The organism is Aeromicrobium sp. (genome assembly GCF_023146395.1).
GTDB lineage: Bacteria > Actinomycetota > Actinomycetes > Propionibacteriales > Nocardioidaceae > Aeromicrobium.
Genome location: NZ_JAGLCD010000008.1, coordinates 1 through 113,194 on the forward strand (window position 1 = coordinate 1; position 113,194 = coordinate 113,194).

113 protein-coding genes, 5 tRNA genes and 1 pseudogene (1 of these 119 cut by a window edge) are annotated in these 113,194 nt (G+C 71.1%); 34 read left to right on the forward strand and 85 right to left on the reverse strand.

Annotated elements, in window-relative coordinates:
- From KAG51_RS06615 to KAG51_RS06715, 21 genes and pseudogenes are all read right to left on the reverse strand, one after another.
- Nucleotides 1-1,045: pseudogene (locus KAG51_RS06615) on the reverse strand (DNA-directed RNA polymerase subunit beta'); the annotation flags it as partial.
- An 86-nt stretch (nt 1,046-1,131) separates the two neighbouring features.
- The gene (gene rpoB, locus KAG51_RS06620; protein ID WP_290581909.1) at nt 1,132-4,617 is read right to left on the reverse strand and encodes a DNA-directed RNA polymerase subunit beta; all 3,486 of its coding nucleotides are present in this window, start codon (nt 4,615-4,617) and stop codon (nt 1,132-1,134) included.
- Nucleotides 4,618-4,892: 275 nt separating this feature from the next.
- Nucleotides 4,893-5,765 carry a hypothetical protein gene (locus tag KAG51_RS06625; protein ID WP_290581911.1) on the reverse strand — a complete coding sequence of 291 codons (873 nt, stop codon included), beginning with the start codon at nt 5,763-5,765 and terminating at the stop codon, nt 4,893-4,895.
- A complete protein-coding gene (locus tag KAG51_RS06630) occupies nt 5,762-6,292 on the reverse strand; it encodes a hypothetical protein (RefSeq protein ID WP_290581913.1) in 531 nt (176 codons plus the stop codon). Before KAG51_RS06630 ends, KAG51_RS06625 begins: the two co-directional genes overlap by 4 nt.
- Nucleotides 6,293-6,330: 38 nt before the next feature.
- Nucleotides 6,331-7,542, reverse strand: a complete 1,212-nt coding sequence (locus KAG51_RS06635; protein WP_290581915.1) for an MlaD family protein — start codon at nt 7,540-7,542, stop codon at nt 6,331-6,333.
- Nucleotides 7,539-8,906: an MCE family protein gene (locus tag KAG51_RS06640; protein WP_290581917.1), complete on the reverse strand. Its 1,368-nt coding sequence runs from the start codon at nt 8,904-8,906 to the stop codon at nt 7,539-7,541. The genes KAG51_RS06635 and KAG51_RS06640 overlap by 4 nt, the downstream gene beginning before the upstream one ends.
- Entirely contained in the window at nt 8,903-10,138 is a 1,236-nt protein-coding gene (locus KAG51_RS06645) for an MCE family protein (protein ID WP_290581919.1), read from the reverse strand. Before KAG51_RS06645 ends, KAG51_RS06640 begins: the two co-directional genes overlap by 4 nt.
- Nucleotides 10,135-11,112, reverse strand: a complete 978-nt coding sequence (locus KAG51_RS06650) for an MCE family protein (protein ID WP_290581920.1) — start codon at nt 11,110-11,112, stop codon at nt 10,135-10,137. Before KAG51_RS06650 ends, KAG51_RS06645 begins: the two co-directional genes overlap by 4 nt.
- 2 nt (nt 11,113-11,114) lie before the next feature.
- Nucleotides 11,115-12,179, reverse strand: coding sequence for an MlaD family protein (locus KAG51_RS06655; RefSeq protein WP_290581922.1), 1,065 nt, complete (start codon nt 12,177-12,179; stop codon nt 11,115-11,117).
- A complete protein-coding gene (locus tag KAG51_RS06660) occupies nt 12,176-13,558 on the reverse strand; it encodes an MCE family protein (protein WP_290581924.1) in 1,383 nt (460 codons plus the stop codon). Before KAG51_RS06660 ends, KAG51_RS06655 begins: the two co-directional genes overlap by 4 nt.
- A 6-nt stretch (nt 13,559-13,564) precedes the next feature.
- Nucleotides 13,565-14,410, reverse strand: a complete 846-nt coding sequence (locus KAG51_RS06665; RefSeq protein WP_290581926.1) for an ABC transporter permease — start codon at nt 14,408-14,410, stop codon at nt 13,565-13,567.
- Complete coding sequence (locus tag KAG51_RS06670; protein ID WP_290582488.1) at nt 14,410-15,129, reverse strand: ABC transporter permease; 720 nt, start codon at nt 15,127-15,129, stop codon at nt 14,410-14,412. The genes KAG51_RS06665 and KAG51_RS06670 overlap by 1 nt, the downstream gene beginning before the upstream one ends.
- Before the next feature lie 53 nt (nt 15,130-15,182).
- Nucleotides 15,183-16,142, reverse strand: a complete 960-nt coding sequence (locus KAG51_RS06675) for an ABC transporter ATP-binding protein (RefSeq protein WP_290581927.1) — start codon at nt 16,140-16,142, stop codon at nt 15,183-15,185.
- Nucleotides 16,143-16,449: 307 nt separating this feature from the next.
- Nucleotides 16,450-16,845, reverse strand: coding sequence for a 50S ribosomal protein L7/L12 (rplL, locus tag KAG51_RS06680; RefSeq protein WP_290581928.1), 396 nt, complete (start codon nt 16,843-16,845; stop codon nt 16,450-16,452).
- 64 nt (nt 16,846-16,909) lie between these two features.
- Nucleotides 16,910-17,533, reverse strand: coding sequence for a 50S ribosomal protein L10 (gene rplJ / locus KAG51_RS06685; RefSeq protein ID WP_290581930.1), 624 nt, complete (start codon nt 17,531-17,533; stop codon nt 16,910-16,912).
- Between the two features lie 516 nt (nt 17,534-18,049).
- The gene (gene rplA / locus KAG51_RS06690) at nt 18,050-18,766 is read right to left on the reverse strand and encodes a 50S ribosomal protein L1 (RefSeq protein WP_290581932.1); all 717 of its coding nucleotides are present in this window, start codon (nt 18,764-18,766) and stop codon (nt 18,050-18,052) included.
- A 115-nt stretch (nt 18,767-18,881) separates the two neighbouring features.
- Nucleotides 18,882-19,313, reverse strand: coding sequence for a 50S ribosomal protein L11 (rplK, locus tag KAG51_RS06695; protein WP_290581934.1), 432 nt, complete (start codon nt 19,311-19,313; stop codon nt 18,882-18,884).
- A 125-nt stretch (nt 19,314-19,438) separates the two neighbouring features.
- The gene (nusG, locus tag KAG51_RS06700; protein WP_300234071.1) at nt 19,439-20,230 is read right to left on the reverse strand and encodes a transcription termination/antitermination protein NusG; all 792 of its coding nucleotides are present in this window, start codon (nt 20,228-20,230) and stop codon (nt 19,439-19,441) included.
- A 13-nt stretch (nt 20,231-20,243) separates the two neighbouring features.
- On the reverse strand, nt 20,244-20,471 hold the full coding sequence (gene secE / locus KAG51_RS06705; RefSeq protein ID WP_290581936.1) for a preprotein translocase subunit SecE: 228 nt from the start codon (nt 20,469-20,471) through the stop codon (nt 20,244-20,246).
- A 140-nt stretch (nt 20,472-20,611) separates the two neighbouring features.
- Nucleotides 20,612-20,684 (reverse strand) — tRNA-Trp (locus KAG51_RS06710).
- A gap of 165 nt (nt 20,685-20,849) precedes the next feature.
- Nucleotides 20,850-21,347 (reverse strand): NINE protein, encoded by a 498-nt coding sequence (locus KAG51_RS06715; protein ID WP_290581937.1) that lies wholly within the window; start codon nt 21,345-21,347, stop codon nt 20,850-20,852.
- A 172-nt stretch (nt 21,348-21,519) separates the two neighbouring features.
- On the opposite strand from KAG51_RS06715, the gene KAG51_RS06720 reads away from it, so the two are divergent.
- Genes KAG51_RS06720 through KAG51_RS06735 form a run of 4 tightly spaced genes read left to right on the forward strand, consistent with a single transcriptional unit; the run spans nt 21,520 to nt 23,983 of the window.
- On the forward strand, nt 21,520-22,011 hold the full coding sequence (locus tag KAG51_RS06720; protein WP_290581938.1) for a hypothetical protein: 492 nt from the start codon (nt 21,520-21,522) through the stop codon (nt 22,009-22,011).
- Nucleotides 22,008-23,057: an adenosine deaminase gene (locus tag KAG51_RS06725; protein WP_290581940.1), complete on the forward strand. Its 1,050-nt coding sequence runs from the start codon at nt 22,008-22,010 to the stop codon at nt 23,055-23,057. The genes KAG51_RS06720 and KAG51_RS06725 overlap by 4 nt, the downstream gene beginning before the upstream one ends.
- A complete protein-coding gene (locus KAG51_RS06730) occupies nt 23,054-23,422 on the forward strand; it encodes a hypothetical protein (RefSeq protein WP_290581942.1) in 369 nt (122 codons plus the stop codon). The genes KAG51_RS06725 and KAG51_RS06730 overlap by 4 nt, the downstream gene beginning before the upstream one ends.
- A 54-nt stretch (nt 23,423-23,476) precedes the next feature.
- A complete protein-coding gene (locus KAG51_RS06735) occupies nt 23,477-23,983 on the forward strand; it encodes a DUF4190 domain-containing protein (RefSeq protein ID WP_290581944.1) in 507 nt (168 codons plus the stop codon).
- 10 nt (nt 23,984-23,993) lie between these two features.
- Here the strand turns inward: KAG51_RS06735 and KAG51_RS06740 are convergent, their stop codons facing one another.
- The 6 genes from KAG51_RS06740 to KAG51_RS06765 form a co-directional block, all read right to left on the reverse strand.
- Nucleotides 23,994-25,013 (reverse strand): UDP-N-acetylmuramate dehydrogenase, encoded by a 1,020-nt coding sequence (locus KAG51_RS06740; RefSeq protein WP_290581946.1) that lies wholly within the window; start codon nt 25,011-25,013, stop codon nt 23,994-23,996.
- Between the two features lie 173 nt (nt 25,014-25,186).
- The gene (gene rpmG, locus KAG51_RS06745) at nt 25,187-25,357 is read right to left on the reverse strand and encodes a 50S ribosomal protein L33 (protein ID WP_007078674.1); all 171 of its coding nucleotides are present in this window, start codon (nt 25,355-25,357) and stop codon (nt 25,187-25,189) included.
- Between the two features lie 49 nt (nt 25,358-25,406).
- Nucleotides 25,407-25,480: transfer RNA gene (locus KAG51_RS06750), tRNA-Met, on the reverse strand.
- 50 nt (nt 25,481-25,530) lie between these two features.
- Nucleotides 25,531-25,603, reverse strand: a tRNA-Thr gene (locus KAG51_RS06755).
- A gap of 54 nt (nt 25,604-25,657) precedes the next feature.
- On the reverse strand, nt 25,658-26,695 hold the full coding sequence (locus KAG51_RS06760) for a quinone-dependent dihydroorotate dehydrogenase (protein ID WP_290581951.1): 1,038 nt from the start codon (nt 26,693-26,695) through the stop codon (nt 25,658-25,660).
- Between the two features lie 10 nt (nt 26,696-26,705).
- Nucleotides 26,706-27,749, reverse strand: a complete 1,044-nt coding sequence (locus KAG51_RS06765; protein WP_290581953.1) for a hypothetical protein — start codon at nt 27,747-27,749, stop codon at nt 26,706-26,708.
- 127 nt (nt 27,750-27,876) lie between these two features.
- Here KAG51_RS06765 and KAG51_RS06770 point away from each other — a divergent pair, with 127 nt between their 5' ends.
- Nucleotides 27,877-28,569 carry an NADPH-dependent F420 reductase gene (locus tag KAG51_RS06770; RefSeq protein WP_290581955.1) on the forward strand — a complete coding sequence of 231 codons (693 nt, stop codon included), beginning with the start codon at nt 27,877-27,879 and terminating at the stop codon, nt 28,567-28,569.
- 86 nt (nt 28,570-28,655) lie between these two features.
- Here KAG51_RS06770 and KAG51_RS06775 read toward each other — a convergent pair.
- Nucleotides 28,656-28,737 (reverse strand) — tRNA-Tyr (locus KAG51_RS06775).
- 97 nt (nt 28,738-28,834) lie between these two features.
- Here KAG51_RS06775 and KAG51_RS06780 point away from each other — a divergent pair.
- Nucleotides 28,835-29,326 (forward strand): YajQ family cyclic di-GMP-binding protein, encoded by a 492-nt coding sequence (locus KAG51_RS06780; protein ID WP_290581957.1) that lies wholly within the window; start codon nt 28,835-28,837, stop codon nt 29,324-29,326.
- A 7-nt stretch (nt 29,327-29,333) separates the two neighbouring features.
- The gene (hrpB, locus tag KAG51_RS06785) at nt 29,334-31,844 is read left to right on the forward strand and encodes an ATP-dependent helicase HrpB (RefSeq protein ID WP_290581959.1); all 2,511 of its coding nucleotides are present in this window, start codon (nt 29,334-29,336) and stop codon (nt 31,842-31,844) included.
- 55 nt (nt 31,845-31,899) lie between these two features.
- Here hrpB and KAG51_RS06790 read toward each other — a convergent pair whose 3' ends face one another.
- Nucleotides 31,900-33,483 carry a DHA2 family efflux MFS transporter permease subunit gene (locus tag KAG51_RS06790; protein ID WP_290581961.1) on the reverse strand — a complete coding sequence of 528 codons (1,584 nt, stop codon included), beginning with the start codon at nt 33,481-33,483 and terminating at the stop codon, nt 31,900-31,902.
- 4 nt (nt 33,484-33,487) lie between these two features.
- Complete coding sequence (locus KAG51_RS06795; RefSeq protein ID WP_290581963.1) at nt 33,488-33,949, reverse strand: MarR family transcriptional regulator; 462 nt, start codon at nt 33,947-33,949, stop codon at nt 33,488-33,490.
- A 184-nt stretch (nt 33,950-34,133) separates the two neighbouring features.
- On the opposite strand from KAG51_RS06795, the gene typA reads away from it, so the two are divergent.
- Nucleotides 34,134-36,011 carry a translational GTPase TypA gene (gene typA, locus KAG51_RS06800; RefSeq protein ID WP_290581964.1) on the forward strand — a complete coding sequence of 626 codons (1,878 nt, stop codon included), beginning with the start codon at nt 34,134-34,136 and terminating at the stop codon, nt 36,009-36,011.
- A gap of 68 nt (nt 36,012-36,079) precedes the next feature.
- Here the strand turns inward: typA and KAG51_RS06805 are convergent, their stop codons facing one another.
- From KAG51_RS06805 to KAG51_RS06820, 4 genes are all read right to left on the reverse strand, one after another.
- Nucleotides 36,080-37,027, reverse strand: coding sequence for a hypothetical protein (locus KAG51_RS06805; protein ID WP_290581965.1), 948 nt, complete (start codon nt 37,025-37,027; stop codon nt 36,080-36,082).
- A 183-nt stretch (nt 37,028-37,210) separates the two neighbouring features.
- Nucleotides 37,211-37,858, reverse strand: a complete 648-nt coding sequence (locus KAG51_RS06810) for a response regulator transcription factor (protein WP_290582492.1) — start codon at nt 37,856-37,858, stop codon at nt 37,211-37,213.
- Between the two features lie 40 nt (nt 37,859-37,898).
- On the reverse strand, nt 37,899-39,203 hold the full coding sequence (locus tag KAG51_RS06815) for a sensor histidine kinase (protein ID WP_290581966.1): 1,305 nt from the start codon (nt 39,201-39,203) through the stop codon (nt 37,899-37,901).
- Nucleotides 39,204-39,353: 150 nt separating this feature from the next.
- Nucleotides 39,354-39,989, reverse strand: a complete 636-nt coding sequence (locus KAG51_RS06820) for an alpha-ketoglutarate-dependent dioxygenase AlkB (RefSeq protein WP_290581967.1) — start codon at nt 39,987-39,989, stop codon at nt 39,354-39,356.
- A 68-nt stretch (nt 39,990-40,057) separates the two neighbouring features.
- Between KAG51_RS06820 and KAG51_RS06825 the strand changes: the two genes are divergently transcribed.
- Entirely contained in the window at nt 40,058-40,345 is a 288-nt protein-coding gene (locus KAG51_RS06825) for a hypothetical protein (protein ID WP_290581969.1), read from the forward strand.
- Between the two features lie 27 nt (nt 40,346-40,372).
- Here the strand turns inward: KAG51_RS06825 and KAG51_RS06830 are convergent, their stop codons facing one another.
- The 4 genes from KAG51_RS06830 to KAG51_RS06845 form a co-directional block, all read right to left on the reverse strand.
- The gene (locus KAG51_RS06830) at nt 40,373-40,654 is read right to left on the reverse strand and encodes a DUF2516 family protein (protein WP_290581971.1); all 282 of its coding nucleotides are present in this window, start codon (nt 40,652-40,654) and stop codon (nt 40,373-40,375) included.
- 79 nt (nt 40,655-40,733) lie between these two features.
- Nucleotides 40,734-41,279 (reverse strand): hypothetical protein, encoded by a 546-nt coding sequence (locus tag KAG51_RS06835; RefSeq protein ID WP_290581973.1) that lies wholly within the window; start codon nt 41,277-41,279, stop codon nt 40,734-40,736.
- Entirely contained in the window at nt 41,276-41,740 is a 465-nt protein-coding gene (locus tag KAG51_RS06840) for a helix-turn-helix domain-containing protein (protein ID WP_290581975.1), read from the reverse strand. The genes KAG51_RS06835 and KAG51_RS06840 overlap by 4 nt, the downstream gene beginning before the upstream one ends.
- 95 nt (nt 41,741-41,835) lie before the next feature.
- Nucleotides 41,836-42,762 carry an asparaginase gene (locus tag KAG51_RS06845; RefSeq protein ID WP_290581977.1) on the reverse strand — a complete coding sequence of 309 codons (927 nt, stop codon included), beginning with the start codon at nt 42,760-42,762 and terminating at the stop codon, nt 41,836-41,838.
- Nucleotides 42,763-42,847: 85 nt separating this feature from the next.
- On the opposite strand from KAG51_RS06845, the gene KAG51_RS06850 reads away from it, so the two are divergent.
- Nucleotides 42,848-43,927, forward strand: a complete 1,080-nt coding sequence (locus KAG51_RS06850; RefSeq protein ID WP_290581979.1) for a mannose-1-phosphate guanylyltransferase — start codon at nt 42,848-42,850, stop codon at nt 43,925-43,927.
- Nucleotides 43,928-43,939: 12 nt separating this feature from the next.
- On the opposite strand, the gene manA is transcribed toward KAG51_RS06850, so the two are convergent.
- Both manA and KAG51_RS06860 read right to left on the reverse strand, forming a co-directional pair.
- Nucleotides 43,940-45,118, reverse strand: a complete 1,179-nt coding sequence (manA, locus tag KAG51_RS06855; RefSeq protein WP_290581980.1) for a mannose-6-phosphate isomerase, class I — start codon at nt 45,116-45,118, stop codon at nt 43,940-43,942.
- Between the two features lie 49 nt (nt 45,119-45,167).
- Nucleotides 45,168-46,949, reverse strand: coding sequence for a DEAD/DEAH box helicase (locus tag KAG51_RS06860; protein ID WP_290581982.1), 1,782 nt, complete (start codon nt 46,947-46,949; stop codon nt 45,168-45,170).
- 126 nt (nt 46,950-47,075) lie between these two features.
- Here KAG51_RS06860 and KAG51_RS06865 point away from each other — a divergent pair, with 126 nt between their 5' ends.
- Nucleotides 47,076-48,410: a polysaccharide biosynthesis tyrosine autokinase gene (locus tag KAG51_RS06865; protein WP_290581984.1), complete on the forward strand. Its 1,335-nt coding sequence runs from the start codon at nt 47,076-47,078 to the stop codon at nt 48,408-48,410.
- 16 nt (nt 48,411-48,426) lie between these two features.
- Here the strand turns inward: KAG51_RS06865 and KAG51_RS06870 are convergent, their stop codons facing one another.
- From KAG51_RS06870 to KAG51_RS06880, 3 genes are read right to left on the reverse strand one after another with little or no spacing between them, the layout of a single operon-like run.
- Nucleotides 48,427-48,975, reverse strand: coding sequence for a hypothetical protein (locus KAG51_RS06870; protein ID WP_290581986.1), 549 nt, complete (start codon nt 48,973-48,975; stop codon nt 48,427-48,429).
- A 1-nt stretch (nt 48,976) separates the two neighbouring features.
- On the reverse strand, nt 48,977-49,930 hold the full coding sequence (locus KAG51_RS06875) for a folate-binding protein (RefSeq protein WP_290581988.1): 954 nt from the start codon (nt 49,928-49,930) through the stop codon (nt 48,977-48,979).
- Nucleotides 49,917-50,408: an FABP family protein gene (locus tag KAG51_RS06880; RefSeq protein WP_290581990.1), complete on the reverse strand. Its 492-nt coding sequence runs from the start codon at nt 50,406-50,408 to the stop codon at nt 49,917-49,919. Before KAG51_RS06880 ends, KAG51_RS06875 begins: the two co-directional genes overlap by 14 nt.
- Nucleotides 50,409-50,463: 55 nt before the next feature.
- Between KAG51_RS06880 and dtd the strand changes: the two genes are divergently transcribed.
- The gene (gene dtd / locus KAG51_RS06885; RefSeq protein WP_290581992.1) at nt 50,464-50,886 is read left to right on the forward strand and encodes a D-aminoacyl-tRNA deacylase; all 423 of its coding nucleotides are present in this window, start codon (nt 50,464-50,466) and stop codon (nt 50,884-50,886) included.
- Between the two features lie 103 nt (nt 50,887-50,989).
- On the forward strand, nt 50,990-52,102 hold the full coding sequence (locus KAG51_RS06890; RefSeq protein WP_290581994.1) for an LCP family protein: 1,113 nt from the start codon (nt 50,990-50,992) through the stop codon (nt 52,100-52,102).
- A gap of 18 nt (nt 52,103-52,120) precedes the next feature.
- On the opposite strand, the gene KAG51_RS06895 is transcribed toward KAG51_RS06890, so the two are convergent.
- The 8 genes from KAG51_RS06895 to KAG51_RS06930 form a co-directional block, all read right to left on the reverse strand.
- The gene (locus KAG51_RS06895) at nt 52,121-53,884 is read right to left on the reverse strand and encodes a DUF4012 domain-containing protein (protein WP_290581996.1); all 1,764 of its coding nucleotides are present in this window, start codon (nt 53,882-53,884) and stop codon (nt 52,121-52,123) included.
- 82 nt (nt 53,885-53,966) lie between these two features.
- Nucleotides 53,967-54,587 (reverse strand): LPXTG cell wall anchor domain-containing protein, encoded by a 621-nt coding sequence (locus KAG51_RS06900; RefSeq protein WP_290581998.1) that lies wholly within the window; start codon nt 54,585-54,587, stop codon nt 53,967-53,969.
- Nucleotides 54,588-54,739: 152 nt separating this feature from the next.
- Nucleotides 54,740-55,057, reverse strand: coding sequence for an LPXTG cell wall anchor domain-containing protein (locus tag KAG51_RS06905; RefSeq protein WP_290582000.1), 318 nt, complete (start codon nt 55,055-55,057; stop codon nt 54,740-54,742).
- A gap of 247 nt (nt 55,058-55,304) precedes the next feature.
- Nucleotides 55,305-55,601: a DUF1416 domain-containing protein gene (locus KAG51_RS06910; RefSeq protein WP_290582002.1), complete on the reverse strand. Its 297-nt coding sequence runs from the start codon at nt 55,599-55,601 to the stop codon at nt 55,305-55,307.
- Nucleotide 55,602: 1 nt separating this feature from the next.
- Nucleotides 55,603-56,451, reverse strand: a complete 849-nt coding sequence (locus KAG51_RS06915; RefSeq protein WP_290582004.1) for a sulfurtransferase — start codon at nt 56,449-56,451, stop codon at nt 55,603-55,605.
- A gap of 48 nt (nt 56,452-56,499) precedes the next feature.
- Complete coding sequence (locus tag KAG51_RS06920) at nt 56,500-56,985, reverse strand: DUF4395 domain-containing protein (protein ID WP_290582006.1); 486 nt, start codon at nt 56,983-56,985, stop codon at nt 56,500-56,502.
- Between the two features lie 258 nt (nt 56,986-57,243).
- Entirely contained in the window at nt 57,244-57,693 is a 450-nt protein-coding gene (locus KAG51_RS06925) for a thioredoxin family protein (RefSeq protein ID WP_290582008.1), read from the reverse strand.
- 48 nt (nt 57,694-57,741) lie between these two features.
- Nucleotides 57,742-58,593 carry a hypothetical protein gene (locus tag KAG51_RS06930; RefSeq protein WP_290582010.1) on the reverse strand — a complete coding sequence of 284 codons (852 nt, stop codon included), beginning with the start codon at nt 58,591-58,593 and terminating at the stop codon, nt 57,742-57,744.
- 242 nt (nt 58,594-58,835) lie between these two features.
- On the opposite strand from KAG51_RS06930, the gene KAG51_RS06935 reads away from it, so the two are divergent.
- The 3 genes from KAG51_RS06935 to mshD all read left to right on the forward strand — a co-directional run bounded on the left by KAG51_RS06935 (nt 58,836) and on the right by mshD (nt 61,829).
- Nucleotides 58,836-59,546, forward strand: a complete 711-nt coding sequence (locus KAG51_RS06935; RefSeq protein WP_290582012.1) for a response regulator transcription factor — start codon at nt 58,836-58,838, stop codon at nt 59,544-59,546.
- Nucleotides 59,547-59,607: 61 nt separating this feature from the next.
- Nucleotides 59,608-61,032: a carboxyl transferase domain-containing protein gene (locus KAG51_RS06940; RefSeq protein WP_290582014.1), complete on the forward strand. Its 1,425-nt coding sequence runs from the start codon at nt 59,608-59,610 to the stop codon at nt 61,030-61,032.
- Nucleotides 61,029-61,829, forward strand: a complete 801-nt coding sequence (gene mshD, locus KAG51_RS06945; protein WP_290582016.1) for a mycothiol synthase — start codon at nt 61,029-61,031, stop codon at nt 61,827-61,829. Before KAG51_RS06940 ends, mshD begins: the two co-directional genes overlap by 4 nt.
- Nucleotides 61,830-61,859: 30 nt before the next feature.
- On the opposite strand, the gene KAG51_RS06950 is transcribed toward mshD, so the two are convergent.
- Entirely contained in the window at nt 61,860-62,936 is a 1,077-nt protein-coding gene (locus KAG51_RS06950) for an alpha/beta hydrolase (RefSeq protein ID WP_290582018.1), read from the reverse strand.
- Nucleotides 62,937-63,001: 65 nt separating this feature from the next.
- On the opposite strand from KAG51_RS06950, the gene KAG51_RS06955 reads away from it, so the two are divergent.
- On the forward strand, nt 63,002-65,137 hold the full coding sequence (locus KAG51_RS06955; RefSeq protein ID WP_290582020.1) for an RNA degradosome polyphosphate kinase: 2,136 nt from the start codon (nt 63,002-63,004) through the stop codon (nt 65,135-65,137).
- 47 nt (nt 65,138-65,184) lie between these two features.
- On the opposite strand, the gene KAG51_RS06960 is transcribed toward KAG51_RS06955, so the two are convergent.
- Nucleotides 65,185-66,243, reverse strand: a complete 1,059-nt coding sequence (locus KAG51_RS06960) for a hypothetical protein (RefSeq protein ID WP_290582022.1) — start codon at nt 66,241-66,243, stop codon at nt 65,185-65,187.
- A gap of 65 nt (nt 66,244-66,308) precedes the next feature.
- Here KAG51_RS06960 and KAG51_RS06965 point away from each other — a divergent pair, with 65 nt between their 5' ends.
- From KAG51_RS06965 to pstB, 5 genes are all read left to right on the forward strand, one after another.
- Nucleotides 66,309-67,187 (forward strand): NUDIX hydrolase, encoded by an 879-nt coding sequence (locus KAG51_RS06965; RefSeq protein WP_290582024.1) that lies wholly within the window; start codon nt 66,309-66,311, stop codon nt 67,185-67,187.
- Nucleotides 67,188-67,375: 188 nt separating this feature from the next.
- Nucleotides 67,376-68,470, forward strand: a complete 1,095-nt coding sequence (gene pstS, locus KAG51_RS06970) for a phosphate ABC transporter substrate-binding protein PstS (RefSeq protein WP_290582026.1) — start codon at nt 67,376-67,378, stop codon at nt 68,468-68,470.
- A 107-nt stretch (nt 68,471-68,577) separates the two neighbouring features.
- Nucleotides 68,578-69,540, forward strand: a complete 963-nt coding sequence (gene pstC, locus KAG51_RS06975; RefSeq protein WP_290582028.1) for a phosphate ABC transporter permease subunit PstC — start codon at nt 68,578-68,580, stop codon at nt 69,538-69,540.
- Nucleotides 69,540-70,610, forward strand: coding sequence for a phosphate ABC transporter permease PstA (pstA, locus tag KAG51_RS06980; protein WP_290582030.1), 1,071 nt, complete (start codon nt 69,540-69,542; stop codon nt 70,608-70,610). Before pstC ends, pstA begins: the two co-directional genes overlap by 1 nt.
- Before the next feature lie 79 nt (nt 70,611-70,689).
- Nucleotides 70,690-71,469, forward strand: coding sequence for a phosphate ABC transporter ATP-binding protein PstB (gene pstB / locus KAG51_RS06985; protein ID WP_290582032.1), 780 nt, complete (start codon nt 70,690-70,692; stop codon nt 71,467-71,469).
- A 561-nt stretch (nt 71,470-72,030) separates the two neighbouring features.
- Here the strand turns inward: pstB and KAG51_RS06990 are convergent.
- The 3 genes from KAG51_RS06990 to KAG51_RS07000 form a co-directional block, all read right to left on the reverse strand.
- Nucleotides 72,031-73,047 (reverse strand): inorganic phosphate transporter, encoded by a 1,017-nt coding sequence (locus KAG51_RS06990; protein ID WP_290582494.1) that lies wholly within the window; start codon nt 73,045-73,047, stop codon nt 72,031-72,033.
- A gap of 9 nt (nt 73,048-73,056) precedes the next feature.
- Entirely contained in the window at nt 73,057-73,674 is a 618-nt protein-coding gene (locus KAG51_RS06995; RefSeq protein ID WP_290582034.1) for a DUF47 family protein, read from the reverse strand.
- A gap of 85 nt (nt 73,675-73,759) precedes the next feature.
- Nucleotides 73,760-73,909, reverse strand: coding sequence for a hypothetical protein (locus tag KAG51_RS07000; RefSeq protein WP_290582036.1), 150 nt, complete (start codon nt 73,907-73,909; stop codon nt 73,760-73,762).
- Nucleotides 73,910-74,053: 144 nt separating this feature from the next.
- Here KAG51_RS07000 and KAG51_RS07005 point away from each other — a divergent pair.
- The 3 genes from KAG51_RS07005 (at nt 74,054) to KAG51_RS07015 (ending at nt 75,883) form a co-directional block, all read left to right on the forward strand.
- Nucleotides 74,054-74,126 (forward strand) — tRNA-Lys (locus KAG51_RS07005).
- 72 nt (nt 74,127-74,198) lie between these two features.
- Entirely contained in the window at nt 74,199-75,251 is a 1,053-nt protein-coding gene (locus tag KAG51_RS07010; RefSeq protein WP_290582038.1) for an LLM class flavin-dependent oxidoreductase, read from the forward strand.
- Nucleotides 75,248-75,883, forward strand: coding sequence for an NAD(P)-binding domain-containing protein (locus KAG51_RS07015; protein ID WP_290582040.1), 636 nt, complete (start codon nt 75,248-75,250; stop codon nt 75,881-75,883). Before KAG51_RS07010 ends, KAG51_RS07015 begins: the two co-directional genes overlap by 4 nt.
- Here KAG51_RS07015 and KAG51_RS07020 read toward each other — a convergent pair.
- A complete protein-coding gene (locus KAG51_RS07020; protein WP_290582042.1) occupies nt 75,880-76,722 on the reverse strand; it encodes an alpha/beta hydrolase in 843 nt (280 codons plus the stop codon). The two genes, KAG51_RS07015 and KAG51_RS07020, sit on opposite strands and share 4 nt — an antisense overlap.
- Nucleotides 76,723-76,790: 68 nt before the next feature.
- On the opposite strand from KAG51_RS07020, the gene cofD reads away from it, so the two are divergent.
- A complete protein-coding gene (gene cofD, locus KAG51_RS07025) occupies nt 76,791-77,780 on the forward strand; it encodes a 2-phospho-L-lactate transferase (RefSeq protein ID WP_290582044.1) in 990 nt (329 codons plus the stop codon).
- Nucleotides 77,773-78,723 carry a coenzyme F420-0:L-glutamate ligase gene (gene cofE / locus KAG51_RS07030; RefSeq protein WP_290582046.1) on the forward strand — a complete coding sequence of 317 codons (951 nt, stop codon included), beginning with the start codon at nt 77,773-77,775 and terminating at the stop codon, nt 78,721-78,723. The genes cofD and cofE overlap by 8 nt, the downstream gene beginning before the upstream one ends.
- 149 nt (nt 78,724-78,872) lie before the next feature.
- Here cofE and cofC read toward each other — a convergent pair whose 3' ends face one another.
- From cofC to KAG51_RS07055, 5 genes are read right to left on the reverse strand one after another with little or no spacing between them, the layout of a single operon-like run.
- Entirely contained in the window at nt 78,873-79,511 is a 639-nt protein-coding gene (gene cofC, locus KAG51_RS07035) for a 2-phospho-L-lactate guanylyltransferase (RefSeq protein ID WP_290582048.1), read from the reverse strand.
- Entirely contained in the window at nt 79,508-82,087 is a 2,580-nt protein-coding gene (locus tag KAG51_RS07040) for a bifunctional FO biosynthesis protein CofGH (protein WP_290582050.1), read from the reverse strand. Before KAG51_RS07040 ends, cofC begins: the two co-directional genes overlap by 4 nt.
- A 4-nt stretch (nt 82,088-82,091) precedes the next feature.
- Nucleotides 82,092-82,790, reverse strand: coding sequence for an NADPH-dependent F420 reductase (gene npdG, locus KAG51_RS07045; protein WP_290582052.1), 699 nt, complete (start codon nt 82,788-82,790; stop codon nt 82,092-82,094).
- A 1-nt stretch (nt 82,791) separates the two neighbouring features.
- Nucleotides 82,792-83,628 (reverse strand): alpha/beta hydrolase, encoded by an 837-nt coding sequence (locus tag KAG51_RS07050; RefSeq protein WP_290582054.1) that lies wholly within the window; start codon nt 83,626-83,628, stop codon nt 82,792-82,794.
- Complete coding sequence (locus tag KAG51_RS07055) at nt 83,625-84,404, reverse strand: thioesterase family protein (RefSeq protein WP_290582056.1); 780 nt, start codon at nt 84,402-84,404, stop codon at nt 83,625-83,627. Before KAG51_RS07055 ends, KAG51_RS07050 begins: the two co-directional genes overlap by 4 nt.
- Before the next feature lie 133 nt (nt 84,405-84,537).
- Between KAG51_RS07055 and KAG51_RS07060 the strand changes: the two genes are divergently transcribed.
- Entirely contained in the window at nt 84,538-85,143 is a 606-nt protein-coding gene (locus tag KAG51_RS07060; protein WP_290582057.1) for an isochorismatase family cysteine hydrolase, read from the forward strand.
- Between the two features lie 10 nt (nt 85,144-85,153).
- On the opposite strand, the gene KAG51_RS07065 is transcribed toward KAG51_RS07060, so the two are convergent.
- The 23 genes from KAG51_RS07065 to KAG51_RS07175 all read right to left on the reverse strand — a co-directional run bounded on the left by KAG51_RS07065 (nt 85,154) and on the right by KAG51_RS07175 (nt 106,631).
- Nucleotides 85,154-85,741 (reverse strand): hypothetical protein, encoded by a 588-nt coding sequence (locus KAG51_RS07065; protein WP_290582059.1) that lies wholly within the window; start codon nt 85,739-85,741, stop codon nt 85,154-85,156.
- Nucleotides 85,741-86,607 (reverse strand): CoA ester lyase, encoded by an 867-nt coding sequence (locus KAG51_RS07070; RefSeq protein WP_290582061.1) that lies wholly within the window; start codon nt 86,605-86,607, stop codon nt 85,741-85,743. The genes KAG51_RS07065 and KAG51_RS07070 overlap by 1 nt, the downstream gene beginning before the upstream one ends.
- Nucleotides 86,604-87,764: an acyl-CoA dehydrogenase family protein gene (locus KAG51_RS07075; RefSeq protein ID WP_290582064.1), complete on the reverse strand. Its 1,161-nt coding sequence runs from the start codon at nt 87,762-87,764 to the stop codon at nt 86,604-86,606. Before KAG51_RS07075 ends, KAG51_RS07070 begins: the two co-directional genes overlap by 4 nt.
- A gap of 14 nt (nt 87,765-87,778) precedes the next feature.
- A complete protein-coding gene (locus tag KAG51_RS07080; RefSeq protein ID WP_290582066.1) occupies nt 87,779-88,207 on the reverse strand; it encodes an OB-fold domain-containing protein in 429 nt (142 codons plus the stop codon).
- Nucleotides 88,204-89,370, reverse strand: a complete 1,167-nt coding sequence (locus KAG51_RS07085; protein WP_290582068.1) for an acetyl-CoA acetyltransferase — start codon at nt 89,368-89,370, stop codon at nt 88,204-88,206. Before KAG51_RS07085 ends, KAG51_RS07080 begins: the two co-directional genes overlap by 4 nt.
- Nucleotides 89,367-89,801 (reverse strand): MaoC/PaaZ C-terminal domain-containing protein, encoded by a 435-nt coding sequence (locus KAG51_RS07090; protein WP_290582070.1) that lies wholly within the window; start codon nt 89,799-89,801, stop codon nt 89,367-89,369. Before KAG51_RS07090 ends, KAG51_RS07085 begins: the two co-directional genes overlap by 4 nt.
- A gap of 77 nt (nt 89,802-89,878) precedes the next feature.
- Nucleotides 89,879-90,379, reverse strand: a complete 501-nt coding sequence (locus KAG51_RS07095) for a MaoC family dehydratase N-terminal domain-containing protein (protein ID WP_290582072.1) — start codon at nt 90,377-90,379, stop codon at nt 89,879-89,881.
- A complete protein-coding gene (locus tag KAG51_RS07100) occupies nt 90,376-91,638 on the reverse strand; it encodes a Rid family hydrolase (protein WP_290582074.1) in 1,263 nt (420 codons plus the stop codon). The genes KAG51_RS07095 and KAG51_RS07100 overlap by 4 nt, the downstream gene beginning before the upstream one ends.
- Nucleotides 91,635-93,017: an MmgE/PrpD family protein gene (locus KAG51_RS07105; protein ID WP_290582076.1), complete on the reverse strand. Its 1,383-nt coding sequence runs from the start codon at nt 93,015-93,017 to the stop codon at nt 91,635-91,637. Before KAG51_RS07105 ends, KAG51_RS07100 begins: the two co-directional genes overlap by 4 nt.
- A complete protein-coding gene (locus tag KAG51_RS07110) occupies nt 93,014-94,261 on the reverse strand; it encodes a CoA transferase (protein WP_290582078.1) in 1,248 nt (415 codons plus the stop codon). Before KAG51_RS07110 ends, KAG51_RS07105 begins: the two co-directional genes overlap by 4 nt.
- Nucleotides 94,258-95,298, reverse strand: a complete 1,041-nt coding sequence (locus KAG51_RS07115) for an LLM class flavin-dependent oxidoreductase (RefSeq protein WP_290582080.1) — start codon at nt 95,296-95,298, stop codon at nt 94,258-94,260. The genes KAG51_RS07110 and KAG51_RS07115 overlap by 4 nt, the downstream gene beginning before the upstream one ends.
- A complete protein-coding gene (locus KAG51_RS07120; protein ID WP_290582082.1) occupies nt 95,295-95,840 on the reverse strand; it encodes a MaoC family dehydratase in 546 nt (181 codons plus the stop codon). Before KAG51_RS07120 ends, KAG51_RS07115 begins: the two co-directional genes overlap by 4 nt.
- A gap of 138 nt (nt 95,841-95,978) precedes the next feature.
- Nucleotides 95,979-96,770: a FadR/GntR family transcriptional regulator gene (locus KAG51_RS07125; RefSeq protein WP_290582084.1), complete on the reverse strand. Its 792-nt coding sequence runs from the start codon at nt 96,768-96,770 to the stop codon at nt 95,979-95,981.
- A gap of 19 nt (nt 96,771-96,789) precedes the next feature.
- On the reverse strand, nt 96,790-98,328 hold the full coding sequence (locus KAG51_RS07130; protein ID WP_290582086.1) for an AMP-binding protein: 1,539 nt from the start codon (nt 98,326-98,328) through the stop codon (nt 96,790-96,792).
- Nucleotides 98,325-98,720 (reverse strand): hypothetical protein, encoded by a 396-nt coding sequence (locus KAG51_RS07135; RefSeq protein ID WP_290582088.1) that lies wholly within the window; start codon nt 98,718-98,720, stop codon nt 98,325-98,327. Before KAG51_RS07135 ends, KAG51_RS07130 begins: the two co-directional genes overlap by 4 nt.
- A 4-nt stretch (nt 98,721-98,724) precedes the next feature.
- On the reverse strand, nt 98,725-99,531 hold the full coding sequence (locus KAG51_RS07140; protein WP_290582090.1) for an enoyl-CoA hydratase-related protein: 807 nt from the start codon (nt 99,529-99,531) through the stop codon (nt 98,725-98,727).
- Nucleotides 99,528-100,358 (reverse strand): alpha/beta hydrolase, encoded by an 831-nt coding sequence (locus KAG51_RS07145; RefSeq protein ID WP_290582092.1) that lies wholly within the window; start codon nt 100,356-100,358, stop codon nt 99,528-99,530. The genes KAG51_RS07140 and KAG51_RS07145 overlap by 4 nt, the downstream gene beginning before the upstream one ends.
- Entirely contained in the window at nt 100,355-101,209 is an 855-nt protein-coding gene (locus KAG51_RS07150; protein WP_290582094.1) for an ABC transporter ATP-binding protein, read from the reverse strand. The genes KAG51_RS07145 and KAG51_RS07150 overlap by 4 nt, the downstream gene beginning before the upstream one ends.
- Nucleotides 101,196-102,014, reverse strand: a complete 819-nt coding sequence (locus KAG51_RS07155) for an ABC transporter ATP-binding protein (protein ID WP_290582096.1) — start codon at nt 102,012-102,014, stop codon at nt 101,196-101,198. The genes KAG51_RS07150 and KAG51_RS07155 overlap by 14 nt, the downstream gene beginning before the upstream one ends.
- Before the next feature lie 10 nt (nt 102,015-102,024).
- Nucleotides 102,025-102,903 carry an ABC transporter permease gene (locus tag KAG51_RS07160; protein WP_290582098.1) on the reverse strand — a complete coding sequence of 293 codons (879 nt, stop codon included), beginning with the start codon at nt 102,901-102,903 and terminating at the stop codon, nt 102,025-102,027.
- Nucleotides 102,896-103,960 carry an ABC transporter permease gene (locus tag KAG51_RS07165; protein WP_290582100.1) on the reverse strand — a complete coding sequence of 355 codons (1,065 nt, stop codon included), beginning with the start codon at nt 103,958-103,960 and terminating at the stop codon, nt 102,896-102,898. The genes KAG51_RS07160 and KAG51_RS07165 overlap by 8 nt, the downstream gene beginning before the upstream one ends.
- Before the next feature lie 4 nt (nt 103,961-103,964).
- The gene (locus tag KAG51_RS07170) at nt 103,965-105,557 is read right to left on the reverse strand and encodes an ABC transporter substrate-binding protein (RefSeq protein WP_290582102.1); all 1,593 of its coding nucleotides are present in this window, start codon (nt 105,555-105,557) and stop codon (nt 103,965-103,967) included.
- A 249-nt stretch (nt 105,558-105,806) separates the two neighbouring features.
- The gene (locus KAG51_RS07175; RefSeq protein ID WP_290582104.1) at nt 105,807-106,631 is read right to left on the reverse strand and encodes an aspartate/glutamate racemase family protein; all 825 of its coding nucleotides are present in this window, start codon (nt 106,629-106,631) and stop codon (nt 105,807-105,809) included.
- 231 nt (nt 106,632-106,862) lie between these two features.
- On the opposite strand from KAG51_RS07175, the gene KAG51_RS07180 reads away from it, so the two are divergent.
- The 6 genes from KAG51_RS07180 to KAG51_RS07205 all read left to right on the forward strand — a co-directional run.
- A complete protein-coding gene (locus KAG51_RS07180; RefSeq protein WP_290582106.1) occupies nt 106,863-108,026 on the forward strand; it encodes an acyl-CoA dehydrogenase family protein in 1,164 nt (387 codons plus the stop codon).
- Nucleotides 108,027-108,944 carry a VOC family protein gene (locus KAG51_RS07185; RefSeq protein WP_290582108.1) on the forward strand — a complete coding sequence of 306 codons (918 nt, stop codon included), beginning with the start codon at nt 108,027-108,029 and terminating at the stop codon, nt 108,942-108,944. It begins immediately after the preceding gene.
- A complete protein-coding gene (locus tag KAG51_RS07190; RefSeq protein ID WP_290582110.1) occupies nt 108,941-110,101 on the forward strand; it encodes an MFS transporter in 1,161 nt (386 codons plus the stop codon). The genes KAG51_RS07185 and KAG51_RS07190 overlap by 4 nt, the downstream gene beginning before the upstream one ends.
- A 157-nt stretch (nt 110,102-110,258) precedes the next feature.
- Nucleotides 110,259-111,113 carry a hypothetical protein gene (locus KAG51_RS07195; protein ID WP_290582112.1) on the forward strand — a complete coding sequence of 285 codons (855 nt, stop codon included), beginning with the start codon at nt 110,259-110,261 and terminating at the stop codon, nt 111,111-111,113.
- A complete protein-coding gene (locus KAG51_RS07200) occupies nt 111,110-112,027 on the forward strand; it encodes a 2-dehydropantoate 2-reductase (protein ID WP_290582114.1) in 918 nt (305 codons plus the stop codon). The genes KAG51_RS07195 and KAG51_RS07200 overlap by 4 nt, the downstream gene beginning before the upstream one ends.
- Nucleotides 112,028-112,051: 24 nt before the next feature.
- Nucleotides 112,052-113,194: the 5' portion of a thiamine pyrophosphate-binding protein gene (locus tag KAG51_RS07205; RefSeq protein ID WP_290582116.1), read on the forward strand. 465 nt of this gene lie beyond the right edge of the window; 1,143 of the gene's 1,608 nt are visible here — the first part of the coding sequence; its start codon is at nt 112,052-112,054; its stop codon lies beyond the right edge, outside the window.

Here is a 113,194-nt window from a genome sequence, read left to right on the forward strand (position 1 = left end):
TGATGACGCGGCGGTACAGGTCGTTGAGGTCCGACGTCGCGAACCGGCCACCGTCGAGCTGGACCATGGGACGCAGCTCCGGCGGGATCACCGGGACGGCGTCCAGGACCATGCCGGACGGGTGGTTGCCGGAGGCGCGGAACGCCTCGACGACCTTGAGGCGCTTCAGGGCGCGCGTCTTGCGCTGGCCCTTGCCCGTGGCGATGATCTCCTTCAGCACCTCGGCCTCGGCATCGAGGTCGAAGTCCTGCAGGCGACGCTGGATCGCGGCGGCACCCATGTACCCCTCGAAGTACGCGCCGAAGCGGTACGTCATGTCGCGGTACAGCATCTCGTCGCCCTCGAGGTCCTGGACCTTGAGCTTGGTGAAGCGGTCCCAGACCTCGTTCAGGCGGTCGAGCTCGCGGTCGAAGCGCGTGCGGATCGCCTTCTCCTCGCGCTCCGCGGCGTCCTTGACCTTGCGCTTGGCATCGGCCTTGGCGCCCTCGTCCTCGAGGGCCTTCAGGTCCTCCTCGGCCTTGCGGCCACGATCGGCCAGCGCCGTGTCACGACGGTTCTCGATCTGCTCACGCTCGAGCCCGATCTTGGCCTCGAGCGACGACAGGTCACGGTGGCGCGCCTCCTCGTCGACCCGGGTGATCATGTAGGCCGCGAAGTAGATGACCTTCTCGAGGTCCTTCGGCGCGAGGTCGAGCAGGTAGCCCAGGCGGCTCGGGACGCCCTTGAAGTACCAGATGTGCGTGACGGGCGCGGCGAGCTCGATGTGGCCCATGCGCTCGCGACGGACGTTGGAGCGCGTGACCTCGACGCCACAGCGCTCGCACACGATGCCCTTGAAGCGGACGCGCTTGTACTTGCCGCAGTAGCACTCCCAGTCCCGGGTGGGACCGAAGATCTTCTCGCAGAACAGGCCGTCGCGCTCGGGCTTGAGCGTGCGGTAGTTGATGGTCTCCGGCTTCTTGACCTCGCCGTGGGACCAGTGACGAATGTCGTCAGCCGTCGCGAGCCCGATCTTGAGCCGGTCGAAGTTGTTGACGTCGAGCACGTTGTCTTCTCTCCGTGGAGTCTGAAAATTCACAAGTTGATCAGCGGGGGGTGCGGGGACCGGCCCGGAGGCCGGTCCCCCACTCCTCAGAGGTCGTCGACCGAGGACGGCTCACGACGCGAGAGGTCGATGCCGAGCTCGTCCGCAGCGCGGAACAGCTCGTCCTCGGCGTCACGCATGTCGACCTGCTGGCCGTCGGCCGAGAGCACCTCGACGTTGAGGCACAGCGACTGCATCTCCTTCACGAGCACCTTGAAGGACTCGGGGATGCCGGGCTCGGGCACGTTCTCGCCCTTGACGATCGCCTCGTAGACCTTGACGCGGCCAGCGATGTCATCGGACTTGATCGTCAGGAGCTCCTGCAGCGCGTACGCGGCGCCGTAGGCCTCCAACGCCCAGACCTCCATCTCACCGAAGCGCTGGCCACCGAACTGGGCCTTACCGCCGAGCGGCTGCTGGGTGATCATCGAGTACGGGCCGGTCGAGCGCGCGTGGATCTTGTCGTCGACCAGGTGGTGCAGCTTCAGCATGTACATGTAGCCCACGCTGATCGGGTCCGGGAAGGGCTCGCCGCTGCGACCGTCGAAGAGCTGGGCCTTGCCGTGGCCGTTGACCAGGCGCACCCCGTCACGCGTGGGCGTGGTGGACTGCAGCAGCCCGGAGACCTCGTCCTCGCTCGCACCGTCGAACACCGGAGTGGCGACGTGGCTGTTCGGCGGGGCCTCGGACAGACCGATCTTCGCCAGGCTCTTGGCCCACTCGGCGGTCTTCTCGTCGACCTTCCAGCCGGTCTTGGCGATCCAGCCCAGGTGCATCTCGAGCACCTGGCCCACGTTCATGCGGCCGGGGACACCGAGCGGGTTGAGCACGATGTCGACGGGCGTGCCGTCCTCGAGGAACGGCATGTCCTCGACCGGGAGGATCTTGGAGATGACGCCCTTGTTGCCGTGCCGGCCGGCCAGCTTGTCGCCGTCGCTGATCTTGCGCTTCTGCGCGACGTAGACGCGGACGAGCTGGTTGACGCCGGGGCTGAGCTCGTCACCCTCGGACGCGTCGAAGACGCGCACGCCGATGACGGTTCCGGACTCACCGTGCGGCACCTTGAGCGAGGTGTCGCGCACCTCGCGCGCCTTCTCGCCGAAGATCGCGCGCAGCAGGCGCTCCTCGGGGGTCAGCTCGGTCTCGCCCTTGGGCGTGACCTTGCCGACGAGGATATCGCCGTTGCCGACCTCGGCGCCGATGCGGATGATGCCGCGCTCGTCGAGATCGCTGAGCATCTCCTCGGAGACGTTCGGGATGTCCCGGGTGATCTCCTCCGGCCCCAGCTTGGTGTCGCGCGCGTCGACCTCGTGCTCCTCGATGTGGATCGAGGTCAGGAGGTCGTCCTGCACGACGCGCTGGGAGAGGATGATCGCGTCCTCGTAGTTGTGGCCCTGCCACGGCATGAACGCCACGAGCAGGTTGGTGCCGAGCGCCATCTCACCCTCGTCGGTGCACGGCCCGTCGGCCAGCGGCGTGCCGACCTCGACCCGCTGCCCCGCGGCGACCAGCGGACGCTGGTTGGTGCAGGTGCCCTGGTTGGAGCGACGGAACTTGGCCAGGCGGTACGTCGTGTACGTGCCCTCGTCCTCGGCGACCTCGACCAGGTCGGCCGAGACCTCCTTGACGACACCGGCCTTCTTGGCCACCGTGACGTCGCCGGCGTCGACGGCGGCACGGAACTCCATGCCGGTGCCGACGAGCGGGGCGTGGCTGCGGATCAGCGGGACGGCCTGACGCTGCATGTTCGAGCCCATCAGGGCGCGGTTGGCGTCGTCGTGCTCGAGGAAGGGGATCAGCGCGGTCGCGACCGAGACCATCTGGCGCGGCGAGACGTCCATGTAGTCGACCTCGGCGGCCGGCCGCAGCTCGGCCTCACCGCCGCGCTGGCGGACCAGCACGGCCGCGTCGACGAAGGAGCCGTCGTCGGCCAGCGGCGAGTTCGCCTGGGCGATGATGAAGCGGTCCTCCTCGGTCGCCGTCAGGTAGTCGACGGTCGTGCTGACCTTGCCGTCGATGACCTTGCGGTACGGGGTCTCGACGAAGCCGAACGGGTTGATGCGTCCGTACGAGGCGAGCGAGCCGATCAGGCCGATGTTCGGGCCCTCGGGGGTCTCGATCGGGCACATGCGGCCGTAGTGCGACGGGTGGACGTCGCGGACCTCGTAGCCGGCGCGCTCGCGCGACAGACCGCCCGGGCCGAGGGCCGACAGACGCCGCTTGTGCGTCAGCCCCGCAAGCGGGTTGTTCTGGTCCATGAACTGCGACAGCTGGCTCGTGCCGAAGAACTCCTTCAACGCCGCCACGACCGGGCGGATGTTGATGAGCGTCTGCGGCGTGATGGCCTCGACGTCCTGCGTGGTCATGCGCTCACGCACGACCCGCTCCATGCGCGCCAGGCCGGTGCGGAGCTGGTTCTGGATCAGCTCGCCGACCGTGCGCATGCGGCGGTTGCCGAAGTGGTCGATGTCGTCCTTCTCGACCAGGGTCGGTCCGGCCGGCATCTCGATCTCGGTCTCGCCGGCGTGCAGCGCGACGACGTACTTGATCGTGGCGACGATGTCGTCGACCGTCAGCGTCTGCTGGTCGAAGGCCTCGGCCGTGCCGAGCTTCTTGTTGATCTTGTAGCGACCGACCTTGGCCGTGTCGTACCGCTTCGGGTTGAAGTAGTAGTTCTCGATCAGGGTCTGCGCGGCCTCGCGGCTCGGCGGCTCGCCGGGACGCAGCTTGCGGTAGAGGTCCAGGAGCGCCTCGTCCTGGGTGTGCGCGTTGTCCTTCTCGAGCGTCGCGCGGATGGAGTCGTACTGGCCGAACTCCTCCAGGATCTGCGCCTCGGACCAGCCGAGGGCCTTGAGCAGGATCGTGACGCTCTGCTTGCGCTTGCGGTCCAGGCGGACGCCGACCAGGTCGCGCTTGTCGATCTCGAACTCCAGCCACGCACCGCGCGACGGGATGACGCGCGCCGTGTAGATGTCCTTGTCGGACGTCTTGTCGGCGGTGCGCTCGAAGTACACGCCCGGGGACCGGACGAGCTGGCTGACCACGACACGCTCGGTGCCGTTGATGATGAAGGTGCCCTTGTCGGTCATGAGCGGGAACTCGCCCATGAAGACCGTCTGGCTCTTGATCTCGCCGGTCTCGTTGTTCATGAACTCGGCCGTGACGAACAGCGGCGCGGCGTACGTGACGTCGCGGTCCTTGCAGTCCTCGACGGAGTACTTGGGCGGCTCGAAGCGGTGGTCCCGGAACGACAGGCTCATCGTCTCGGAGAAGTCCTCGATCGGACTGATCTCCTCGAAGATCTCCTCCAGGCCGCTCTTGCCGGAGACATCGGTGCGACCCGCGGCCAGGTCGGCTTCGACCCGAGCCTTCCAGGTGTCGTCACCGATGAGCCAGGCGAAGCTCTCGGTCTGAAGGGCCAGGAGCTCGGGAACCTCGAGAGGCTCCGAGATCTTGGCAAAGGAAAGTCGACGCGAGGTCGAGGTGACAGACTGGGCTGACGTCTTCTGGGCGACAGTGCGCGAGGCGGCCAAGAGAAGTCCTTCCGAAGGCTCGCAGGCGGATGGCTCTGAGTAGTGCTCTGGGCGCACGCCAAACCGACCCCGTCAAGGGTCTGCCACCCGGAAGTGGGCATGGCAAGGCGAGCGCGAAGATTCAGTGTAACTCGCCGTGGCCCACCGACGCAAGCCCGGTGCTTGACATCTCAGGTTTCATACAGCATTCTGTGCGCCGCACATCACGATCACGGCCGATACAGGCCGATATTCCGGTCCATTCGACGGTCTGGGCGTGTCCTGCCTTCGGCGCGTCAGGAGCCGATGTAGGCGATCGAGCCGACGAGCCAGCGACCGTCCTGCTCGACCATGTCGACGCGGAGGCGCTGCGGGGTGACGGTGGGCTCCTGCAGGTTCGCGGTGAGCGTGACCTTGTCGATCACGACCAGGACCGACGCCTCACCGGCCGGGCACTCCCCCTGGCAGGTCTCGGTGGCGGCGGCCTGCACCGTGGTCTGCACCTGGACCTGCGCGGTGGGCGCCTGCTCGCGCAGCGCCGCGATGCTCGGCTCCAGCTCGTCGGTGACGTAGGTGTCGGTCAGGAGTCCGTCGACCCCCGCCTCGTAGGCGTCGAGGTCGCGGTAGTCGAAGCTCAGGACCTTCTCGACCGCCGTCGCCGCGGCGTCGGCGGCCTCCTGCGCCTGGCTCTGGCTGAGCGGCGCCTCGCGCTGCATCTGCCAGTAACCGACACCTGCAGCGGCGACACCGAGCAGCAGCACGAGCACCGGCAGCGCGGCCCGGAGGTTGGGTCGACGGCGTCCCTCGGAGGCGGAGTCCTCCTGTGACGCCGCGTCATCGCGGGCGTCGACCGCCGGATCGGGCGTGGAGACCGCGGGACGTGCGGGACGGGCGGGGCGTCGCACCGCCGGGGTGGCCGGGGCGACGTCGGTCTGGCGGCCGACGACCTTCGTGTCGTCACGATCACGCTTCTTGTCCTCGCGATCGCGCTTCTTGTCCTCGCGATCGCGCTTCTTGTCCTCGCGATCGCGGCGTGGCGCAGCGGGCTTGGGGGTGGGCACGACGGGCCGGGCCGGGACCGCCTTGCGTGCCTGCGGCTTCGCGGGCGTGGCGCCGGGCTTGTTCTCCCCCGCGATCCTGCGCCGACGCGGCGGCTGCTGCCCGCTCACGGGGTGACCTCGGGGCTCGGCGTGGCGCCGCTGCCGTCGGTCGGTGCACCGACCGAGGCCTCGACCTGCGGGATCTCGGCAAGATCGCTGGCGACCCACGATGACCCCGAGCGCGCGAGGTCGACGATGACCCTGCTCGCGACGGTAGACGGATCTGTCGCGGCCGTGTCGACCACGAAGGTGAACGTGACGACCACGGCGGCGGAGTCCGCGTCCATCTGGGTGACGCCGGTGGACGTGACCACGACACCGCTGAAGCTGACCTGCGAGGCGACGAGCCCCTCCTCGGCCTCGTCGAGCTGATCGAGGAACGTCTGCTCGAACTCATCGGTGACGAGCTCGCCCACGCGCGCGCGGTAGTCGTCGAGGTCGTCGGCGGAGTAGGTGTTGAACGAGGTCACGAAGTCGCTGGCGACCGACTCGGCCGACTTGGCATCCGCGGACCAGCCGTCGGAGCCGACCGCCGGCAGCACGAAGGCCATGACGACGCCGGCGACCAGACCCAGCAGACCCAGGGCGTACGCCACCGTGGTCCTGGTCGATCGCCCGGTCGCCCGGGCGGACGTCACCGGCCTGTTCCGAGCAGCAGCCACTCCAGATCGCCCTTCCCGTCCGCGGTCGGGACCACGGTACGGGACAGCTCCGCCTGGGTCGCGCCACGGGGGACGAGGTTCGGGTCGGTGCACCCGAGCTCGGGGTTGAAGATCTCCTGACCGAGCGCGTCGACGTCCGAGACGTCCGCCGGCAGGCGGACGTCGCGGTAGCCCACGTTCGGACCCTCGCAGAGCGTGAACCCGCCCGGCAGCGGAGCCGGCAGTCCGAGGACGTTGCCGAATGCGGCGTTGTACTCACCGTCCGGCGTCGGCGTCGCCACCGTGAACGCGCCCTGGATCAGGTACGGGTACAGCAGGAACAACGTCTGCAGACCGACGACGTTCTCGTCGAGGATCCGGACGGGCCCCTGGAGGTTCGCCAGGACCGAGCTCAGGTCGGCCGAGTTCTCGCTCACGACGGCATTGATGGTCTGGGCCGCACCCGAGCCGTCGTCGATCAGGGCGCGCAGGTCGCCGTCGGACGTGACCAGCGTGTCGGTGAACAGCGCGAGGTCGCTCGCGAAGGACTGGATCTGGCTGCCCTTGTCGATCTGCGTCTGCAGCACGGTGCTGGAGGAGTTGATCAGGCTGCGCGTGACGTCGATGTTGTCCTGGGCCTGCTGCACGAGGTCGGCGGTCGAGTCGAGGATCTCGCTCAGCGCGGGACCAGCGCCGTCGAACGCGGTGCCGAGCTCGGACACGACCGTGTTGAGGTCGTCGGTCGGGACCGACGACACGAACGCGTTGAGGTTCGTCAGCAACGTGCGCGTGTCGATCGGCACCTGGGTGTCGCCGACCTTGATGGTCGAGCCGGCCTTCAGGTAGGGAGCTCCCGAACCCTGGGGGCGCAGGTCGAGGTACTGCTCACCGATCGCGGACTTGTTGGCCACGACGGCCTGCGCGTCGGCCGAGATCCTCGGCGCCGAGTTCTCGATGTCCAGGGTGGCCTTGACGCCGTTGCTCGAGAACGTGAGCTTGTCGACGGTTCCCACCGCGATGCCGCGGTAGGTGACCTCGGCACCGGCGAAGATGCCGCCGGACTCGCTCAGCTCGACCGTGACCGGGAAGGTCCGGTCGACCACCAGACGGTCGATCTGGGCGTACTTCGCGCCCACGTAGCTCACGCCGATCACCGTGACGAGCACGAACATCAGGAGCTGGATCTTGGTCAGACGGCTGATCATGCGGAGGCCTCCCAGTCGAGCAGTAGGGCCGACAGGTCCGACGGACCCGTGGAGGTCGTGACGGTCGTGCGGCAGAGCAGGCCCGGCAGCAAGCACGTCGGCGCCGGTGCGGCCCCGGACGGCGTGGCCGAGGGCGCTGCACCCGGGTCTGCCGTGGCCCCCGGTGCCGGCGCCGTCGAGGGCGCCGGGGCGCCACCGCTGAGCATCTGGACCAGACCGGTCAGCTGCTCGGTGCCGCCTCCGAGGTCGGTCTCCGACTGCGTCTCGCCCGTCAGCGGGGTGCCGCCGGCGGGGACCAGGAACCGGAACAGGTTGACCAACGACTCGGTGTCGAGGTCGATGTTGATGTTCAGGTTCAGGTAGTCACCGCCACAGCCGGCCGGCGTGTCCTTCAGGGGCACGTTGTCCGACGGACGCGGGCAGTACTGCTGGACCGCCGCCAGGGTGCCGCCCACCGCACTGTTCGGGAACGGGAACGACACGAACGTGCTGAAGTTCGCGACGAGGTCGTCGCCGGCCAGGGCGAGGTTCGACAGCAGGGGCTGCAGCGCCTGCAGGTTCGCGACGGTGTCCTCGCGCGAGGCCTGGATGACGCCCGTGGCCGTGTCGCCGAGGTTCTGCAGGGCGGTCGTGAGCGTGACGAGGTCGTCGCGCTGCTGGTCGAGCACCGTGAAGGCCTCGGGCAGGTTGTCGAGGGCCGACTCGATCGCGGAACGCTGGCCGTTGGCCGTGATCGCGAGGTTGTTGACCTTCTCGAGCGAGGTCAGCAGGGCGTCCTTGTTCTGGTCGATCTGCCCCAGGAACACCGTCGTGTTGTCGAGCAGCGCCTTGATGTCGGCCTCGTTGCCGGTGGTGGCCTTGTTGAGCTCGGTGACGATCGTGTTGACCTTGTCGAGACCGCCGTTGTTGAACAGCAGCGACGCAGCACCGAGCACCTCCTCGACCTCCGGGTTGCGACCCGACTGCTCGAGCGGGATCTCGTCGCCGTCGGACAGCTCGCCGGTGGCTCCGCTGGCCGGCGCCGAGAGCGACACGAACTTCTCGCCGAGGAGGCTGGTCTGGCGGATCGTGGCCTCGGCGTTGTCGGGCAGCTTCACGTCACCGTTGACCGTCACCACGACAACCGCGGTCCAGCCCTCGAGCTTGACCGACTTGACCCGGCCGACCGCGATGTCGTCGACCCGCACCGCACTCTGGGGCACGAGGTCGAGGACGTCGCGGAACTCGATCGTGACGTCATAGGGGTTGTCGCCGACATCGGCGCCGCCGGGGAGCGGAAGGTCGGTCGCGGTGACCGAACAGCCCGCGGTAACGACGAATGCGGCGAGGCCCGCCAGGAGCAGTCGCAGGTCGAGGCGCTTCACTGGGTGCCCCCCGTCAGGTACTGGGCCAGATCGGTGAGCTCCGGCAGCTGCGTCGTCGACGCCTCCGGTGCGGCGGCCGCCGGGTCCGTGGTGGGCTCGGTCCCGGCGCCACCCACGGGAAGGGCAGGCAGGCCACCGAAGATGGGCCCGAGGAGTCCGGTCAGCGTCGCACACAAGGTTCCTGGCATGTCGGGTGTCTGTTGCAGCACCGAGCAGACCGCCCGCGCCGGACCGCCCGGACCCGTGAGCAGCCCGAGCAGCGTGCCCGGGAGGTTCGCGTGGGTGTCGAGCGTGCCGTAGACCGGGTTGTACGCCACCGTGACGTTCGACAGCACGGTCGGCCCGGCGACCGCGATCTCACCGATCTCGGTCTCGCGGGCCGCGAGCACCTCCGCGAGCGACTTGAGGTTGACCACGTTGGCGCGCAGGGTGGAGCGGTTGTCGCTGACGAGCGACTCGACGCTGGTCAACGCGGTCGTCAAGGTCGAGAGCGTCGCTGCGAGGTCCTCGCGCTCGGTCTCGAGCACCTCGGCGACGGCCGCCGTGTTGTCGTTGAAGGACCGCACCGTGGCGTCGTTCTCCTCGAGCATCGAGACGAAGTCCTCGACCTGGCGCACACCGGCGAACAGCTCGTCGGAGTTGTCGCTCAGCGTGGTCGTGAACTGGCCGAAGTTCTTGAGGGTCTCGTTGAGCTGGGCACCCTGGCCCTCGAGCTGGGCGGCCGAGCTCGAGACCAGGTCGCTGAGGGCGCCATCGGCATTGGCCCCGTCCGGGCCCAGTGCCACGGTCAGGTCGTCGATCGACTCGTAGACCTGGTCGAGCTCGACGGGGACCGCCGTGCGGTCGGTGTCGAGGTGCGCGGCGTTCGCGAGCTTCTCTCCCCCGCTGTAGGCCGGGGCCAGCTGCACGAACCGGTCGCCGACGATCGCGGGCGACACGATGACGGCCTTGACGTCGTTCGGCAGGTCGACGTCGGAGTCGACCTCGATCGTGGCGCGGATGAACTCGCCCTTCGGCTCGAGCTCGGTGACCGTGCCCACCGGGACGCCCAGCACGCGGACCTCGGAGCCCTCGTAGAGCGACGTGGTCTGGGTGAAGTCGGCCGTGATGGTGCGATCGCTGCCGCCACGGTTGAAGACCAGCACGACCGCGGCGAAGAGCGCCACGACGACGAAGATCGCCAGGACCTTGCTCGCTCCAGCAAGACGCTGGGCGAAGGAGATGGGGCTCACGGTGCTCCTCCGGTCGACGGGAGGGACAGCGGAGTGCCGATCCCGAGGAGAACATCGAACCATGGTCCCGTGCCAAGTGCCTCCGAGAACAAGCCGAAGAACGCGGGTGACACACGCAGGAGCTCGTCGAGGCTCGCCTCGTTGCGCACCAGCGTGTCGGTGACGCTCTCCAGCTGCTCGAGGGCCGGCCTCAGGTCGTCACGCGTCGAGTCGACCAGGGCGGTCAGCTCGGTCGAGATCTGCTGCGTCGAGACGAGCAGCGTGTGGATCGCGTCGCGTCGCTGCACCACGGCGTCGAACAGCGTCGACGCGTCGGTGAAGAGCGTGTCGATCTCCGCGTTGCGGGCGGCCAGCGTGCCGGAGACGGTGTCGAGGCCCACCAGCAGGTCGTTGATCTGCTGGTCCCGGGCGGCCAGATTGGCCGACAGGTCGGACAGGCCCACGATGGCCTCCCCGAACTCGACGGTGGATCCGGCGGCGACCTCGCCCACCGTGGTGAGCGCCGTGGCCAGCTGTTCGGTGTCGATGGCGCCGGTGGTCTCGGCGAGGTCGGAGAAGGCCTGCACGACGTCGTACGGCGCCTGCGTGCGCACCAGCGGGATCGTCGCGTTCTCCTCCATGTCGCCCTTGCCCTGCGGCGTCAACGCCAGGTAGCTGGCGCCGAGGAGGGTACGGATGCGGATCGCCGCACTGGTCTGCGGACCGAAGCCCTCGCCCCCGGTGATCCGAAAGCCGACAAGGACCTTGTCGCCGTCGAGCTCGATCGAGTCGACCTTGCCGACCGTGACGCCCGCGACGCGGACCTCGTCGCCCGAACGGAGGCCACCGATCTCAGAGAACTCGGCCGTGTAGACGTCGCCGCCGCCGATGATCGGCAGACGATCGGCACGGAAGGCACCGAACAGCAACAGCGCGATGACGGCGAACCCGACGAGGCCGGTGATGGTGTGGTTGCGTTCACGGAACGGCTTCATGCTCACTCACCCCCCGGGATGATCTCGCGACCGCAGCGGTCGCCACCGATGTCGGGCAGGTTGAGCGGAAGCGCGGTGCCGGTGATCGGATCGGCGAGCGTCAGGTTGAGCCCACAGACGAAGAAGTTGAACTGGCTTCCTGCCGAGGCGGCATTGCTCAGCTTCTTCATCTTGATCGGCGTGATCTGCAGCTGCCGCTCGATCTCCCCCAGGTTGTCGCCGGCCGTCAGGGTCGACGTGAGCTCCCTCAGGGCCGTGACGTCGGCCGCCAGCGCCGGCGCACCCTCGTCGAGGAACGAGGCCGTCTCGGACGCGAGCGCCGAGATCGAGTCGATCGAGCCGAGGATCGCCTCGCGGTCGCCGTTGAGGCCGGAGACGAACTGCTGCAGCGTGACGATGGTCTGGTCGAGCTGCGTGTCGCGGTCGGCCACGATGTCCAGGGTCGTCGAGAGGTTGGTGATGACGTCTCCGATGAGCTGGTCGCGATCGGCCAGCGTCGAGGTGAGCGAGGCGGTCGTGCCGAGCAGGCTCTGCACGCTGCCGGCCTCCCCCTGCAGGACCTGGATGATCTCGAAGGCGAACTGGTTGGTGTCGTCGGGCGAGAGAGCCTCGAAGACCGGCTTGAAGCCGTTGAGCAGCACGTTGAGGTCGAGCGCGTCCGTGGTCTGGTCGTCCGGGATCGTGGCTCCAGGCTTGAGGACCTCGCTGCTGAGGCTCGGGTCCTGCGACAGCGCGAGGTAGCGCTGGCCGACGAGGTTGCGGAACTTCAACGTGGCGATCGTGTTCTGCGTGAGCGGACGATCGGCATCGACGCTGAAGGTGATCATCGCCTTGTCGCGGTCATGGACCTCGACGCTGCTGATCTTGCCCACCGCGACACCGGAGATGCGGACGTCGTCACCCTTGGCGACACCGGTGGCGTCGGTGAAGACGGCCTTGTACTCGTGCCCGTCGCGGAACAGGCCGTTGGCCAGCACCGACATCAGCAGGAGGGTCGCCAGGCCGGTGAAGGCCAGGAACAGACCGACCTTGACGGCCGCGGAGAACGCCTCACGATCCAACCTCATCGGACGGCCACCTCAGCTCCTTCGTACATCGTGCCCAGCAGGAGCGGTGCGAGGTCCGAGCTCGTCGACGGATCGAGACCGACGCTGCTCGTGACGAGGGTGTCGAGCATCGTCCACTCGTTCGCCACACCGGTGCGGTCGGCGCTGCCGGCGGGCGTGCCGTCAGCGCTGAAGAACTTGCCGTGGGGCGACTTCACACCCACGAGCTGGTAGAGCTCGGCCGCGCGGGGCGGACCCGGGTAGGGAGTCTCCTGGGGGAAGAGGTTGACCCCTTCGGCGAGCTGGTCGAGCTGCAGACAGGTCGGCTCGACGAGCGACGCGTTCTCGGCCGAGTTGGCCTCCTCGTAGGAGATGACCGGCTTTTCGTCGAGCGTGTACGGCGTCGGCATGCCGCCGCGAGTGGTCTCCGGGATGCCCGGCGTGATGATCTCCAGGTTGATATGGAGCGCGCCCCCGCGGAACAGACTGTCGAGTCGCGGCACGACCGTATCGAGTGCCGCCAGGAAGCACGGGAACGTGACCGAGTAGCGACCGGCCTGGTACAGACCACGCCGGCTGTTCGCGTTCAGGTCGATCAGGTCCTGGCCGCTCGTGGCGAAGAAGGTCGTGAGCGTGTTGGCGAGCGTCGTGGTGCTGGCCAGGAAGGACGTGAGCTGCGCGTCCTTCTCGACGATCGTGTTGCCGGTGACCACGGAGTTCTCGAGCACGCGCGCCAGGTCGGGCAGGGCCGCCGCGTAGACGTCGGACACCTCGCCGAGCGCGATGAGGTCGTCGACGGCCAGCGGGATGTCGGGGTTGATCTCGGTCAGGTACGCGTTGAGCTGGACCAGCGTGTCGCCGAGCTGCTCGCCCCGCCCCTCGAGCGCGGACGACACCGCGGTCAGCGTGTTGGAGAGATCGGCGGGCTCGACGGCCTCGAGGAGTCCGTAGAGGTTGTTGAGCACCTCTTCGAGCTCGATCGGCACCTCAGCCTTGGTGATGACGTCACCGGCCTCGAGCGAGTCCGTCGAGGTGATCGCCGGCGGGATGAGCGCGACGAACTTCTCACCGAACAGGGTCTTCGGGAGGATCTGGGCCGTGACACCCGCGGGGATGTCGCCGATGAGGTCCGGGTCCAGGCCGAGCGTGAGCTCGACGCCGTCGTCGGTGACCTTCTGGTCGGTGACCTCACCCACGATCATGCCGCGCAGCTTGACGTCGGCGGCCTGGGGCAGCTGGGAACCGGTCTTGCTGGTCTTCAGCGTGACGTCGTCGGTGCTGACGAACGTCTTGTTGAAGAAGGCGAAGGTGAGCCAGACGAAGAACAGCAGCATCGCGAGGAAGCCGATGCCTAGGATCTTCTTGACGGAGGGACGGTCGAGGGCAGCGGTACGAGGCATCGCGGTTCACCCGGCCAATCTGACGGTGACGGTCGTGCCCCAGATGGCCATCGAGGCCAGCAGGTCGACGACGTTCACGGCGACGATCGAGGTACGGACGGCCAGGCCCACGGCCACGCCCACGCCGGCAGGGCCGCCGGAGGCGTAGTAGCCGTAGTAGCAGTGGATCAGGATCACGACGACCGCGAAGATCAGCACCTTCGCGAACGACCACAACACGTCGGTGGGTGGCAGGAAGGTGTTGAAGTAGTGGTCGTACGTGCCGGTGCTCTGGCCGTAGATCTGGGTCACAGTCAGTCGTGTCGCGAAGTACGACGACAACAGGCCGACCATGTAGAGCGGGACGACGGCGATGAGGCCGGCGATGACCCGCGTCGTGACGAGGTACGGCAGCGACGGCACGGCCATGACCTCGAGCGCGTCGACCTCCTCGGAGATCCGCATGGCGCCCAGCTGCGCCGTGAAGCCGCAGCCCACGGTGGCGGCGAGCGCGATGCCGGCCACGATCGGGGCGATCTCGCGGGTGTTGAAGTACGCCGACACGAAACCGGAGAGCGCCGAGGTGCCCAGCTGGTCGAGGGCCGCGTAGCCCTGGATGCCGACCTCGGTGCCCGTGAAGAAGCACATCGCCGTGATGACGCCGACGGTGCCGCCCACCAGGGCCAGCGAGCCGGAGCCGAAGGTGACCTCGGCGAGCAGCCGCACGATCTCCTTGGAGTAGTTCTTGATCGCGCGCGGCACGTTGGCGATGACGCGGATGTAGAACGCCATCTGGCGTCCCATGTCGTCGAGGGCGCCGGACGGTTTCGAGGCCGCGGCGGAGACGCGTGAGCCGAGAGTCTTGTTCGCCATCACATTCCCTTCGGCGGGACGAGCTGCAGGTACAGCGCGGAGATGACGAAGTTCACGACGAACAGGAGCGTGAAGGTGATGACGACGGCCTCGTTGACCGCATCGCCCACGCCCTTCGGCCCGCCCTTGGCGTTCATGCCTTTGTACGACGCCACGATCGCGGCCAGGAATCCGAAGACGAGGGCCTTGGCCATGCCTTGGTAGATGTCCGGCAGCTGGGCGAGCGCCGTGAACGACGCGACATAGGCGCCCGGGGTGCCGTCCTGGAGGAGCACGTTGAAGACGTAGCCGCCGGCGACACCGACGATGCTGACGAGGCTGTTGAGGAAGACCGCGATCATCATGCACGCCAGGACGCGCGGCACGACGAGGCGCTGGATCGGGTCGATGCCCAGCACCATCATCGCGTCGAGCTCCTCGCGGATCTTGCGCGAGCCGAAGTCGGCCGCGATGGCCGATCCTGCGGCGCCGGCGATCAGCAGGGCCGTGGCGATCGGCCCGGCCTCACGGATGACGGCGAGGACCGCGGCGGAACCCGTGAACGACTGCGCGCCGAACTGCTTGATGAGTCCACCCACCTGCAGCGCGATGACCGCGCCGAACGGGATGGCCACGAGCGCCGTGGGGACGATCGTGACCCGGACGATGAACCAGGACTGGAGCAGGAACTCCCGCAGCTGGAACGGCCGGCGGAACAGTGCCACCAGCACGTCCATCATGAACGCGAACAGGCCACCAGCGACGCGCGCCGGGCCCGTGACGACCGAGATGCTCACGCACCGCCACCCGTCGGAACCGGAGCCTCGGACTCGAAGGAGCCGGGGGGTGGGGTGACCCCGTTGTCGCGGCACCACGCGCCCGGCTCACGCTGGGCCCGGCGCGGACGACCATCCGACGGGGACAGCTGCTCCGGGATCGGCGGCAGCGGCGGCATCTCGATGCCCGACTCCGAGGCGAGCTCGTCGGCGTCCTTCTCCTCGCTCATGCCGATCGGACCGACCCGCTGGGCGTTGAGGAACTGCGCCACGACCGGCTCGGTCGAGCTCAGCAGCATCTCGCGCGGACCGAACATCGCCAGATGCTTGTGATACAGCAGACCGATGTTGTCCGGCACCGTGCGGGCGGTGTTGATGTCGTGCGTCACGATCAGGAACGTCGCATCGATCTGCGCGTTCAGGTCGATGAACAGCTGATTGATGTACGCCGTGCGCACCGGGTCCAGACCCGAGTCCGGCTCGTCGATCAACAAGATCTCCGGCTCCAGCACCAACGCCCGAGCCAAACCCGCACGCTTGCGCATACCACCGGAGATCTCACCGGGAAGCTTGTTCTCGGCCCCCGTCAGACCCACCAGCTCCATCTTGTCCATCACGACCTGACGGATCTCGGACTCCGACTTCTTCGTGTGCTCCCGCAACGGAAACGCCACGTTGTCGTACAGGTCCATCGACCCGAACATCGCCCCGTCCTGGAACAACACCCCGAAGAGCTTGCGGATCTCGTACAGATCCTTCTCCGAACAGTTCGCGATGTCGGTGCCCTCGATCCACACATGCCCCTTGTCAGGCTTCAGCAGACCGATGATCGTCTTCAGGAACACCGACTTGCCCGTGCCCGACGGGCCGAGCATCACCGAGATCTCACCCGCAGGCAGCGACAACGTGACGTCGTTCCAGATCATCTGCGACCCGAACTTCTTCGTCAGGCCCTCGACCTTGACCTCAACACCCACGGTGTCCTCCTCGTTCGACCGACATCCACCACAGGGGCGACGGATCCAGGTCATCGTAGTGCAGTGTGACCGGGCGCACAGGACAACGAGGCCGCCTGACGCGAAGTTACGTCGCGGGATCGTCACTGCGAGTTACCGATCGCTGGGCGACTGTAACCGACGACACAGGCGAGCACCAAAAAGCGCGGCGTCCCGCCGTGCGGGGCGCCGCGCCGGAGCCCGCCGGACCGGGCCGGACCACGCATGACAAAGGCGCTCCTCCCGCACGCGGGAGGAGCGCCTTCAGCAGTGTGCTGGTGTCAGCAGGTCACTTGAGCGTGACGCTGGCGCCGGCGGCCTCGAGGGCCTCCTTCGCCTTGTCAGCGGTCTCCTTGTTGACCTTCTCCAGGACCGGCTTGGGCGCGCCCTCGACGAGATCCTTGGCCTCCTTCAGGCCGAGGCTCGTGAGCGTGCGCACCTCCTTGATGACCTGGATCTTCTTGTCGCCGGCCGACTCCAGGACGACGTCGAACTCGTCCTGCTCAGCGGCGGCGTCGTCGCCACCGGCAGCGGCGCCACCGGCCGCGGGGGCGGCAGCGACGGCGACCGGAGCGGCCGCGGTGACCTCGAAGGTCTCCTCGAAGGCCTTCACGAACTCGCTGAGCTCGATGAGGGTCAGTTCCTTGAATGCATCCAACAGCTCGTCAGTGCTGAGCTTCGCCATGGGGGGCGTCCTTTCCTACAGATGAGACCCCGAGGGCGGGGTCCCGATGGGTGATCGGGGCGGTTCAGCCCTCGGGGGTCGCGTCGTCGGTCGCGGCCTCGGGGGCCGCTTCCTCGGTCGCCGGGGTGGTGTCGGCGTCGGCCGCGACTGCGGCAGGCGCCTCGGCCGGGCTCTCCTCGGCCTTCTTCGCCTCGAGGGCTGCCACGAGGCGAGCCGTCTGGGCGAGCGGAGCGTTGAAGAGCGAGACCGCGTTCTGCAGGCTGCCCTTCATCGCGCCGGCCATCTTCGCGAGGAGGACCTCGCGCGACTCGAGGTCGGCCAGCTTCTTGATCTCGTCAGCGCTGAGCTGCTTCCCGTCGAGGAAGCCGCCCTTGATGACGAGGGGGGTGTTCGCCTTCGCGAAGTCGCGCAGACCCTTGGCCGTCTCGACCGGATCGCCCGAGATGAAGGCGATGGCGGTCGGACCGGTGAGGAGGGCGTCATCGATCTCGACGCCGGCCTCCTTGGCCGCGATCTTGGTCAGCGTGTTCTTGGCGACGGCATAGCTCGCCGTCTCACCGAGGAGGCGCCGCAGTTCCTGCAGCTGCTTGACGGTGAGACCGCGGTACTCGGTGAGCACAGCGCCGTTGGACTCGCGGAAGTTCTCCGCGAGCTCAGCGACCGCTGCAGCCTTGTCCGGGCGTGCCATGGGTCTCCTTCCAGCACATGTCAGTACCGAGGACCAGGTGAAGGGCCATGAAAAATGCGCCCCGCGCGAGGCACGGAGCGCATGGAAGCACGAGCTCTGCACCTGCGTGGGCCGCCACCAGGATCTCTCCTGGGGCACTTCGGGCGATCCGGGTGGATCACCGACCGACGGTCTTCGGCGGTGCCACTCTACGTCGCTGGGCCCCCCGGACCAAATCGGGCCTCAGGCGGCGTCGGCCGAGGCCGAGCGTCGTGACGAGGTGACCGACGCCAGCGGGGTCGTCGAGTTCTGCGGGTCGGGCCCGGGCGGTGGATTCGCCACCCTTGTGTGGTCGCACCAGCACGGGGCGGTGGAACTACCACCTTCTGGGGCGTCATACGGTGGATGATCCACCGCCCACGCGGTGATCGTCACCATTCGGTGGTGAATCCACCGCCTTCGGCCCAGACCGCGGCAGGACGCACGAGGGCCCGGCACCGCAGACGCGGTGCCGGGCCCTCGGGGCGAACGCGGGGCTCAGGCCTCGGTGTCGCTCGCGAAGTTGCGCGTGCGCGACGGGTCGACCCCGATACCGGGGCCGTTCGTCGTGGAGATCGTGACCTTCTTGACGTAGCGGCCCTTCGAGCTGGACGGCTTGAGACGCAGGATCTCCTCCAGCGCGGCGCCGTAGTTCTCAGCGAGCTGCTCGGCCGAGAAGGAGGCCTTGCCGATCACGAAGTGCAGGTTGGCGTGGCGGTCGACGCGGAACTCGATCTTGCCGCCCTTGATGTCGCCGACGGCCTTGGCGACATCGGTCGTGACGGTGCCGGTCTTGGGGTTCGGCATCAGGTTGCGCGGGCCGAGGACGCGGCCGAGACGACCGACCTTGCCCATCATGTCGGGCGTCGCGACGACGGCGTCGAAGTCGAGCCAGCCCTCGTTGATCTTGTCGACGAGCTCGTCGGCGCCGACGTGGTCGGCGCCGGCCTCACGCGCGGCGTCGGCGTTGGCGCCGGTGGCGAAGACCAGGACCCGGGAGGTCTTGCCGGTGCCGTGCGGCAGGTTGACGGTGCCGCGCACCATCTGGTCGGCCTTGCGCGGGTCGACACCCAGGCGGACGGCGACGTCCACGGTGGAGTCGTACTTCGTGCTGCCGGACTCCTTGGCGAGCGTCGTCGCCTGGAGCGGGGTGTGGAGCGTGTCCTTGTCGAACTTCTCGGCGACCGCGCGGTACGCCTTGCTGTGTTGTGCCATGGCTTCTTTCCTTGGTGTGCCAGGTGTGGTGCGGGTCCAGCGGACCCTCCCACGGTTTCGATACGCCCTGCTCGTTCCTCGCAGGGCACTCAACCACCGGGTGGTGGTGTGAGGATCAGCCCTCGACCGTGACGCCCATGGAGCGGGCGGTGCCCTCGACGATCTTGGCCGCGGCCTCGAGGTCGGTGGCGTTCAGGTCGGGGAGCTTGGTCGTGGCGATCTCACGGACCTGGGCGGCGGAGATCTTGCCGACCTTGTCGGTGTGCGGCGTGGCCGAGCCCTTCTGCAGGCCGGCGGCCTTCTTGATCAGCTCGGCAGCCGGCGGCGTCTTGGTGACGAAGGTGAACGAACGGTCCTCGTAGATCGTGATCTCGACGGGGATGACGTTGCCGCGCATGGACTCCGTGGCGGCGTTGTACGCCTTGCAGAACTCCATGATGTTGACGCCGGTCGGGCCGAGCGCGGTGCCGACGGGCGGCGCCGGGTTGGCCTGGCCGGCCTGCAGCTGCACCTTGACGACAGCGGTGACCTTCTTCTTGGGAGGCATGGTGGTGGGTCCTTGTGTTCTCTGTGGTGGTGCGGGGATTGAGTCGCGGCGGTTTCGATACGCCGCTCGTACCTCGCGGCTACTCAACCTCGATCACTGCGTGATCGACTTTGATCACTGCGTGATCAAACCTTCTGGATCTGGGTGAAGCTCAGCTCGACCGGGGTCTCGCGACCGAAGATCTCGACCAGCGCCTTGACGCGCTGGGCGTCGACGTTGATCTCGGTGATGGTCGCGTGCAGCGTCGCGAACGGTCCGTCGACGACCATGACGGAGTCACCCGTCTGGAAGTCCGCGAACTCGACCTTCGGGGCCTTCGTGGGCTGCTTGTCGGAGGTCTCGTCGGACGCCGTGGCGGCGACCTCGGCCTCCACCGCCGGGGCGAGCATCTGCTCGACCTCGGCGAGGCTCAGCGGAACCGGCTGGTGGGCGTTGCCCACGAATCCGGTGACCGACGGCGTGTGGCGGACGACGCCCCACGACTCGTCGGTGAGGTCCATGCGGACCAGGACGTAGCCGGGCAGGACGGTGCGCTTGACGAGCTTGCGCTGACCGTTCTTGATCTCGGCAACCTCCTCGGTGGGCACGACGACCTCGAAGATGTCGTCCTCGGCGTTGAGCGAGGTGATGCGGTTCTCGATGTTGGCCTTGACCCGCTTCTCCATGCCCGAGTACGTGTGCACGACGTACCAGTCGCCGATCTGGCTGTAGAGACGGTCGCGGAACTCCTGGAGCGGGTCGGAGGGAGCCTCCTCGGCGTCCTCGACCTCCTCGGCCTCGTCGGTCGCCTCGTCCGCGGGGACGGTGCCGTCGTCGGCAGCGTCGTCCGCGGTGTCGGCGACCACGCCCTCGGCGTCGACCTCGGGGACGTCGTGCTCCTGCACGTCGCCCGTCGTCATGTCTTCGCTCTCACTCACGTGAATTCTCGTCCTAACCGAAGATCTTGAACATCAGCTGACCGAACCCGAAGTCGAGTCCGGCCACGATCGCCATCATCACGAGCACGAACACGAGCACGACGACGAAGTACTGCGCGACCATGGGGCGCGTGGGCCACACGACCTTGCGCAGCTCGGCGATCACCTGACGGATGAAGGTCGCCGGGGAGGTACGGGCCTGCGCGGTGGGCGTCCGGCCGTCCTTGTCGCGATTGCTCACGATGCTCCTTCGTCAGTGGTCATGTGGGGGCTCGGGATGGGGATCCGGTGGCACCGGCGGTGCCACCGTGACGAGCGAACCAGCGCCCGTCTCGGTTTCGTACGTGGTGTCACGATGCGTCAGGCGTCGTGCGTACTGGGCACGGCACGAGGGACTTGAACCCCCAACCTTCGGTTTTGGAGACCGATGCTCTGCCAGTTGAGCTAGTGCCGTTCGGCGTGGTCCCCCGCCGCGCCGCCTGCGCGCGGGCATGACGAAACGATGTGAGATCTCACCGGAGGCCCCAGTGTACGGGGTGCGCGCACTCGGGGTCGAATCGAGTCCAGGTGCGCCGCGGGCCCGGCCTGGAGATCCAGCCCGGGCCCGAGACACGGCACGTCAGCGCGCGAGCGGACGACCCTGCGCGTCGCCCAGCTTGCCGATCGCGATGAGGATCAGGTCGATGAGCGACCAGATGCCACAGCCACCGAGCGTGATCAGCTTCAGGATGCCGAGGCCCGTGTAGCCCAGGTAGAAGCGGTCGACGCCAAGCCCTCCGAGCAGGACCGAGAGGATCAGGGCCGTGACGAAGCTCTTGTCGCTGACCGGGCCGTTGTACTGGCCCGGCTGGCCGTACGGCTGCTGCCCCGGGGCCGCGTAGCCCTGACCCGGGGCCGGGTAGGCGGGGGCCGCGGCCTGCGGGAAGGCGCCGGCGAGCTCGGGCATGGCCGAGGCGAGCACCCACTCGCCACCGTCGGCGCGGATGTGGCTGTTGGGCGTGATGTTGCCCGTGCCCGCGAACTGCGTGAGCTGGTCGAGCGAGTACGGGCCGTACTCGGTGCCGTTGACGTACGTGAAGTACTGGGTGCTGGGCGCGGTGCCCGGATCGGTGGTCATCTGGTGTTCTCCTCGAAGGACGCGGTGTGGGCCGGACAGCACTCTAGGTCAGGAGCGTCCCGTCGCGGAGACGTCGTGCACCCGAACTGGAGCGAGTCCGACACTTCGATGCACCCACGGGCCGGAATGTTCCCGCGCGGGCCGGCCGTGGCGGGCCCCCTAGGGTGGATCCATGAGCACCGCGAGCCCCCCACCGGTCGACGAGGCGCGCCAGTTCCGCGTGCTGGCCCTGGCTCTGGTGACGGCACCCCTGGTGGTCCTCCTGGCGGTCGCCTTCGCGGTCACGCCCGCGGAGGAGGATCTGCCCGTCGCGGTCGCCGCCGCCGCGATCGCCGTGGTCGCCGCCGGCTGGGTCCTGGCGCAGGTCCGGGGCTACCGCGTCGCTCCCCTGGCACCGGGGGAGGACCGTGCGACCGCCCTGGCCCGGTTTCGCGAGTCGATGGTGCTGCGCTTCGTCCTGACCGAGGCGCCGATCATCCTGGGGCTGGCGGCGGCGTTCGTGCTGCCGTACGGCATCTGGACCTACGCCGCGGTCCTGGTCGTCGGGCTTCCGTCCATGCTCCTCCACGTCTGGCCGTCACGCCGCGTCGTGGACCGGGTCGCGACCCGTCTGGAGTCCGGCGGCGTCCCGTCCGGCCTGCGCGAGACCTTCGGGCACCGATGAGACCCCTCCACGATCTTCCGAAGGCGCATCTGCACCTGCACTTCACGGGGTCCATGCGGCACTCGACCCTGCTGGAGCTGGCGCAGCGCGACGGCGTCAACCTGCCGCCCGCGCTCCAGGCGGAGTGGCCGCCGGAGCTGAGCGGCGCCGACGAGAAGGGCTGGTTCCGGTTCCAGCGGCTCTACGACGTCGCCCGCTCGGTGCTGCGGACCGAGGAGGACGTCCGCCGGCTGGTGCGCGAGGCCGCCGAGGACGACGTCGCCGACGGTGCGCGCTGGACCGAGATCCAGGTCGACCCCTCGGGGTACGGGGCTCGCTTCGGGGGCGTCACGGCGTTCACCGATCTCGTGATCGACGCCGTGCGCGAGGCCGAGCAGGCGACCGGTCTGTGCATGGGCGTCGTGATCGCGGCCAACCGGACCCGCCACCCGCTCGATGCGCGCACGCTCGCGCGGCTCGCGACGCAGTACGTCGACCGCGGGGTCGTGGGATTCGGCCTGTCCAACGACGAACGCCGCGGGGAGACCACCGACTTCGGCCGTGCCTTCCGGATCGCTGCCGACGCCGGGCTCGCGTCGGTGCCGCACGGCGGCGAGCTGCGCGGACCGGAGCACGTCACGACCTGCCTGGACCATCTCCATCCGCAACGGCTCGGCCACGGGGTCCGGGCCGCGGAGGACCCCCGCGTGCTGGACCGCGTGGTGTCCGAGGGCGTCGCGCTCGAGGTGTGTCCGGCGTCCAACGTCGCTCTCGGCGTCTACGCCACGGTCGAGGAGGTGCCGGTGCGTGAGCTCATGGCGGCGGGCGCCACGATCGCCCTCGGCGCCGACGACCCGCTGCTCTTCGGCACCCGGCTCGCGGGGCAGTACGCCCTGCTCCGGGCCGCGCAGGACTTCAGCGACGCCGAGCTCGCCGAGCTGGCCCTCGGGTCCTGGCGGGCCTCGCGGGCCCCGTCCGAGCTCGTCGCGAGGGCCGAGGCCGACGTGCGGACGTGGCTCGAGGCCGCCGCCGACTCCCCTCTCCCTGTGTCAGAGTTGAACCGATGAGCACGCCGACGTCCCCGCCTCCGGTGCCTCCCGCGCCGGCCTGGGCGCACCCCTGGCCGGCGCCGGCCCCGCCGCTGCCCGTCGTGCCGGGGTCCACGGCCGGTGTCGTGGTCGGCATCGTCGCCCTGGCCGGCGGTCTCGTGCTGCTGCTCCCCCTCGTGGTGGCCCCGATCGCGTGGTACCTCGGCGCTCGGGCCCATCGTCGGGCCGAGCGCGAGCCTGACCGGTGGCGTCCCGCCGGCACCGCGAGGACCGCCATGGTGCTCGGCATGGTCGGGTCCGGGATCCTGGCCGTCGTCTCGCTGCTGGCGGTCGTGATCGCGACGCTCACCTGGGTCGCGATCGCGACCCCGTCGCCCTACTAGACCGGGGACCGCTCCCCCAGGGCTCGGCGCCTGACCTCGTGGGATGCTCGTGCCATGAGCGATCCGACGCAGCAGCCGCCCTCGGACCCCTACCGGCCGCAGGACCCGTACCAGCCGCAGGCGCCCTACCAGGGCCCCGGAGGTCCGACACCGCCCCCGCAGGGGCCGTACGGCCAGCCGCAACCGCCCTACGGCCAGCCGCAGCCGATGTTCAGTCACGCCCCGACGCCGAACCACCCGCAGGCGACGACCGCCATGGTGCTCGGGATCATCTCGGTCGTCGGCGGCTTCATGTGCCTGGTGCCGCTGCTCGTGGCGCCCGTCGCCTGGATCATGGGCAGCAAGGCCGTCAAGGAGATCGACGCCTCCGGGGGCCGGCTCGGCGGCCGGGGCGAGGCCCAGACCGGCTTCATCACCGGCATCGTCGGGACCGTGCTCCTGGTCCTCGCCGTGATCGGCATCGTCCTGTTCGTCGTGCTCGTGATCGTGGCGGCCGACTCCAGCAGTGGTGGCGACTACTCCTACGACGCGCTGGCCGCGCTCGGGTCGATCGCGCGCTGACGCCGGGCGGTCAGAGCGCGCAGCCGACGAGGTTCGGCTCGGGCTCGAGCTCGATGCCGAAGCACGACCTGACCCCGGCGCGCACCTCACGCGCCAGGGCGAGCAGGTCGGCCGTGGACGCGCTGCCGCGGTTCGTCAGGGCCAGCGCGTGCTTGGTGGAGAGGCTCGCCTCCGTCGTGCCGTGACCACGCTCGAAGCCGGCCTGGCTGATGAGCCAGGCGGCGCTGGTCTTGACCGTGCCGTCGGGCTGGGCGAATCGAGGGGCGTCCTCGGGGAGACGGGCAGCGGCCGCTGGCGTCAGGACCGGATTGGTGAAGAACGAGCCGGCGCTCCACGTGTCGTGATCGGCGGGATCGAGCACCATGCCCTTGCCACGGCGGAGCGCCAGCACCGCCTCGCGCACCCGCACCGACGGCGCGCGCTCGCCCACCTCGACGCCCAGGGCGCGGGCGAGCTCGGCGTAGGCGACGGGTGCGCCGAGGGAGCCGAGGCGCAGCTGGAAGGTGACGTCGAGCAGGAGGTGGCGGTCGGGCTCGGTCTTGAAGCGGCTCGTGCGGTAGCCGAAACCGCACTGATCGGCCGTGAGCGTGCGGACGGCACCCTCGTGCCGGTCCCAGGTGCGGACCCGGATGATCGACTGCGCGACCTCCTGGCCGTAGGCGCCCACGTTCTGGACCGGCGTGGCGCCCACCGAGCCCGGGATGCCGGCGAGCGCCTCGATCCCGACCCACTCCTGCTCGACCGCGCGGGCCACGAGGCCGTCCCAGGACTCCCCGGCCGCGACGGTCACCGTGGCGCCGCTGCACGCGTCCTGGTCGACGACGACGCCTGAGGTGCGCACCAGCACGACGCGCCCGTCGAATCCGCCGTCGGCGACGACCAGGTTGCTGCCTCCCGCGACGAGGAGGACGGGAGTGCCGGCGGCATCGGCCTCACGGACGGCGTCGACGAGCTCGTCTGCGGTCGTGGCCTCGACGACCTCGCTGGCCGGGCCCCCGAGCCGCAGCGTGGTGACCTCCGACAAGCGCATGCGTCGAGCCTACCGACGCTCGCCCGTTGGCCGGTGAGTGCTCCACCGTCCCAGCGCTCGCACGGTGGATGACTCACCGCCCTGGGTGGAACACTCACCGCCCCCTCGCGGGGTGGACGACGAAGGCCCTCCCCGCCGGAGCGGGGAGGGCCTTCGGAGCGATGTGCTGGAGCTCAGCGCGTCTCGCGGTGCACCTGGTGCGTCTTGCAGCGCGGGCAGAACTTCTTGATGTCGAGACGATCGGGATCGTTGCGACGGTTCTTCTTGGTGATGTAGTTCCGCTCCTTGCACTCGGTGCAGGCAAGGGTGATCTTGGGGCGGACGTCGGAGCTCTTGCTGGCCACGGGAGTGCCTCAGTTCTGAATGGATCGATGACGTGCTGATGAAGTTCGGTAGCGGAGGCGGGTCTCGAACCCGCGACCTCACGATTATGAGTCGTGCGCTCTGACCAACTGAGCTACCCCGCCGGAGTTCGCGAGTCACCTCGCGAGGGGACCCGGTCGCGACCGGGATCCAGAGCCCCTTTACGGAATCGAACCGTAGACCTTTTCCTTACCATGGAAACGCTCTGCCGACTGAGCTAAAGGGGCAAGCCGACGACCCACCCTACAAGGTGATCGCCCGGATCCGAAATCGGGGGGTCGTCACCCTCGCGCACCCCCGGCAGCCGCAGCCAGCCGTGCCGGCCAGGCGGGGCCGCCGTAGATGAATCCCGTGTACGCCTGCACCAGGTCGGCACCCGCCGCAAGGCGTGCGGTGACGTCCTCCGGGGTCGTGACGCCGCCGACGCCGATGAGCGCCACGCGGTCGCCGACGCGCTCACGGAGCCGGCCGAGGACCTCGGTCGAGCGCCGCGCGAGGACGGGTCCGGAGAGCCCGCCCCCGCCCGCGGCCTCGACGGCGTCGCGGGGTGTCCGGAGCGACTCCGGGCGGGCGATCGTGGTGTTGGTCGCACTGATCCCGTCGAGCCCGAGCTCGAGCGCCAGGTCGGCGACCGCGTCGACGTCGACGTCGGCCAGGTCGGGGGCGATCTTGACCACGAGGGGGACGCGGCGCCCGTGGTTCGCCTCGGTCACGCCCCGGACGGCGGCGAGGATCGGGCCGAGCTGCTCGACGGCCTGGAGGTCGCGCAGGCCGGGCGTGTTGGGGCTCGAGACGTTGACCACGAGGTAGTCGGCGAAGGGAGCCAGCAGTCGGGCGGAGTCGACGTAGTCGGTCACGGCGTGCTCCGGCGGCACGATCTTGGTCTTGCCGATGTTGACGCCGATCACGGCTCGGCGGCCGGCCGCCGAGCGGCGGAGCCGGTGCAGCCGGGCGGCGACCACGGCAGCGCCGTCGTTGTTGAAGCCCATGCGGTTGACGACGGCGCGGTCGTCGACGAGCCGGACGAGGCGGGGACGGGGGTTGCCCGGCTGCGGCTGGGCCGTCACGGTGCCGATCTCGACGTGGCCGAACCCGAGCGCGGTCAGCCCCAGGACGCCTCGGGCGTTCTTGTCGAAGCCGGCCGCGAGGCCGAAGGCGTGCGGGAACTCGACGCCCATGACGGTGCGCGGGGCCGGCGGGACACGGACCAGTGCCCCGGCGGCACGGCCGCCGAGGCGGATCGCGCGGAAGGCCTGCTCGTGCGCCAGCTCGGGATCCATGCGGGCGAACACCTGGCGGAACAGCGCGTCGTAGACCACGGTCGTCAGGCTATCGGTGCCCTGACCAGCGGGCGCCGTCGAGGCGCAGCACCCAGCGTCGCCCCGGCCACTCGGTCAGGGTCCACAGATCGCGGGTGCCGGGCCAGGAGGTGAGGTCCTCGGGCCCGGTCGGGAGAACGCTACGGTGGCGCTGGAGGGCACCGGGCCGCCCGACCCAGAGATCGCCGGGATTGCCTTCCCCCGAGCTCGCCGTGACGAACCACGTGCCGTCGACGATCGTGGCGCCCTGCATCCGCGGCACGCCGTCGGCGCCCTCGACCGGCCGGGCGACGCCCTCGGCATCGACCTTCAGCAAGCCGGTCGAGCGGTCGAGCGGGAACCGCAGCAGTCGGTGCCGGCCCGATCCCTGGCGGCCGTACTCGCCCGCGACGAGGTGGTCGGTGTCGGGTCCTCGCTCCAGCGAGATAAAGGAGTAGACCATGCCGCGCACGCCGGCGTCCGCCCGCGCCTCGTAGGCGCCGACCTGCGGCAGGACGTGGCGGGTGCCGCGCCCGCGCAGTCGAGAGCGCAGCCGCTGCACGTCGGCAGGCCGGAAGATCCGCAGCCCGCCTCCGCTCGCGGCCACGAAGAGGTGGTCGCCGTACCAGGCGAGTCCACCGGCGTGCACCGGGACGGACCGCAGCGCCGGCACCCCGAGCACTCGTCGCTCCTGCACGAGCCGGACGTGGCCGTACCGCGGCACCGGCTCCGCGTCGAGGTCGACGACCGAGATCCGCGAGCCGAGCAGGACGTGTCCGAGGCCGCCGTGGCCGTACCAGCTGGTCAGCAGCACACGCCGCTCCGGCGACGTGTCCTTCGCCGACGGACCTGCCGGGTCGAGCCGCGCCGTCACGCCCTGCGGGTACCACCACGAGGTCTCGACGTCGCGGGCGTCCCACCGGAAGGCCCGGCCGGCCGCCTCACCGGGTGCGTCCGTCCAGGCCCCGGTACGGTCGAGCCGGGCCAGGACGTCCTCCAGACCCACACGACGCGGTCGGGCCCGCAGGGGCCGACCCGGCCGGTGGACCAGACGCAGCGCGGCCGGATCGATCATCACGCCTCCTGGTTCGTCGGACGTCACGGACGCCACCGACGCTAGTGGCCCGCACCCGGCGACGGGAGCCGGCGCACGCCGACCGACGTCACGGAATGAGCGCGGCGCGGTCACGGTTGACGCAGGCATGACGACACTCGGACTCATCGGCAGTGGCAACATCGGCAGCACCCTCGCCCGGCTGGCGACCGGCGCCGGCATCGACGTGGTGCTCAGCAACAGCCGCCGACCGGAGACGCTGGCCGACCTCGTCGACGAGCTCGGCCCCCACGCGACGGCGGCGCGGCCGGAGGAGGCGGCCCTCGCGGGCGATCTCGTGGTCGTGACGATCCCGCTGAAGAACCTCCACGACGTCCCCGTCGAACCGCTGCGCGGCAAGATCGTGCTCGACACCGGGAACTACTACCCCGAGCGCGACGGCTCGATCCCCGAGCTCGACGACGAGTCGGCCACGACCAGCGAGCTCCTGCAGGCGCACCTGCCGGAGTCGTACGTCGTCAAGGCGTTCAACAACATCTACTTCGAGCACCTGCGGAGCCTGGCGCGCCCGAGCGGGGACCCCGAGCGGTCGGTGCTCGCGATCGCGGGCGACGACCCGGCGGCGAAGGCCGAGGCGGCCGGGCTGATCGACCGGCTCGGCTACGACGCACTGGACGTCGGCCCGCTCGCCGAGGGATGGCGCTTCCAGCGCGACACCGCGGCCTTTGCCGCCCTGTACGGCGACCCGGCCACGTCCTTCCCCGACTGGCGGCCCCGCGTCGTCAAGGCCGACCTGCTCCAGCAGCAGCTCGACGCCGCGGTGCGCTACCGCGACATGTAGGTCGCGGGGGCTCCTCCCCGAATCCGCGGCGCCGGACGACGCACCAGCGCCCCCCGCAAAGAACGCGGGGGGCGCTGGCACGTACGTGGCAGGTAGAGGATTCGAACCTCTGAAGGCAATGCCGGCTGATTTACAGTCAGCTCCCTTTGGCCGCTCGGGCAACCTGCCTCGCATGCCGCTCGACGTGCGGGCGACGGAGAGAGAGCCTACCCCACGCCGATAGGCTGATCGAATCCAGATCCACCGCATTCGTGAGGAGACGCAGATGGCCGACTCGTCGTTCGACATCGTCAGCAAGTTCGACCGTCAGGAGGCCGACAACGCCCTCAACCAGGCGATCAAGGAGATCAACCAGCGCTACGACTTCAAGGGCACCGGCGCCACGATCGAGTGGAAGGGCGAGCAGGGCATCGAGATCACCGCGAACGCCGACGAGCGCGCCCTGGCGGTGCTCGAGGTCTTCAAGGAGAAGCTCGTCAAGCGTGGCATCAGCCTGAAGGCGCTCGAGACCGACGAGCCCCGCCAGAGCGGCAAGGAGACCAAGCTCAACGGCACCTTCAGCGACGGGATCACGACCGAGCAGGCCAAGAAGGTCAGCAAGATCATCCGCGACGAGGGCCCCAAGGGCGCGAAGGTCCAGATCCAGGGCGACGAGCTGCGCGTCACGAGCAAGAAGCGTGACGACCTGCAGGAGATCATCGCCCTCGTGAAGGCCGCCGACCTCGACTTCCCGGTGCAGTTCACGAACTACCGCTGACCGCGGAGTGTCCGAACCGCTCCGCACCCTGCTCGCCGCACCGCCCGACCTTCCGGTCACCGCGGGCCTGGACGCACTCGTCGAGGCCCTCCGCGACCGCGGTGTCGCGGTGGTGCAGGCTCCGCCCGGAACCGGCAAGACGACCCTGGTCCCGCCGGCGGTCGCGGTCGCCGTCCCAGGCCGGGTCGTCGTCACCCAGCCCAGTCGCCTCGCGGCCCGTGCCGCGGCGCGCCGCCTGGCGGCCTTGCTCGGCGAAACAGTCGGCGAGACCGTCGGGTACGCGGTGCGCGGGGACCGGCGCACCGGGCCCCGCACCCGGGTCGAGATCGTCACGACCGGGCTGCTGCTGCGGCGGATCCAGCACGATCCCGAGCTGCCCGGCGTCGGCGCCGTCGTGCTCGACGAGGTGCACGAACGCCACCTCGACGCCGACCTCACCCTGGCGCTGCTGGTCGACGTGCGGAAGCACCTGCGGGAGGACCTCGCTCTGGTGGCGATGTCGGCCACGGTCGAGGCCGCACGGACCGCCGCGCTGCTCGGCGGTGCTCCTGTGGTCGACGTCCCCGGTGCACTTCATCCCGTGCGCACCGTCTGGTGCCCGCTGCCGGGCGGGGCACGGCGCACCGACGAGCGGGGCATCACCCCCGCCTTCCACGACCATGTCGCCGCGACCGCGCGCCGCGCGCTCGCCGAGCACACCGGTGACGTGCTCGTCTTCGTGCCCGGCGTCGCCGAGGTCGAGGCGACGATCCGGCGCCTGGCCGATCTCGACGCGGCCGTGCACGCCCTGCACGGCCGCCTGCCGGGGGCGGCGCAGGACCGCGCGCTCAGCGAGGGGCCGCGGCGCCGCGTGATCGTGTCGACCGCGGTCGCCGAGTCGTCCCTGACGGTCCCCGGCGTGCGCGTCGTGGTGGACGCCGGGTTCTCGCGCGAGCCACGCACCGACCACCGTCGCGGCCTGGGCACCCTGGTGACCGTCCCGGTCAGCCGCGCGGCTGCGGAGCAGCGGGCCGGACGAGCCGGTCGCCTCGGGCCGGGCGCCGTGCTGCGGTGCTGGTCCGAGGCGGAGCACGCGCACCTGGCGCCCCATCCCGAGCCCGAGATCGCGACGGCCGACCTGACGGCGTTCACCCTGGAGATCGCCTGCTGGGGCCAGCGCGACGTGCGCGGCCTGGCGCTGCTCGACCAGCCGCCTTCGCACGCCATGGCGGCCGCACGACGCGTGCTGGTCGACCTCGGCGCGATCACCGCGGAGGGGGAACCGACGACCCGGGGGCGGGTCATCGCCGGAGTGCCGGCCGACCCACGACTCGCCCGCGCGCTGATCGACGGGGCCGACCTGGTCGGAGCCAGGCGGGCCGCCGAGGTGGTGGCGATGCTCAGCGAGGACGTCCGGGCTCCCGGCGCGGACCTGGTCGCGGCGCTCCGGTCGCTGCGGACCGACCCACGGGCCGGAGCGTGGCGCAGCCAGGTCACGCGCCTGGAGGCGATCGCGAAGCAGCAGGCCCAGGTGTCCGACGCCCGACCCCTGACCGACGACGTGGCCGTGGGCCTGGTGGTGGCCCTGGCCCACCCCGACAGGATCGCGCGCCGGCGCACCGGCGGCTCCAGCTATCTGATGACGTCCGGCACGGGCGCCACGCTGGACCGGCGCGACCCCGGCCCGCTCGCGGGTCTGGAGTGGCTCGCCGTCGGCGACGCGGACCGCCGGCCCGGGGAGCGGGAGGCGCGGATCCGCGCCGCGGCCCCGCTCACCGAGGACCTGGCGCTCGAGGCCGCAGGCTCGCTGTGGACCGAGGTCGACGAGGTCTCCTGGACCGGCGGACGCGTGCTGGCCCGCCGGCGCACGCTGCTGGGCGCGATCGAGACCGCCTCGGCGGCGCTCAAGGATCCCCCCGCCGAGGCCGTGGCGGCGGCGATCCAGGCGGCGCTGGAGAAGGAGGGGATCGGCCTGCTGACCTGGTCCGAGGCCGCCACGTCGCTGCGGGCGCGCCTGGACTTCCTGCGCCGGGCGATCGGCGGTCCCTGGCCCGACGTGACGGACGAGGCCCTGACCCGTGACCTCGAGTCCTGGGTCGGGCCTCAGCTGGCACGGGTCCGATCGGCCCAGGACCTGCGCCGCATCGACGTCGTGGGCGCCCTGCGCGGGCTGCTGCCCTGGCCGCAGGCGAGCCGGCTCGAGGAGCTCGCCCCGGAACGTGTGGAGCTGCCGAGCGGTTCGCGCGCCCGGGTCGACTACGACCAGGAGCAACCGGTGCTCGCGGTCCGACTGCAGGAGGTCTTCGGCTGGACGGCGGTGCCGGTGCTGGCCGACGGCCGGGTGCCGCTCCTGCTGCAGCTGCTCTCCCCCGCCCGGCGACCGGCCGCCATCACGGCCGACCTGGACTCCTTCTGGGACACCGGCTACCCGGCCGTGCGCGCCGACCTGCGCGGGCGGTACCCCAAGCACGCCTGGCCCGAGGACCCCCGCTCCGCACCGGCCACTCGCCGCACCACCACGCCGCGCTCCCCACGCTGAAGGGGCCCCGACCGCGGTGCGGTCGGGGCCCGTCAGGTGGATCGGCGCAGCAGGATCAGTGCATCATGATCGGCGCCGCGCCGGCGTCCTCGTCGTCCAGGAGCACCGACTCCTCCCGCTTGCGCGGCAGGAACAGCGCCGGGACGACCGCCACCAGCACGAGCGCGAGAGCGACCATGAAGGTCGAGGAGAACGCGTCGGCCGCGAAGGCCAGACCCCGCTGGATCAGCTCAGTCGGCAGACCCAGCTGCTCGGCCAGACCGGGCTGCATCTGCGTCGCGATCGCGGCGCCCGCCTCGGTCAACGGCTCGCCGTTCTGGTCGACCGCACCGGGGATCGTCTGCGACGCCTGGATGCTGTTGGTCAGGATGACCGACATGACCGCGGCACCGACCGAGCTGCCGACCTGCTGGGTGATGTTGAGCAGCGTCGAGCCGCGGGCCACCTCGTAATGGGTCAGCGACTTCAGCGCCGAGGTCATGATCGGCATCATCGTGCCGCCCATGCCCAGACCCATGACGAACAGCGAGGCGCCGGTCATCCAGTAGGACGTGTCGGCCGAGAGCATCGTGAACGGCACGAAGCCGGCCGCGATGAGCAGCATGAAGAACGGGACGGTGCGCCCGACCGGGATCTTGTCGGCCATCGTGCCCGCGATGGGCATCATGATCATCGCGCCGATGCCCTGCGGGGCGATCAGCAGACCCGCCATCAGCGTGGTCTCGCCGCGCACCTGCAGGAAGTAGCTCGGGAAGAGCAGGCCGGCGCCCATGAAGGCGACGATGAAGACGAACATCGCGACCGTCGCGACCGTCAGGCGACGGTTCTTGAACAGGCGCAGGTCGATCAGCGGGTGCTCCGGACGGAACGCGTGGAACACGAACGCCGTGATGAGCAGGATGCCGATCAGCGCCGAGACCCACACGCGCGGGCCGAGGTGCACGCCGTTGCCACCCTCCGCGATCGACGAGACGCCGAACAGGAACGCGGCGAGGCCCGGCGACAGCAGCAGCATGCCGACCAGGTCGAACGACTCCGAGGTCGTCTCGGTGTCCTTCGGCAGGACGATCCAGGCGTAGACGATCGCGACGAGGCCGATCGGCAGGTTGATCAGGAAGATCCAGTGCCAACTGAACTGGTCGATCAGCCAGCCGCCCAGGATCGGGCCGCTGATCGGGCCGAGCAGCATCGGGATGCCGAGCACGGCCATGAGGCGTCCGATGCGCTCCGGGCCGGCCGCCCGGGTCATGATCGTCATCCCGAGCGGCATCAGCATGCCGCCGCCGAGACCCTGCAGCACGCGGAACGCGATGAGCATCTCGATCGAGTCGGCCAGCGCGCAGAGCACCGAGCCAGCGGTGAACAGCACCAGGGCGGCGATGTAGAGGCGCTTGGTGCCGAAGCGGTCGGCCGCCCAGCCTGTGGCGGGGATGACGGTGGCCAGGGCCAGCGTGTAGCCCGTCATGGTCCACGCGACCGTGGCGAGGGTCGTGTCGAAGACGTTCGCGAACGTCGGCAGGGCCACGCTCACGACGGTGATGTCGAGGATCGACATGATCGCGCCGAGCACGACGACGCCGGCGACCTTGAGCACCGCCCCGTCGAGCTTCTCGGGCGCTGCGGGTGCGGAGGCACTCATGCAGTCACTTCTTTCTGGAGGTTGGACACAGGTGGTGACCCGCGAGGATCGGTTCGAGCGCCGCCGAGAGGCGGGCGCACAGGTCAGGAGGGATCTGGTCGACGACGTCGCGCAGGGCCTGGGCCTTCTGCGCGCCGTGCGCGTCGGCGATCTGCAGGCCGCGCGGTGCGAGCGAGACGAGCTTGACCCGGCGGTCGGCCTCGCTCTCGCGGCGCTCGACGACCGCCAGCTTGACGAGCCGGTCGATGACCCGGCCCTGCGCCGCCACCGAGATCCCGACCTCCTCGGCGATCGTCGAGATCGCCAAGGGCTCGGGAGAGCGAGCCAGCAGGAACACGGTCTTGGCCTGGTTGATCGTCAGGTCGAGGTCGGCCGCGGCATCGCCCGTGCGCGACTGCATGACGCCCATGACCCGCTGCAGGAACTCCTGCAGCTGGTCGTAGAGCACGACGGACGAGGTGGACACGAAGAGAGATACTAACTGATCGGCAACCATTGCAGATCGGCAGGTGACTGTGACGTGCCTCGCACTCCGGCCCCGGAGGCCCCGCGATGTCGGGGACGGCCCGCGCGGCCCGTAGAATCACGGAGGCGCACCTGCGCCCTCACCGCGGCTCGCGCCGCCTCCTTCTCCAGACTCGGATCTCTGCATGCCCCTTCGCCATGACCTGCGCAACGTCGCGATCGTCGCCCACGTCGACCACGGCAAGACCACGCTGGTCGACGCCATGCTCCAGCAGCAGGGCAACTTCGACGAGCACCACCAGCTGACCGAGCGCGCGATGGACTCCGGTGACCTGGAACGCGAGAAGGGCATCACGATCCTCGCGAAGAACACCGCCGTGCGCTACAACGGCCCGGGCGCGCCGGAGGGCGGCGTCACGATCAACATCATCGACACCCCCGGCCACGCCGACTTCGGCGGCGAGGTCGAGCGCGGACTGTCGATGGTCGACGCCGTCGTGCTGCTCGTCGACGCCTCCGAGGGTCCGCTGCCGCAGACCCGCTTCGTGCTCCGCAAGGCGCTCGCCGCGAAGATGCCGGTCATCCTCGTCGTCAACAAGGTCGACCGGCCCGACTCGCGCATCGCCGAGGTCGTCGACGAGACCTACGAGCTGTTCCTCGACCTGCTGCCGGAGGACGCCGGCGACGACGCCCTCGACTTCCCCGTCGTCTACGCCTCGGCCAAGGCCGGCCGCGCCTCGACGACGCAGCCCGCCGACGGCGGCCTGCCCGAGAACGAGAACCTGATCCCGCTGTTCCAGACGATCATGGACGCCGTGCCGGCCCCGGAGTACACCGAGGGCGCGCCGCTCCAGGCGCACGTCACCAACCTCGACTCCTCCCCGTTCCTCGGCCGCCTGGCGCTCGTGCGCGTCAAGGAGGGCGAGCTCAAGAAGGGTCAGCAGGTCGCCTGGATCAAGCGCGACGGCTCGATCGAGCGCACCAAGATCACCGAGCTGCTGATCACCGAGGCCCTGGAGCGCAAGCCCGGCGAGAAGGCCGGCCCCGGTGACATCGTGGCGATCGCCGGCATGGCGACGATCAACATCGGCGAGACACTGGCCGATCCGGAGAACCCGGTCGCCCTCCCGCTGATCCACGTCGACGAGCCGGCGATCTCGATGACGATCGGCACCAACACCTCGCCGCTCGCCGGACGCGAGAAGGGCACCAAGGTCACGGCACGACTCGTGAAGGACCGCCTCGAGTCCGAGCTCATCGGCAACGTCTCGATCAAGGTGCTGCCGACCGAGCGGCCGGATGCGTGGGAGGTCCACGGACGTGGCGAGCTCGCGCTGGCGATCCTCGTCGAGCAGATGCGCCGCGAGGGCTACGAGCTCACGGTCGGCAAGCCGCAGGTCGTCACGCGCGAGGTCGACGGCAAGATCCACGAGCCGGTCGAGCGACTCACGATCGACGCCCCCGAGGAGTACCTCGGCGCCATCACGCAGCTGCTCGCGGTCCGCCGCGGCCGCATGGAGCAGATGATCAACCACGGCACCGGCTGGGTCCGCATGGAGTTCCTGGTGCCGGCCCGTGGCCTGATCGGGTTCCGCACCGAGTTCCTCACCGACACCCGCGGCACGGGCATCGCGCACCACGTGTTCGAGAGCTACGAGCCGTGGGCCGGCGAGATCTCGACCCGCCCGTCGGGCTCGCTCGTGGCCGACCGCGCCGGCGCCGTCACGTCGTTCGCGATGACGAACCTGCAGGAGCGCGGCACGCTCTTCGTCGAGCCGGGCACCGAGGTGTACGAGGGCATGATCGTCGGCGAGAACTCCCGTGACGACGACATGGACGTCAACATCACCAAGGAGAAGGCGCAGACCAACATCCGGTCGGCCACGTCGGACAACTTCGAGAAGGTCATCCCGCCGAAGAAGCTGTCGCTCGAGCAGTCGCTGGAGTTCTGCCGCGAGGACGAGTGCGTCGAGCTCACGCCGACCCACGTCCGCATCCGTAAGGTCGTGCTCAACCAGTCCGAGCGCGCCCGCGCCGCGAAGGCCCGCCGCTCCGGGCGGTGACCTGCTCGCCTATCGCTCCCACGGGCGGTGACCTGCTCGCCTATCGAGGCCTCTCATAGACGAGCAGCTCACCGCCCGTTGCGGGGTGAGGACGTCGCCGGGATGCGCCGGTAGAGAGCACGGAACCGGCGGCCGAAGTCCGGGGCAGGCCCGTCGTAGCCGCCGGCCACGAGTGCGGCGTGCAGACGCGTGAGCACGCCGATGATGTTGCGCATCTGCTCCGTCGTGACCTGGAGGTAGGCCAGGTCGGTCGTGCGCACCAGGGCGTAGCGGTCGATGTCGATCAGGTACTGGCGGCGGTCGGCCTGGTGGTGGCGGCCCTCGTACTCGACGATGACCTTCCAGATCAACCACGCGAGGTCCACGACGACCCTCCGCCCCCTGATCGTGATCTCGACGTTGACGCCGGGTCTCGGGAGGCCGGAGAACACGATCGAGGCGCGGAGCTCGGACTCGGCCGGAGAGGCAGCACGGCCGTCGAGGTACGGCCGGATCCAGAGGGCCTGGGCGGATCCGGCACGCCAGTCGTCGCGGCAGGCGAGCTCGACCAGGCCCTCAAGACTCATGTGGTTCTCGTGCAGGAGCCAGTCGCCGACGATGATCGCGTCGAGCACCGTCGCCTCGCTGCAGTAGGCGACGTAGGCGGCGGTCGGGGTGACGGCGTGGTCGTCGGCGCCCGGCATGCGATCGGTCCGGTGGAGCATGATGCCGTCGGTGGCGATGTGGTGGTCGCGGGCGACGACGAAGTGCAGCGGCAGCTCAGGGCCGTGGTCGAGGCCGAGGCGCTGGATCCGGGTGATGCCGGTGAGCCGCGCGTCGGGAGGGAGTGTCAGCACGGCGGCCAGGACCCAGTCCGCGGGCGACATCTCGTGGTCGACGTGCACCCACACTCGTGGGAACAGGCGCCGCCACGACTTCCGGCTCAGCATGTCCTTGGAGACGCCGTGCCGCAGCGCGTCCGACGTGGTGAAGGGGCCGTGCCGTAGGGCGTCGGGGATCAGCGGTCGTGGTGCCATCACGCCATCGCAGCCGTTCGGGAGTTCCGGCGCGATCCCCACTCGCCTGCCTGTGGACGACGAATGAACCGCCCCGAGCGGTGGATGAGTCGTCGATCCCCACCGCGGGCGGTGAGCTGCTCGGCGATCGAGGCCCCTCATCGACGAGCAGCTCACCGCCCGCAGCCGGGATGGGCGAGCAGCTCACCGCCCGGGGGTGCGGAGGAAGGTCAGGACGGCCTTGACGCGGCGGTGCTGGCCGTCGTCGGCATGGAGACCGAGCTTGGCGAAGATGCGCTGCGTGTGCTTCTCGACGCCCCCCTCGCTGACGTGGAGCCGGGCCGCGACGGCGGCGTTCGACAGACCCTCGGCCATCGCGGCGAGGACGTCGCGCTCGCGGGGCGTGAGCTGTTCGAGCGGGTCGCGCCGCCGTCGCATCAGCTGACCGACGACCTGCGGATCGAGCACCGTGCCCCCCGCGGCCACGGTACGGACGGCCTCGAGGAAGCCGCCCAGCTCGCTCACGCGGTCCTTCAGCAGGTACCCGACCCCACCGTCGCCGGTCGCGAGCAGCTCCTCGGCGTACGAGACCTCGACGTACTGGCTGAGCACCAGGATCCGCGCCGTGGGCATCGCACGACGCACCTGCACCGCGGCCCGCAGCCCCTCGTCGGTGTGCGTCGGCGGCATCCGCACGTCGACCAGGGCGAGGTCGGGCCGATGCTCGCCGAACGCCGCCACGAGCGACGGGCCGTCACCGACACCCGCGACGACGTGGTGGCCCGCCTCGGCGAGGATCAGCTGCAGCCCCTCACGGAGCAGCACCGAGTCGTCGGCGACGACGACTCGCAGCGCCTGGTCCACCTGCTCCTCCTGGGTCACGACTCGCGGCTCACCCGGCCGCCGGGACCTCGGCCCGCAGGACCGTCGGCCCACCGATCGGCGAGGCCACCGACAGTGTGCCGCCCAACCCCTGCACGCGCTGCTCCAGCCCCGCGAGGCCGGACCCCTTGCCCGGGTGCGCGCCGCCCACGCCGTCGTCGCTGACCTCGGCCACCGCAGTGCCCCCGGCGACCCGGACCGCGACCACGACCTCCTGTGCCGCGGCGTGCTTGGCGACGTTGGTCATCGCCTCGGCGACCACGAAGTAGAGGCAGGTCTCGACGTGCGGGGCGAGCCCGCGGAGGGAGTCCGGGTCGAGCTGGAGGGTCACACCCTCGTCGTGGCGGGCGACAAGCTCCTCGAGCGCCGGCGCCAACCCGCGGTCGACCAGCAGTGGCGGCGCGATGCCGCGCGAGAGCGCCCGCAGCTCGTCGATCGCCTCCCGTGCATGGCCGTACGCGACGTCGAGGGTCGCCCGCGCGAGAGCAGGGTCGTGCTCGATCTGCTGCCGGGCGCGGCCGAGGTCCATCGCCAGGCGCACCATGCGCTGCTGCGGCCCGTCATGGATGTCGCGCTCGAGCCGGCGCAGCGACGCCGCCTCGCCCTGACGCGCCGCGTCCCGCCCGCCGGCGGCACGCCGCAGCTCCGCCTGGAGGCTCGCCCGACTGCTCAGCATGACGTCCGCGAGGCTCGCGTGCACGAGCGCGGCGAACCGCAGCACCCACGGCGCGAGCAGGAGGGCCACGACGCCCACGAGGCTGTTGAGCCAGATCTCGGCCGACCGCGAGTCGCCGAGGCCGATGAGCTCGGCGAGACCCTGCTGGTCTGGGCCGTCCGGCAGCCACTGCTGCCAGAACCAGTACGTCAGGCCGTTCAGCACGATGCCCCACCAGACGATCGCGACGAGGCCCGCGAACAGGCCCGTGACGAACGCCAGCAGCGACCAGCCCATGTCGAGCCACGACTGCGGGTCGCGCGACGTCGTCGTGAGCCGCCGCAGCCAGCCGTCGTCCGGGCCACGCCGCAGGTAGTCGGGCGTCGGCGCCTCGCGGTCCTGGAACATCCGCAGGCGCAGCCGCTCGGCGTGAGCGAAGCCGCGGGCGACGTAGGCCGTGACCGCCAGCACCGGGAGTCCGGCCACCATCCACACCAGCGACAGGCCCGTCACGAGACCGGTCAGCACCAGGCTGAAGGAGACGACCCCGAGCGGGAGGGCGGTGAGCGCGTAGGCGGTGTCAGCACCGACCCTGCGCAGAACCCCCCTGTGGCTCGGGTGCTCGTCCACCGGTGTCTCCATCACGTCAGTCTCGATCATGGCCCCGACGCTACGGAAGCGCGGCTGGGCCCGGGATCCGGCGAGCAGGACGGTTCGTGGTCGGGCCTGCCCGACGTCAGGGGTCGACCGACGGAGGAGTCGCGGCAGGCCCCACCGGGTGGGTCTGCGCGACGCTCGCGACGCCTCGGCTCAGAGGACGCCGCGGGGACGCAGCTGGACCGAGATGCGCGGGCCCACGGGCTTTGCGGTCTTGAGCACGGCGTGGTCCCAGGTGCGCTGACAGCTGCCGCCCATCACGAGCAGGTCGCCGTGCCCGAGCAGGAAGCCGATCGCGTCACCCCCACCGCGCGGACGCAGACTCAGACGACGGGGCGATCCCAGCGAGATGATCGCGACCATCGTGTCCTCGCTGCGGCCGCGGCCGATCCGGTCACCGTGCCACGCGACGCTGTCGCGGCCATCGCGGTAGTAGCACAGCCCGGCCGAGACGAACGGCTCGGCGAGCTCGTCGGCGTAGTGCTCCTCGAGCGCCTCGCGCATCGCCACGAGCGACGGGTGCGGCCACGGGTCGCGCGGCCCGAACCCCGCGAGCAACCGGGGGACGTCGACCATCGAGTCGTACATCTCGCGCCGATCGGCGCGCCACTGCACCTCGGTCTGCAGCGTCAGGAACAACGGATCGGCGCCGCCGACCCAGCCGGGACGGATGTCGATCCAGGCGCCGTGGGCGAGCTCGCGGCGCTGCACCGAGGCGCCGAGCGGCGCGAGCGAGACCTCCGAGCCCGGACCGGGATCGGGGTCGAGCAGGGAGCCCTGGAAGTACACGCCGCCAGCATAACCACGACTCGAACGTCTGTTCTAGAGGCGCTCGACGTGTCGCCTAGACTGGGTCCGTGACACCGGCCTGGGACGCACTGATCGCCACCTTCGAACATGCACTGCTCCACGGCGCCCCGGATCCCGGCCGACTGCGTGCGCTCGTCGACGCGGCGATCGAGGACGGCACGGTCGATGCCGAGCTCGACCCCGACCAGACCGCGCGCCTGCTCACGGCGCTGGCCGGCGGCACCCGCGACCTCCGGCCGTCCGAGGCCGACATCGCCACCGCGCTGCTCGTGGCGACCCGGTGGCTCCACCCGCCCCGCACGGGCGCTCGCCTGGAGCCCGGCCCTGCGGTCTGAGCCGTCCCGCGGTCCGCACCCGGCTCGTCACCAGGACGAGCTCGACGACCCCCGAACCTGGGCCAGGTAGACCAGGGCGGCCACCGTTCCGGCGAGGTTGAGCAGCGACAGCGGGTACCACCAGACCAGGTGGGCCGCGACCGCGATGCCGAGGATCAGCAGCCAGGCGTTCTTCGAGAGCGTGCCAGCACCGCCGAAGTCGTGCCCGTTGCGCGCCACGCAGTCGCCGAGCGCGAACGCCTTGACGACGAACAGCACGATCGTGAGAGCCAGCGAGATCGTCGCCTGCAGGGATCCAAGTTCGAGCACGGGCTCACCCTAACGACCGACGACGGGCCGGCACCCCCGAGAGGAGGTACCGGCCCGTCGCCGGCGGGTCGAACAGGACTCAGGACTGCGCAGGCGTGGCCTTCGCGGCGGCCGGCGCCTTCTTCGTGGGAGCCTTCTTCGCCGGCGCCTTCTTGGCCGTCGTGGCCTTCGTGGCCGGGGCCTTCTTCGCGGGAGCCTTCTTCGCCGGCGCCTTCTTGGCCGTCGTGGCCTTCGTGGCCGGGGCCTTCTTGGCCGGAGCCTTCTTCGCCGGGGCCTTCGTGGCGGGCGCCGAAGCCGTCGTGGAGGCCGGGGCCTTCTTGGCGGCCGGAGCCTTCTTCGCCGCGGGCGCCTTCTTGGTGACCTTCGCGACGGTCTCGGAAACCGTCTCCTCGGCCTTGTCGGTGTAGACCTTCACGACCGACTTGACGTCGTCGAGCTTCAGGGTGCGAGCCGTGGCGACGAACTCCTCGCCACGCTTGGCCAGATCGGCGTAGGCGCCGGCCGCGGAGGTCTTGGCCTTGCCCTGCAGGTCGGAGACGTCGATCTTGGCCAGCTCGTCGGTGAGGCTCTTGACGTCCTGGGCGATGGACTTGATGCGGGCGTTGACGGAATCGGTGATGCTCATGGTGTGTCCTCCTGGACGTTGGTGTTCTCGGTCTGCTCGGACAGCCCCAGTGCCAGCTCGTCGCCGACGCTGACGTCGGAGCCGACGAACGAGCGGTAGATGTCGAGCAGCGTCGACTTCTGTCGTTCGGTCAGGCGCGGGTCGAGGCCGATGGCGTCCTCGACCATCCGAGCGCCGCTCCGGTCCGCGTCGAGGATCCCGGCGCGCACGTAGAGCGACTCGGCCGAGATGCGCAGTGCCTTGGCAATCTGCTGCAACACCTCTGCCGACGGACGGCGCAGTCCTCGTTCGATCTGGCTGAGGTACGGGTTCGAGACGTCCGACTCCTCGGCCAGCTGCCGCAACGAGAGCTGAGCCTGGCGACGCTGCTCGCGGAGGTACTCGCCGAGTCCCCCCACGGTGTCCTTGACGGTGTCCTTCACGGCGCCGGTGACGCCATCCGTCGTGGTCAGTTTCGCCATGCCTCCATCCTGCTTGCAAAAGTTAGCACGTGCAAGCCGTCGGGCGAGCGACCTGTGTCACAACCACGAGGCCCGCGCGATCAGGGCGCCGCCGCTCAGAAGGCGGGCCTGATCTCGCCCACCGGGCGCCCCCCGCCGAGCACCACGGGCCGCGGCTCCGGCAGCACGACCGGGCCGCCCAGCAGCTCCACGGCGCGCGACATCGCGACGGTCAGCGCCCGAGCGGACCCGTCCTCGATCTTGCCCGCGAGCGCCGATCCGTCGGGCCACCCGACGACCATCGTGCTCTCCGCGCCCGTCTTGGCGATGGCACCCGGGAGCTGCTCGACGAAGTGCCGTTCCGGGGCGCGCGTGCCGCTGACGAGCGTGGGATGGGCCGTGATCGCGGCGACGAGCCGGCGCGCCGGCTCGGACTCGCCGGTCGCGATCGTCCCCACGGCCCGCGCCAGGCGCACCAGGGAGGTCGCGAGCAACGGCGCACCGCACCCGTCGACGCCCACGACGTCCGGGGCCGCGCCCGTGAGCCGCGTGAAGGTCGCGGTGACCTGACGCTGCAGCGGGTGCTCCGGCGCGAGGTAGTCGTGGGTCGACCACCCGCGCAGCACGCAGGTCAGGAGCATGGCGGCGTGCTTGCCGGAGCAGTCCATCAGGATCGGCGCCTTGCCCCCGCCCTCGCGGATGACCCGCGCGTGCTCGTGCGGCGAGTCCGGCCAGGACGCCGGGGTCTGCAGCGCCGACTCGTCCAGACCCGCGCGCGCGAGCACGGCCCGGACCTGCTCGAGGTGCCTCACCTCACCGTGGTGGCTCGACGTCGCGATGGCCAGCTCGCTGCCCTCGAGCAAAAGCCCCGCCTCGAGCATCGCCAGGGCCTGGACCGGTTTGTTCGCCGACCGCGGGAAGATCACGGTGTCGGGATCGCCGATCGCCCAGTCGACCGACCCGTCGGGGCCGGTGTGCACCAGCACCCCACGATGACGGCTCTCGACGAGCCCTGACCTCTCGACCTCCACCAGCACGTCCACCCCGCCACCCTAGGAGATGCCACTGGCGCGGGACCCCGTCGCGGAACCGACCACGCCGCCTCGCGCGGCCACTACGCTGAGGACCGTGACGCGCCCCCTCCTGGACGACTTCCACGCGATCGTGCCCGCCGGCGGGTCTGGCACCCGTCTGTGGCCGCTCTCGCGGCAGTCCCGCCCGAAGTTCCTGCTCGACCTCCTGGGCGGGGGGCGCACCCTGCTGCAGCAGACCTGGGACCGGCTCGAGCCCCTGGTCGCCGCCGATCACGTGCACGTCGTCACGGGCATCGCCCACACCGGCGGCGTGCGCGAGCAGCTGCCCGACCTGACCCACCTGGTCGTCGAGCCCTCCCCCAGGGACTCGATGCCGGCCATCGCCCTCGCGGCCGCGATCATCGCCGAGCGTGAGCCCGACGCCGTCGTGGGGTCGTTCGCCGCCGATCACGTCATCGGGGACGAGGCCGTGTTCGCCGCCGCCGTGGCCGAGGCGGTCGTCGCCGCGCGCACGGGCCTGCTCGTGACGATCGGCATCACGCCGGACTCCCCCTCGACGGCCTTCGGCTACATCGAGGGAGCCGAAACCCTCGGGCTGGCTGGCGCGACCGCCGCCCGCGCCGTGCGACGCTTCGTCGAGAAGCCGGACCTCGACACGGCACGGGACTACGTCGCCAGCGGTGCGTTCAGCTGGAATGCCGGCATGTTCGTCGTGCGCGCCTCGGTGCTGCTGGACCACCTGGCCCGGCTCCAGCCCACGCTCCACGACGGCGTCCGCGAGATCGCCCGGTCCTGGCACCTCCCGGACCGCGACGAGGTGCTCGCCCGCGTCTGGCCCGGCCTGACCAAGATCGCGATCGACCACGCGATCGCCGAACCGGTCTCGCTGGAGGGGGGCATGGCGGTCGTGCCCGGCACGTTCGGCTGGGACGACGTCGGGGACTTCGCGGCGCTGGCCGACGTGGGAGCGACCTCGACCGAGGGCACGATCTTCGTCGACGCCGACGGTCTCGTGATCGCCGCCGAGGGCACCACCGTCGCCGTCGTGGGCCTGCAGGACGTCGTCGTGGCCCACACCGCCGACGCGGTGCTCGTCACGACGCGCGAGCACAGCCAGCGGGTCAAGGAGGTCTCGGCGGTGCTGCAGGAGCTCGGCCGCGCCGACCTGCGCTGAGGCCGCGGGCGCTCAGACCAGGTCGATCAGGCGCCCCGGCGTCTCCTGGTCCGGGGTGAACGCCACCGCGACCTCACCCGTGCCAATGACCCGGACGTCACCGTCACGGTCGTCGACGTAGAGCGACTCACCGCGCACCAGCGCCGTCCTGCCGCCGCGGGCGACGAGCTCTACGCGGCCCCCGGTGCACAGCACGATGCGTCGCCCCGCGCCGTACAACGGCGTCCCAGCGGCGCCGGACGCGGCGACCTGGGTCACGGCCAGCGCGAACTCGTCGACGTCGGGTGCGAAGACCTCGGTCTCGGTGCCCACGACCTCCGGCGTGATGCGGGCCAGACGCGACATGCCGCGCTCGAGGCACGCCACGAGCCCGTCGGGATCGACGTGCTTGGACGTGAGCCCGGCACGCAGCACGTTGTCGGAGGACGTCATGACCTCGATGCACATGCCGTGCAGGTGCGCATGGATGATCCCGGCGCCGAGGAACGCCGCCTCGCCGGGCTGCAGCGTGACCCGGTTCAGCAGGAGCGTGATGATGACCCCCGGATCGGCCGGGAAGTGCTCGGCGACCTCGATCAGGGTCATGTAGGCCCGCTTGACGTCGACGTGCTGGTCGACGAGCTGGTGGCACTGCGCGACCACCTCGGCGACCTCCTGCGCGGCGGGTGGCGCGGACAGGAGCTGCTCGACGATGCGCACGATGCCGTCGAAGCCCGGCTTGGTGCGGAGCTCCTCCGCCAGACGTCCCGTCAGCGGGGTGTCGATCGCGTCGAGGACCCGCAGGATCTCCGCGGTGGGCCGAAATCCCACGAGGGTGTCGAACGTCGTGAGCGCGTAGGCCATCTCGGGCTTGTGCCGGGGATCCTTGTACGTGCGGTGGGGGGCGTCCAGCGCGACCCCGCGCGCGTTCTCGTCGTCGAAGCCGATCCGGGCGAGCTGGGCGTTCGGGTGGACCTGCAGGGACAGCGGCCGGCCCGCCGCCAGGATCTTCATCATGAACGGCAGCTCGCCCGCGACCTCGCCGAGCGGCCGGGGGACCCCCTCGACCTCCACCTGGGACGGACTCAGCTCGTGGGTCCCCATCCAGATCTCCGCAAACGGCCTGCCGTCGGGGGAGGCCCCGAGGAAGTGCGGGATGTCGGAGGAGGAGCCCCAGTCGTAGGCGCGAGAAGCGTTCTGCAGCCGGTGCATGGCGGCCATCGTATGTCGCGCGCGCTCCGCCGTGCGGCAGCCGGTCGGGTCAGTCGCGCCGCGACGTGTGCCGCGGCTTGCGCGGGCCCTTGCCGGGGCGTCCGCCACGTCCACCGCGATCGACGTCGCCGACCCGGGCACGCTCGCGGCGCGGCGGCGGACCGTCGTCGAGCCGCAGGTCGATGAGCTTGCCCGAGATCCGCGTCGTGGCGAGCGCGTCGAACACGGCCGCCGGCAGGTCAGCGGTCAGCTCGACGATCGCGTGGTCGGCGCCGATCGTGATCTTGCCGAAGTCCGAGCGCTTGAGACCGCCCTCGTTGGCCAGCGCGCCCACGATCGCCGACGGGCCGATCTTGTGCCGCTTGCCGACCGCGAGGCGGTACCGCGTCCAGTCGCCGGAGTCCTGCGACGCCCGGTCCTGCGAGCTGCGGGCGCCGCGCTCACGGGGCTCGCGCGGTCCGCGGTCGTCACGGTCGCGCCGCTCCGACCGGGCCGGCTGGCGCACCTCGCCCTCGGGCCGCAGGAAGAAGTTCGGGTCGTCGGCAGAGAGCACCGCGAGCGCCGCGGCGATGTCGACCATCTCGACGCCCTGCTCGGCCGCGTAGCCCTCGACGAGCGCGCGGAACGCGTGGAACTGGGGCGATCCGAGGCTCGAGGTGATCGACTCGGTGAGGCGCGAGGCGCGCCGCTCGTTGACCTCGTCGGGCGACGGCACAGACATCTGCTCGAGGGTGCGTCCCGACACCTTCTCGAGCGCCGACAGCATCCGCCGCTCCCGAGGCGTGACGAAGACGATCGCGTCTCCGCTGCGGCCGGCGCGCCCCGTGCGGCCGATGCGGTGGACGTAGGCCTCGGTGTCGTGCGGGATGTCGTAGTTGATGACGTGCGTGATGCGGTCGACGTCGAGCCCGCGGGCGGCGACGTCGGTGGCCACGACGATGTCGAGGGCACCCGACTTGAGCCCCCCGACGATGCGTTCGCGCTGGGCCTGGGCAAGGTCACCGTTGAGCGCTGCGGCGTCGAAGCCCCGGCCCCGCAGGCGCTCGGCGAGGTCCTCGGTCGACTGCTTGGTGCGCACGAAGATCAGCAGGCCGTCGCCGTTCTCGACCTCGAGCAACCGGGTGAGCGCGTCGAACTTGCCGTGGTGGTGCACCCCGATCCAGCGCTGCGTGACGGTCGAGGTGGAGCGGATGCTCGCGTCGATCGACACGTCGATCGGGTCGTGGAGGTACTTCTTGGCCAGCCGGCGGATGGCCGGCGGCATCGTGGCGGAGAACAGCGCGACCTGCTTGTCGTCCGGGGTGTCGCGCAGGATGCGCTCGACGTCCTCGGCGAAGCCCATCGTGAGCATCTCGTCGGCCTCGTCGAGCACGAGGTGCTCCAGGCCCGACAGCTCGAGGCTGCCCCGCTCGAGGTGGTCGATGACACGACCGGGCGTGCCGACCACGACGTGCGCACCGCGCTCGAGACCGCGCAGCTGCGCCGCGTACCCCTGACCGCCGTAGACCGGCAGCACCCGGATGCCCGGCAGCTGCGCGGCATAGCTCGTGACGGCATCGGCGACCTGCAGGGCCAGCTCGCGGGTCGGCGCCATGATGAGCGCCTGGGTCTCGCTGCGGTCCGGGTCGAGCGCGTCGAGCATCGGCAGGGCGAACGCCGCGGTCTTACCCGTGCCGGTCTGCGCGAGCCCGACGACGTCGCGCCCCTGCAGCAGCTCGGGGATCGCGCGCGCCTGGATCGGAGTCGGGGTCTCGTACCCCAGGTCGGAGAGCACCGCCACGAGACCGGGCGAGAGGCCCAGGTCGGCGAAGGTGGACGGCGTCGTACTCATGCTGCTCCGATGATCGGCACGGGGGCGGTGCAGCGCAAGCGTCACGGAACGGATCGGCGCCACACCGGCGGGATGTGCATACCGTAGTGTTTCGGCACGTCCGCACCCACATCGGGAGAGAGACTCGTGCGTCACACCCTCACTGCCGTCGCTCGGCGCTGGCCGATCCTCGCCGCCGCGACCCTGCTCGGTATCGGTCTGGCCGCTCTGGCCGTGACGTTCCAGACCCCGCAGTACACCGGCACCGCCGAGGTCCTGGTGCAGCAGACCGGCGAGACCGGACCCACCTCGCCCGGGGCCCGGGTCGTGGCCTCGTACGCGGCCGCCCTGGAGGGTCGTGACCTCGCCGACGAGGCGGGCGTCGACGGCTCCGTCACGGCCACCGTCGCCGGCGGGTCCGACGTCGTGGCCCTCGCGGTCCGCGCCGACTCCGCCGACGAGGCCCGCGCCCAGGCCGCGGCCCTCACCGACACCTTTGTCGCCTGGGTCGCCGAGCAGGCGGGCGGGTCGGGGCTGACGGCCACGGTCGTCTCGTCCGCGGCGGCGGACGGCTCGCCCACGAGCCCCGTCTGGGCCTGGTACCTGCTCTCCGGCGCGGCGGCCGGCCTGCTCCTCGGGATCCTCGTCGCACTGGCTCGGTCCGGAGCCCCCGCGGTCGTCGGCACGGCCGACGACGCCAAGTCGCTGACCGATGCGCCGGTGCTCGGCACCGTCGCCCAGGACCCTGACATGAGCCAGCACCCGCTGCTGTCCCAGCTGGAGTCGAACCACCCCCGCCGCGAGTCCATGCGGATCCTGCGGACCAACCTGCAGTTCCTCGACGTCGACGCGCCGCAGCAGGTCATCACGATCACGAGTGCGCTGCCCGGTGAGGGCAAGTCCACGACGTCGGCCTCCCTCGCGATCGCGCTGGCCGAGACCGGTCGTCGGGTCCTGCTGATCGACGGCGACCTTCGCAAGCCTCGCCTCGACACCCTCTTCGGGCTCGAGCGCACGGTCGGGCTCACCACGACCCTCGTGGGCCGGGTGTCGGCCGAGTCGGCGATCCAGTCCACCCGCACGGCCGGGCTCGACGTCCTCACGACCGGCACGCTGCCACCGAACCCGTCCGAGCTGCTGCAGACCGATGCGATGCTCAACCTGGTGGGGCAGCTGTCGCAGAGCTACGACCTCGTGCTGATCGACGGGCCGCCCCTGCTCGCGGTCACCGACGGGGCGCTCCTGGCGGCGCTCTCGGACGGCGCTCTCGTCGTGGTGCGCCACGGTCGCACCCGGCTCGACGAGCTCAAGGGCGCCGCGGAACGGCTGCACGCGGTCGGGGCCCGCGTCCTGGGCACGGTCATCACGATGACGCCGCGCCGGTCGACCTCGCGCTACGGCTACGGCAGCGGTTACGGGCCGGAGTTCTTCGCCCGCGAGACCGCTCGACCGACCCGTCGTGGCGGGTCGCGGCGGCGCTGAGCCCCCCGCACCGACCTCAGCCGCGGTCGGCGGACACCACCAGGGCGTTCAACCGGCCCGCGATCGTGAGACAGGCCTCGTTGATCTGGTCGGCGACGGTCCGGTAGACCGCCGGCTTGCAGCGGTAGGGGTCGATGACATCGAGGTTGCCCCGGGCGCGGCTGCGCAGCCGCGCGGCCTCGGCGACGAGGGAGACCGGGTCGTCGGCCTCGACGGCCTCCGCGAGCTGCGCGAACTCCACGAGCGTGAAGGTGCGACGCAACGCCTCGGGGGCGGTGCCGAGGATCTCCGACCGGTGCCCGGTCGTGGCGGTGAGGATCAGGCTCGCCGAGTCGACGAAGTAGTCGTCGATCGGGTGCGACCGGAACGCCCCTGGCGTGAGGCCGAGGCGCATGAGCTCCATCGCGGCCATCGCGTCCATGGGCTTGTCGACCCATCCGCGGACGCCGGCGCTGGCGACCTCGAAGTACTCGTCGTCGAGCTGGTCGCGCAGCACCGCCTCGATGATCGGGGAACGGCAGATGTTGGCGGTACAGACCGCGAGCACCGCGAACCGAGGAGCCACGTCAGCCACGAAGCGCCGGACGCACGTGCAGCCCGACCTCCGGGTCGACGACGGCCTCCTGGGCCGCGGCGACACCGTCGACCAGCAAGGGGGCGTCGAGGGCGACCGAGCGCTTCAGCAGCGCCAGGGCGATCGGCCCTAGCTCGTGGTGGCGGGCCGAGGTGCCGATCCTGCCGACCGTGCGGTCGCCGGCCGTGACCTCCGACCCGATCGCCGGGAGGTGGTCGACCGAGCCGTCGAGGTGCAGCAGGGTCAGACGCCGCGGCGGACGTCCCAGCGTGTGGACGCGGGCCACGGTCTCCTGTCCCCGGTAGCACCCCTTGTCGAGATGCACCGCGATCTCGAGGAGGCCGGCCTCGTTCGGGATCGTCAGGTCGTCGGTGTCGAGACCGATCCGGACCCGGCCTGCCGCGACGCGCGCGGCCTCCCAGGCCCAGGACCCGACGGGGTCGCCGAGCTCGTCGAGGACGTCGCCCAGGCGAGCCCGCGGACGCAGCTCCCAGCCCAGGCCAGGCAGGCCGATGACGGCGTGCTCCGCCGTGACGTCGTGCACCTCGACGCGCGACATGAAGCGCATCCGGTCCAGGAACGCCACCAGCGGCGCGGCGGCGCCGGGCTCGGTGTGCGCCCAGGTCGTCTCGCCGTCGTCGACGAGGTCGAAGCCGTGCTCGATACGACCCTGCGGCGACAGGATCAGGGCCGAGGTGCGTACCCCTGGCACCACGTCGCGCAGGTGCTGCGTGGAGAGGTCGTGCAACCACGTGAGGCGATCGGGGCCGGTGATCGTCAGGACGTCGCGGTGCGAGAGGTCGACGAACGTGCCACCGGCCTCGAACCGGCGCTGCTCCGCGACGATGCTGCCGTAGTGGGCGGCGACCGGGGCGTCCGGACCGTCGCCCGCGACGGCCCCGGGGCGGTCGAGCAGGGGCGACCGGAAGGCCTCAGACGCGCTCAAGCTGACCCCACAGGTGCGACTGCATCTCGTGCCCCTCGGCAGCCATGTCGTAGGCGTACATCAGACGGCTCTCGACCAGGCCGTAGAGCCGCTGGCCAGCCGTGTACTCGGTGGCCGTGGCGGTGCGGGCGACCAGGTCGGTCGCGAGCTGCAGGCGCGGGCCGTCGGTCGCGCCGTACCAGACCTCGGCGTGGCCGCTGGGGTGCGCCAGGACGAGCTCGATCCCCTCGTCGGTGGGCCGTAGGAACCCCGTCTCCAGCGCTCCGGGGGCGGTGCGGCTGCCGGCGTCGTCAGTGATCCACGATCGGCTGAAGACGTGCAGGAAGGGCCGGGTGTCGTGCGCGAAGATCATCTCCTGCTCGAACGTGTAGGGCTCGATCGTCGGGTACTCGCCGCGGCCGTTGCCGTGCCACGTGCCGAGCAGCCACGAGACCGGCACCAGGGACGGGTGCAGGTCGGTGGGGATCTCGAACGCCATGGGCTCGATCCTACCGGCGGGTCCTGATTCCCCCGCCGGGCCTAGAGTCGCCTCCGTGCGAGCAGTGGTGCAGCGGGTCACGCGCGGGGCCGTCGTGACAGGCGGGGAGGTCGTGGGATCGATCGGGGCCGGCCTCGTGGTGCTCCTCGGGGTCACCCACGGCGACACCGAGGACGACGGTGACCGCCTCGCGCACCGGTTGCACCGGCTGCGCGTCCTTGACGGCGACCTCTCGCTGGCCGACGGCGTCGGGGCGGTCCTCGTCGTCAGCCAGTTCACGTTGTACGCCGACACCCGCAAGGGTCGGCGGCCGTCCTGGTCCGCCGCCGCACCCGCGGAGGTGGCCGAGCCGCTGTACGAGGCGTTCTGCGCCTCGCTGCGCCGGCGCGGCGTCCCGGTGGAGACCGGGAGGTTCGGCGCGGCGATGTCGGTCGAGATCGTCGGCGACGGTCCCGTGACCCTCCTCCTGGACACCTGAGACGACGCTCTCGCCGCGTTGACCGGCGGTCGTTGGGCGCGATCGGTCACAATGGGGACGGTGTGCCCGCAGGACGACTGCGCGCCGGGACGGAAGAGAGAACATGGCCGGAGGTTCGAAGGCGTCGTCGCGCTATCGCGACGCCGGCAAGCGACGCCTCGGCGGACCGCCCTTTCGTCGTCGGCACCGCCGGCTGCTCCTGACCCTCCTGACCGTGGTGTCCCTCCTCTTCGTCTCGGTGGGCGCATACGCGTACCACCTGAACAAGCAGCTCAGCAACTTCGGGCGGGTCGACATCAGCACGGTGCAGTCCGGCGAGCCCGACCCTGACGAGGGCCGGGCGCTGAACGTCCTGCTGCTCGGCTCGGACATGGCCGAGAACGACGAGGGAGGCGCCTCGATCGAGGAGGACGCCGTCCTGCCCGACTGGCCGTCGGGCAAGTACCGCAGCGACACCCTCATGATCGTGCACATCCCGGCCGACCGGTCCGCCGTGCAGCTCGTCTCGATCCCGCGCGACACCTACACGACGATCTACGACGAGGACGGCGAGCCGCGGAACAAGCAGAAGATCAACGCGGCCTTCTCCCAGTACGGCCCCGCCGGCGCGGTCGCGACGATCCAGGCGATGACCGGCATCACGATCGACCACCTGGCGATCATCGACTGGGAGGGATTCCGCGACATCACGACCGCCGTCGGCGGCGTCGAGGTCACGATCCCCGAGACCTTCCGTGACCCGCAGCAGGGCATCACGTGGCAGGCCGGCACCCAGGTGCTCGAGGGCGAGGAGGCGCTGTCGTACGTCCGGACCCGGCACGGACTCCAGCGCGGCGACTTCGACCGGATCGCTCGGCAGCAGAACTTCCTGCGCAGCGTCATGAACAAGCTGCTGTCCCGTGGCACCCTGACCAACCCGGTCAAGCTCTCGAACACGCTCGGGGCCCTGTCGGACAACATGACCCTCGACTCGGACTGGACGCCGTCCAACCTGCGTTCGCTCGCGCTCTCGCTGCGCGGCGTGACCTCGGACAGTGTCGCGTTCATGACGGCTCCGGTGGCCACGACCCAGGACGTCTCCGGGGTCGGCAACGTCGTGATCCTCAAGGAGACGCAGTCGGCCGAGCTCTGGCAGGCGATCATCAGCGACCAGGTCGGCGCCTACGTGCAGGCCTATCCCGACGAGCAGCTCCCCGGCGCCGACGAGGTCAGCTGACCGGTCGTCCGCTCCGCGTCAGCAGGCCGACGCGAATCCGACGTCGGTCGTGCCTGGCCGGATGCCGGGAGTCGTGAGCAGTCGGCCGTCCTGGGTCTGCCCCGGCCCCGTCGTCATCGTGATGCGGACGTCCCGGCTCGCCCCCGGTGCGAGGTCCAGCTCGAGGTACGCCACGAGCCGGTCGCCGTCGACCTGGGTCTCGAACGGCACCTCCTGGCCGTCGAGCTGGACGGTGTCGATGCTGCCGTCGGACGGTGCGTAGGCCCTGACCCGGAGCACCATCGTGCCCTGGGGGGCGTACGGCGCGAGCCCCGTGACCGACAGCGGCAGGCTGGCGGGGTCGGTCGGCACCGTCGAGCGGAGCTGCGTGCGCACCAGCAGCTTCTGCTGGTCGTCCTCGCACCGTGTGGCGCTGACGGTGCTCTCGCTCGAGAGGTAGTACTCCAGCTTCGCCTCGGTGCGGTCCGAGAGGAACACCCCGACCGTCGGCACCCCGCCGTCGGGATCGAACCGCCCGGCGATGACGTCGTTGCCCAGCTCCTCCTCGAGGGCCGGGTCACGCAGCCAGACCAGCACGCGTCGCTCCCGGGCGGCCTCGGCCAGGGCGCGCAGGACGGTGGACGAGTCGCCCTGGCCTGCCGTGAAGACGTCGAAGACCGACCGTGCGGTGCTCTCGAAGAACGCGTTCTGGCTCGCACCGTCGGGATACTCGACGTAGGCCTGGTTCAGCAGCCGGTCGACCGTGTTCTCCGCGGTCAGGACCGAGCCGTCGCTGGCCTGGATGGGCCCCGTGCCGACCAGGAGGTAGGCGAGCGTCACGGGGTCGACCGCGAGAACGCCGTCGACCTGGATCCCGCGGTGCGCGGCGAAGATCGCGCTGGCGAGCTCGGCCGACCGCGGGAAGTGCGGGTTCAGCATCGAGTTGCGGAAGTCGGTGGCGACCGTCGTGCCGTACAGGCCCAGCTCCTGCGGCGACAGTGCCTCGGCCGGGGTGTCGAGCTGCGGCAGGTCGCTCGACGAACCGGTCTCCAGGATCGAGATGCGGCCGTCGTCCGCCTGCACGAGGAGCCACGTGCCCGGCACACCGCCGAGCGGCCGGATCTCGGCATTGCTCTGCACGGCGACGAGGTAGGTCCGCGGCCCGGACGTGCCCAGCACCTCAGGGAGGACGTCGGCCGCACGGTGCGCCGAGCTCAGGACGCCGCCGACCTCCTGGAGCTGCTGCTGCGCCGCGACGACGGGTCGGCGCAGCCGGCCGAACAGGCTCGAGGCGTCGATCTGGTCGACCTCGTTGACCACTGGAGCGAAGGCAGCGTCGCTCTCGGCGAGCGCCGGGGCGATCGAGGTGAACAGGGCCGGGTCGATCACGCTGTCGCGCACCGTGAAGGAGTCGGCCTCGAGCTGGTCGGCGACCTCCATGAGCGGCGGGAGCGCGTCGTGCACCGCGACCGACAGCCCCGACGAGATCGTCGTGACGGCCTGGGCCTCGTCGCCGACCAACGGAACGTGGCCCGCGATCCACCACAGCGGACCGTCCGAGCTGTCGTGGGCCCGGTCGGCGAGGACCGTGAGCTGGTCGAGCGCCCGCTCGGCGGTCTGCTGGTCGCCGACCACGAGTGCCGTGCGCAGCACGGCCGCCTGATCGGCCGCCTTGGTGAGGGCGATGACGGCCACCGTCGCCTGCACCGCGAGCCAGGCGACCGAGAGCCCGACGACGACCGCGACGGCGGTCAGCACCCCTCGGCGCGTCCAGTCCGTCGGTCGCAGCACGTCACGCAGCACGTTCGGTCCTCCCCATGAGTCGACGTCATGACAGCACGGGGCCGGGTCACCTGCGGTGACCCGGCCCCGTGCGTCGGAAAATTCAGGCGTTCCGGCGGCGGGCGGCGATCGCGACGCCGACACCACCGAGGACGAGCAGGCCGCCGATGACCAGCAGCCACAGGCCGATCTCGGTGCCCGTCGTGGGCAGGATGCCCGAGCTCTGGCCGTCTCCGGCCGCGCCGACCGGGAGCAGCGTGATGGTGTTGCTGTTGGTGACACAGCCGGTGCCGCACGCCGTGGAGACCGCCGGGAGCGAGGCCGTGCTGGCCGTGGCCACACCGGACTCGCCGAGGGCGGAGATCGGGGTGTAGTTGCAGACGACCGTGATGGTCGTGGGGGTGCGCTCCTGCACGACCTCGGTGGCGAGGTTGATGTCGTACGTGGCCGCGCCGCCCCCGGAGAAGGACTCCACGAGGTCAGGCACGGTGCTGGTGGACACCGTGTTGCAGACGACGGGCTCGGTGGCGCCGTCGACCGTGCGGCTGGCGGCGATCTTGACGTTGACGACCTTGCCACCGATGAGGGTGGCACCGGAGATGTTCACGACGACTCCGTCGTCGCCGGCGTAGCCGCTGCTCAGCTCAGCGTTCGCCGGGCCGGCGGTCAGACCGACCAGCAACAGGGACGCCAGAGCAGCGAGCGTTCCGAGGATCTTCCTCATGGTGCTCCCAAGAAGTCAGTAAGGGTACGGGCCAGGGCAGGAGAATCGTAGCGCGACGAAACCCCGGGGGTGGGATCACGGAGAACCCGACCGTACAACGAGGCATCTCGCCCGACGTCACGGGCGAGATCCTCGATTCCTGACTGAGCTGCTCAGGCGCGGCGCCGCTGGACCAGCAGGACACCTCCCGCGGCGGCGAGCAGGACCCCGACCGCCACGAGCCAGGCCGCCGCCGCGGAGCCCGTGCGCGGCAGGATGCCCGACCCCGAACCCGACCCCGAGCCGGATCCAGGCCCAGCGCCCTGGGGCAGGAGGGGGATGATGTTCGACGCGGTCGCCGTGCCGCCGCTGATGGTCACCACGACGCCGTCGTCGACCGTGTAGCCCGCCTGGACCTCCGCCTGCGCCGGGGCACCGGACGCCACCACGAACGCCACCAGGGCGATGGCCGTGCTGACGAACTTCCTCATGCGCGCTCCGCGCTCTCTCCGGCGGTCCTCGACAAGCCCCGCGCCGGCTCCGGTGAGGCGGCGTTCCCGTCCTGTTGCGTGAGGAACGACGACCTCTGGCGGCCGTCACGAGCCAGGCCCCGCCACCACCCCGTTTGCCCCCCAAACAAACCGGCGTCACGTACTGCGAAGACGCCCGGACATGACACGACCCGGTCGCGAGGCGCCGAGGAGTCTCGCGACCGGGTCGGGCCGGTGCTGGTGCGGGTCAGACCGTGACGGCCACGTCCGCGACGCTGCCGAGGGCCGCGACGACCGGGCGGTCGACCGAGGCCGAGCGCGGCGCGAGGGTGCGCAGGGTCCACTCGCCGGGAGCGGCGAAGAACCGGAACTGGCCGGTCGCCGAGGTCGGCACCTCGGCCGTGAACTCACCCGTGCGGTCGAGCAGACGGACGTAGGCGTTGCCGACGGGCTCGCCGTCCCGCGTGACGATGCCCTGGATCACGGCCTGGTTGGCGACGTCGACACCGTCGAGGCTGGGGCCGCCCTGGATCGCTCCGCACATGTCAGGCCTCCCCGCGCTCGTCGCCGAGGGCCACCGGCACGCCGCGCAGCGAGCCGTACTCGCTCCACGAGCCGTCGTAGTTCTTGACGTTGGGGTAGCCGAGGATCTCGCTGAGGACGAACCACGTGTGCGAGCTGCGCTCGCCGATGCGGCAGTAGGCGATCGTGTCCTTGCCCTCGTCCAGGCCCGCGTCGGCGTACAGCGCCGTGAGCTCCTCGTCGCTGCGGAACGTGCCGTCGTCGTTGGCGGCCTTGCTCCACGGCACGTTGCCCGCGGTGGGGATGTGCCCGCCGATCTGGGCGGCCTCCTGCGGCAGGTGCGCCGGCGCCAGCAGGCGTCCGGCGTACTCGTCAGGGCTGCGGACGTCGATCAGGTTCTTCTGGCCGATCGCCCCGATGACCTCGTCGCGGTAGGCACGGATGTCGTCGTGGGGGCCCGAGGCCGTGTAGGTCGTGGCCGGGCGCTCGGTCGCGTCGGTCGTGAGCTCGCGGCTGTCGAGCTCCCACTTCTTGCGGCCGCCGTCGAGCAGGCGGACGTCGGCATGGCCGTAGTACTTGAGGTACCAGAGCGCGTAGGCGGCGAACCAGTTGTTGTTGCCGCCGTAGAAGACGAGGGTGTCGTCGTTCGAGATGCCCTTCTCCGAGAGCAGCTTCTCCAGCCGCTCCTGGTTGATGAAGTCGTGGCGCACGCCGTCCTGGAGGTCCTTCTTCCAGTCGAGCTTCACGGCGCCACGGATGTGGCCCTTGTCGTAGGCCGAGGCGTCCTCGTCGACCTCGATCAGGACGACCGAGTCGTTGTCGAGGTTCTGCTCGACCCAGTCAGCGGTGACCAGTGCGGTCTCGCGGCTCATGTGCTTCTCCTTGTGTGGGCGTTCAGGTGGTGGTGAAAGGGAGTCAGATCAGGCGGCCGGCGCCGCGACACGGCGGACCAGCAGGTACATCTCGCAGCCGAGGCAGAAGCCCACGGCGGCGTTGAGCAGGGCAGCGACGAGCGCCAGGGCGAGGGCCACCAGCGCCAGGACCGGCAGGTCCAGCGCCAGGCCCACGAGGGCGACCGTCGCGAACGCCAGGCCGACGGCCTGGGCGAACTGCGGCGGGCGCGCGTCCTCGAGCTCGGTCGGGGCCGCGAGCCTCGGGCGGACGACGCGCCCGAAGAACCGGCCGTACGGGGAGTGCCGCACCCCGAGGAACGCACCGATCGCGAAGACGACCGCCTGGGCGGCGGTCAGCACGAGGGCGATCTCGCGGGCGGGCTCGACGCTCAGCAGAGCCGCCGCCAGGACGAGGCTCGTGAGCGCCGCGGCGAACCGCAGGCCGCGCGGGTCGACCTGGGCCGAGACGCCAGCCGGCGTGGACGTGGACGTGGACGGGGACAACGTGGTCATGAGAGGAGCTCCTCGCGTCGCGGGGACGCATGACGAAGAAGGTTCACCGCGGGATCTGCGGCGAACGGAAGGCGGCGAGGACGTCAGCCGATCAGGACCGACACAGCGAGGAGCGCGTGCGGCAGTGGTCGACTGCCCGGCGACGCGTCAGGTGCGTGTGTCCGATCATGCGACCAATGTAAGCCGACCTCGGCGACGTCGTCGCATTCATGTCCCACATGATGGACACCATGCTCATATCGTGAGATTTGGGGATGTCTACCCGCCGACCGACGCGAGGACGGCCTCGATCTGCTCGCGCCGCGGGAGCCCTGAGGCCCGGCCGACGACGACGCCGGCGGGGTCGACGACCAGCACGGTGGGCGTGCGCAGGATGTTCAGCCGCCTCACGAGCTCCAGGTTCGACTCGGCGTCGACCTCGACGTGCTCGACGCCCTCGCGGGTGCGCACGACGTCGCCGAGCAGGGTGCGGGTGGCGCGGCAGGGGCTGCAGAACGAGCTGGAGAACTGCACGAACGTCAGCCGCGCGCCCAGCTCGCCGCCGATCTCGGCCGGGGTGAGCACCTCGAGCTGCGAGCCGTCGCCGTCGCCGTCGCGCGAGGAGGCCTCGGGCCCGGCCGTGCGGAACCGCCCGTCGAGGGCACGCTTGACCGCGGCCACGACGACCGCCAGCACGACGGCCCCGAGCAGGACCCACACACCGATCATGCGATCAGCCTACGCAGCGATCCCCGGAAAAGCAGGCGTCGACCGCGCTCAGCCGCTCAGGCCGAGCTGTCCGATCAGGTGCACCAGCGGTGCGGCGAGCGCCACCGAGAGCGCACCGGGGAAGCCCCAGCCCGAGGAGGCGTGCCGGCGGCCCTCGCCCCACGCCCGCCCGACGACCTGACCCAGGATCGCGCCGATCGAGACCTGCGCCCCCATCAGCAGACCGAAGACCCAGGTGAACGTGAAGAACCCGCCCTGCAGGTGCGCCACGAGCGCGCAGGCCACCGCGCTGCCGAGCATCGCGATCGAGGCGACGAGATAGCGGTCGCCCGGCAGGCACCACACCACCACCGCGACCCCTGCCCCCACGGCACCCAGCGTGACGACCTCCGTGCCGAGCGGGGTGCGCGCCGCCGTGATCCAGCCGACGGTCAGGGTCGCGAGCAGGCTCGCCGTGGCGGCGTGGGCCGTCGTCACGACCAGCTCGCGACGACCGTCGCGCCTGACCATCTGGGACAGCAGCGCCACCGCGACCCCGGCGGCCGTCGCCGGCAGGATCGCGACGAGCGATCCCGGCACGACCCCCGCGATGTCACCCGCGCTCGTGCCGTCGGCCCCGATCAGGCTCCGCGGCCAGAGCGTCAGCGCCGTGGCGACCAACGACGCCGTCATGACCGCCGCGACCTTCGGAGCGCGGACCGTGCGACCCCGGGCGTCCGCCGGGTGCGGTCCGACCGCGATCTGACCCTGCACGAGCAGGACCACGGCCGCCACGATCACGGGGTCCGTCCGGACCGCCGCCGCGAGGACGGCCAGGAGCACGACGCTCCAGACCGCCGGTGGCCAGCGGGCCGCGCTGCGGGGCGCGGTCCGCTGCGGTTCGGGGGCTCGGCGCGACACCCCCGCATGATGTCACCCGGAGCGCCGGTGTCCACGCCCGTGCGCGCGTGTCCACCCGATGTCCTGCGCCGAGCACGTGTCACCTTCTGGCGTGATACCCGTCACCTGTTCGTCACGGTCTGGAGATTGATCCGACACGTGGGCTACGATTGAACCAGCAACGAGGCCGGGCGAGATCGCCGCGGCCTCGATCTGTACCCGGGGCCTTTCACTGGGGAGGGCCCTACCCGCCGGAGGTGCCCGTGTCCCACCTGCTCCTGCTCACCAAGACCCCGCAGTCGTCGGTGGAGGTGCTCCCGGCCCTCGCGCTGCTCCCCCACCACGTCCGCATCCTGCCGGCGGAGGCGAGCGCCCTGCTGGACGCCCCCTCCTGCGACGCCGTGATCGTCGACGGCCGGCACGACCTGGCCCAGGTGCGCAGCCTCACCCGTGTCATCCGCACGACGGGCATCGAGGTGCCGCTCATCGTGGTGCTGACCGAAGGGGGGCTCGCGGTCGCCGCGGCCGACTGGGGCATGGACGACGTGATCCTCACGACGGCTGGGCCCGCCGAGCTCGAGGCGCGACTTCGCCTCGGCATCGGCCGGATCGCCGCGGCCTCCAACAGCGCCGGCGAGAGCCACGTCATCTCCACGAGCGGCCTCGTGGTCGACGACGCCACCTACACCGCACGGCTCGAGGGCCGCTCGCTCGACCTCACGTTCAAGGAGTTCGAGCTCATCAAGTTCCTGGCCCAGCACCCGGGCCGCGTCTTCACGCGCCAGCAGCTGCTGCAGGAGGTGTGGGGCTACGACTACTTCGGCGGCACCCGCACGGTCGACGTCCACGTGCGCCGGCTCCGCGCCAAGCTCGGCCCGGAGCACGAGACGCTGATCGGCACCGTGCGCAACGTGGGCTACCGCTTCGTCTCGACCAAGGACGGCTCGCGCGAGACGGCCGACGCGCCCGCCTGATCGTCGAGCCTGACGACAGTGCCTGGCAGCGCCTGGCGTCGGGTCCTGCCAGACTGGGCGCGTGCCTCGCCTGACCGCCCATGACCTGATCGACCTCGTCCTCGACGACGGCTCCGTCGAGTCGTGGGACTCGCCCATCGACGTCTCGGGGCATCCCGAGACGTACCGGCGCGAGCTGGCGGCCGCCACCGAGCGCGCCGGCACCGACGAATCGATCCTGACCGGGCGCGGCACGATGCGCGGGCGTCCCGTGGCATTCGTGGTCAACGAGTTCCGTTTCCTGGCCGGCTCCATCGGCCAGGCCGCCGCTGACCGGATCGTCACCGCCGTGCGCCGGGCGACGTCCGAGGGGCTGCCGATCCTGGCGGCCACGGCGTCCGGCGGCACCCGGATGCAGGAGGGGACCCCCGCCTTCGTCCGCATGGTCGACATCAGCCGGGCCCTCATGGACCACCGCAAGGCCGGTCTGCCCTACCTGGTCTACCTGCGACATCCCACGACCGGCGGCGTGTTCGCCTCCTGGGGGTCGCTGGGTCACGTCCGCATCGCCGAGCCCGGCGCCCTGATCGGCTTCCTGGGTCCCAAGGTCTACGAGCTGCTCCACGGCCGACCCTTCCCGCCGGGGGTGCAGACCTCGGACAACCTCGTGCGCCACGGCGTCGTCGACGCCGTCGTGATCCCCGACGAGCTGCCGCTCGTGGTCGACCGCACCCTCGCGATCCTCGTCGACCCGCCGCTGGCCCGCGAGCTCGAACCGCGGCGAGGTCCGGTCGAGGCGCGGCTCGGCACGTGGGAGTCGATCGAGCTGACGCGGACCGACGGGCGAGCCGGGATCCGCGAGGTCCTGCGCCACGGCAGCGACCCGATCGTGCGGCTCCAGGGCACGGGCGAGGGCGAGAGCGACGCAGCGATGATCGTCGCGCTGGCGCGGCTCGACGGTCAGCCGTGCGTCGTGATCGGGCAGGACCGCCAGGCGCAGACCCCCGAGTCACCCATGGGACCCGCGGCACTGCGCGAGGCGCGGCGGGGCATGGAGCTCGCCGACGAGCTCGGGCTGCCGCTCGTGTCGTTCATCGACACCCCGGGCGCCGAGCTGTCCCCCGAGGCCGAGCAGGGGGCCATCGCCGGCGAGATCGCGCGGTGCATCAGCCAGATGTCGACCCTGCGCGTCCCGACCATCTCGGTGCTGCTGGGCCAGGGATGCGGCGGCGGTGCGCTGGCGCTGCTGCCGGCCGACGTCGTCGTGGCCGCGGAGAACTCCTGGCTCTCCCCCCTGCCGCCGGAGGGTGCGAGCGCGATCGTCCACGGCGACGTCGAGCACGCCGCCGAGATGGCAGTCGCGCAGCTCGTGAGCGCCACCGACCTGCACCGGCACGGCGTCGTCCACCACGTCGTGCGCGAGTACCCCGACGACGACGCCGAGTCGTTGGCTCGGGCCGTCGTCGCCGAGGTCGCGGCCCAGCTGGAGGGGTTGAGCCACCGATGAGCGTGCCCGAGCTGGTGCAGCGGGCGACGGAGTTCGACCACGTGTCACCGCTCAACGAGGCGAACATGCTGGCGCTCGAGGCGGGCGACACCCCGCGTGTCGACGTGCAGGTCGAGGCGGGCTCGGAGGTCGTCGCGCTGGCCTTCGCGGCCGGTGACGCCCCGGTCGAGCTCGTGGTCGATCCACGGTTTCGCCGCGGCGGACTCGGCCATCGGGTGGCCGCGTCGGTGCTGGACGACGGCGAGACCCGGTTCTGGGCCCACGGCGACCTGCCGCCCGCGCGGAAGCTGGCCCGGCGACTCGGGCTCCGCGCGGAGCGCACGCTGCTCGTGCTGCGCCGCGAGGACGCGCCGCCGGTCGACCTGCGCATGCCCGAGGGCGTCACGATCCGCACGTTCACCGATGCGGACGCCGAGGCGGTCGTGGCGGTCAACGCGCGCGCCTTCGCCTCCCACCCGGAGCAGGGAGCGATGGACCTCGCCGACTTCCGGCGCCGCGCGTCGGCGTCCTGGTTCGACCCCGAGGGCCTCTTCGTCGCCGAGCGCGACGGCGAGGTCGTGGGCTTCCACTGGACCAAGGTCGACGACGGGATCGGCGAGGTCTACGTCGTCGGCGTCGACCCGGCGGCTCACGGCGGCGGCCTCGGCACCGCGCTCACCGCACGCGGCCTGCAGCACCTCGACACGCAGGTGCCGGTCGTCGACCTCTACGTCGAGGCCGACAACGCCCCCGCCCTGGCGGTCTACCACCGCCTCGGCTTCACCGAGCACGCCCGCGACACCCTCTACGCCCGCTGACCCACCCCGCCCGGCCCGGGCGGTGAGGGGTCAGGAGAGGCCGCGGTGCAGAGCCGCCGCGATACGCGCGATCGCGGCCGGCGCGGAACGTCCGAAGGAGACCATGTTGGCGAAGCCGTGGATCAGCCCCTCCTCGCACCGGTACTCGACCGGGACCCCCGCGGACTGCATCTTCTCGGCGTAGGCCCGACCCTCGTCCAGGAGCGGGTCGAAACCCGCCGTGACGAGGTAGGCGGGCGCGACGCCCGAGACGTCACCGTGCAGCGGCGAGAGCCGCGGGTCGGTGCGGTCCTCGTCGCCGGCGAGGTAGTTCTCCTCGGCCTTGTCCATGAATCCCGTGGTCAGGTAGAAGCCCTCGCCGAACGTGTGGCGACTCGGGCTCCGCTCCGCGAAGTCGGTGGCCGGGTAGATCAGCAGCTGGAAAGCCGGCTGCGGGTTCCCGCTCCCTCCGCCGTTCCCGTTCTGTCCCTGCTCCCGAGCGGCTCGCTGCGCGACGACCGCGGCGAGGTTGCCGCCGGCGCTGTCGCCGCCGACCGCGATGCGCGCGGGATCGATGCCCAGCCCGCTCGCCCGGTCGCGCACCCACTCCCACGCGGCCCAGGCGTCGTCGACCGCGGCCGGGAACTGGGCCTCCGGGGCGAGGCGGTAGTCGACCGCGACGACCCGCACCTGGGCGGCCTCGGCCAGGAACCGGCAGAGCGCGTCGTGGCTGTCCAGGTCGCCGTAGATCCACCCGCCCCCGTGGAAGAACACGAGCGCCGGCGACGCACCGGCGAGATCGCGCGGGGTGTAGAAGCGCAGGCCGAGCCGGCTGCCGCCCGGTCCGTCGATGACCCGGTCCGTCACCGCACCGATCGTCGGGGTGCCCCCGACCATCTGGGTGCTGGAGCGCAGGATGCGTCGCCCGCGCGAGACGCTGACCTCCTCGACGGCGGGGCCCTCCAGCCGGGCCAGGCGCAGCAGCAGCTGCATCTCGTGGTCGAGGCGCTTGCCGTCGACCACGACCGGGGCGCCCCCCGCCGCGCGCAGAAGGGGTGCCGGCAGGCGCATGACCCCGCGCGCCACGCCCCCGCGAACCGTGCCGATGACCGCGCCAACCGATGCCATGCGGGCAAGGTACCGCACCACTCGCCGTTCACCCGGCAGTCACCTTCTCGTGCCACGATGAGGCCATGGAGAGTGCTGACCTGAGCGTCACCGACGTGACCTCCCCGGACGAGTTCGACGTCGATCCGCCCTACGACTCCGAGGTCGGCACCCTCCCCGACGACCGGTTCCTGGATCGCGAGCTCTCCTGGATCTCGTTCAACGAACGCGTCCTGGAGCTCGCGCAGGACCGCAGCCTGCCGTTGCTGGAACGCGTCCGGTTCATGGCGATCTTCGCGAGCAACCTCGACGAGTTCTTCATGGTGCGGGTCGCCGGCCTCAAGCGCCGTATCGCGGCGGGCGTCGCTGTGCCCACGGCGAGCGGGCTCCATCCCAAGGAGGTCCTGAAGCGCAGCATCGCGGCAAGCCAGGAGCTGCAGCGCCGCCACGCCGACCACCTGCACGAGCACCTGGCGAGCGACCTCGAGGCCGAGGGCATCGAGCTGCTGCGGTGGGACGACCTGACGCCCGACGAGCAGGAGCTCGTCTCCCAGACCTACCGCGACCGCGTGTTCCCCGTGCTGACCCCGCTCGCGGTCGACCCGGCGCACCCGTTCCCGTACATCTCCGGCCTCTCGCTCAACATGGCCGTCGTGCTGCGCAACGCCGGCACGGGCAAGGACCACTTCGCCCGGGTCAAGGTGCCGCCCATCATCACCCGGTGGATGGAGGTGGGCCCGCAGCGCTACCTCCCGCTCGAAGACGCGATGGCCGCCCATCTCCACCTGCTGTTCCCGGGCATGGAGATCCTCGCGCACCACACGTTCCGGGTGACGCGCAACGAGGACCTCGAGGTCGAGGAGGACGACGCCGAGAACCTCCTCAAGGCGCTCGAGCAGGAGCTGCTGCGGCGCAAGTTCGGACCGGCGGTCCGCCTCGAGGTCGAACCGTCGATCTCCGACGACGTCCTGGAGCTGCTGACCTCTGAGCTCGGGGTGCGCGCCGACGAGGTCGTGCGCCTGCCCGGGCCGCTCGACCTGCGCTCGCTCAACGAGATCGCCGACATCGACCGTCCCGAGCTGCACTTCGAGGCGTTCGTGCCGGGCACCCACGAGCACCTGGCGGAGGTCGAGACCGCCAGCCCGGCCGACCTGTTCAGTGCGTTGCGCAAGCGCGACGTCCTGGTGCACCACCCCTACGACTCCTTCGCCACGAGCGTGCAGCGGTTCATCGAACAGGCCGCGGCCGACCCGAAGGTCCTGGCGATCAAGATGACGCTGTACCGCACGTCGGGCGACTCCCCCATCATCGACTCCCTGATCGACGCCGCCCGGGCCGGCAAGCAGGTCCTGGTGCTGGTCGAGATCAAGGCGCGCTTCGACGAGCAGGCCAACATCCGCTGGGCCCGCAAGCTCGAGCGGGCCGGGTGCCACGTCGTCTACGGCATCGTCGGTCTCAAGACGCACTGCAAGCTCGCCCTCGTGCTGCGCGACGAGCCCGACGGCCTGCGCCGCTACGCCCACATCGGCACCGGCAACTACAACCCGAAGACCGCCCGGCACTACGAGGACCTCGGCCTGCTGACCTCGAACCCGGAGATCACGCACGACCTGACCGAGCTGTTCAACAACCTCTCCGGCTTCTCGCAGCAGACCGAGTACCGCACGCTCCTGACGGCACCGGCTCGGCTGCGGGCGGGCCTGGTCGAGCGCATCGAGCGCGAGGTCGCGCACCACCGGGCCGGGCGGGAGTCGCACATCCGCATCAAGGTCAACTCCCTCGTCGACGAGGCCGTGATCGACGCGCTCTACGAGGCCTCGCTCGCCGGGGTGCAGGTCGACGTCGTGGTGCGCGGCATCTGCGCGATCCGCCCCGGCGTGCCAGGGCTGAGCGAGAACGTCCGCGCGGTCAGCGTGCTGGGCCGGTTCCTGGAGCACAGCCGGGTGTACTGGTTCGCCAACGGCGGCGAGCCGGAGGCGTGGATCGGATCGGCCGACCTCATGCACCGCAACCTCGACCGCCGGGTCGAGGTCCTCGTCCGGGTCCCGACCCCTGGCCACACCCACCGCCTGGGCGAGCTGCTGGCCCAGGCCTGCGACGACGAGACCAGCAACTGGCAGCTGACCCCCGACGGTGTGTGGGAGCGGCACGTGGGCTCGCACGACCTGCACCAGTCCCTGATCGACGACTCGCGGCGGCGACGCTCGCGCCCGAAGGGCTGAGCCGCCCCGTGCACGCGGGGAGGCACCTCGCCCGGCGCACCGGGGCCTCAGCAGGACGCGAGGACCAAGGGGCCGATGAACGACATCAGCGACGCCGAGCCGCGCTGCCGCTCGAACTCGAGCACCGCGACGGCTCCGTCGGCGCCGTTCCGGGTCAGCACGATCGACTCCTCGACGGCGCCGGTCTGACCGATGAACGGCCCGGTCGCCAGGCGGGCGCGGACCTGCGCCTGGGCGGCCGCCCCGGGGCCGGAGTCGTACGCCATCGCGACCTCGAAGCGGTCTCCCGCACCCCCCTGCGCCCCGGTCTCGCCGGGGCCGAGTCCGCGCAGGAGCCACTGGTAGGGCTCCAGGACCCCGGCCGCCTCCACGGCGACCCTGGCCTGGGCCGCGATGTCGGGCCCGGACTCGGCCGGATCGGTCGAGGCGCACCCGGCACGGCCCGACTGGAGGCTGTAGGCGTCGAGTCGCGCCGCCTGCGCCCACGTGCGCGCGGCCGCTGGGTCGCGGGCGAGCGAGCTGTCCCGACCGGCGGCCACGTCGCCCACCCGGTCCACGAGCGAGGCCTCCGAGGAGGCCACCGCGACACCGCCGGGCAGGATCTTGACGTGCAGGAAGGTCTCGGGAGTCGAGACACCTCCGACTCGCAGATCGGGGAGCTCGATCGTCCAGAGGTCGCCGTCGGGCACGTAGCCGACGGCGCGCAGACGCTCCCGGGTCTGGGCGTCGGAGCCCGGCAGGCCCACCAGCAGCGCAGCGCCAGCCGTGGTCTGCAGCAGAGCCTCCCACCGCACGGTGCCCGGAGACCAGCCGAGCCCGTCGGTCACGACCTCGCCGCTGGAGACCAGGGTCGAGCGGGTCGCGAGATCGCGACTCCCGGCCACCTCCACGAGGTCGTCACCCGCGTCGAGCCGTTCGCGCAGGGCCGACCAGTCGGTCACGTCGATGCTCGCGGTGTCGCGCGGCGCGAGGCTGACGACCTGCGGCACACCGGCCGGCGCACCGAGACGCTCCGCGGCGACGACTCCGGCCACGAGCGATCCGGCGATCACCACGACCGAGACCACGGCGGCGACCGGTCGCGCCCTTTGGCTGCGTGCACCCACGGCCACCACCCGCCTTCCTCGGCCCGGGTCGGCGAGCTCCGACCGTCGGACAGGACAATACGTCCATGAGCCGCGAACGAACCATCGTGGCCGCGGGCGGAGTCGTCTGGCGTCCGCGGCCGGGCACCCGCAACGGCGTCGAGCTCCTGGTGGCGCACCGCCCCCGCTACGACGACTGGACGTTCCCCAAGGGCAAGCGGGACGACGGCGAGCCGGTGCAGCGCACCGCGGTGCGCGAGATCGAGGAGGAGACCGGCCTGCGGGTCCACCTGGGCGTGCCGCTGCCCGCCGTGCGCTACCGCGTCGGCGCGGGACCCAAGATCGTGCACTACTGGTCGGCCCAGACCGATCCGGAGGCGCCGGGCCAGTTCGTGCCCAACAAGGAGGTCGACGAGGTCCGCTGGCTGCGGCCCCGCGAGGCCCGCGACCTGCTCACGTACGCCCACGACCGCGATCTCCTCGCGGCGTTCCGCGGGCGGCGCGACGCCGGGCACCACAAGGCGCGGGCCCTCGTGGTGCTCCGGCACGGCAAAGCGGCCTCGGCCGGCCGGTGGCGCGGCGACGACCACGACCGCCCGCTGACCGACGTCGGGCTCGGCCAGGCCGAGGCCCTGGCCCTGACGCTCGCGCAGTACGGACCCGCGCGGATGCTGGCCAGCCCGGCGCTGCGGTGTCAGCAGACCCTCGCCCCGCTCGCGGCCGCGGTCGGACACCCCGTGACGCTCGAGCGCCGGCTCGTCGAGGACGCGCCCACCGCCGCCGTCGCCGCGGTCGTGCGCGAGGCGATGGCCCGCCGCGGCCTCTCGGTGCTGTGCAGCCACCTGCCGACCCTGACGACCGCCTTCGACGCGATCGGCCTCAAACCGCTCGACCTCGCCCCCGGCGAGGGCGTCGTCGTGCACCACCGGCACGGTCGGGTCGTCTCGACCGAGCGTCTGCCCTGATCACAGCGGCCATCCTCCGACGTGACGTCCGTTACCCGCCGGACACCGCCGGCGCCTGCAACGGCGCGACGGACCCGGCACCGTTTCGAGATCGTTCACCCTTCGTTCACCCGACGCGGGGCGGCGATACACCTGCCCTCCCTAGCGTCCTCACGTCAGTCCCCCCAGTTCCTTTGAAGGGATCCCCCGTGAAGCGCAACACCCTGCGTACCTCGGCCTCCGCCGCGGCGCTCCTCTCTCTTGCTCTCGTGCTCGGCGCCTGTGGCGCCGGCAATGAGGACGGCGGCTCGGACTCGGGCTCCGGCACGCTGTCCGGCACGCTCAACGGCGCCGGCGCCAGCTCGCAGCAGGCCGTCGTCGCGGCGTGGAAGTCCGCCTTCCAGACCGAGAACTCCGACGCCACCGTCAACTACGACCCGGTGGGCTCGGGCGGCGGCCGTGAGCAGTTCATCTCAGGAGGCGTCGACTTCGCCGGTTCTGACGCCTACCTCGACGACGAGGAGCTCGCGGCGGCACAGGATCGCTGCGGTGGCGAGATCATCGAGGTCCCGGTCTACGTCAGCCCGATCGCCGTCGTGTTCAACCTGGAGGGCGTCGACTCCCTCAACATGTCCTCCCAGACCATCGGGGCCATCTTCGAGGGCACCATCACGAGCTGGGACGACCCGGCCATCGTCGCGGACAACCCCGAGGCCACCCTTCCCTCGGCGCCCATCATCCCGGTGCACCGCTCGGACGACTCCGGCACCACGAAGAACTTCACGGCCTACCTCGAGGAGACCTCGGGCGGCTCGTGGAGCGCGGGCGAGGTCGAGACCTGGCCCACCCCGGAGGGCGAGAGCGCTCAGGGCACCGCGGGCGTCATCGACCGTGTCAAGGCCACCGCGAACTCGATCACGTACGCCGACGCCAGCCAGGCCGGCGGCCTCTCCACGGTCGCCGTCAAGGTCGGCGACACCTTCACCGAGTACTCGCCGGAGGCCGCTGCCGCGATCCTCGAGAAGTCCGCCCCGGTCGAGGGGCGCGGCGAGACCGACCTCGCGATCGCCGTCGATCGCGCCACCGAGGAGTCCGGCGTCTACCCGGTCGTCCTGGTCTCGTACGCGATCGCCTGCCAGAACTACGAGGACGCCGAGAAGGCCGATCTCGTCAAGGGCTGGCTGAGCTACCTCGTCAGCTCTGAGGGCCAGGAGACGGCCGCGGCCGACGCCGGCGCCGCGCCGATCGGTGGCGACATCGCCGACAAGGCGAAGTCGGCCGTCGAGACGATCTCGGCCAGCTGATTCCCTCGGAGGCCGGTCGGTGAGAGTCTGAAGACCTCACCGGCCGGCCTCCTCGGGGTCCGCCCCACCCACCCCCACCCAGCAGTTCTCGCGAAAGAAGGAGCGCCGTGAGCAGCACGACCGAGCGGGAGAAGCAGGCCCCTCGCCCCGTTCGCCGTCCAGGCGACCGCATCTTCGAAGGCCTCTCCACGAGCGCCGGCATCCTGATTCTCCTGACTCTGCTGGGCGTCGCGATCTTCCTGACGCTCGAGGGCCTGCCCGGAATCACCGCCTCCGCCGACGAGATCGGCGGCAAGACCGGCGGCAAGGGCTTCTTCGCCTACGTCTGGCCGCTCGTGTTCGGCACGGTCTGGGCTGCGGTCATCGCACTCCTGATCGCCGTGCCCGTCGCGATCGGCGTCGCGCTCTACATCTCGCACTACGCGCCCCGTCGCCTCAGCGCGACCCTCGGCTACGTCATCGACCTGCTGGCCGCGGTGCCGTCGGTCGTCTACGGCCTCTGGGGCCTGCTGTTCCTCTCGCGCGAGCTCGCGCCCTTCTACCAGTGGCTCGCCGACAACCTCGGCTTCATCCCGTTCTTCGCGGGCAACCCGTCCGGTGGCGTCTCTGCCAACAGCATCCTGACCGCGAGCCTCGTGCTCGCGGTCATGGTCCTGCCGATCATCACCGCGATCTGCCGCGAGATCTTCCTGCAGACCCCCCGCCTGCACGAGGAGGCCGCCCTGGCCCTCGGGGCGACCCGCTGGGAGATGGTGCGCATGTCGGTCTTCCCCTACGCCCGCTCCGGCATCGTCTCGGCCTCGATGCTCGGCCTCGGCCGCGCGCTGGGTGAGACCATGGCGGTCGCGATGGTGCTGTCGGCCTCCGGCATCGTGACGTTCAACCTGATCGGCAGCACCAACCCCAGCACGATCGCCGCCAATATCGCCCTGCAGTTCCCCGAGGCGTTCGGCACCTTCACCAACGTGCTGATCGCCACGGGCCTGGTGCTCTTCGTGATCACCTTCGCCGCCAACTTCGCCGCGCGCGCCATCGTGGAGCGCCGCAAGGACTTCTCGGGAGCCAACTGATGACCACGACGCTCCAGCGCAACCCCGAGCCGGACCTGCAGAGCCTGCTGCACGAGGACCAGCTCCCCACCTGGCTGCCCCGCACCCTCGTCGCCGGTGCCGCCCTGATCACGATCGCCCTCGTGATCGGCACGAGCCTGTCGATCGCCCAGGCCGTGCTGATCGGCTGGCTGCTGACGTGGTCGCTGCCGATCGCGTCCCGCGTGGTCGAGGGTGGCCGCAAGGCGGCCGACCGCACCGTGACCCTGCTGGTCGCGAGCGCCTTCGGTCTGGCGCTCATCCCGCTCGGCTCGATCCTGGCTCTGGTGATCAGCCGCGGCGCGCCGCAGCTCAACGCCGAGTTCCTGACCTACTCGATGCGCAACGTCGTCGGCGAGGGCGGCGGCATCTACCACGCGCTCGTCGGCACCCTCCTGGTCACCGCGGCCGCCACCGTGATCTCGGTCCCGATCGGCCTGTTCACCGCGATCTACCTCGTCGAGTACGGCGACGGAAACCGGCTGTCGCGCTGGATCACGTTCCTGGTCGACGTCATGACCGGCATCCCGTCGATCGTGGCGGGACTCTTCGCCTACGCCCTGTTCGTGATCTTCTTCGGCGAGGGCATCCGGCTCGGCATCGGCGGCGCGGTCGCCCTGGCGGTGCTGATGGTGCCGATCGTCGTGCGCGCCTGCGAGGAGATGCTCAAGCTCGTGCCGAACGAGCTGCGCGAGGCGTCCTTCGCCCTGGGCGTGCCGAAGTGGCGCACCGTGGTCAAGGTCGTGCTTCCGACCGCGATCTCCGGCATCGTGACGGGGGTGACTCTTGCGATCGCCCGCGTGATCGGTGAGACCGCTCCGCTGCTCATCATCGCCGGACTGACCGACTCGGTGAACTTCAACCTGTTCTCCGAGCGGATGACGACCCTGCCGGTGTTCACCTACTTCTCGGTCAAGTTCCCCGGGGTGCCGCCGGAGGCGAGCATCGACCGCGGCTGGGGGGCCGCCCTGGTGCTCATCATCATCGTGATGGTGCTCAACCTGATCGCGCGCGCCGTGAGCTACTTCTTCTCCCCCAAGGGCGAGCGATGAGCACGCGCCCCGTCCCCTCCCGCCCCCCTCTCGTCCTGACCGGTCGCGCCACGCGGCTCGGGCTCTGAAAGGAAAACCGATGGCCAAGAGCATCGACGTCTCGGACCTGAACATCTACTACGGGGACTTCCTCGCGGTCGAAGGGGTCAACATCACGATCCCGGCCAAGTCGGTCACGGCCTTCATCGGCCCGTCCGGCTGCGGCAAGTCGACCTTCCTGCGCTCGCTGAACCGCATGCACGAGGTCATCAAGGGCGCGCACGTCGAGGGCAAGGTCCTCGTCGACGGCACCGACCTGTACGCCCCTGACATGGACCCGGTCAACGTGCGACGCCTGATCGGCATGGTGTTCCAGCGCCCGAACCCGTTCCCCACCATGAGCATCTACGACAACGTGCTCGCGGGCCAGAAGCTCAACAGCAAGAAGATGAAGAAGTCCGAGTCCGACGACACCGTCGAGCGCGCGCTGCGCCAGGCGGGCCTGTGGGCCGAGGTCAAGGATCGTCTGTCGCGCCCCGGCTCGGGCCTGTCCGGCGGTCAGCAGCAGCGCCTGTGCATCGCCCGCGCCGTCGCGGTTCAGCCGGAGATCCTGCTGATGGACGAGCCGTGCTCGGCCCTGGACCCGATCTCGACGAGCGTGATCGAGGACCTGATCCACGAGCTGAAGACCGAGTACACGATCGTCATCGTGACCCACAACATGCAGCAGGCGGCCCGCGTCAGCGACGACACGGCGTTCTTCAACCTGGCGGGCGTCGGCCAGCCGGGCAAGCTCGTGGAGTCGGGCCGCACCGAGAAGATCTTCTCCAACCCCGACAACCCCGCCACCGAGTCCTACATCCAGGGCCGTTTTGGGTGAGCTGAGCGAGCGCCAGCGAGCGAACGCGAACCCAGGTTGAGCGATCCACCGGCGAAGCCGGTCCGACAGACGAAACCCGGTCGGCTCCCCATAGCGCCAACCACGGGACCGAAGGCCCCCGCCGCCAGGCGGGGGCCTTCGGCGTACGAGGCCGCCGCCCCCGCTGGTCGAGTGCTCGGCGAGCTCTCGCGAGCCGGCGTATCGAGACCCCCGCACCTGCCGGCAGGCGGCGGCTGGCACCCCCGCTGGTCGAGTGCTCGGCGAGCTCTCGCGAGCCGGCGTATCGAGACCCCCGCACCTGACGGCAGGCGGAGGCCGCCGCCCCCGCTGGTCGAGTGCTCGGCGAGCTCTCGCGAGCCGGCGTATCGAGACCCCCGCACCTGACGGGCACGCGGAGACCACGCGGTGGCTCCGGGGCCGGCGCCTGAAGGCACCCGGGGCCACCACCCGGTAGAGCCGGGTGCCGTCACCTGACCGGGTCTCGGTACAGCTGACCGGCTTCGCCGGTGGGCTACTCGACCTCCCGCGATCGTCGCTCGCAGAGCTCGCGAGATCGCGGGACTACGGGAGGAAGGTGCGGGCGACGAAGTAGGTCAGGGCCGCCACGGTCGCGGCGGCCGGGATCGTGACGATCCAGGCGACGACGATGCCCCGGGCCACGCCCCACCGCACGGCGCTGAACCGCTTGGTGGCCCCCGAGCCCATGATCGCCGAGGTGATCGTGTGCGTCGTGGACACCGGCGCGTGCAGGCCGATGGCCATGACGTAGAGCACCGTGGCCGCGACGCCCTCGGCGGCGAAGCCCTTGGGCGGGTCGAGGTCGATGATGCGCCGGCCGAGCGTGCGCATGATGCGCCAGCCGCCCGAGTAGGTGCCCGCCGCGATCGCCGAGGCAGCGGCCACGATGACCCAGAACGGGACGCCGTCACCGTCGTGGAACCCGCCCGCGACGAGCGCCAGCACGATGACGCCCATGGTCTTCTGGGCGTCCTGCAGGCCGTGGCCGAGCGACATGCCGGCCGCCGACACGGTCTGCGCGTGACGGAAGCCGCGCGAGACCCGGTGCGGATTGGCCCGGCGGAACACCCACATGATCGCCGTCATGAACGCGAAGGCTCCGAAGAAGCCCAGCAGCGGCGAGAGCACCATCGGGATCGCGACCTTCTCGACCAGCGTCTCCCACGAGACGCTCGTGGCGGAGGCGAGACCGGCGCCCACGATGCCGCCGATCAGGGCGTGCGAGGACGACGACGGGATGCCGAAGTACCAGGTGATGAGATTCCACGTGATCGCGCCGATCAGCGCTGCGAGGACGATCGTCAGCGCGTGGGCGCGGTCAGCGTCGGCGACGCTCGTGGCCCCGTCGATGTCGATGATGCCTTGGATCGTCTTGGCGACCTCGACCCCCAGCAACGCGCCCACGAAGTTGAGCACCGCCGCCATCGCCAGCGCCACCCGTGGGGTGAGCGCCCTGGTCGAGACCGACGTGGCGATCGCGTTGGCGGCGTCGTGGAAGCCGTTGGTGTAGTCGAACACCAGGGCGATCACGACGACGGCGATCACCATCGACAGGACCATGTCCACCTGTCAGGACTCCTTGACGGCGATCTGCTCGACCACGTTGGCGACGGTCTCCAACGCGTCGATGCCCTGCTCGACCGACTCGACGACGTCCTTCATCTTGAGGACCTGCATCGCCTTGTAGGAGCCGCCGAACAGGTGCGCGAGGATGCGGCGGTGGTTGCGGTCACCCTCGTTCTCGAGCCGGTTGATCTCGATCCAGTACTCGTCGAGGTCCTTCATGGTGCGCAGGCGCGGCATCGAGTCGGCCGTGAGCCGGCAGGCGCGCTGCAGGACGTCGAGCTGCTCGGCGAAGTACGGCGGGAACTCGCTGACGTCGTAGAGGACGATCGAGTCGACCGTCTCCTCCATGAAGTCCATGACGTCGTCGAGCGCCCCGGCGAGGGAGTAGATGTCCTCGCGGTCGAAGGGCGTGACGAACGTGCTGTTGACCAGACGGACGATGCGGTGCGTCGTCTCGTCGGCCTGGTGCTCGGCCTCGCGCATGCGCTCGGACAGGGCTTCGCGGTCGACGCCCTCCTCGAGGATGCTCGCCAGCAGGTCAGCGCCTGCCACGAGGTGGTTGGCGGCTTCGGAGAAGAGGTCGTAGAACGACGTCTCCACCGGTCGGATGCGGAAGCGCACGCCCAGCTCCTGTCCACGGTCAGTTGGCCGTGACCATGCTAGGGGTTCACCGCCCGGTCACCAACGCGGCACCTGCCCCGTGGGGTCAGTCGCGGGAGATGCCGAGGACCTCATCGACCTCAGCCTGCGTGAGCGGGGAGTCCTTCGAGGTCGCGGCGATCATCAGACGGCTCGTCAGCTCGATCTCGTCGAGCGCTGCGTCATCGCGCAGTCGCTCGTCCAACGGTTCCGTCATGCCCTCGCTCGCTTCTCCCCCCGGGTCCCCAGGGTATCGCTGACCCTGCGGCTCGAGGGCCAAATCGCCCACCTGGCGCAATGGCGTCCCGAGCAGACCGACGTGCCCGCCAGGCCCTCTCCGGTGGCACACTGTGACGCGTCAGGGCCTCTAGCTCAATTGGCAGAGCAGCGGACTTTTAATCCGCGGGTTGTGGGTTCGAGTCCCACGGGGCCTACGCCGGCAGGAATGCTGAGAGCGCCAGATGGTTACGGTAGGTGAACCTTCAACTGACGCGACGGGAGTTCCCATGCGGACCGTGACCTTCGGGATCGACACCTTCGGCGACGTGCCGGAGGACGACCACGGCGCCTTCCTGACGCCGGCCCAGGCGATCCGGCAGGTCCTCGACGAGGCGGTGCTGGCCGACCAGGTGGGCATCGACGTCATCGCGCTCGGGGAGCACCACCGTCCCGAGTACGCGATCTCGAGCCCCGAGACCGTACTGGCCGGCATCGCGACCCGCACCGAGAACATCACCCTCGCGTCCGGCGTCACGGTGCTGTCGTCGGACGACCCGGTGCGGGTGTTCCAACGCTTCTCGACCGTCGACGCCTTGTCGAACGGTCGCGCGCAGGTCATCCTGGGCCGCGGTTCGTTCACGGAGTCCTTCCCGCTGTTCGGCCACGACCTGGCGCAGTACGACACCCTGTTCGAGGAGAAGCTCGAGCTGTTCACGCAGCTCCTCGAGGAGAAGCCCGTGACCTGGGAGGGCACGACCCGCGCCGCACTGCACGAGGCCGACGTGCACCCCAAGACCGAGTCCGGCCGCCTCGACACCTGGGTCGGCGTCGGCGGATCACCCGAGTCGGTCATCCGCGCGGCCCGCTACGGCCTGCCGCTGATGCTGGCCATCATCGGCGGCCCGCCCGCGCGGTTCGCGCCCTACGTCGACCTGTACCGGCGCGCGGCCGCGCAGCTCGGCACGACGCCGCAGCCGGTCGGCATGCACTCGCCCGGCTTCGTCGCCGAGACCGATGCCGAGGCCGCCGAGATCATCTGGCCGCGCTACAAGGTGCTGCACGACCGCATCGGGTCCCAGCGCGGCTGGCCGCCGCTGCGCCGCCGTGACTTCGAGTCCGAGGTCGCCCAGGGGTCGATGTACGTCGGCTCCCCCGAGACCGTCGCCCGCCGCATCGCCGGCGCGCTCGGCCAGCTCGACGTGGGCCGGTTCGACCTGATCTACAGCCAGGGCAGCATCCCGGCGTCCGCGCGTCGTCGTGCCGTCGAGCTGTACGGCACCGAGGTCGTGCCGCGCGTGCGCGAGCTGCTCGCCGAGAACGAGGTCGCGGTGTCCTCGTGACCTCGATCGGCATCCTCGGCGCCGGCAAGGTCGGGCTCGTCCTGGGCCGGCTGGCGGTCCAGGCGGGGCACGACGTCCGGATCGCCAGCTCGCGCGAGGCCCCGGCGATCGCCCTGACGGTGGAGATCCTGGCTCCCGGGGCCGTGGCCGTCGACGCCGCGACGGCGGTCGCGGACGCCGAGGTCGTCGTGCTGGCGCTGCCGCTCGGCAAGCACGAGCGGCTGGACCCCGACGCCCTGGCCGGCACGCTCGTGATCGACGCGATGAACTACTGGTGGGAGGTCGACGGGCTGCGCGACGACCTGGCCCACCCCGCGACGTCGACGAGCGAGATCGTGCAGGCCCACCTGCCGGGCTCCCGTGTGGTCAAGGCGTTCAACCACATGGGCTACCACGACCTCGAGGACGAGGCGCGGCCCCGCGGCGCCGACGGACGCAAGGCCATCGCGGTCGCCGGCGACGACCCGGCCGACGTCGCGGCCGTCTCGACACTCGTCGACGACCTCGGATTCGACCCCGTGACGATCGGCCGCCTGGCCGACGGGGTCAGGCTCGAGCCCGGCACCCCGGCGTTCGGCGCCAACGTGACGGCCGCCGAGCTGCGCGAGCTGACCCAGGCCGCGGCAGGCTAGGCGTTCGCCACGCGCCGCAGGATCTCAGCGGCCACGACGTGGGGCCGCAGCTCCGGCACCCAGTGCGAGACCCCCTCGAGCTCGACGTAGCGGAAGTCGGCGTCGACGAACTCGCCACACCCGTGCGCGGCGACCGGTCCGATGAACTCGTCGGCGTCACTCCAGATGAACGTCGTCGGAACCGTGACGTTCTCCGTGGCGCCGAGGCCGGACGTCATCGCCCGGTACCAGTGGAGCGCGGCGTCGAGCGCCCCCGGCCGGCGCAGGTGCTGCAGGTACGTCTCCACCAGATCGCCCGGCAGGTCGCCGTAGACCCCCCGCAGTCGGCGGGCGTCGTCGGCGAGCAGGACGTCGGCCATGTCCGGGGTCCGGCGGAACTCGGCGTAGTAGGACGACATGCGTCGCTGCTCGGGATCGGTGTGCACGGCCCGGCCGTACGACCCGAGGTGCGGCACCGAGACCGCCGTCAGCGAGGCGACGCGGTCGGGGTACGTCGAGGCGACGAGCCACGCGACGCTGGCGCCCCAGTCGTGCCCGACGAGGTGGAAGGTCGAGGCACCGAGCGCGTCGACCAGGCCGATCACGTCGGCGGCGAGCAGGTCGGTGGCGTAGTCCTCGACCTGCGGCGGGCGCGCGCCGGGCGAGTAGCCCCGCTGGTCCGGCGCGACGGCCCAGCACCCGGCCTCGGCCAGGACGGGGAGCACCCCGGACCAGGTCGCCGACGTGGCCGGGAACCCGTGCAGCAGGATGACCGGCGTGCCGCCGGGCTCGCCCACCTGACGGGTGTCGAACGTCAGGTCACCGACGCGGACGGGTGAGCTCGTGATCTGGGGGGCCACGACGCCACCCTCGCAGAGCGCGACGGCAGCGTCCACACCCGCGCACCCCGGTCTGGGAGGATGGTCAGATGCGCATCGTCGTCCTGTCCGGCGGGGTCGGCGGCTCCCGGTTCATCCGCGGGCTGCTCGCCGCCACGGCCCCCGACGACGACATCACGGTCGTCGCCAACACCGCTGACGACCTCTGGTTGTTCGGGCTGCGTGTGTGTCCCGACCTCGACACCGTGATGTACACCCTGGGCGACGGCATCGACTCCGGCCGCGGCTGGGGGCGGACCCAGGAGACGTGGAACGCCAAGGAGGAGCTCGCGGCCTACGGCGCGCCCCAGGCGTGGTTCGGCTTGGGTGACCGCGACCTGGCCACGCACCTGGTCCGGTCCGACCTGCTGCGCAGCGGAGCCGGCTTGACCGAGGCGACCGACCGGCTCTGCCGACGCTGGGCCCCTGGGACGGACCTGGATCGCATCCGGCTCCTGCCGATGACCGAGGACGAGGTCGAGACGTGGATCTCGACCACGGTCGACGGCCAGGACGTCGACCTGCACTTCCAGGAGTTCTGGATCCGTCACCAGGCCTCGGTGCCGGTGCACGCGGTCACGCAGCGTGGCATCGAGACCTCCCGCCCGGCTCCCGGGGTGCAGGAGGCGATCGCCTTCGCCGACGTCGTGATCCTGCCGCCGTCGAATCCGATCGTCTCGGTCGGACCGATCCTCGCGGTGCCGGGCGTGCGCGAGGCCCTGCGCGGCGGCGTCGCGCCGGTCGTGGGCGTGTCGCCGATCATCGACGGCGGCGCCGTCCGCGGCATGGCCGACCAGCTGCTCGCCGGGCTCAACGTCGAGAACAGCGCCGCCGCGGTCGCCGAGCTGCACGGTTCGCGGTCGGGCGACGGGGTGCTGGACGGGTGGCTCGTCGACGAGTCCGACGCCGACCTGCTCCCCCGCATCACCGGCGCCGGCATCAGCGCGCGCGCCGTCCCGCTCTGGATGCGGGACGCCGCGACGACCCAGCGCCTGGCCGAGGACACGCTGGACCTGGCGCGAGGACTCGTCCGTGGCTGACGCGCTGAGCTTCACCCCGGTCGACGGCATCGGCGAGGTGCGGCCCGGCGACGACCTCGCCGCCATCGTCGCGTCGCTGACCGAGCTGGCCGACGGCGACGTCGTCGTGGTGACCTCGAAGGTCGTCAGCAAGAGCCTCGGTCTGGCCACGACCCGCGCGAAGGACGAGCTGCTCGCCGACGAGACCGACCGGGTCGTCGCCCGACGCGAACAGACCGTGATCGTCCGCACGCACCACGGGCTCACGATGGCCGCAGCCGGCATCGACAATTCCAACACCGGCCCCGGCACCCTCCTGCCCCTGCCCGTCGATCCCGACGGGGAGGCCCGCCGCATCCGCTCCCGGCTCCGCGAGGTCACCGGCCGCACGGTCGGGGTCGTCGTGAGCGACACCGCCGGCCGAGCCTGGCGGGTCGGACAGACCGACATCGCGATCGGCTGCGCCGGGATCGTGCCGGTCGAGTCGTTCGCCGGGCGCACCGACACCCACGGCCAGCCGCTCGTGGTGACCGCGCCGGCCGTCGCCGACGAGGTCGCCGGCGGCGCCGAGCTCGCGTCCGGCAAGCTCGGTGGCCGCCCCGTCGTGGTCATGCGCGGTCTGGCCGCCCACCTGTTGACCGCCGACGACGGCCCGGGAGCTGCCGCGATCATCCGCGACGAGGACGGCGACCTGTTCGGGCTCGGCTCCCGCGACGCCGTCGTCGAGGCCCTCGCCGATGCCGGTTCCGTCGTGCGCGGGTTCCCGGTGACCGAGGCCGAGGTGGCCGATCTGCTCGCGCTGGCCGAGGTGCCCGACGACGTCGAGGTCACGGTCGGCGAGACCGTCGGCGTGCGAGCCCCCTCCCACCGCGCGGTCGAGGCCGGCATGTTCGTGCAGCGGCTCCTCGCCCTGGCAACGGCTCACGGGCGCGCTCTGTCGGCGCAGGTCGACGTTCAGCCCTGACCCCCGTGCCGGACCGAGTCTGAGGGTTCGTGGTCGCCCGGCGGACGGAGTCTGAGGGTCTGAGGGTGCCCCCACACCCTCAGACCCTCAGACATGCCCGGGGCACCACCACAAACCCTCAGACTGCGTCCCCCCGCGGGCGGCAAGGGTCAGGGGCGGGTCGCCACGGGGGTGTCGGCGCTCGCGGCGGAGGTGCGGGGTCCGAGACCGAGGAGGCGGGCCTCGGCGAGATCGTCGAGCGTGTCGACGTCGCGGCGGACGGCGTGGTCGACGCCGTCGAGGCGCACCAGGCCCAGACGCTCGTGCCGGGAGGCCGAGGACGGTCCGTAGGCCGATCGCAGCTCGACGGGCCGGACCGCCGAGACGAGCGTCGTGCCACCGCGAGCGAGGTCGGGGACGAAGGCGCGCTCGTGCCGGCCCATCGTCGCGAGCGTGACGTCGAGGATCTCCGGGGTCAGGCAGGGCAGGTCCGCCGGGACGATGACGACGGGGTCGTGCGGCGCCACGCGCTGGGCCCAGTGCCACCCCAGGCTGACCGCGGAGTTCAGACCCCCGGTCGTGCCGCCGGGCCGGTCCGCCACGAGGGCGACCTGGTGGCGACGCGCCTCCCCGACGAGACCCCGCTCCGCCGAGACCACGGCGACGCGGCCGACCGCGGCCGACTGGGTCACCACCTCGAGGACGTCGAGGGTGAACGCCCGGGCCAGCCGAGCGCGGTCCGGAGTCCGCAGGCGCGACTTCGCGAAACGCCACGGCTTGGCGACCACGACCGCGGTCCACGCATTCACGTCGCGACCTCGCCAGCCAGGTCGGGGGTGGAGATCAGGTGCTCGTGCAGGGTCGTGCGTTGGGTGGCGGGGCGGCCGGCGAGGTGGGCCATGGCGACGAGCTCGTCGACGTCTTTGCGTGAGCCGTTGGTGGAGCCGGCCATGCGGCTGATGGTCTCTTCCATGAGGGTGCCGCCGAGGTCGTCGACGCCACCGTTGAGGACCTGGGTGCACTGGTCGGGTCCGAGCTTGACCCAGGAGCACTGGACGTGGTCGATCAGCCCGTGCAGCAGGATCCGTGACAGGGCGTGGACGGCGCGGTTGTCGCGGACGGTAGGGCCGGGGCGGGCGACGCCGGCAAGGTAGATGGGGCTCGACTGGTGCACGAACGGCAGCGGCACGAACTCGGTGAATCCGCCGGTCTGGCGCTGCAGGTCGGCGATGAGGCGGATGTGGTCGACCCAGTGGCCGGGGTGGTCGACGTGGCCATACATCATCGTCGCCGTCGTCGGCAGGCCGATCGTGTGGGCGGTGGTGACGACGTCGACCCACGCCGCGGTGGGGAGCTTGCCCTTGGTCAGGATCCAACGGACCTCGTCGTCGAGGATCTCGGCGGCCGTGCCCGGGAGCGAGTCGACCCCGGCCTCCTTCAGGCTCAGCAGGAACTCACGCACGGAGAGGCCGGTGCGGGCGACGCCGTTCATGACCTCCATGGGTGAGAAGGCGTGCACGTGCATGTCGGGATCGGCCTGCTTCACGGTCTGCGCGATGCGGGCGTAGGTGTCGGCAGGCAGCTCGGGATCGATCCCGCCCTGGATGCAGACCTCCGTGGCACCGGCCTGGCGCGCCTCGACGACTCGCGACGCGATCTCGTCGAACGACAGGCTGTAGGCGTCGGCGTCGGTCTTGCGTTGGGCGAACGCGCAGAACCGGCACCCGGTGTAACAGACGTTGGTGAAGTTGATGTTCCGGTTCACCACGTAGCCGACCAGGTCGCCGACCGCGGTGCGGCGCAGGTCGTCCGCCAGTGCGCAGACCGCCTCGAGCGCGGGACCCTCCGGGACGGTCATGAGCGCCAACGCCTGCTCGCGGGAGACCCCGGCCGGGTCGGACTCGGCCGCCACGAGCGCCGAGGTCACATCGGCGCCGAGCGCCGCGCCCAGCAGACCCGGGGCGGTACGGACCTTGTCGCGCAGGACGGCCCAGTCGCCATAGACCTCGTCGAAGTCACCACGACGGTCGCCGGTGCGGCCGGTGGTGTCGATGCTCGCGTGCAGGTCCGAGCGGCCGGTGGTGACCAGGCCGCCATCGGGTTCCTGCCACACCATGCCGACCGGCGTCGCGCCCTCAGCCAGCAGACCGTCGGCACCTCGGAGGGCGTCGACATGGGACCGCAGGCGCGGGTCGACCCACGGGGCATCCAACAGCTCCGGATGCGTCGTCAGCCGTGGCTTGAGGTCGAAACCCGCCGACTCGCAGACGCTGTCGAGCACGTGCAGATCCGGCCACGGGCGCTCCGGGTTCACGTGGTCCGGCGTGACGGGGCTGATGCCACCGAAGTCGTCCACCCCCGCCGCCAACAACGCCCGACACTCGTCCAGGTCCACCAGGTTCGGCGGCGCCTGGATGCGCACCCCCGGGCCGAGGATCACGCGGGCCGTGGCGACCGCGGCGAGGTACTCCCCCAGGCCCAGGTCGTCCACACTGCGCATGGCGGTGGCGTCCTTGGCGCGGAAGTTCTGCACGATCACTTCCTGAATCGACCCGTGCTCACGGTGGACCTGCCGGATCGCGAACAGGCTCTCAGCCCGTTCGGTCAACGTCTCCCCGATCCCGACCAGGATCCCCGTGGTGAACGGGATGCCCAGACGGCCCGCATCCTCCAGCACCCGCAGCCGGACGGCCGGGTCCTTGTCCGGGGACCCGTAGTGCGGTTGCCCCTTCTCGGCGAACAGCCGCTCGCTCGTGGTCTCCAGCATCATGCCCATCGAGGGGGCGACGGGCTTGAGCCGGTTCATCTCCGCCCAGCTCATGACACCGGGGTTCAGGTGCGGCAACAACCCGGTCTCCTCCAGCACCCGGACCGCCAGGGCGCGGACATACTCCAGAGTGGAGTCGTAACCCGCTTCTTCGAGCCACTGCTTGGCCTCGGGCCACCGGTCCTCCGGCCGGTCACCCAACGTGAAGAGCGCCTCCGTGCAGCCCTGCTCGGCGCCCTGACGGCAGATCTCCACCACCTCGTCAAAGCTCAGGAACAGGCTCTGCCCGTCCCGCTCCACCTGGGCAGGCGTGGCCACGAACGTGCAGTAATGACACCGGTCCCGACACAGGCGCGTGACCGGCACGAACACCTTCGGCGAATAGGTGACGGTTCCCTGGCGCCCGACGGCCTCCAGCCCGGCATCCCGCACCCGCGCGGCGACGGCCATCAGCCGGTCCAACCACTCACCGCCAGCCGCGAGAAGGCTCGTGACCTCGGCAACGTCGAGGCTCTTGCCCGCCTCGGCCCGCAGCACCGCACGCCGCACCTCGCGCTCGGTGGGCACAGCGACCTCGCCCACGGGGAACGAGGGGAACGGAAGAGCGGTGGCGGTCATGTGACTACAGTCCGTGACCGGTGATGCGGATACCCGCATGAGTCTTGTGCCGGCGGTTGATCGCGATCAGGTTCGCCGTGAGCTTCTCGACCTGACCGCAATTCGCCAACCGGCCACCGAACAGACCCCGGACTCCCGGGATCACGTCAGCCAGAGCGATCACCAGATCGACATCAGCACGGTCTTCACCCATCACCAGCACATCAGTGTCGACCTCGACCCGCGACAGATCCGCCAACACCACCGCCGACACGTTGTGGAACGCCCCGATCACCCGCGAACCCGGCAGCACCGCCTGCGCCTGCTGCGCCGCGCTGCCCTCAGCCACCTCCAACGGGAACGGACCCGTCTTGCCGAACCCGATCGGATTCACACAGTCGATCAACACCTTGCCGCCCAGCTCGTCCGCCAACGACGCCAACAGCTCAGCGTGACCGTCCCACGGGATCGCCGCGAGCACCACGTCAGCCCGCGCCGCGCACGCGGCGTTGTCAGCACCCGACACCCGAGCACCCGCGAACCCCGCCTCGGCCAGCAGCTCCACCAGCTCTGCAGCCGCCACCTCAGCCCGACCCGCATCACGAGACCCCAGCACCACCGGCACACCCGCAGCAGCCCACCGCAACGCCAGACCACGCCCCTGCGCACCCGTACCCCCCAGCACACCCACCGTCAACCCATCCAGCACACCCAGATCCGTCATGTCATCCATCCTCTCGGTCCAGCAGGTCGGTCACCGCTCGGGCGGCCCCTGCCGGGTCGTGGTCCAGAAATCCGTGGGTCCACTCCGGCCGCTCGACGACGGCGCCCGCCGGCAGGAGCTCGACCGCGCGTCGCGTCTGCACGGTCAGGTCGTCATCGAGGTTGAGCACCGTCAGTGGTCTCGCGAGCCGGGTGAGCGCCGCCGGGACGTCGTACCGGAAGGCCGCGTGGTGGCCCCACCAGTGTCGGGGGCCGCCCGAGAGGCGCGCCAGGAAGATCCGGCCCGCGTCCTCGACGGTGTTGACCCGGCCCACGCCGAAGAACTCGACGAACCATCGCCACTTCGCCAGGAGGGTCTGGCCGTCCTCGGTGAAGATCGGGTCGGTGCTGTAGACCGCACGGAAGTGCGCGAGCTCGGCGGCCGTGAAGACCGGCATCGAGATCGTCACGACCCGCCGCACCAGGTCCGGTCGCCGCACGGCCAGCTCGAGCGCGATCAACGACCCCGTGTGGTAGCCCAGCAGGTCGACCGGGCCACCGCCGCGTGCCCGCTCCGCGTCCAGGAGCTCGGCCATGACCTCGGCGTAGTCGGCGATCTCCGGGGGCTCGGCCAGGGAGTCGGAGGCACCGAAGCCCGGCGTGTCGGGAGCGATCACGCGGCGCGAGCGTCCGAGCTCGGCCATGACGTTCTCGTAGACCAGGCTCGAGGCCGGGCTCATGTGCAGGCACAGGAGCGTCGGTGACGAGGTCTCCGCCCCCGCCTGGCGCAGGTGCACCTGCCCGTGAGCGACGTCGACGTAGTCGCGCCGGACGGTCACCGGGCCGGTCACGCCGGTCATGCCGGCCACCGCACGGCGCGCGTCTGCCGCCCGTGGGCCAGGAGGTGGCCGCCGGCGTCCCAGACCGAGGCATCGTCGATGCACGTCGACCCCGACGCCCAGGTCGTGGCATGACTGAGGAACATCCATGCTGTCGGATCGACCATGACATCGGTGCGGAAGTGCGCCGAGAAGGAGAGGGTGGGCACGAAGGTCGGCGCGACCTCTCGGGAGTACAGCGCCGGGGGCATCGCGTCGAGCACCGTGACCAGGGCGGCCTCGCTCGACTCGACCGAGACCTCGGCCGGCGCCTCCCGCAGCCGGACCCAGGCTCCGCCGGGTCGACCCTCGCGCGAGTTCTCGACGATGACCAGGTCCAAGCGGTCGCGGAAGACCAGCTCGAGCTGGCCGTCCGCCGGGGGTGTGCCGACCGCCGGCCGCGGTGGCAGCTCGCGGCGGTCGGCCCACATGTGGGGCTCACCGGGCCGGGTGTGCTCGGTGACCCCGTGGGCCCGCAACCGGTCCTGCTGGACCAGCGCGAACCGGCTCGTGGCGGTGCGCTGACCGGCGTGCACCACGTCGACGTCGACCTCGGCCGGGCCGTCCTGGACCGACGCCACAAAGCAGACCGTCAGCGCCGCGAGGCGGTGCGGCGCGACCGCGACGGCGGCGTCGGCCAGCCGGGCGAACACGTGCCCGCCGAAGATGCCGCCGACCCCGCTCCAGCGCGGGTCCAGACGGGTCGCGACCCGTGCAGAGCGCGCCGCGGTCGTCATGCGTCCGAATACATCAGACATATCGACCCCTGTCAATGACTCTCCCACCCACGTGACCTGGAATTAACCTCCCGCCCCGCGGTGGCACCATTCCCCCGCGCTGGTCCAGCCCGGACGTAAGATTCATCAGACAGTTTCCGACGAAGGGACGCCCATGACCATCCCCCGCCAGTCCACGGCCCTGATGATCATCGACATGCAGAACTCGTTCCTGCACCCCGACGGGTCGATGGCCGCGATCGGGATGCCGCACGAGGCGCTGACTCCGGCGGTCGCCGGCTGCCAGAAGCTCGTCGACGCGGCGCGGACCGCCGACGTACCGGTGGTCTTCACGCGCTACGTCTACATGGCCGACTACCGCGACGGCGGGCTGCTGCCGAACGAGCTCGTGCCGGCGATGCGTGAGGTCGACGCCCTGGTCGCGGGGTCGTGGGACGCCGAGATCGTCGAGGAGCTGACCCCGCACGCCGGGGACGTCGTGATCGACAAGTCCCGCCCCAGCTCCTTCTACGGCACGCAGCTCGAGCCGGTGCTCACGACGCTGGGCATCGAGCACCTCGTGGTGGCCGGCGTGACGACGAACATCTGCGTCGAGAGCACCGTGCGCGACGCCGGACAGCGCGACTACCGCACGCACGTCGTCGCCGACGCCTGCGCGGAGTTCGAGGCCTCGCGGCACGACCACGCGCTGAACACGATGGGCTTCGGATTCGGCTGGCTGACCTCGGTCGACGAGGTCGTCGCCGCCTGGGACGCCTGAGCCCGTCGGCTCAGGCGCCCCGGCGCACGAGGTCGCCCGCGGCCGGCGGATCGGACGGGTCGTGGGCCCACCGGTCCAGACCGGCTCCCACGACCTCCAGGACCGGGCCCGACGCCCCCGCGACGAGCTCGTCCCCGACCGACCAGGCCGCGACGCCCGAGCTGATCAGCGGCCCGGAGTCGCCCGGGCCGAGCGCGTCCGACACGTGCACCGAGGTGATCACGTCGGTGCACGCCTCGAGCGCGTCCGCCGGCCGGAAGGCGGCCGGGCCGGCGAACCACGCCAGCACGACGCAGCCCTGCGGCGAACGCATGTCGGTCCGCAGGAACTCCGCGGGCACGACCACCAGGTCGCCCCGGCGGTAGGTGCGGCCCTCGAGCTCCAGCTCACCGTCGAGCAGCAGGACCTCCTCCGAGGCGTGGTAGCCGCCCGGGGTCAGACGCTCGAAGCCGGCCGGGAACCGGCCGAGGATCGTGAAGTGACCCTCGGGTGCGGCCAGCGGCACCAGCTCGATGCCACCGTTGGAACCGGGCATCGGCACCTGGCGCCAGGGCTGCGCGTCCAGGTCGGTCAGGTCCAGCTCGGTGGGGCGCGGCATCAGGCACCCCCTCGCCGCGCGAGGGCGAGGGTCCGCTGCGCCCCGGCGACGACCGCCGGGTCGACGAGGCGCCCCTGCGGGTCCAGGACCACGCCGCTGCCGGTCGCCTCGGCCTCGTCCAGGAGCCGGAGCACGGTGCGTGCCTCCTCGACCTCCTCGGCGGCCGGCCTGAACACCTCGTGCACGACGGACACCTGGGCGGGGTGGATGCAGGCACGGCCGACGAACCCGAGCCGCTGCACGCGCTCGGTCGAACGGCGCAGTGCCTCGGGATCGGCCGTGATGCGCGAGACCGGCCCGACGGGCGGCGCGATGCCGGCCGCGACGCTCGCGAGCACGACCATCGTGCGCATCGTCAGCAGCTCGACCTCGTCCTCACCGGGGGTGATGCCGGTGTCACCCGCGAGGTCGACCTCGCCGATCTGCAGCTGGTGCACCCGCGGACCCGCCGCGATCGGCCCCACCCCGAGCACCGCCACCGCCGACTCGACCACCGGCATGAGCCGGGTCGTCGTGTCGCCGGCCGCCACGAGCTGGGCGGCGACCGCCTCGACGTCGTCGCGGCTCTCGGCCTTCGCGAGCGCGATACCGGTCAGGCCCGCCAGGCCCGCCAGCGCCGCGACGTCCAGCTCCCGCAGCACGCCGGGATTCACGCGGACCCAGACCTCGGTGGTCAGGCCCGCGGGAAGGGCGCCGATCCACCGCACCACGCTCTCGCGCGCCGCCTCCTTCTCGGCGAGCGGCACCGCGTCCTCCAGGTCCACGATGATCGCGTCCGCTCCGCGGCCCAGTGCGCCGGCGAGCTTGGCCTCGGCGTTGCCCGGCACGTAGAGGTACGAGCGGGGCAGCGCGTCGACGCCGGTCATCGGACGACCGTGTCGCCGCGCAGCAGCTGCTTGGCGACGACCGTGCGCAGCACGTCGTTCGTGCCCTCACCGATGCTCATCAGGATCGAGTCGCGGTAGAGCCGCTCGACCTCGAACTCGGTCGAGTAGCCGTAACCGCCGTGCACCTTCATCGAGTCGATCGAGGCCTGGAGGGCGACCTCGGAGCAGAAGATCTTCGCCATGCCGGTCTCGACGTCGGCGCGGCCGCGTCGCACCGCGTCGGCCGCCCAGTAGGCCATCAGTCGCGCCGCCTGCAGGTTGGTGGCCATCGAGGCGAGCTGCAGCTGGATCGACTGGAACTCGCCGATCGCCTGACCGAACGCCTTGCGCTGGTTGGCGTAGGAGAGCGCCTCGTCGTACGCACGCTGCGCGATACCGGTGGAGCGGGCGGCCATGTTGACCCGCCCCCATTCCAGGGCCGAGAGGGCCTGCTTCATGCCGACGCCCTCGACGCCGCCGAGGAGGTTCTCCTTCGGGACGCGCACGTTGTCGAGCACGATCTCGCATGACTCGGTGCCCTTGTAGCCCAGCTTCGCGATGTCCTTGGTGACCGTGAAGCCTTCGGAGGTCGAGTCGATCAGCAGGATGCTCATGCCCGTGTGACGGGGGCTGGCCTCCGGGTCGGTCTTGACGAGCACCGGCAGCGGGTTGGCGTACCGCGCGTTCGTGATCCACATCTTGGCGCCCGAGACGACGTAGTGATCGCCCTCGAGACGCGCCGTCGTGCGGATCCCCTGCAGGTCGGTGCCCGCATCGGGCTCGGTCAGGCCGACGCCCGTGCGCAGCTCACCGGTCGCGAGCCGCGGCAGGTACTCCTGCTTCTGCGCGTCGGTGCCGTGCATCGCCAGCATGCGACAGCTCAGCGAGTGGCTGCCGAGGATGCCCGCGATGCCCATCCAGCCGCGGGAGATCTCCTCGAAGACCAGCGCGAACGAGACGGGGTCGAGGTCGATGCCGCCGAACTCCTCGGGGATCGTCATGCCGAACAGGCCCATGTCGGCCATGCCCTTGACGATCTCGGTCGGGTAGCGACCGGACTGCTCCCACTCACGGGCGACGGGGACGATCTCCTTGTCGACGAACGTCCGCAGCAGCTTGCGGAACTCGCGGTGGTCCTCGCTCAGGTTGAAGTCCATGACGGGTGCCTTCCTCAGGGTGTGGTGTTCGTGCGGTTCAGGGGCCGGAAGACCGGCAGGGCGCGACCGTCGGGCAGGTCCCACCAGGCCACCTCGACCGGGTCGTCGATCGCGACCTCCTGGTGGGGGTGGATCCGGGTCAGCAGGATCGGTCCCTCGGCCAGGCGGACACGGGCGATGGTGTACGGGGTCGCGAGATCGGGTCGCGGACCGCGGTGCACGACGGTGAAGGAGTCGACCTCGCCGGCGCCGGAGACGTCGACCTGACTCAGGCCGCCGAGGGTCCCGCACGCCAGGCAGACCGCACGGGGCGGGTGCTGCACGGCCGCGCAGCCGTCGCAGCGCTGCACCGTCAGCCGGTGCTCGCGGGTCGCGTCCCACCACGGTGCGGTGAGGTCGTCGGCGGCCGGGACGTCGGGCAGGTGCTGTGGCTGGTCAGTCATCGGTCGGCCCCCAGGACCACGGTCGCGTGCGTGGACAGGATGCCGCCGGTGCCGTGCGCGACCGCGATCTCGGCGTCCGGCACCTGCCGCGCGCCGGCCTCGCCCCGGACCTGGCGGACGGCCTCGACCAGGAGCAGGACCCCGTACTGGCCCGGGTGGCAGTACGACAGACCCCCGCCCGCGGTGTCGAGCGGGAGGGACCCGCCCGGGCGGATGCGGCCGCCGGCGATGAAGTCCAGGACCTCGCCCCGCCCACAGAACCCGAGCGCCTCGATGCTCAGCGCGGCCGTGATCGTGAACGAGTCGTAGACCTCCAGCACGTCGACGTCGGAGGGCGTGACGCCGGCGCGGGCGAAGGCGTCGGCACCGGACCCGACGGCACCCGTGCTCGTGAGGTCGCGCACCGCCGTCATCGAGGTGTTGGTCGTGCGTTCGCCGTAGCCGAGCACCCGGACGGCGGGCTTGGCCAGGTCGCGGGCCCGCTCGAGCGAGGTCAGCACGACCGCTCCGCCGCCGTCGGTCACGAGGCAGCAATCGGCCACCGTGAGGGGGCTGCTCACCAGGCGCGACGACGTGACGTCGGCGGCGGTGAGCGAGCCGGCCCGGTACCGATAGGCCGCGGGGTTGAGCAGGGCCCACTCGCGCGCGGCGACCGCGATCTCAGCCAGCTGCTCGTGCGTGCCCCCGAAGCGGTGCAGGTACTGCTGGGCCGCCATGGCGTAGTACGACAGCGGGAAGAGCGGGTCGTAGGGCGTCTCGAGCTGCGCCTCCGGGGTGTGGTCCTCGGTGACGCCGCCGAGCCTGCGGGAGGCGGCCGAGCGCTGGTTGGAGGCGAAGCTGATGACGACCGTGCTGGCCTGGCCGGACTCGATCGCCTGGGTCGCGCGGGCCACCATCATCTCGTAGGCCGACCCACCGGCGAAGGTCGAGTCGGTCCAGCGCGGCTCGAGCCCGAGGTGGTCGGCGACCTGGGTCGCCGAGAAGCGCGAGACGCCCGTCGTGGCGATGCCGTCGACGTCGGCGAGCGTGAGCCCGGCGTCGGCCAGGGCCCGGGTGATGGCCTGAGTCTGCAGCGTGAGGATCGAGAGGTTCGTGACCCCGAGGTCGGACTCCGCGACGCCGACGATCGCCGCCCCGGTCGCGGTGCTGGTGGTGGCGCTCATGGGCGACCGGTCCCGTCGGCGCGGCCGAGCAGCGCGCGGGCGGACGCGGGCTTGACCGCGAAGCGCTCGTCACGCCCGCCCGCGCCGAGCGTCGTGACGGTCATCGTGACGTCGACCCACGAGTCGTCCTCGGCCACAGCCGTGACCTCGCCCTCGCAGCGCACGCTCTCCCCGGCGAACATCAGGTTGCGGAAGGTGAAGTCGATGCGCTGCACGAAGCACTGCGGGCCGAGCCAGTCCTGCAGCATCTCGACGAGCAGCGCGCCGAAGACCTGGCCGTCGACGACCGGACCGGGCAGCTTCTTGGCCGCGACGTAGTCGGGGTCGTAGTGGCTCTGGTACCAGTCCCAGGTCGCGCCGGCGTAGGCGACCATGTCGGGCAGCGTGATCGTGCGCTCGAGCGGCGGGATCGTGGCGCCGACCTGGGGCACGGCAGGGGTGCCGGGCCCTGGGCGGCCTGATGGACCGGCAGGGGTGCCGGGCCCTGAGGGGCGAGAAGGTCCAGCGGTCATGATGCACCTCCGATCTCGACGTAGATGATGGTCTCGGTGTTCTCGGCGAGGAACTCGTCGTGCTGGTCGGTGTACGTGGCCCGTGACGTGACGATCAGCATCGCGGCGCCGGAGCCCGTGGTCTTCTCGACCACGTCGGTGATCTCCCACGTCGCGGTCACGACGTCCTCGGGGCGCAGGCGTCGTCCGAACACGTAGGAGTTGCCGCCGCGCACCTCCCGGGTGTCGGGGATCTGGATCCCCCAGCGGTGCCCGGCGTAGCCCTCGGCGTCCATCGGGAGCCCGGCGTACTGATTGGTCTCGCAGATCAACGTCGGCGGGGCGGTGACATCGGCGAGTCCCTGCTCCCGCGCGAACTGCGGATCGCGGTACAGCGGGTTGTCGTCGCCGATCGCCAGGCCGAAGTACCGGCCCGAGGCGGCACCGAACGGTTCCGGTGCCACGTAGACCCGCTGCTGCCCCACGAGGGCGCGGATCTCGTCGGTCAGCAGGCTCACGCCGCACCCCCGTCGCCGGCGGCCGGGTAGAGGGCCATGGGAAAGACCTCCAGCAGGAACTCGTCACGCAGCAGGGCCTTGCAGATCGCTCCCGTCGAGGCGGGCCACGGGGGTGACAGCAGACGCTCCCGCACCGGCGCGACGGCCCGGTACTCGGGGATGGCCGACTCGACGCAGTACTCGACGGTCTCGAGCAGGTCGGCCGGACCGAGCCCGGCGTGCGCGAGCAGCTCCAGGATCGCGCCGAAGGTGGCCTCCGCCTGGGCACCAATGTCGTCCGGGTGCAGCGCTTCCTGCGTCTCCATGTCCAGCGCGGCGAAGCCGGACATGAACAGCGTGCGACCGGCCTTCACGCCCGGCGAGTAGGTCAGGGTGTCGTACCGGGACCAGCCCGGGTTGACCACCTCGAGCGGGTGCCGGGAGGCCGTGACGTCCATCGCCACGAGCACCCCGGGCGCGTGGAGCCGGCTCATGAGGATGCCACCCGCGCCGGGGTAGACGCCGCCGCCGCCGAGGCGCTCCTTGCGCACGCGGTGCGAGCGCCGGTACTCGTCGCGCGTCTCGGGCGTGGAGTAGTCGTAGGTCGTCACGGCGTGGTCGAGCGAGAGGCCGGTGTCACGCAGCAGCGCGTCGGCGCGATCGAGGCAGTAGGCGTACTGGCCCACGAAGTCGCCCGGGGAGACGACGTCGCCGCGCTCGTCGAGCGGCACGATCGTGGGCAGGTAGACGGTGCCGTCGTGACCCTCGCGGACCGGCGAGGCCAACCAGGTGCCGGCGTCGCGGGCCTCGCTCGCGACACGCAGCTCGGTGCCGCCGCCCTTGACCGCGTGCAGCTCGACCTCGAGGAACGCCGTGCGTCGCACGAGCCGCTCGACCACGACCGTGCGCACGACGGGCTCGTGCTCGCCGAACAGCTCGCGGCGGACCGAGGCCGCGGCCTCGTAGTCGGCCAGGCCCGACAGGGTGACGTTCTCGGTGACCCGCGTGACGTCCTCGGGACCGAGGCCGGCGCCCGCGAGGATCGTGAGGACCTTCTCGTACGCGATGCGCGCCTGCCGCTCCATCGTGCCGCTGACCGTCATCTTGCCGACCTCGGCGTCGAACGCCGCCGACGTGTGGCCCGACGTCCACGCGGCGGTGTTGTTCGCCGCCCCGGGCCCGGCACCCCCGCCGAGGTCCTCGGACAGGCCGAGGCAGAACGTGAAGCCGTCGTAGGGGAACCAGGGGAACTCCGCGGGGCGGATGGCGTTGAGCGTCATGACGGACCTCCAGGGCCGGGGGCAGGGTGACAGGCGGCGTGGAGCGCTGCGACGAGCTCGTCCAGGCCGGGCTCGTCGGCGAGGTGCTCCACGCGGTCGGCGACGGCGCGGCCCTCGGGGCCGGCGTTGCCGAAGAACTTCTCGAGCAGCTGGGCGTCGGTCAGCGGGTGCGCGGTCGTCCCGGCGCTCCCGGCGACCGATCCGATCACCTCACGACCGTCGGACAGGCGGACGACGACCCGACCGGGGGCGTCGGCGGCGTGACCCGTCGGCGCCGTCACGTTCCAGGCGACACGGGCGGCGAGATCGGCGACCTCGCTCCGCGCGAGCGAGGCGGGCTCGTAGGTGGCCAGGCCGACGGTGCCGTCGAGGAGCATCGCGGCCGTGCTCCACGGCAGGGAGAACTTGGCGGCGTACGGGGAATGGGGGTGGGCCAGGTCGCGGTCGGGCGGACACACCGTGGGCGCCGAGTCAGGGTGTACGTCCGCGACGACCGACACGACGTCGGCGGCGCCGAAACCCTCGCGCGCGGCGACCTCGCGGACCGCGTCGAGCGTGACGTGCATGAGCTGGCAGGCGGGATACGGCTTGATCCCGATCCGCGTGGTCTCCCACCGCTCGCCCAGCCGCTCCACGACGCTGGCCGGGTCGGCCGGCACGCCTGACAGGGCGTCGTACAGACCGTGGGGCCCGTCGAGGACCGTCTCGGGGCCGCTCGCGCCGGCGGCGGCCAGACGCGCGGCCAGAATGCCGGCGTGCGAGGCCAGGCCGGGGTGCAGCTGCTTGGTGGAGGCTCCGGTGCCGAGGAAGGCGAGCAGGCCACCGGCCTGGCTCCCGGCGATGCCGAGGGCGTCGGTGGCCGTCGCGGCGTCCTGGCCGGTCAGGCGGGACGTGACGAGCGCCGAGGAGAAGACCCCGGCGACCATCGTCGCGTGCAGGCCACGGGTGTGGAAGCCGTGCGGGGCGGCCGCGGCGATGCGGCACACCGTCTCGTACCCGACGACCGCGGCGTCGAGGGCCTGCCGGCCCGTGGCTCCGACCTGCTGTCCGACGGCGAGGACCGCCGGGAGCACGACCGCGGTGGCGTGCACCAGGCCTCCGGCATGCGTGTCGTCGAAGTCGAGCGCGTGCACCAGCGCGCCCGTCGCGAGCGCCGCGGCCGGGGCGCCGATGCGCTCCTGGCTGCCGAGCGGCGCGGCCTCGGGAGGACCACCGAGGCCGGACGCGACCTCCAGCACCGCGTCGACGGCCCCGGAGCGGTGGCCCGCGACCGCGGCGCCGAACCCGTCGAGCAGGTGGCGCCGTGCGGCGGCATCGACTGCGGCGGGCACCTCGAGCGGGGCGGTCCCCCACTCGGCGAGCCGGCGCGCCGTCGTCATCGCGCGGCGGCCTCCGTCTCGGCAGTCGTGGGCTCGACCGGAGCCACGGCTCCGAACGCGCCGCGGCGTCGCAGCTCCTCCACCGCGTCCGCGTCGAGGTTCAGCACGTCGGCGGCGACCTCGTCGAGGTGCTCGCCGCGCTGCGGGGCGCGGCGGTACTCCGGGACGGTCGACCCGACACGCACGGGTGAGCCGAGCTGCTGCAGGGTGCCGTAGTGCGGGTGCTCGGTCTCCACGATCAGCTGGCGCGCCAGCGTGTGCGGATCGGTCAGCGCCGCCTCGACGTCGTTGATGGGGCCGCACGGGATCGAGGCCGCGTAGAGCTCGGGCAGCCAGTCGTCGACGGTGCGCTCGCGGAAGATGTCCTCCAGCAGGCCGACCAGCTCGGTCTGGTTCTCCCGGCGCGACGCGAACGAGGCGAAGGGCGAGTCCTGCTCGGCCCACTCCGGGTGCCCCACGACCTTCGCGAGACGCTGCCAGAACTTCTCCTTGGCGCACCCGACGACCATCCAGCCGTCCTTGGCCTCGAAGGCCTGGAACGGGACGAGCGAGGGGTGGGCCGAGTGGCTGGTGCGCACGGGCTCGAAGTCGGCGTTGAGCTTCCACGTGGCCAGGTACGCCAGCATCGTGACCGCGGTGTCGTACAGGCTCACGTCGCAGTCCATGCCCACGCCGTCACGGCGAGCCGCATGGACCCCGGCCAGCAGCGACATCGCGGCGACGAAGCCGCCGGAGTAGTCCACGAGCGACAACCCGCTCTTGGTCGGGGGACCGTCGGGCTCACCGGTCAGGTCCATCCACCCGGCCAGGCCCTGGAGCACGTAGTCGTAGCCGGGCTCGGTGGACCGGGGGCCGGTCATGCCGAAGCCGGTCAACGAGACGCACACGATCGCGGGGTTCAGGTGCTTGAGGTCGTCGTACATCAGCCGCATCTTGGCCGGCACGTCGCCGCGCAGGTTGGAGTAGACGACGTCGGAGACCTTGACGAGCTCCTCGAAGACCTCCCGGCCCGCCTCGCTCGTGAGGTCGAGCGAGAGGCTGCGCTTGTTGCGGTTGAACGTCTCGAAGAACAGCGAGTCCTCCCCCTCGGCGAAGGGTGGGACGTAGCGGCCGACGTCGCCGCCGACCCGCGGGTCCTCGATCTTGATGACCTCGGCGCCGAGGTCGGCCAGGTGGACCGTGCCGAACGGGCCGGCCCCGTACTGCTCGACCGCGATGATGCGGATGTCTTCCAGCGGCTTCATCGGTTCGCTCCCGTGAACTCGGCGATCATGTCGATGATCGCGTCCTGGGCGACGCGCGTGTCCTGCGCCGCGATGCCGTGCGTGGGCGGGCTGAGCTTGATCGAGTCAGCCACGCCGTCGTAGGCCGCGACGCGGGCGACGACCTCGTCGCGGGTGCCGCTCAGGGTCAGGGCGTCGACCATCTCGTCGCCGACGACGTCGGCGAGGTAGTCGGCGCCCGTGCCGGCCCGGAAGGTCTCGATGACCTTCTGCTGCCCCTCACCGATGCCGTGGAACTCGAACATCTCGACGTAGGAGCGCACCGTGGCGTAGAAGCCCACCAGCCCTGCGGCCCGGCGCCGGGCCACGGAGCCGTCGGCGTCGATCGAGCAGCACGCCGAGACGACGACGTCGAGGTCCTCGCGGTTCTTGCCCTCGGCCCGGTCGATCCCGGCCTGCAGGTCGGGCAGCAGACGCTCGGCGAGATAGGCCGGCGAGCACAGCTCGTGGCTGATCCAGCCGTCGCCGACCTGACCCGCCAGCCGCATCATGTACGGACCCATGGCCGCCAGGTACACCGGGATGTCGGGTCGGACGACCGGGAACGGACGCTCGTAGCCGCGGATGTGCATGGGCTCCCAGTCGCCCTCGGTCCGCATCGTCTCGCCCGTCGTGGCGGTCGACCAGAAGAGCCGGATGTTGCGCACGGTCTCGCGCATGTGCGGCACCGGCTTGCCGAACTCGACGTTGTGCCAGTCCTCGTTGAGACGCTGCACGCCCGAGCCGAGTCCCAGCACGAACCGGCCCCCGCTCATCTCGTCGAGGTCGAGCGCCTCCAGGGCCGTGACCATCGGGCTGCGGGTGAAGGCGAGCAGGATCGCGGTGCCGACCTTGGCGGTGCTGGTGCCGGCCGCGAGGGCCGCGGCCGTGATCGTCGCGCTGCGGTGGAGCTCGGAGGTCCACAGGACCTCGGCCCCCGCCTCCTCGGCGCGACGACCGGCCTCGACGACCTCGGCCAGCGTCTCGCCCCAGGGCTGGTAGGTGATGCGCAGACTCATCGGGAGGCCTCGCGCGCCGCCTCCGAGTCCAGCGAGAGCGGGATCTCGGCCTCGGGGAAGATGCCGTCGAGCTGCTCGGCACCGCGCTTGTACACGTAGAACGTGCGCTTGAACGAGCACACCTCGACGGCGTCCTGGTTCAGGGTGCGGGTGCGCACCGTGACGATTCCCGCGTGGGGCCGCGAGCCGGACTCACGCTTGTCGAGCACCAAGGACTCGCTGTACAGCGTGTCCCCGGAGAAGACCGGCTTGGTCATCTTGATGTCGTCCCACCCGAGGTTCGAGAAGGAGTTCTGCGTCAGGTCGGTGACGCTCTGGCCCACCGCGATCGCGAGGGTCAGCGTCGAGACGACGAGAGGCTTGCCGAACTCCGACTTGGCCGCCCACTCGGTGTTGAAGTGCATCTGAGCGGTGTTCATCGTGAGCAACGTGAACCAGGTGTTGTCAGCCTCGGTGACGGTCCGGCCGAGCGGGTGGCGATAGACGTCCCCGACCTCGAAGTCCTCGTAGAACCGACCGACCCAGCCCTGCTTGTGGCCCATGATTGCCTTCTTCCGTCCGACGTGGTGACCCCAGCATAAATGTCGGACGATTGACGGTCAAGATCCTCTCACACACTTTCGGAGAGTCTTCACGCCTGAAATGCGGTCACGTGATGACGCAGGCCGAAAAGTCTGACATCAGGGCGTGTGGGTGCGGTCCCGGTAGGTCCCCCGGAGGCGGACGAGGTGCTCACGCATCGCCTCCGCGGCCCGCTCGGGGTCACGGTCGGCGATCGCCTCGAGGATCTCCTCGTGGTCGTGGTCGACGTCGTCCCAGAAGCGGGGCTCGACGTCCGGGTCGAGGAACTTGGTCTGCAGGACCCGGAACACCGGTTCGGTGACGATCTCGAGGAGGGCGTTGCTCGAGCTCTGCAGCACGACCCCGTGGAAGTTGCGGTGCTCCTTGAAGCGCATGCCGCGGCCCCGCGAGATCTTCTCCCGCTCGACGGCCTCCCGCATGGCCTCCAGGTGGTGGGCCTCACGGCGCTCGGCCGCGAGCCGGGCGGCCGGGACCTCGAGGATCTCGCGGGCCTCCAGCATGTGCGCGACGGTGACGTCGTCGGTGCCCGACATGAGTCCCAGGCTGGTCTCGAGGTAGTCGCTGACCTGGCCGAGCTCGACGCGCCGCACGAACGTGCCGCCCGTCGTGCCGCGGGCGGTCTCGACCAGGTCACGGGAGGTCAGGACGCGCAGGGCCTCACGAACCGTGCTCCGGCTGACCCCGAAGATCGCCGACAGCTCGGTCTCGGAGGGCAGGCGGTCGCCCGCGGCGAGCGACCCGTCGAGGATGCGGTCCAGGAGCTGGTCGGCGACCTGCTGGTAGGCCGGACGCACACGGCTCACCGAGAGTCCGTCGCTCCCCCGTCCGCCGCCCGGACGATCGACGAGCCCCCGCCCCGGCGTGCTCGCCGAGATCGTGTCCTTGGCCATGCTTCCTCCTGGTGTCTCCTCAGCGCGAGGTCGGTGAGGACCGCGCGATGTAGTCCTCACGGATGTCTCGCTTGAGAATCTTCCCACTGGGATTGCGCGGAAGGTGCTCCACGACATGCCACTCCCGCGGGACCTTGTACTTGGCCACGCCAGCGCGCACGTGGTCCTCGACCCCGGTGACGTCGACCGTGACACCGCGACGCGCGACCACGAAAGCCGTCACCCGCTCACCGTAGACGTCGTCGGGCACGCCCACGACGGCCACGTCGTCGATGTGCGGGTGCTGCGCGACGACCTCCTCGATCTCGCGCGGGTAGATGTTGACCCCGCCCGCGATGATCATGTCCTTCTTGCGGTCGACGATCGAGATGAAGCCCTCCTCGTCGCGCACCGCGATGTCGCCGACCGTGATGAAGCCGTCCTCGGTCGTGGCCTCCCGGGTCGCCTCCTCGTTCTTGAGGTAGCCCTTCATGAGCATCGGCGACCGGGCGAAGAGCTCCCCGGGCTCCCCGGGCCCGACCTCCTGGCCGTCCTCACCGAGCAGGCGCACCTCGTTCATGAACCACGGGTGTCCGACGCTTCCGGGCTTGCGCAGCGAGTCCTCCGGACGCAGGTCCGTCACGACGGCACACTCGGTCGAGCCGTAGAGCTCGTGGATTCCCACCCCGGGGAACGCCTCGTGGACCCACTTCTTGAGCTCGATCGGCAGGGCCGCCGCGTTGAAGTACAAGGTGCGCAGCGCCGAGAGGTCGTACGCCGCCGCAGGCTCCTCGACCAGGCGCCGGATCTGCTGAGCGTGCGTCGGCACCAGGAACACCGTGCTCACCCGCTGCTCGGCCAGGCCCCGCAGGAACTGCTCGGGGTCCCACGAGCGCAGGACCGTGGTCGTGCCACCGAGCTGCGGCCCCGCGTAGGCGAAGGCAAAGCCGGCTCCGTGGTACAGCGGTGCGACGGCCATCGTCGACGTCGAGGGGCCGAGCCCGTACTCGATCGCGGAGGCGTAGTTGTTGAGGACCCGGCCGCGGTGCGTCAGCACGACGCCCTTCGGCAAGCCTGTCGTGCCGGAGGTGTAGGTGATGCAGAAGGGATCGGTCTCGGAGACAGCGACCCGGGGATCGACCGCATGGGCCCCGGCGAGGAACGTCTCGTAGTCCAGCCCTGCCTCGCCCTGGAAGGACAGCACCGTCGCGAGCTCGTCGACCAGGGTGCCGGCACGGTCGGCCAGGGTGTCGTCGAGGATCAGCGCCACGGCCTCGGAGTGCCCGACCACGTACGCGTTGTCGGGCGCGGCGTTCTTGGGGTTGAGCGGCACCATCGGCAGGCCGGCCTTGGCGAGCGCGGTCGCGACCTCGAAGTACTCCATGCGGTTCCCGGCGAGGACCGCGACGGGCTCGCCAGGCCTCAGACCACGCGCGAGCAACCCGGACGCGAGCCGGTTGGAACGGTCATCGAGCGCGGCGAACGTCAGGCGCCGGTCGCCGTCGATCACTGCGGTGCGGTGCGGGGTCGCGCGGCCGAACTCGCGGACGCCCGACGCCATGTTGAGCTGGGTGCTCACGGTGCCTCCTCGTGGGGGACGGAATTGACCAGCATCAGGACCTCGGCCGTCGCAAGGACGCCGTCGGCCCCGTCGATCGCGGTCCAGGTCCACTCCTGCAACGTCTTGCCCGAGCTCGTGGTCCGGCTCGCGCCCGGCGCCAGTCGGACCCGGACCGTGGTGCCTGCCACGACCATCGCGGCGAACGAGACCCGGCGGATCTCGACCATCGCGATCGCGTGGTCCAGCACCCCGGACTGCTCGACCAGACCGCCCATGAGCAGCAGCAGGCCCTGCCCGGGCAGAGGCCGCCCGGCGTCGGTCCGCTGGAACAGCGGGTGCGTGTAGCCGCCCGTCGACACGAGCGTCTCGATCGTCTCGGCGGTGACCTCGACCGCAGGCGTCGCGATCACCGGATCAGCGGAGGCCGGAAACATCGGCGTCCCCCCAGAACGGCTCGCGACGCTCCACGAACGCCGTGAATCCCTCAGCGTGGTCCGGGACCTCGGCCAGCAGTCGCTTGAACAGGGCCAGCTCGTGGTCCAGCCCCTCACGGAAGCCTCGCTCGCGAGCGTCGGTCAGCAGGTGCTTCGTGATCGCCATGACGGGCCGGGACTGGCCCCGCATCGAGCCGACGAACGCCTCCACAGCCGCGTCGAGCTCCTCGTACGGATGAGAGGCCAACGCCAGCCCCCACTGCACCATCGCGGGTCCGTCGAGCCAGGTCGGCGTGAGCATCAGGGCCTTGGCCCGCTGGTCGCCCAGCTTGCGCACGGCGCGCTGGCTCGCCCCGGCTCCCGGCGGCACGCCGAACGACACGTGCACGTCACCGACCTTCGCGTCCTCGGCGGCGATCACGATGTCGCACGCGAGGATCAGCTCGAAGCCGCCGGCCCGCGCCAGGCCGTCGACCTGCGCCACGACCGGGACCGGGAGGGACTCCAGGCGCAGCAGCGTCGCGTGGTACGACTCCAGGAACGGCACGAAGACGCCTGCCGGATCGCCGAAGCAGTCCGCCAGGAACGTGATGTCCATGCCGACACAGAAGGCCTTGCGGCCGGCTCCGCGGATCACGACCGCGCGCAGGGAGTGATCCTTCTCTGCGGCCTCGATCATGGTGTTGAGGCCAGCGATCGTGTGCGGCGTGAGGCTGTTGAGCGTGTCCTCGCCGTCCAGCAGCACGTGCATGATCTGGTCACGCACCTCGTAGGTCACGTCGGTCATGCAGGGGTCCTCTCAGGGGTCGCGCACTCCTGGGCGAAGGAGGCGAGGTGGTCGGCATAGGCCTGCGGCGCGCGCAGGTGCGGCTGCCCGACCAGGCCGGGCAGGATCTCGAGGCGGGCGTCGGCCGCCAGCTCGAGCGCGATCGGGTCGGCGAACGCGAGCATGTCGTGCTCGGCGTCCAGGAGCAGCACGGGTTGGGTCAGGGCCGCCAACGGGCCCGCGGGATCGTGGCGGAAGGCCGCCTGGTATCCCCAGTCGTACCGGTCCTTGACCCGCAGCACCTGGGTCACCGCCACGTGCAGCAGCTCCGGCGTCAGGTCGGGCCAGATCCGCCGGTACCGCTCCACGGCCCACGTGAACTGCGCACCCTCGGTGTCGGTCGGCACCGGAGGAGTCCACCCGGCGATGAACTCGGCTCGCTGCTCCTTCGTGAGCAGCGCGATGCCACTCAGCACGATCCCGGCGGTGTCAGGCACTGCGTGCGCGAGCTCGACCGCGAGCGACGCGCCGGTGTGGACACCGGCGAACACCGGGGACGTCATGCCCAGACCCGCAGCGGCCTCAGCGAGGACCGCCGCGTAGTCCGGGATCTCGAACCCGGCGGCTGGAGGCGGGCTCGAGGCCCCGTAGCCCGGGGTGTCGAACGCGACGACCCGGGCGCGCCCGGCCAGGGCGCGCACGACGTCGAGCCACACCTCCGAGGACAGCGGCGACTCGTGCAGCAGCCCGATCCACGGACCGGAGTCGCCGGCCGTGACGGCGTGCACCTGCCCCCAGGCGGTGTCGACATAGGTCCGCCGCAGGGCCGGCGTCTGCGCGGCGCTCATGCCGGCGCCTGCTGCGGGGGCGTCGCCCGGACGCTCGCATCGCCCTCGTACGCGCGGTACGCGTGCTTCTCCCGAGGATCGGCCGACAGCCGCGCCGACAGCAAGGTCTGCGTGTACGGGTGCTGCGGCGACCGGAACAGGTCGACGGTGGGCGCGGTCTCGACGATCTCGCCCAGGTACATCACGGCGATCCGGTCGCTGACCTTCTCCACGGTGTGCATGTCGTGCGACACGAACAGGTACGCCAGCCCGAGATCGGCCTGCAGCTGGGCGAGCAGCTCGAGGATCTGGGCCCGGATCGACAGGTCGAGCGAGGAGGTGGGCTCGTCGAGCACGACGAACTTCGGCTCCGAGACGACGGCACGGGCGACCCCGACGCGCTGCTGCTGACCGCCCGACAGCTCCCCCGGGAGTCGCGTCGCGACCTTGGCCGGCAGTCCGACGCGCTCGAGCACCTCGATCACGAGCTTCCGGATCTGCGCCGCTCCCAGGCCCTTGCGGTGGATCTGGAGCGGCTCGGCCACGATCGAGCCGATCGACATGCGAGGGTTCAGCGACTCGTACGGCTCCTGGAACACGATCTGCATCTCGGCCCGCTTGGCGCGCAGCTCGGACGGGGACAGACCGGCCAGGTCGACGCCGTCCATGCGCACCGAGCCCTCGTCGAGCTCGAGCAGACGCAGCACGGCTCGACCCAGCGTCGACTTGCCGGACCCGCTCTCCCCGATGATCGCGAGCGTCTCACCGGCCTCGACCTGGAGGCTGACCCCGCGCAGGGCCTGGACGGGATCGCCGCCGCGCTGGCGCGAGGCGAACGTCTTGCACGCGTTCTCGACCTCAAGCAGTGACATCGTGCAGCTCCTCACGCTTCGGCACCGAGTTGATCAGCTTCCGGGTGTACTCATGCTGCGGGTCGACCATGACCTCCATGACCGGGCCGTGCTCGACGACCTCGCCGTCGAGCATCACGACGACGCGCTGGGCGTACTGGGCGATGACCCCGAGGTCGTGCGTCACGAGCAGCATCGATCGCTGCTCGCTGCGCACCAGGCCCGAGATCAGGTCCATGATCTGCGCCTGGACCGTCGCGTCGAGACCCGTCGTGGGCTCGTCGGCGATGAGCAGCTGGGGCGAGAGCGTCGTGGCGAGGGCGATGACGACCCGCTGCGCCATGCCGCCGGACAGCTGGTGCGCGTACCCGTCGAGCACGCGGGCCGGGTTGACGATGCCGACACCGTCGAGCATCGCGTGCGCGATCTCGCGCGACTCCTTCTTGCCGACCTTGGTCCCGTGAGCCTTCTGCAGCTCGTAGAACTGCCGCTCGATCGAGTAGATCGGGTTGAGCGAGCCGAACGGATTCTGCGCGACGAAGCCGATCCGCCGTCCGCGGACCTCGCGCATCTTCTTGCGCGGAGTCGCCAGCAGGTCGCCGTAGCCGTCGAGCTCGATCATCTCGGCACCGACCTCGGCGTTCGGCGGGAGCAGGCCGAGGATCCCCTTGATCGTGGTCGACTTGCCGCAGCCGGACTCGCCGACGACGCCGAGGATCTCGCCCCGCCCCACGTGAAGGTCGACGCCCCGCACCGCGTTCACGGTGCCGTCGGGGGTCGCGATGTCGACCGTCAGGCCGCGGACGTCCAGGACCGTGTCACTCATCGGTAGCTCCTCATCGATAGGACCGTGCGGTGCGGTCGCCGATCGCGTCGGCGAGCTGGTTGAACGCCAGGACGCACAGCAGCACGGCCAGGCCGGGGAAGGTCGCGATCCACCACTCGCCCGACGACATGTTGCCGGCGCCGTCGCGGATCATCGATCCCCACGACGGCGTCGGTGCACTGACACCGACTCCCAGGAACGACAGCGAGGACAGGACCACGATGGAGTTGGCGATCGTGAGGGAGGTCTGCACCAGGATCACGCCCCACACGTTCGGCAGCAGGTGCCGGAAGATCAGACGGGGCGTCGAGGCGCCCATCGCCGTGGCGGCCTCGACGAAGCGGCTCTCCCGGATCGCGAGCACCTCACTGCGCAGGAGCCGCATGTACCGGGGAATGTTGAGCAGCGCGATCGCGACGACGACCATGTAGAGCTGGTTGCCCGACAGCGAGACCAGGGCGAGCGCCAGGATCAGCAGCGGGAAGGCCTGGAACGCGTCGAGGCCCCGCACCAGCCGCTGGCTGCCCTTGCCCTTGGTGCTGGCCGCGAGTCCGAGCGGTACGCCGATCACCAGGGCCACGGCCGTGCCGGCCAGGGCCAGGGAGAGGTCGATCTTGGCTGCCTCGATGACGCGGGAGAAGACGTCGCCGCCCGTGCCGTCGGTGCCGAACCAGTGCGTGCCGCTGGGCCCCTCGCGCGAGGCCGACCCGTCGGTGCCGCGGGGGTCGTACGGCAGCGGACCGAACAGGCTCCACAGGACCAGCACGACGATGAACGTCACGCCCAGCGCCGCGCCGGGGTGCTCCGCGACGAGCCGGCGCACGGTCGTCCAGCGTGACGCGGTCAGGCCCGGCTCACGGCGGCGGGCAGGGGCGGGTGACTCAGCCATGGGTGATCCTCGGGTCCAGGAGGCCGACGATGATGTCGAGCAGGGTGTACGTGACCAGGGTGATGGCGCCCGCGACCAGGACCATGCCCTGGACGACCGGGACGTCGAGGCGCAGGATCCCCTGCAGGGCCCACGTGCCGATGCCGTCCCACGCGAAGATCCGCTCGACGATCGCCTCGCCCCCGAGCAGGGCCGCGAAGATCACGCCGGCGTAGGTCACGATCGTGCCGCGCGCCTCGACGAAGGCGTACCGCAGCACGGTGCGCTCCGGCAGGCCCATGGCCCGGGCGAACTGGGCCTGCTGGGAGTTCAGGGCCTTGCCCACGGTCGACCGGGCGGTCTTCGCGAAGTACGCCGCGTAGACCAGGCCGAGCGTCAGCACCGGCAGGAACAGGTGGCTCACGGCCGACCAGAACGTGCCCATCTCCCCCGCGATCAGCGCGTCGATCGTGATGAACCCCGTGACCTTCTCGGGCCGCACGTCGCCGATGCCGATCTGGCCGGTGGGCGCTGGGGCCAGGCCCAGCACGAAGAACACGACGTAGATCAGGATCAGCGCGAGGAAGAAGTCGGGCACCGACTGGAACAGGCTGGTGCCGAAGCGACCGACCTTGTCCGGCCAGCGGCCGCGGAAGTAGGCGCCGGCCGCGCCGACCCCGACGCCCACGACGGCCGCGAAGACGACCGACAGGGCGATCAGGATCAGCGTCGCCGGCAACCGGTTGCCGATCTCGGAGGTGATCGACAGGTTCGTGTAGTAGGAGGTGCCCAGGTCGCCGCGCAGCAGTCCCCCGATGTAGTCGAGGTACTGCTGCCACAGCGACTGGTCCAGACCCAGGTCGGCGCGGATCGCGTCGATCTGGTCCTGGCTGGCGACCGGCCCAGCGATGAGCTCGGCCGGGTCTCCGGGGGTGACGCTGACCAGCAGGAAGGACAGCGTCACCACCCCGAAGAGCGCGACGAACAGGAAGAGCAGCCGAGACGCGACCAGCTTCAGGGGTCCGCTCGCACGCCGGGGCCGCGACGGCCCCCGGGTCGTGATCGTGCTCAGCGCCATCCTGCTACTCCTTCGTGAGCTTCTCGAACCGGAATCCACCCGACGTCAGCGGCTTGTAGCCACCGACCGAGTCGTTGATCCCGACGAGCGCGGGCACGTCGACCAGGTTGGCGATCGGCTCGTTGTCCGCCACGAGCTGCAGGCCCTCCTCGATCAGCGCGTCACGCTCCGGTCCCGGCGCCGTGCGCAGGGCCTCGAGGGCGATCTCGTCCAGTCGCGGGATGTTGATGCCCGAGGTGTTGAGGACGGACTTGCTGTTCAGGTAGAGGAACAGCCCGAAGCCGATGTCGGGCTGCGACGGGCGCTCGGTGTAGAGGAAGGACTGGTACTTCTTCCCCGACACGCCGGCCTGGAAGTCCGCGACCGCTGCGACGCCGTTGAGCGTCGCGTTCACGCCGACCTCGGCCAGATCGCTCTGGATCAGTCGCGCGATGTTCTCGGCGTACGGTCCGGGGCGCTCGGCGCTGAAGGCGATCTGCAGGTCGAAGCCGTCGGCGTACCCGGCCTCGGCGAGCAGGTCACGCGCCAGGTCCGGGTCGTACGTGCCGGTCTCGGGCTGGTCGTCGTAGAGCTGCGGCGACTGCGGGGTGTACGCCGGCTCGGCGTAGCCCTGGTAGATCGACTCGACGATCGCCTCACGGTCGACCGCGTGGCTCAGGGCCTGCCGCACGCGCGGGTCGCTGAGCGCCGGGTCGGTCGTGTTGAAGGTCCAGTTGTGCCGGAAGATGTCCGGTCCCTGGAAGATCGAGGTGTTGGCACCGTCCTCGATCGTCTGGAACTGGTCGATCGGCGGCTCCGAGATCATGTCGACCTCACCGGAGACGAGCAGCTGGGCCCGCGACGAGCCGTCGGGCACGGCGCGGATCACGATGTCGGTGTAGTCCGGCGCGTCGCCGTAGTACGTGTCGCTCGCCTTCAGGCGGACCTCGGTGCCCGGCTGGAAGCTGTCGATCACGTACGGACCGAAGCTCGCCGAGTGCGTGGCGAGCCACTCTGCGGCGTAGGGATCGGCGTCCGTGGCGTGCGTGGCCATCTCGGTCGAGTCCAGGATGCCCAGGATCGGGTACGCCAGGATCGTCAGCGCCTGCGCGGACGGGGCCGTGAGGTTGTACGTGAAGGTGTAGTCGTCGACCTTGGTGACCGGCGACTCGACGTCCACGTTCGAGGTCGGCAGCAGGATGCTCGACTGCAGCGTCTTGGGGTCGGAGGTCATGCGCTCGAAGGAGTACACGACGTCGTCGGCCGTCAGCTCGTTGCCGTACTCGCTCATGACGCCCTCGCGCAGCGTGAACGTGTAGGTCAGGCCGTCCTCGCTGGTCTCGTACGACTCCGCCAGACCAGGCTCGAGATCGTCGAGCGCGACGATCGAGTCCTCGTCGACGTCGATGTCGTACGCCAGCAGGGTGCCCATGTGGGCGTGGCCGAGGTAGACGTCCGGGTTGCCGCCGTACAGGTTGGGATCCAGCTCCGACGGCGTGGAGGTCCACGCAATGGTGAGGCTGCTGTCCCCATCACCGCCGCTGCCGGACCCGCCCCCACAGGCCGCCAGGGCGAGCAGGGCGAGGGAGGCGACGGCGACCCCGGCCCTTCGCGTCAATGTCGAGCGCATAACTGCTCCGATCCATGTGATGAGCGCCACAAGTGGCTAATGTCAGACATAAACATATGCACCCGCGGTTCGGGATGCAATACATGACCATGACAATCTTGTAACGAATCGTCCGACGATGGCCCTGAGGCGATCAAAGCCTGGAAAACGGGCACATCTGCCCCACTTCGCGGCGCCTCGACGGCGGCGGCGCGGGGCGACACGCAAACATCGGACATTTCGGGTCTAGCTCCTGCGTCACCCGGCGGGGGTGAAGACGCAGACCTCGCAGTCGTCGGTCGGGACGACCGCGTTCTCGACGTCGCCGTCGACCCACGCGTCCAGGATCGACGTGACGGTACCCCGCCGGTCGCTCACGACCGCCGGCACCGAGACCGGGACGCTCAGGGCGTCGAACGCGGCCTGGAGCCCGATGCGGGAGGGCTCGAGCACGTGCAGGCCCGTGCGCTCGGCCAGCTGCTCGGCGACCGACCACATGCACGTGCAGCCCATCAGGATCGTGTCGGCGCCGTCGACCCGCGCCGCCTCGCGGCACGCGTCCGCGAGGCGGTCGAGCAGATCGGACTCCCCACGGTTCATCCGTGCCTTGACGCTGGCGCCCGTGCCGACCAGGTCGAGCTCGGACTCCGGGGAGAAGTGGTGGACCCCGCGGACCAGGTCGCCGCCCCGGCAGCTCGCCAGCCGGTCGTCGTAGAGGTAGGCCATCGAGGCCGGCCAGACCGTGACGATGCTGGCGGGTCGGCCGCGGTCGGCCACTGCGGCGAGCGCCGCCTCGCCCGCGCCGACCACGGGCACCGGGGACACCGCCCGGAGCCGGTCGATCCCGTAGTCGCCGAAGGTGTCGATGTAGACGACGTCGGCCCCTGCGTCCAGGGCGGCCTCCCCCGCGTCGACCGTCGAGAGCTCGGCCACGAGGTGCTCGTACGGCGTGCGCGCCAGCAGGCGGACGCGCAGCTCACGCAGCTCGATCCGCGTCCCGTCCGGCACCGGCAGCGGCGGCGCGATCTTGCCGTCGGAGTTGATCATGGCCACGGTGCGGGGGGCGGCGTCGGGCTGGGTCACGGGGTCTCCTCGGACGATCGACCGGGTTGCTGCTTATGTCTGACAACAGGCTAGACAGCCTGTCCCGGCTCTGGCAATGGCTCACATGGCCCCTCTTCGGCCCCGCCACCCGAGGGATTCACCGCCGTGATCTGCGGTTAACGTCGCGGAAATCTGATGGCGGCATCTAGCCGTCCGGCCCCCGCATGACGCATGATCACTTCTGTCAGACATATAACGAGGAGCGTGTCGATGGACCTGCCCGACCTGCCCGAGGACCAGGACCGCGCCGCCGTGCGGTCGGCCGTGCGTGAGCTGCTGCGCCGCCGGCTGCCACCCGCCCGCGCGCTCGAGCTGGACGCCGCGGGCACGTTCGACCGTGACGTCTGGCAGGCCCTGGCCGACGCCGGGTTCCTGGGTCTAGGGACACCGGAGTACCTCGGGGGCTCGGGCGGAGGCGTCGCCGACGCGCTGGTCGTCGTGGAGGAGGTCGCCCGGGCGCTGCCGAGCCTCGCGGTCGACCTCGTGCTGGCGGGCATGATCGCGCGCACCCTCGGCGACGTCGACCACCCCGACAAGCACGCGTGGCTCGCGGCCGCGGCGAGCGGCGACCTGATCGCCTCGTTCGCCCTCAGCGAGCCCGCCGCGGGCACCGACCTGCTCGCCGCCACGACGACGGCGCGCCTGGACGGCGACCAGTGGGTCCTGAGCGGTCAGAAGGCCTGGATCTCCCTCGCACTGCACGCGGGCCTGGTCTTCGTGCTCGCGCGGACCGACGAGGCGGCCGCGGGTCGGCGCGGCTCGGGGTTCAGCCTGATCGCGGTCGACCCCGACCAGGACGGGGTCACGATCCGGCGGACCCCCATGGCCGGCATGCGTGCGGCCGTGAGCTGCGAGATCTTCCTCGACGGGGCCGTCGCGCCGGCCTCGGCCCTGATCGGTGAGCGCGGCGAGGCGATGCGCCTGCTCGGCGCCACCCTCGACGTCGAGCGGGTCCTCGCGGCCGGCATCAGCCTGGGCATCGCCCACGGCGCCCTCGGCGTCCAGCTGGAGCACGCCCGGAGCCGCGAGGCGTTCGGGCGGCCCATCGGCACGTTCCAGGCGGTGCAGCACCCGGCCGCCGACTCGGCGAGCGAGATCGCGGCGGCCGAGCTCCTGACCCGCACCGCGGCCGACCTGATCGACGCCGGTCAGCGGATCCCCACGCTCACGGCCATGGCGAAGCTGCAGGCCGCCGAGACCACCGCGCGCGTCGTCGACCGGGGCATGCGCGCCATGGGAGCCATGGGCCTGGCCGCCGAGTCGACGATGCAGATGTACTTCCGGGACGCACGCCTGCAGCTGTTCAGCCCGGTCAGCAACGAGATGACCCGCAACATCATCGGACAGGCCCTGGGCCTGGGACGGAGCTACTGAATGTTCGACGGCCTCGACCTCGTGGTCCTGCCCGCGACCGACACCGATCGCCTGGTCGACCTGTACGCCGGCGTCATGGGCTTCACCGTGCTCGACGACGACGCGGACCCCGATCGGGCCTGGGACCGGCTGCTGGACCTGCCGGCCCCCGTCGAGCGTGTCCGGCGGCTCGCCAAGCCCGGCGCCACGGGCGGGGCCCTGGTGCTGCTGGAGGTCGCGGGTCTGGACGACGTCGGCGCGCCCGGCGCGCCCGCGCGCCGCGGTCCGTACGCGCTGGACTTCTTCGCCCGCGACAGCGACGACCTCGAACGGCGCCTCGAGGAGGCGGGGTGGACGTTCACGTCCGAGCCGGTCGACTACTCCCTGCCCGGGACCGACATCCCCGTGCGCGAGCGCATGCTCGTCCAGGGCGTGTCCGGTCTGCTCCACGCGATCGTGCAGCACCGGCCGATGGGCACCCGGTCGGTGCTGGGTCAGGTCGAGCACGAGCAGTGCAGCGAGGTCGTGGCGGCGGTCTGCCTGGCGCCCGAGCTCGACGCCGCCCGCGCGTTCGCCGCCGAGGCGCTCGGCGGTCGCGAGTACCTGCGCGGCGACTTCGCCGGGCCCGAGGTTGAACGGATGCTGGCGATGCACCCGGGCGAGGCGCTCGACGGGGCACTGTTTCGCGGACCGACCTCGGCCAACGCCCGCCTGGAGTTCGCGTGGCGCCACACCGCCACCCCGGCCGACCCCGTGGCGACGCCGCGCGTCGTCCTCGGCCTGCAGGTCGAGGACCTGCACCTCGCCGACTCCTGGTCCGCGCACGGCACGGGCGGCGAGATCGTGGCGCTGCGCCTCGGCGACACCCAGCACGAGGCCCGCACCTTCGTGTCCCGCTACGACACGACCTTCCTGCTGCTGACGCCCGCACGACGGTGAGCGGCCCGCGGGCCCTCGCGGCCACGAGCGGGTTGCTGCTGCTGACGATGCTCGCCAGCATGACGCCGACCCCGCTCTACCCGGCGTACCGCGAGCAGTGGGGCCTGGACGACACCCAGGTCAGCTGGATCTTCGCGGGCTACCCGGTCGGCGTCATGATCGTGCTGGTCGTGCTGGGTGGCCTGTCGGACCGGATCGGTCGGGTCCCGACGCTGCGCGCCGGCGCCGCCCTGCTCATCGCGGCCCTGACGATCCTGGCCGTCGCCCCGTCGCTCGAGGTGCTCGTCGCCGGGCGCGTCGTCCAGGGCATGGCGACCGGGCTCATCACGGGCGCCGGTGCCGCCGCCCTGATGGACCTGCACCCGCGCGGGGCCCGCGCCGGCACGGCCCGCAACACCCTCCTGCTCGCCTGCGGGATCGCGCTCGGCCCGCTGCTGGCCGGGCAGGCGACCACCCACCTGCCCGGGCCGCTCGTCGCGCCGTTCGCGGTCGTCATCGCGTTGCTGCTGGTGCCGTTCGCGGCGCTCGTGCCCCGGGTCCCCCGCCCCGCGGGCGACCCGGCGGACACCGGGCCGGCGCGGCTCGTGCGGACGATCCGGGTCCCGCGCACGATCCTGCGCCCGTTCGTGACCGCGGCGCTCTCGGTCGCGAGCACCAACGTGACGTTCGCGGTCCTCGGGGGCTTCGGGCCCGAGGTCATCGCCGCGACCGACAGCACGAGCCCCACCGTCGTCGGCGGCTACGTCTCGGCGGTCCTCGTCGTGGTCGCGGCGACCCAGGTGGCCGCCCGAGGTCGGGCCCCGGCCACGTGCATGCAGGTCGGCGCGGCGGCCACGGCGGCGGGCTGGGGGCTGGGCGCGTGGGCCACCTCGACCGGGTCCGGCCCGCTGATCGCCGCGACCGTGCCGCTGCTGGGGGTCGGCGCGGGCCTCGGCCTGTACGCCTCGGCGGCCCACATCGCCCTGGCCGCTCCCGTGGCACGACGCGCCGAGGTGTACTCGGCGTACCTGCTGGCGGCGTTCGCCGCCCTCGCCACCGCGGCCCTGGGACTGGGCGCGGTCGTCGACGCGGCGGGCATCGTGACCGCCACCGTCACGACGACCGCGATCAGCGCCGCACTGCTGCTCCTGATCGTCCCCCTGGCGTCGCGCCGATAGGTATGTTTTCCAGACATATAAAAGGAAAATCAGGCGACCACGTCAACGATCGACGGAGTTTCACCAGATTTAACAAGGGACCATTGCCCCGACCGCCCCGATCTCTTAATGTCAGACAAAACGAGACACGCGCCACACCGAGATCGAGGAGCACGGCATGGAGATCAGGCACACCGCAGAGATGGAGTGGGAGAACGGCCTCGACGTCGTCAACGCCATGACCCCGGAGTTCCGGGACCACCTCGGCCCCGCCGACCAGATCCCCGAGACGTACGTCAAGTACGAGCAGAAGACCCTGACGATCGACCCCGAGACGACGTTCCGCGGCGACCTGATCAACCTCCGCCCGGGGTACGCCGACCTGACCGACGCCTACCACGACTCGGTCGAGGAGTGCTTCTACCTCTCCGGCGACAACCACCTCACCGGTGACGGCGACTACGAGGGCGGCCACTACTTCTGGCGTCCGCCAGGCATCGTGCACAGCGCCAGCACCCGGGAGGGCTTCTCCGGACTGCTCTTCCTCGAGGGTAAGAGCGAGGGCGATCACAGCGACTACGCCTCGCGGCGCATCCGCCCGCTCGAGGAGGCCGGCCAGTGCGTGACCGAGCCGGACTGGGACACCGCGATGGGCAGCCGCGGCTGGGTCCGCCTCAACACCCGCAACGTCCCGTGGGTCGAGGGCGTGCACTGGGCGCGCACCCAGGGCGACACCGCACTGCTGGACATCGAGCACCTCCAGGTCAAGGTCCTGTCCCACAACTACGCCACGGGCGCACAGTCGATCATGATCCGGCTCGAGCCCGGCTACCGGCAACAGGGCCCTCTCGCGCTCGACAGCCGCTTCTACGGCTTCGTCCTGTCGGGCTCGTTCACGGTCGGCGACGAGACGCTGTCCGAGGGCTCGTTCCTGCAGACCGAGGCCGGCGAGGCGACCGCCGGGTGGGCCAGCGCCGAGGGGGCGACGATGTTCGCCAAGCTCACGGGCTTCCTAGGCGCCACGTCCGCATGACCCGTCTCCTCGTCGTGGGCCTCGGGGCGATCGGCGGCTACGCCGCCGCGGTCCTGAGCGCCCACGGCGCCGACGTCCACGTCCTGGCCCGGGGCCGCACGCTCGACGTGGTCCGCCGCGAGGGCCTGCGCATCACCGGCGGCCCCGACGCCGTGACGGCACACCCGACGGTGTGGGGCGACCTCGACGACGCCGGACCGTTCGACGTGGTCCTCATCGCGACGAAGGCGCACGACACGGCGGCCGCCGTGGCGGCCGTGCGCGACCACCTGGCCCCCGACCCCCTGGTCCTGGCGCTGCAGAACGGCGTCGGTCGGGGCGCGGTCGTCAGCTCGCTGCTCGGGCGCGACGTCGGGCTCGACGGGGTCGTCTACCTCGAGGCCCGCATGGAGGAGCCCGGGGTCGTGACGTTCCTCAGCGGCGCCCGCCGCTTCGAGATCGGCGACCCCACGCACGACGTGGCGCAGCGCGCCGAACCACTGGCGCGCGTCCTGAGCGCCTCGGGCCTGCACGCCGTCGCGTCCGCGGACCCCCACACCGCCGCCTGGCGCAAGCTCGTGCTCGTCGCGACCGCCAACTCCATGACGGGCGCGACCCGCGAGCGGTTCGGCGCGCTGATCGCCGACGACGAGGGCCGCGAGGTGGCCCGGACCCTGCTGGCCGAGGGGGTCGCGGTCGCGGCGGCCGACGGCGCCGACCTCGGCCCGGACTTCGCCACCGAGGCCTTCGACTTCCTCGTCGAGGTGGGCCCGTCGCTGCGCTCCTCAATGCTCCACGACGTCGAGCGGGGGCGCCGGACCGAGGTCGACGCGCTCAACGGCGACGTCGTCCGGCGGGGAGCGGCGCTCGGCGTGCCCACCCCCGCGCACCGGGTCATGCACCTCGTGCTCGGCGGCGTGTCCGCCCGACCCTGACCATCGCCCACCCCGGAGGCCCCCATGCACGTCCACGAAGCCATCGCCCACGCGCTCGCCGACGAGGGGGTCGACACGATGTTCGGCCTGATGGGGGACGCGAACCTGTTCCTCAGCGACAGCTTCGCGCGCCGTCACGGCCGCTTCATCGCCGTGGCGCACGAGGCCGGAGCAGTGCTGGCCGCCTCCGGGTTCTCCCGCGCCGGCGGCCGCGTCGGGGTCGCCACCGTGACGCACGGCCCCGCGGTCACCAACATCGTGACGCCGCTCGTGGAGGCCGTGCGCTCGCGCACGCCGATCGTCGTGGTCGCGGGCGACACACCCTTCACCGATCGCGACGGACTGCAGAACATCGACCAGCGCAGCGTGATCGCCCCCACCGGGGCGGGGTTCGAGCAGCTGCGCTCCGCCGCGACCCTCGCGACCGACGTCCATCGCGCGTTCCGCCGCGCCCGCACCGAGCGCCGTCCGATCGTGCTCAACGTCCCGGTCGACCTGCAGTGGCAGGAGACCGAGTACGTCCCGGCCGCGCGGCTCGACGTCGTGGCGCAGCCCGCCCACCCCGGCGAGGAGACGCTGGACGCGGCCCTGGGCGTCATCGCCTCGGCCCGTCGTCCGGTCGTGCTGGCCGGGCTCGGCGTGCGGCGGTCCGGGGCGCGAGACGCGGTGCTCGACCTGGCACGACGGATCGGCGCACCCGTCGCGACGACCCTCAAGGCCCGCGGCCTGTACGCGGGCGAGCCGGAGGACCTCGGCATCTTCGGCACGCTCTCGGACGAGCGCACGACCGACGTGCTCGGCCAGACCGACTGCGTCATCGTGTTCGGCGCTGCGCTCACGAAGTGGACGACGGCCGAGGGCGCCCTGCTCGACGGGCGCCGGGTGGTCCACGTCGACACCGATGCGACGGCCCTCAACGAGCACGTCGCGGTCGACGTGCCCGTCGTCGGCGACGCGGGCACGCTGGCCGCGCAGATGCGGCGCCTGCTCGACGAGGCCGAGATCGCGCCCACCGGCTTCGCCGACCGGCTCCCGCCCGTGGCCGAGGTGGCACCGGGCCCGGTGCTGACGTCCAGCGGCACGCTCCACCTGCACCACGTGCTGCACCGGCTCGATGCCGAGCTGCCCGCCCGTCGTCACCTCACGCTCGACTGCGGCCGGTACTTC

Coding starts and splice junctions, on each gene's coding strand:
- cofD (WP_290582044.1), top strand. CDS start 76,791: ATGCGCATCGTCGTCCTGTCCGGCGGGGTCGGCGGCTCCCGGTTCATC.
- KAG51_RS06650 (WP_290581920.1), bottom strand. CDS start 11,112: ATGAAGCCGTTCCGTGAACGCAACCACACCATCACCGGCCTCGTCGGG.
- KAG51_RS06815 (WP_290581966.1), bottom strand. CDS start 39,203: ATGATCGAGACTGACGTGATGGAGACACCGGTGGACGAGCACCCGAGC.
- KAG51_RS07010 (WP_290582038.1), top strand. CDS start 74,199: ATGCGGACCGTGACCTTCGGGATCGACACCTTCGGCGACGTGCCGGAG.
- KAG51_RS06925 (WP_290582008.1), bottom strand. CDS start 57,693: ATGATCGGTGTGTGGGTCCTGCTCGGGGCCGTCGTGCTGGCGGTCGTC.
- KAG51_RS06890 (WP_290581994.1), top strand. CDS start 50,990: ATGGCCGGAGGTTCGAAGGCGTCGTCGCGCTATCGCGACGCCGGCAAG.
- KAG51_RS07125 (WP_290582084.1), bottom strand. CDS start 96,770: ATGGCCAAGGACACGATCTCGGCGAGCACGCCGGGGCGGGGGCTCGTC.
- KAG51_RS06835 (WP_290581973.1), bottom strand. CDS start 41,279: ATGAGCATCACCGATTCCGTCAACGCCCGCATCAAGTCCATCGCCCAG.
- rplK (WP_290581934.1), bottom strand. CDS start 19,313: ATGCCTCCCAAGAAGAAGGTCACCGCTGTCGTCAAGGTGCAGCTGCAG.
- KAG51_RS07050 (WP_290582054.1), bottom strand. CDS start 83,628: ATGACCGGCGTGACCGGCCCGGTGACCGTCCGGCGCGACTACGTCGAC.
- KAG51_RS06740 (WP_290581946.1), bottom strand. CDS start 25,013: ATGCGCTTGTCGGAGGTCACCACGCTGCGGCTCGGGGGCCCGGCCAGC.
- KAG51_RS06780 (WP_290581957.1), top strand. CDS start 28,835: ATGGCCGACTCGTCGTTCGACATCGTCAGCAAGTTCGACCGTCAGGAG.
- KAG51_RS06665 (WP_290581926.1), bottom strand. CDS start 14,410: ATGGCGAACAAGACTCTCGGCTCACGCGTCTCCGCCGCGGCCTCGAAA.
- KAG51_RS06955 (WP_290582020.1), top strand. CDS start 63,002: ATGGAGAGTGCTGACCTGAGCGTCACCGACGTGACCTCCCCGGACGAG.
- KAG51_RS07195 (WP_290582112.1), top strand. CDS start 110,259: ATGGAGATCAGGCACACCGCAGAGATGGAGTGGGAGAACGGCCTCGAC.
- rplJ (WP_290581930.1), bottom strand. CDS start 17,533: ATGGCACGCCCGGACAAGGCTGCAGCGGTCGCTGAGCTCGCGGAGAAC.
- KAG51_RS06840 (WP_290581975.1), bottom strand. CDS start 41,740: ATGGCGAAACTGACCACGACGGATGGCGTCACCGGCGCCGTGAAGGAC.
- manA (WP_290581980.1), bottom strand. CDS start 45,118: ATGCACCGGCTGCAGAACGCTTCTCGCGCCTACGACTGGGGCTCCTCC.
- KAG51_RS07065 (WP_290582059.1), bottom strand. CDS start 85,741: ATGCCGCGCCCCACCGAGCTGGACCTGACCGACCTGGACGCGCAGCCC.
- KAG51_RS06965 (WP_290582024.1), top strand. CDS start 66,309: ATGAGCCGCGAACGAACCATCGTGGCCGCGGGCGGAGTCGTCTGGCGT.
- KAG51_RS07100 (WP_290582074.1), bottom strand. CDS start 91,638: ATGACGCTCAACGCCATCCGCCCCGCGGAGTTCCCCTGGTTCCCCTAC.
- KAG51_RS07180 (WP_290582106.1), top strand. CDS start 106,863: ATGGACCTGCCCGACCTGCCCGAGGACCAGGACCGCGCCGCCGTGCGG.
- KAG51_RS07155 (WP_290582096.1), bottom strand. CDS start 102,014: ATGAGTGACACGGTCCTGGACGTCCGCGGCCTGACGGTCGACATCGCG.
- KAG51_RS06920 (WP_290582006.1), bottom strand. CDS start 56,985: ATGACCACGTTGTCCCCGTCCACGTCCACGTCCACGCCGGCTGGCGTC.
- KAG51_RS06900 (WP_290581998.1), bottom strand. CDS start 54,587: ATGAGGAAGATCCTCGGAACGCTCGCTGCTCTGGCGTCCCTGTTGCTG.
- KAG51_RS06905 (WP_290582000.1), bottom strand. CDS start 55,057: ATGAGGAAGTTCGTCAGCACGGCCATCGCCCTGGTGGCGTTCGTGGTG.
- KAG51_RS06655 (WP_290581922.1), bottom strand. CDS start 12,179: ATGAGGTTGGATCGTGAGGCGTTCTCCGCGGCCGTCAAGGTCGGTCTG.
- KAG51_RS07040 (WP_290582050.1), bottom strand. CDS start 82,087: ATGACCGCCACCGCTCTTCCGTTCCCCTCGTTCCCCGTGGGCGAGGTC.
- KAG51_RS06910 (WP_290582002.1), bottom strand. CDS start 55,601: ATGTGCGGAGCGATCCAGGGCGGCCCCAGCCTCGACGGTGTCGACGTC.
- pstA (WP_290582030.1), top strand. CDS start 69,540: ATGACCACGACGCTCCAGCGCAACCCCGAGCCGGACCTGCAGAGCCTG.
- KAG51_RS06915 (WP_290582004.1), bottom strand. CDS start 56,451: ATGAGCCGCGAGACCGCACTGGTCACCGCTGACTGGGTCGAGCAGAAC.
- KAG51_RS06790 (WP_290581961.1), bottom strand. CDS start 33,483: ATGAGTGCCTCCGCACCCGCAGCGCCCGAGAAGCTCGACGGGGCGGTG.
- KAG51_RS07080 (WP_290582066.1), bottom strand. CDS start 88,207: ATGACTGACCAGCCACAGCACCTGCCCGACGTCCCGGCCGCCGACGAC.
- KAG51_RS07150 (WP_290582094.1), bottom strand. CDS start 101,209: ATGTCACTGCTTGAGGTCGAGAACGCGTGCAAGACGTTCGCCTCGCGC.
- typA (WP_290581964.1), top strand. CDS start 34,134: ATGCCCCTTCGCCATGACCTGCGCAACGTCGCGATCGTCGCCCACGTC.
- KAG51_RS06670 (WP_290582488.1), bottom strand. CDS start 15,129: ATGATGGACGTGCTGGTGGCACTGTTCCGCCGGCCGTTCCAGCTGCGG.
- KAG51_RS07110 (WP_290582078.1), bottom strand. CDS start 94,261: ATGAAGCCGCTGGAAGACATCCGCATCATCGCGGTCGAGCAGTACGGG.
- pstB (WP_290582032.1), top strand. CDS start 70,690: ATGGCCAAGAGCATCGACGTCTCGGACCTGAACATCTACTACGGGGAC.
- KAG51_RS06730 (WP_290581942.1), top strand. CDS start 23,054: ATGAGCACGCCGACGTCCCCGCCTCCGGTGCCTCCCGCGCCGGCCTGG.
- npdG (WP_290582052.1), bottom strand. CDS start 82,790: ATGACGGATCTGGGTGTGCTGGATGGGTTGACGGTGGGTGTGCTGGGG.
- KAG51_RS06990 (WP_290582494.1), bottom strand. CDS start 73,047: ATGGTCCTGTCGATGGTGATCGCCGTCGTCGTGATCGCCCTGGTGTTC.
- KAG51_RS06725 (WP_290581940.1), top strand. CDS start 22,008: ATGAGACCCCTCCACGATCTTCCGAAGGCGCATCTGCACCTGCACTTC.
- KAG51_RS06805 (WP_290581965.1), bottom strand. CDS start 37,027: ATGGCACCACGACCGCTGATCCCCGACGCCCTACGGCACGGCCCCTTC.
- KAG51_RS07085 (WP_290582068.1), bottom strand. CDS start 89,370: ATGAGCGCCACCACCAGCACCGCGACCGGGGCGGCGATCGTCGGCGTC.
- KAG51_RS07115 (WP_290582080.1), bottom strand. CDS start 95,298: ATGAGTCTGCGCATCACCTACCAGCCCTGGGGCGAGACGCTGGCCGAG.
- KAG51_RS07105 (WP_290582076.1), bottom strand. CDS start 93,017: ATGACGACGGCGCGCCGGCTCGCCGAGTGGGGGACCGCCCCGCTCGAG.
- mshD (WP_290582016.1), top strand. CDS start 61,029: ATGAGCGTGCCCGAGCTGGTGCAGCGGGCGACGGAGTTCGACCACGTG.
- rplL (WP_290581928.1), bottom strand. CDS start 16,845: ATGGCGAAGCTCAGCACTGACGAGCTGTTGGATGCATTCAAGGAACTG.
- KAG51_RS07160 (WP_290582098.1), bottom strand. CDS start 102,903: ATGGCTGAGTCACCCGCCCCTGCCCGCCGCCGTGAGCCGGGCCTGACC.
- KAG51_RS06880 (WP_290581990.1), bottom strand. CDS start 50,408: ATGGCGTTCGAGATCCCCACCGACCTGCACCCGTCCCTGGTGCCGGTC.
- KAG51_RS07145 (WP_290582092.1), bottom strand. CDS start 100,358: ATGAGCGCCGCGCAGACGCCGGCCCTGCGGCGGACCTATGTCGACACC.
- KAG51_RS07070 (WP_290582061.1), bottom strand. CDS start 86,607: ATGACCGGCGTCGACGCGCTGCCCCGCTCGTACCTCTACGTGCCGGGC.
- KAG51_RS06770 (WP_290581955.1), top strand. CDS start 27,877: ATGACGACACTCGGACTCATCGGCAGTGGCAACATCGGCAGCACCCTC.
- KAG51_RS06860 (WP_290581982.1), bottom strand. CDS start 46,949: ATGAGTACGACGCCGTCCACCTTCGCCGACCTGGGCCTCTCGCCCGGT.
- KAG51_RS07000 (WP_290582036.1), bottom strand. CDS start 73,909: ATGACGGAACCGTTGGACGAGCGACTGCGCGATGACGCAGCGCTCGAC.
- rplA (WP_290581932.1), bottom strand. CDS start 18,766: ATGGCACAACACAGCAAGGCGTACCGCGCGGTCGCCGAGAAGTTCGAC.
- KAG51_RS07200 (WP_290582114.1), top strand. CDS start 111,110: ATGACCCGTCTCCTCGTCGTGGGCCTCGGGGCGATCGGCGGCTACGCC.
- KAG51_RS07060 (WP_290582057.1), top strand. CDS start 84,538: ATGACCATCCCCCGCCAGTCCACGGCCCTGATGATCATCGACATGCAG.
- KAG51_RS06765 (WP_290581953.1), bottom strand. CDS start 27,749: ATGATCGATCCGGCCGCGCTGCGTCTGGTCCACCGGCCGGGTCGGCCC.
- KAG51_RS06660 (WP_290581924.1), bottom strand. CDS start 13,558: ATGCCTCGTACCGCTGCCCTCGACCGTCCCTCCGTCAAGAAGATCCTA.
- KAG51_RS07140 (WP_290582090.1), bottom strand. CDS start 99,531: ATGACCGACGTGACCTACGAGGTGCGTGACCAGATCATGCACGTGCTG.
- KAG51_RS07055 (WP_290582056.1), bottom strand. CDS start 84,404: ATGTCTGATGTATTCGGACGCATGACGACCGCGGCGCGCTCTGCACGG.
- KAG51_RS07185 (WP_290582108.1), top strand. CDS start 108,027: ATGTTCGACGGCCTCGACCTCGTGGTCCTGCCCGCGACCGACACCGAT.
- KAG51_RS06715 (WP_290581937.1), bottom strand. CDS start 21,347: ATGACCACCGATCCGGGCACCGCGCCCAGCACCCAGTACTTCACGTAC.
- KAG51_RS07075 (WP_290582064.1), bottom strand. CDS start 87,764: ATGGACTTCAACCTGAGCGAGGACCACCGCGAGTTCCGCAAGCTGCTG.
- KAG51_RS06950 (WP_290582018.1), bottom strand. CDS start 62,936: ATGGCATCGGTTGGCGCGGTCATCGGCACGGTTCGCGGGGGCGTGGCG.
- KAG51_RS06735 (WP_290581944.1), top strand. CDS start 23,477: ATGAGCGATCCGACGCAGCAGCCGCCCTCGGACCCCTACCGGCCGCAG.
- KAG51_RS06635 (WP_290581915.1), bottom strand. CDS start 7,542: ATGATCAGCCGTCTGACCAAGATCCAGCTCCTGATGTTCGTGCTCGTC.
- KAG51_RS07120 (WP_290582082.1), bottom strand. CDS start 95,840: ATGGGCCACAAGCAGGGCTGGGTCGGTCGGTTCTACGAGGACTTCGAG.
- KAG51_RS06720 (WP_290581938.1), top strand. CDS start 21,520: ATGAGCACCGCGAGCCCCCCACCGGTCGACGAGGCGCGCCAGTTCCGC.
- KAG51_RS07165 (WP_290582100.1), bottom strand. CDS start 103,960: ATGGCGCTGAGCACGATCACGACCCGGGGGCCGTCGCGGCCCCGGCGT.